Origin of the sequence: Nocardioides furvisabuli (assembly GCF_021083185.1) — a bacterium.
Classification (GTDB): Bacteria; Actinomycetota; Actinomycetes; order Propionibacteriales; family Nocardioidaceae; genus Nocardioides; species Nocardioides furvisabuli.
In genome coordinates this window covers 1-115,343 of record NZ_JAIGQB010000001.1, presented here as the reverse complement: position 1 = coordinate 115,343, position 115,343 = coordinate 1, and the positions used below count along the sequence as shown (strand labels likewise).

Here is a 115,343-nt window from a genome sequence, read left to right as displayed (position 1 = left end):
TCAGCGGCAGCGCCGTCCGGTAGGCGTCACACGCCGCCTGCACACGTACGCCGTAGCAGGCGGTGTTCCAGTAGAGCGTCCCGGAGCCGGCGAGCTCGTCGACGGTCTCCTGGTCGGGCTTCTCGTGGAAGGAGTCGATGACCTCGACCGCGCCGTCGCCGCCGCGGGTGTGGATGTAGCCCAGGCTCGGGTCGTAGCGCGTCGGCTCGGCACCCAGCACCACCATCGACGCGGGCGTGGTGGCCAGCTGGGCGAGCATGTCGCGGGAGGCGGCGTTGAAGGCCTCCTCCTCGTTGATCAGGTGGTCCGAGGGCGCGATGAGGGCCGGCGCATTGCCGTAGAGGTGCGAGAGCGTGGCGATGCTGAGGGCGAAGGCGGTCGCCGGGCCGGCGGGATCCTCCTCGAGGATCAGGTTCTCCGGGGGCACCGGGCCGAGGGTGGCGCGCGCGGCGTCGGCGAAGCGTGCGCGGGTCGAGACGTGGATGCGCGAGGGGTCGACCAGCTCGCTCAGCCGCTCGATGGTCCCGGTGAGCAGCGGGCGGTCGCGGACGACCGGCTGGAACTGCTTGGGCCGACGGTCCCGGCTGATCGGCCACAGCCGCGATCCCTGGCCGCCGGCCAGGATGACGGCTACGGGCTCGTCCGAGGTGTCAGTCATGGCTGGATTCCATCACGGTCTCGGGGAGGGTGAGGTCGGAACGGGTGCGCAGGGCCATCGCGCGTGTCAGCGCCGCAGCAGCGGGCGCAGCATGAAGGCCAGCGCCAGCAGCGAACCGGCGACCAGGCCCGACCACAGCAGGATCGCGCGCGGGGTGCTGAACAGGTCGATGCGCTCGGGCGCGGGAGGCGCCTGCGCGTCGGTGCGGGTCTCGGCGACGGTCGTCTCGATCCTGCCCTGGCGACCGGGCTTCAGCTCGCGGGTGAGCGCGTCGTGGGCCTGCACCACACCGGCGCCGGTCCACGGGTTCGCGACCGCACCGTCCTCGCCCTGCACCGGGCCGTCGCCCTCGGTGGTGGCCTGCAGGCGGGCGACGAGCTGCTGCGGGGTCTCGCGGGGGAAGCGCTCGCGCAACAGCGCGATGATGCCGCTGACCTCCGCCGCCGACCACGACGTGGCGACCTCCACGATGTCGCAGGCCTGCCCGGACGCGTTGAGCGAGATCGCGCCGAGCGTGGGCGCGGCGACGTCGGTGTCGAGGTTGGGCAGGACGTAGGTGCTCGGGTCCTCGAAGCCCGGCGGCACCGCGCTCACCGCCAGCACTCCGGGGTAGTCGGCCGGGTAGACGTCGGCGTCGTTGCCGGGCGTGCCCTCGAAGGACTCGTCGCCCGAGCCGCCGCGCTCCTCGACGTTGCCGGAGGCGGCCACGACGACGAGCGGCAGCTCGACGAGGCGCGCGACCGCCGCCTCGAGCCTCGGGTCGGACTGTCCCACGGCGAGGGAGATGTTGACGACGTCGAACTGCTGCGTGCGGTGGTCGGCGATCACGGCCTCGATGCCGGCGACGATCCCCGCCGAGGTCACCTGCTTCTCGCCCTCGGCGATGTCGGCGACCTCGGTGTCGTAGACCTTGTAGTCGAAGACCTGCGCGTCCGGAGCGACGCCTCGCGGGCCGGCGATCAGGCCCGCCACGATCGTGCCGTGGCCGGACAGGATGCCGGTCGCGGACGCCCCGCCGACCGCGACAGCCGTCGGGCGGTCGATGCCCGGCAGCGGCATCACGCCGCTGTCGATGACCGCGACCTTCACGCCCCGACCTGTCGCGAGCTCCTGCGCCTGCTCGACGTGCATCCGCTCGAAGGCCGGGTTGTCGCGGCTGTGCGTGTCGGCGAGCTGCTCCGAGCCGGGCACCTCACCGACCGAGCACGGCGCGTCGTGCTCCGCGGAGGCAGGGATCACCCACAGCGGCACGACCCCCGCGGCGACCAGGCCCGCCGCGAGCGTCGTACGCAGTCGTGCGCGGCTCACGAGCCGCTGTCCTCTTCCGCGGCGGCGGGCGCCGCGTCGTCGGGCAGCCGGCGGGCCCGGTTCGTCGACAGCGGCACGCCGGGCTCGAAGAACTCCAGCCACGTGCTCGGCACGAGCGGCGGGTCCACCTCGGCATAGCCGATGAAGTCCGGCACCTGTGGACCGAGCAGCGCGTACTTCTCGCCCTTGGTGTCGATGACGTAGGGGGTGCCGGCGTCGGCCGCGGCCTCCGAGCCGGACTGGACGTACGCCCCTGCGCTGGGCTCGACGTCGACCTCGTGGCGCCCCGGCGAGACCTCGCCCGGGTCGGCCGCGCCGGTCGGGTTGGTCGCCAGGCTGACGGCCGGGTCGGCACCGGCCCCGGGGTGCAGGACGCCGCACAGCGCACCGTTGGGAACCGCCGTGGGCAGCGCGGTCGGCCACTCGGCGGGGTACTTCGTGGCCCCGAAGGACGCGACGAGGTCCTCGCTGACCGGGGTCGCGGCGCGACCGACGACGTCGTAGACCATGCCGGCGAACGGCGAGAGCTCCTCGGGAGCCTGGTCGCCGAGCAGGTAGTAGCGTCCGGTGTCGGCGAGCAGCAGGTCGCCGATGCGGTAGCGGGAGAGGTCGGTGCGGCTGTCGCCGTAGGGCACCGACTCGCCGCGCCGCGTCACGCCGAAGGCCTCCTCCTCCAGCGCGTCGCGCTCGGGGAAGAGATTGAGCCAGTCGACGTCGACCTCGACGGGGGTGGCACCGAAGCCGATGCGGTTGCCGACGGTGGAGGCGGAGGTCTGGTCGGCCGGCATCGGGAAGCGGTAGGCGCGCTCCTGCTGGTTGCCCACTGCCGGCGCCGTCGCGATGAGCCACTGCTCGCCCTCGTGGGCGACCAGGAACGCCGACCCGGTGAGGTCCTCGACCGTCGGGGCCTGCTGGACGGCGACCTTGATGCCGACCTCGGAGCCGGTGCACGCGGTCCAGCCGTCGTCCACGAGCTCGCCCGCCGACGGCAGTCCCGCCGGGGCACCCTCGATGCCGAGGTCCTCGCCGAGCTGCACGGTGCGGATGTACTTGTCGCGCACGGTGTAGGGCGTCAGCTCGGCGTCCTCGAGCAGCAGCTGCGCCGAGACGTAGTTGGGGACCCGCTGGAGCAGCGGGTCGTCGCCGCCGCGCAGCACGACGTACTGCTCGCCGGTGTCCTTGGAGATGACGAAGCTGCCCTCGTCGAGCCACTGGGCCGGCGGTCGGCCGAGCAGGAAGCCCGCGATCGCGGCACCGGCGAGCAGCAGCACGGACAACGCGACGCCGCCGATCAGCACCCGGCCGGGACGCACCGGCTCGACCTCGCGGCCGCCCGGGGCGCCGGAGACGAACGCGGTGACCAGGCGGCGGCGGCTGAAGGCGTGGGCCTCGACCAGGTCCTTCTTGGTGGCCATCTGTTCCCAGCCCGCCTCAGCCCGCCACAGCGGCGACGAAGCCCGCCGCGAGCACCATCAGCGGGAGGAGCGCGAGCAGGGTCACCATCTCGACCACGTCACCCATCCGGCCGCGTCGCACCGATGGCGAGGCCGGCACGAGGGTCAGCGCCAGCAGCACGGCGCCCACCCCGGCGAGGCCGATGGCCGCACCGGCGCGCCAGCCGTCGTGGATCAGGAGCATCGACACCGCCACCGACACCAGGCCCAGGATCCCGGACGCGAGGCCGGCGAGGACCTCGGCGCCGGTGCGGTACTGGCGGGTGCGGAACATGACGGCCAGGCAGCACACGGCCGCGAGCACCGTGCCGTAGGCGCCGCGGCCCACCGCGAACGGCGCGAGGAGGACCAGCAGGGTGCCGACCGTCGCGGAGACGGCCAGCAGGATCTCGTGGCCCACCCGGGCGTCGGCGGCGACCTCGTCGGGGTCGATCTCCTCGGGGTCGGCGGTGATGTCGTGCAGGGAGTAGAGCTGGTCGACCTTGGTGCCGGTGACCCCGAGCGCCAGCCACGGGAAGATGCTGCCGGCGAGGACCACGAGCGTCAGGAGCACCGTGAAGACGACGTCGGGCTCGAGCGTGGCGACCCGGATCAGCACCGAGCTCGCCACGAGCACCGCGCCCACCACGATGGCCGGGATGACCAGCGGACGGCCGTCCTGCAGGCCGACGACGGCGACCAGACCGGCGGTGAGGACACCGAGCCCGGCGAGGAGCAGCGGGTCGGAGAAGAAGGCGTCGTCGAGGGGCCACGCCCAGCCCGGCAGCGCGCCGGGGGCGAGCAGCAGCCCCGCCACGCCGGCGTACAGGGCGGCGAGGAGGGACACCACCACGCCGGCCTCGGGCTCCTCCTGGGCCCGGGCCAGGACGATGCCGCCGACGACGAGGAGGCCGGCGATCACCGCGGCGGCGACACCGCCCAGCAGGCTCTCGCCCCGCAGCAGCAGCGCGAGCGCACCGAGGCCGAGCAGGATGCTGCCCGCGCCCAGCGCCGTACGTCGTCCCGCCGAGGGCTCCCACGGCCGGAGCTCGTTCTCCACCACGTCGGCCATCGCCTCGACCACGTCGTCGTAGACGCGCGGCGCCTTGTCGTCGACGCCGGCGGTGACCGTCAGCAGGCCGCCGTCCTCGATGCCCTGCATGGTGAGGCCTGCGTTGGCGGCCAGGATCCGGCCCTCCTGGGTCACCAGGCGGTAGCCGCCGTAGACGGTGGAGGCGTCGAGCAGGCCGACCGAGCGGGCCAGCTCGGGCACCAGCTCGGCGACGGGGATCGCCCCCGGCAGCACCAGATCGACGCGCCGGGACCCCGATGCGACGGTCACCCGGACCAGGCCCGAGGCGACCGAGGACCCCTGACTCATTGGTGTTCCCCCTGGTTGTGCTTCACGTGCGCCGACGCGGGCCGGGCACCGAACGGAGTGCAGCCTAGGCGAATTCCTCCCACCCCACCGACGGTGGGACGCGGCGCGCCCCACCCTCGTGGTGGCGGCGGGCCGACGGCTCCGGGCAGACGTGCGGAAGCTGTGCAGAAGAGGGCGCGAGGCCGGTCGCCCCCGTGGGGACGACCGGCCTCGATCAGGTGTCGTTCGCGGCGCTCAGAAGCGGTTGGCGCCCCGGGCGTCGGCCGCCTTGTACTCGGCGTTGGACGCGTCGACGCCTTGGCTGGCCTGCTGCAGCAGCAGGGTCATCTCGGTCATCGCCTGGTCCCACTTCGCCTTGGCCTGGTCGTAGGCCATCTTGGCGTTACCGTTCCAGTCCGACTTGAGGGGGTTCAGCTCGTTCTCGAGCTGGTCGAGGCGCGCCTCGATGTCCTTGGCGGCCTTCATGACGTCGGCGGCACCGGCGTCGAGGGACCCGTGCTGGACCTTGATTCCGTCGAAGCTCATCATCGATCTCCTGAGTCTGTGAGGGGCTCGGCGTCAGCCGAGGCGGCCCTGGAGGTTGGTGTGGGTGGCGGACTGGCTCTCGTCGGTCGAGACGTTGTCGCGCTCGGTCTCCTTCATCGACGCGGAGAGCTGGTCGAGGGCCTTGAGGATCGTCTCCTGCTTCTGGTCCCACGCGATCATGAGGTTGTTGAACGCGGTCGCGCCCTGGCCGCCCCATCCACCCATCATCGTCTGGATGTTGCCGGAGAGCACGCCGCACTTGTTCTTCACGTCACCGCGGGCCTGGTCGACGAAGTCGGCGCCCTTGGAGAGGGCCTTCTCTGTCTGGCCGTACATCTCGCTCATGAAAGATCCTTCTCCCTCGGCGGTCGAACCGACCGAGCTTCTGTGTGTTGGTGATCCACTGGTGGTGATCCGGTGCTCGGGGAGACGTCCCGGCCCCCCGCGCTGACGAGCATCTACCCGACCGGATTCGGGCTAAACATCACGACGTCATTTCCCACAGGCGGCGGAAGACGCCGGCCGCGACGACCGCCGAGGCGAAGGCGAGGCTGCCGCACAGCGCCTCCGCGACCTCGGCCCGGCGCGACCACCAGACCGAGCGCCAGCCGCGTCCCGTGGCGATGGCCGCGGCGAGCGCGACCACCCCGAGCGCGACCACGACGTAGAAGAAGGTGTCGAGGTGGGAGGCGCCTGGTCCCACGACGAGGTGCACCGCCAGGGAGACCAGCGCGCCGAGCCCGGCCAGGCGCAGCAGCGCCCGCGCAGCGGCATGGCGGTAGGAGCGCGCGGCGAGCAGCAGCGAGCAGCCGGCGAAGAACACCAGGCAGCGGGCGCCGATGCGGTCGAGGTCGATGGTGGCGCTGCGCAGCAGGAGTGGGCTGGCGACCACGACGGTCACGAGGATGGCGGCCGAGGCGCCGGTGACGATGCGCGAGGCCCGGTGGACCAGGCGCTCCATCGCGTCGGCAGCCACCACGATGCGGCCCCGCCGGCCCTTGCGCTGGGAGTCGCGCGCCGACCAGGCCGTGACGGCGAGTCGGTCGAGGTCGAGCAGCACCTCGTCGGGGACGTCGATGGCCAGCGACGGCGCGAACCGCGCGGCCATCATCGAGCCGAGGACCAGCAGCGTCCACGCGACGCGGGCGTCCCAGCCCATCAGCGCGGGCAGCGCGCAGCAGGCGAAGACGGTGAGTCCGGCGGCGATCCACACCGTGCCGATCTCGTCGCCACCGTCGACCGACAGCGCTCGACCGATGCCGGCCACGACCGCGGCAGCGATGCCGGCCGCGCCGAGGATCGCGGGCAGCAGGTGCAGGCCCGGCTCGTGGAGGGCTGCGAAGGCGGCGGCCGCGGCGAAGGCGGGTGCGGCCGCCGCGCGCTGGCGGGTGTGCCGGCCGAGGGGCAGCGCGCCGACCAGCGCGCACGCGAGCAGGATCCCCACCGTGACGGTGCGGACGGTGTCCTCCCCGGCGCGGGCGGCGTACCACCCGGCCAGCGCGGCTGCGAGGGACGCGACGCTGGCGACCATGGACGCGAGCGCAGGGGTCTCGGGCGCGTCCTTCGCCGCCTCGAGCAGGGTGACCTTGCGGGGTCGGTGCACGCCGGTGGTGGCGACCAGCACGTCGCCGGACTGCACCCCGACCTCGGCCAGCGGCACGGTCGCGTTGAGCCGCTCCCCGAGCGCGGTCTGCAGCAGCGGGATCCCGGAGACGACACCGGCGGCCTCGGCCTGCCTGGCGTACTCGCGCGCGACGTCGACGGACGTGGCTCCGGCAGGCACGACGAGGTCCAGCACCCCGGCAGGGCCGTGGATGCTCACGGCGATGGTCGCGTCAGCAGAGCTGGGCATCGCGACGTCCGACACGAAATCCCCCTTCTCGTGCATCGGGCGGGTGCTTCTCGGAAAGCAGGGTAGTCGCGCCCGTGCTGGTGCACACCTATCATCGTCGCGACTTCGACGGGTGAGGCAACGGGGGACGCGTGAGCACGACACTGCGGGGCGGCCAGAGGCTCGACGAGCCGGAGATGCCGGGCGGTCAGATCGTGCTCCAGCCCCCGCCGGAGCTGCAGGAGGGCGAGGGCGCCGGTGGCGTCCTGATGAACGCCATCCCGATGCTCGGCAGCCTCGGCTCGATCGTGCTCGTCGCCACGATGGGCGGCGGCGGCAACCGCACCCGCAGCTTCCTCGCGGCTGGCATGTTCCTCTTCGCCACGCTCGGCTTCATCATCGTGCAGATCGACCGGCAGCGGAAGCAGCGCGCCCAGCAGGTCACCGGCTCGCGCACCGAGTACCTCCGCTACCTCGGCAACATCCGCAAGGTCGCCCGCGAGGCGGCCGACCAGCAGCGCCGCGCACTCAACTGGCACCACCCCGAGCCGTCCGCGCTGCCCGCGCTCGCCGAGGACCGCACCCGCCTGTGGGAGCACACCGCCTCCGACGACAACTTCCTCCACGTCCGCTACGGCCTGTGCTCACAGCCGCTGTCGCTGGAGCTGGTGCCACCGGAGAGCGCGCCCGTCGACCAGGTCGACCCGGCCGCCGCGTCCGCGCTCCACCGCCTGCTGGTGGTGCACCGGCTCCAGCCCCACCTGCCGGCCTCGATCGACCTGCGCGCCTTCGACCGCATCGAGCTGTGCGGCGACGCCGAGGAGGTCCGCTCGACCGCGCGGGCGATGATCTGCTCGGCGACGGCCTTCCAGAACCCCGACCAGCTGATCGTCGCGGTGCTCAGCTCTGAGCAGAACCTCACGCACTGGGACTGGGTCAAGTGGCTCCCCCACGCCCAGAGCACCCGCGAGGTCGACGCGGTCGGGCCGATGCGCCTGGTCTCGACGTCGCTCGACGACCTCGGCAACCTGCTGCCCCCCGACCTCGGCGACCGGCCCCGCTTCGGTGCCGACGAGCGGGCCGCGACACCCCACATCCTGCTGGTCATCGACGGCGGCCACCTGCCGCCCGGCAACCACATCGTGCCGCCCGACGGCCTGCACGGCGTGACGCTGCTCGACCTGCCGAGCCGGTGGGACGAGCTCGAGGACTCGACGCGGCTGCGGCTGGAGTTCGCCGACGGCCCCGACGAGCTGGGCAAGCGCCCGGTCAGCGCGCTGCGGCTGCGCGGCGAGCCCGTGCGGGCACTGGCCGACCAGTGCGACATCGCCACCGCGGAGGCGTACGCACGTCGCATCGCGCCGCTGAAGACCGCGAGCGCGGAGTCGTCCTCGGCCGGCGGCGCCGTCGACATCACCTCGACGACCCCTGACCACATGGACCTGCTCGGGCTCGGCGACATCTTCGCCTACGACCCCGCCACCGCCTGGCGGCCACGGCCGGCGCGCGACCGGTTGCGGGTGCCGATCGGCATCGGTGACTCCGGTGGCCTGATCCACCTCGACATCAAGGAGTCCGCCCAGCAGGGCATGGGCCCCCACGGCCTGGTGATCGGCGCGACCGGGTCCGGGAAGTCGGAGTTCCTGCGCACGCTGGTGCTCGGCCTGGTCATGACGCACTCCTCGGAGCAGCTCAACCTCGTGCTCGTCGACTTCAAGGGTGGCGCGACCTTCGCCGGCATGGCCGACATGCCGCACGTCTCGGCCGTCATCACCAACCTCGCCAACGAGCTCACCCTCGTCGACCGCATGCAGGACGCGTTGTCCGGCGAGATGACGCGTCGCCAGGAGCTGCTGCGCGACGCCGGCAACTACGCCTCGGTCCGCGACTACGAGAAGGCCCGCGCCAACGGCGAGCCGCTCGAGCCGATGCCGTCGCTGTTCATCGTCGTCGACGAGTTCTCCGAGATGCTCTCGGCCAAACCGGAGTTCATCGACCTCTTCGTCGCCATCGGCCGCCTCGGCCGCTCCCTCGGCCTGCACCTGCTGCTCGCCTCGCAACGCCTCGAGGAGGGGCGCCTGCGCGGCCTGGAGTCGCACCTGTCCTACCGCGTCGGCCTGCGCACCTTCTCCGCCGGCGAGTCGCGCGCGGTCCTCGGCGTGCCGGACGCCTACGAGCTCCCCGCCGTCCCGGGCCTGGGCTACCTCAAGCCCGACCAGTCCACGCTGCTGCGCTTCAAGGCGGCGTACGTCTCGGGGCCGCCGTCGAGCCGCACCCGCGTCACCCGCGACGAGGGCGGCGCCATCCGCGGCATCCTGCCCTTCACGATCTCCGAGGTGCAGGCGCTCGAGCCGGTGGCCGACGACGCCGCCGACGTCGCCGCCCCGCAGCCGCAGGGCGAGCAGCCCTCGCTGCTCGACATCGCCGTGACCCGGATGATCGGCAAGGGCCCCGAGGCGCACCAGGTGTGGCTGCCGCCGCTCGACGTGCCCGACACCCTCGACGAGCTCATGCCCGACCTCGTCGAGCACCCCGACCTGGGCCTGACCTCGCCGCAGTGGCGCGACGTGCCCGGCCTGGTGATCCCGCTCGGCACCGTCGACCGCCCCCGCGAGCAGCGCCGCGACACGATGACGCTCAACCTCACCGGCGCCGCGGGCCACGTCGCCGTCGTCGGCGGCCCGCGCTCGGGCAAGAGCACGCTGTTGCGCACCATCGTCACGAGCATGGCGCTGGTGACCACCCCGATGGAGTCGCAGTTCTTCGTGCTCGACTTCGGCGGCGGCACGTTCGCGCCACTGGCCCGGCTGCCGCACGTCTCGGGTGTCGCAACGCGCTCCGAGCCCGACGTCGTACGCCGTGTGATGGCGGAGGTCGAGGGCATCGTCGACCGCCGCGAGGCCTACTTCCGCACCAACGGCATCGACTCCATCGAGACCTACCGCTCGCGTCGCGCCCAGGGCCGCGTCGACGACGGCTGGGGCGACGTCTTCCTCGTCATCGACGGCTGGAGCACGCTGCGTGCGGAGTTCGACGACCTCGAGATGGAGATCCAGCAGCTCGCCGCCCGCGGCCTGACCTTCGGCCTCCACATCGTCACCGCCTCCACCCGCTGGGCCGACTACCGCGCCGCGATGCGCGACGTCTTCGGCTCCAAGCTCGAGCTGCGCCTCGGTGACCCGCTCGACTCCGAGGTCGACCGCAAGGTCGCGGCCCTCGTGCCCGTCGGCCGGCCCGGGCGCGGCCTGGTGCCGTCGAAGCTGCACTTCCTCGGTGCGCTTCCGCGCATCGACGGCGACGGCAACGCCGACACCCTCGGCGACGGCGTCGACGACCTCATCCACACGATGGCCGCCGCGTGGAAGGGCCCCGAGGGCCCCAAGCTGCGCCTGCTGCCGGAGAAGGTCACGCTGGAGGCCATCCGCGAGGACGCCGTGCGCCGCCAGCTGCCCGAGCGCCAGATCCTGCTCGGCATCAACGAGAAGGAGCTCGCCCCGGTCGGCCTCGACGTCGACGCCGAGCCGCACATGCTGATCTTCGGCGACGGACAGTCGGGCAAGAGCGCACTGCTGCGGGCGTACGTCCACGAGGTCATGCGCACGCGCACGCCCAAGGAGGCGCAGATCGTCCTGGTCGACTACCGGCGCTCGCTGCTCGGCGAGGTCCCCGACGAGTACCTGCTGAACTACCTGACCTCCGCGACCCAGGCCACGCCGACGCTGAAGGACATCGCGAGCTACCTCGAGGGCCGCATCCCCGGTCCCGACGTGACGCCGGACCAGCTGCGCAGCCGCTCGTGGTGGACCGGCGCAGAGGTCTTCGTCGTCGTCGACGACTACGACCTGGTCGCCACCCAGCAGTCCTCGCCCGTCTCCTCGCTGCAGCCGCTGATGGCGCAGGCCCGCGACGTCGGCCTCCACGTGGTGGTGGCACGGCGCACGGGCGGTGCCTCCCGCGCGCTCTACGAGCCGGTCATCCAGTCGCTGCGCGACCTCGCGATGCCGGGAGTGATGCTCTCGGGCCCGCGCGACGAGGGCGTGCTGATCGGCAACCTCCGCCCGCAGCCCGCGCCCGAGGGTCGGGCGCGCGTCGTCACCCGCGACGGCGGCACGCAGACGACCCAGCTGGCCTGGCTCGACCCGACCATGTGACGCCGGGTGGCGCCCGGGAACCCTCAGCGGCGACCGGAGCCGAACATCCCCCGGGCGATCTCGCGTGCTGCGGTGCGCATGAAGTCCTTGAACACCGGCGACTTCACGACGCTCTCCATCATGGAGTCCTCCTCCGGCGCGGGCTTGGAGGACTTCTTGCTCACCCGCTCGTGGCGCTGCTCGCGGGCCATTTCCTCCACCCGGGCGTCCTCGGCCGCCTTGCGAGCGCCCTCCTCGAGCTTCTTGGCCAGCAGCTCGCGCGCGGACTCGCGGTCGATCGCCTCGGCGTACTTCGGGGCGAGCGGGGATGCCGCCACCGCGGCCTCCATCGCGGAGGTCTCGGCGGCGTCCATCAGCGACTCCGGCGCGCGCAGCCGCGTCCAGGCGACCGGCGTCGGGGCGCCGCGCTCGTTCATCACGGTCACGACGGCCTCGCCGATGCCGAGCGACATGATGACCTCGCCGAGGTCGTCGTAGGCGCTGGTGGGATAGGTGTTGACGGTCGCCTTCAGTGCCTTGGCGTCGTTGGGCGTGTGCGCGCGGAGCTGGTGCTGCACGCGCGAGCCGAGCTGGCCGAGCACCTCGTCGGGGACGTCGGTCGGCGACTGCGTCACGAAGAAGACACCGACTCCCTTCGACCTGATCAGCCGCACGGTCTGCGCGATCTGGTCGAGGAAGGCGTCGGAGGCGTCCTTGAAGAGCAGGTGCGCCTCGTCGAAGAAGAAGACCAGCTTGGGCTTGTCGAGGTCGCCCTCCTCGGGGAGGTCGTGGAAGAGGTCGGCGAGCAGCCACATCAGGAAGGTGGAGAAGACCGCGGGCCGGTCCTGCAGGTTCGGCAGCTCGAGCAGGCTGATGACACCGCGGCCGTCGTCGGTGGTGCGGAGGAACTCCTTGGTCTCGAACTCCGGCTCTCCGAAGAACACGTCGGCGCCCTGGGCCTCGAAGGAGACCAGCTCGCGCAGGATGACGCCGGCGGTCTGCGGCGAGAGCCCCCCGATGGTCTTGAGCTCGGCCTTCCCGGCCGGGTCGCCGGTGAGGTACTGCAGGACGGCGCGCAGGTCGGCGAGGTCGAGCAGCGGCAGGCCGTGGGAGTCGCAGTAGTAGAAGACGAGCCCGAGTGAGGACTCCTGCGTCTCGTTGAGGCCGAGCACCTTGGCCAGCAGGGTCGGGCCGAAGGCACTCATCGTGACCCGCACCGGTACGCCGATGCCCTGGCCGCCGATGGCGTAGAACTCGGTCGGGAAGCCCGTCGCCGTCCACTGCTGGCCCACGCTCGCCGTACGCGCGGTGAGCTTCTCGCTGCTCTCGCCCGGCTGGCTGAGACCGGAGAGGTCGCCCTTGATGTCGGCGGCGAAGACCGGCACGCCCTGGGTGCTGAGCTGCTCGGCCAGCAGCTGGAGGGTCTTCGTCTTGCCGGTGCCGGTCGCCCCGGCCACCAGGCCGTGCCGGTTGAGCATCGCCAGCGGGATCCTGATCGGCACGTCGCCGAGCGTGTCCGCGTCGAGCATCAGGCCACCGAGCTCGAGTGCCGGGCCCTCGAAGTCGTAGCCCGGCGCGACGGCGGCCGAGATCGGGTCGGCGGGAGCCTGCTGCGCTGCCTCGGGAGTCTCACTCATGGCGCGAGCCTAGCCGCGCCGGACGGAGCGGCGCGGGGCCCGAGAGGGGCGTCGTTATGATCACGGGCGTGATCTTCAAGCGGGTGGGCGACGGCCGGCCCTACCCCGACCACGGGCTCGACTCGCGCGGCTGGGCGGACCTGCCCCCGCGCCAGGTGCGCCTCGACGAGCTGGTGACCACCAAGGACACCCTGCGGCTCGACACCCTCCTCGACGAGGACTCCACGTTCTACGGCGACCTCTTCGCCCACGTCGTGCAGTGGCAGGGCGACCTCTACCTCGAGGACGGCCTCCACCGCGCCCTGCGCGCCGCGCTCCAGCAGCGCAGCGTGCTGCACGCCCGCGTCCACCTGGCGGACGGCTGATGACGGGTGCCGTGAAGTCCGCGCTCACCCTCGGCGCGCTGGCCCTGCTGGTGGTCGTCGCCGCGCTGTGGGGCTGGGCCGCGCTGACCGAGCCGCTCCCGCAGGAGGAGCCGGTCGCCATCTGCGAGGACACCACGGTCGCCGCCGGTTCCGAGGTGCGCCGCGACCAGGTCGTGGTCAGCGTCTTCAACGGCAGCGGACGCAGCGGTCTGGCCGGAGCGACCAGCGCCCAGCTCGCGGAGCGCGGCTTCGTCGAGGGTGACGTCGGCGACTCGCCGCTGCCGGCGACGACCACCCAGATCTGGGCGAGCGAGCCCAAGAACCCGGCGGTCCTGCTCGTCAAGCGGCAGTTCAGGCGAGCCCAGGTCGTGGAGGGTGACGCACTGGGCCCGGGCGTCGTCGTCGTGGTCGGCGAGGAGTTCCAGTCGCTGCGCAAGAAGCAGGTCGAGTCCGTGGTCGCCAAGGCGGACGCCACCTACTGCCGCGCCACCGGCTCGGAGTAGCCCCGGCCTCAGTCGCGCTCGCGCCGCGAGGGGTCACCGAGCCACTGCGCGAGCCGCCCGTTCGCCGAGACCTGCCGCATCCGCGCCTCGGTGGCCTCGCGCAGCTTCCGTGGCGTGACGACCACGAGGTCGTCGCCGTGGCGCAGGACCGTACGCAGCTCCGGCACCAGCACGTCGCCGCTGCGGATCACCAGCGAGACCGACGCCCCCGGGGGCAGCCGCAGCTCCCCGACCTCGACGCCGTGCATCTTCGACGTGGGCGCGATGCTCACCTGGAGCAGGTCGGCGTCCACCCGGTCGAGCGGGGCTGCCTCGACGTCGAGGCCGCGCGGCTCGGAGCGTCGCGCGACCCGCAGGCGGCGCGCCACCCACGGCAGCGTCGGGCCGGTGAGCAGCGTGTAGACCACGACCATCACGAAGACGATGTCGAAGAGGTCGTCGGCGCCGTCGACGCCCTCGGAGAGCGGGATGGTGGCGAGCACGATCGGCACCGCACCGCGCAGCCCGGCCCAGGAGATGAAGGCCAGGTCGCGCGGGGCCATCGGCTGCGCGATGCTGCTGACGAGCACCGACAGGGGTCTCGCGACCAGCGTGAGCACGAGCCCGGTGACGAGCGCCTGGACGACCGTGTCGAGGTCGATGCGCGAGGGGGAGAGCAGCAGGCCCAGCATCACGAACAGGCCGATCTGGGCGAGCCACGCGACGCCCTCGGCGAAGGAGCGCGTCGCGACGCGGTGCGGGAGCTCGCTGTTGCCGAGGATGAGGGCGGCGACGTAGATCGCGGCGAAGCCGGAGGCGTGCAGCGCGGACGAGACGCCGTACGCCGTGAACGCCAGGCACAGCACGGCCAGCGGGTAGAGGCCCGAGGACGGCAGCGCCACCCGCCGCATCAGCCACGCGCCCGCCACCCCGCAGACCACCCCCACGAGCCCGCCGACGCTGAGCTCGAAGGCGATGATGCCCGCCGTCTCGGCCAGCCCGGCCTCGCCGACCGCGCCGGTCGAGATGATGCCGACGAGCACGACGGTCGGGGCGTCGTTGAGGCCGGACTCCGCCTCGAGCGCGCCGGTCAGCCGCTTGGGCAGGGGGAGTGCCCGGAGCACGGAGAACACCGCCGCTGCGTCGGTGGGCGAGCAGATCGCACCGAGCAGGACGGCCAGCTCCCACGGCAGGCCGAGGAGGTAGTGGGTGGCGACGGCCACGACCGCGACCGACACCGCGATCCCGACGGTCGCCAGCGACAGCCCGAGGCGGATGCTCGGGCGCACCTGTCTCCAGTCCGTGGTGAGACCGCCCTCGGCCAGGATCACCGCCAGGGCCCCGAACCCGAGCGCGTGCGCGAGCTGCGCGTCGTCGAAGGGGATCCCGAAGGGTCCCCCCTCGCCCAGCACGACGCCGATCAGCAGGTAGATCAGCAGCGACGGCAGGCCCACGCCGGCCGAGACCCGCACCGCGAGGATCGCCGCCAACGTCACGACCGCGCCGACCAGCACGAACACGTCGAGCTGGTGGACGTCGAAGGTCATGCACACCTCAGTCACGGGGTCCGGCGGGAGGCAGGTCGGGCCTGCGCCCGATCCTATCGGCCGGAACCGGTCCGACGGGCCGCGTCCCAGCGCCCTCGCGCGGTGCCAGAATGCCTCCTCGTCCACGTGGGAACGTTTGGGCGGGCCGCCTCCCGGGTAGTCGTCCCCCGACGAAAGGGTGTGATCGATGTACGGCGACTCCGCCGCGGGCCGCAGGCGCGTCGCGCAGCTGCGCGAGCAGAGCGGCGACATCCGGGCCCTCGCCCAGCGCCTCGTGTCGCAGGCCGAGGCCGTGCCGTGGCACGGCAAGGCCGCCGACGCGATGCGCGAGCGCATCCAGGACCGCGCCGACCACCTCCGCGCGGCCGCCGCCCACCACGAGACCGCGGCCGACTCGCTCGCCCGCCACCTGGTCGAGGTCGACTCCCTCAAGGAGGCGATCGAGACCCGCGCGCACAGGGCGACCTCACTCGTCGAGGACGCCCGCACCCGCGCCGCCGAGGCCGACCCGGCGACTGCCCCCGACGACGCCGAGGCCCTGCTCCTCGCCTTCGACCCTCCCCCGTCCGGCCACCGGGACTGGCTGACCGTCGACCTCCCGGGCCTCTGACATGGTGACCATCGACCTCACGACCCCGCCCCCGGTGCCGGCGAGCTTCCTCGACGGCCTCGCGCGACGGCTCGCCCTGACCCTCCCCGAGCTGCGCGTGGTCGCCGAGCTCGCCGGCGGGGCACCGCTCCCCTTCGACCTCCACCCCGGGGAGGCCACCGACGCAGGTTCGCTCTCGGGACGCCTGGGCCAGAGCCGCGGCTCGGCCGAGGACTCGGCGTACGCCGACGCGCTGGGCACCCTCCACGACCCGCACGACACCCTCCGGCGACGCGGCCTGCTCACCGACGAGGGCGCCGACCCGGGCGTGCTCGGTGCGGTCGGCCTGCTCGCGACGCCGCGCCTCGCCCTCGACATCGACGTCGCTGCCGGTGCCACCCAGGTCAAGGCGTGGCACCGCCAGGCCGGTGACGCGGTGGCGAGCCTGTCGACCTGCGACGGCATCGTCTTCGAGCTCGCGTGGTTCCCCGTCACGCAGTGGACCACCGAGCTCGCGCGCGTGACCGCAGTTCCCGAGGACCTGCCGCTGACCAGCTCGCAGGTGCCGGCCCGTCTCGACGTGCCCTACGCGCTGGCCGACTCGGTCGGCGAGGCGCTGCGGTCGGGTCGCTCCGACCTGGTCCCGGTGCTGGTCGGCCATGCCGACGGTGCCGTGCTGGCCGACGGCGACGAGCTCGGTGACGCCGAGGCGGCCGCCGCGGTCTCCGCCGTGCACGCCGAGGGCCGCGGCCGGCTGCGCATCCTGGCCGCCGAGGTGTCCGAGCGTGCCACCACCGCGGTGGGCGTGGTCTCGTGGGTGCTGCTGAAGGACGGCTGGCACTCCCTCACCCCCCGCCACGACGACGGCGCGCGCGTCTCGGTCGTCCGCGTCGACCCCGACGCCCTCGCCACCGAGCTCGCCCCCGTGCTCGCGCAGGTCCTGGTCCGGGAGGAGCCCACCGATGAGTGACCTCGACATCCCCCGCACCCACAGCGCCGACGACGACTCCTCGGCGGCCGTCGCTGCGGACAAGTACGACCAGATGCTGGCGCTCGCCGACCTCTTCGACGCCTCCGGCAACGAGATGCGCACCCGGGCCCGCCTGGGTGCGGAGATCCTGCGCGACGACGACGTCGTCGACTCCGGTCCGCTCTCCCCCGCCACCTGGGGCCGGGCCGAGGAGGACGTCCGGGCCGCCACCACGGGCAAGCACGGGCTGCTCACCCGCTCGGTGGAGCTCGACGCCGACGCGCTCGTCGTACGCGCCACGGTGCTGACCTACCGCTGGATCGACGAGCTCCAGCAGGCGGCCTACACGACGCTCGGGTCGATCGCCGGCCGCGCCATCGGCTACCTCGCCCCCGAGGTGGCGCTGGGTGGCGCGATCGTCAGCGCCGGCCTGATCGAGAGCGACATGCTCGACCGCGACGGGGTCACCGCCTACCTGAGCGAGCTCGCCGAGAGCAACCCCGACCTCATGGAGCACCTGTCGGGTGGCGGTGGCCTGCTCGACGGCCTCCACATGCGCTCGCTGCTCACCGCGGGCGTGCTGTCCTCCGACCAGGGTGCGGCCGCTGCGCGCGGCGGCCTCCGGGCGATCGGTGTCGACCCGTTCCCGACCGACGCGGTGTCGGCATTCCGCGACTCGGCAGGCTCCTTCGTCGAGGTCGAGGAGGCCGAGCCCGAGGTGGGCACGGACGCCGCCGGGGCACCGCACTCCCTCGAGGAGCTGATGGCCAACCTGGTCGCCGAGGACCGCCGGATCAGCGTCCAGCGCGTGGGCACGGGCCGCTACATCGCCTACCTGCCCGGCTCGCTGGGCACGGAGTCCGGCCGGCTCCGCCTCGTCGGCGCGGACCCGACCACGTCGGCCGGCCAGGTCGTGCGGGCGATCGAGAAGGCGGTGACCGAGGACGACGCGCGCGTCATGCTCGTCGGGTCCGCCGCCGGCGGCACCGTCGCCGCCGAGATCGCGGCGAGCCTCGTCTCCTCCCGCTTCGTGGTCGACCAGGTCGTCACCGCCGGCGCGCCGTCGGCGCAGGTGCCCCGGATCCCCGACGCCGTGCGCATGCTCTCCCTGGAGGACCGGGCCGACCCCGTCGCACTCCTCGGCTCGCTGATCAACGCGCGCACGACCAACCGCCTCACGGTGGTCTTCGACAGCGGCGACCGCGCCGGCGCCCACGTCTACGTCGCCGGCGCCCGTGCCGCCGACAGCGCCCAGCACCCCGAGCTCAGGGCCGAGATCTCCCGGCTCCAGGGACTCGGCTACCTCGCCGGCTGAGCGCCCCTCACGCGATCGCGTGCACGAACTCGCCGAGCTGGGCGAGGTTGCGGCACTCCACCATCGGCACGATCGCGCCGTACTGGTCGGCCGCGCTGTCGCCGGTGGCCCAGTGCCGCGGGTGCTCGGGGTTGAGCCACCACGCGTGCCGGGCCCGTCCCGCGAGGTCGGCGAGCACGGGCAGCGCGAGGTCGCTGTAGTTCGAGCGCCCGTCGCCGAGGACCAGCAGGGACGACCGCGGACCGATCGCGTCGGGGTGCTCCTCGGCGAAGCGGGTCAGCGCACGTCCGTAGTTGGTGCGGCCGAACATCGCGGCCTGCGACATGCTCGCGGCCAGTGACTCCATCACCTCGGCCACGTCGGCGCCGGGGCGGAACACGTCGCTGACCTCGGCCACGTCGTCGACGAAGGTGAAGGCCCGCACGCCGCTGAAGGCCTCCCGCAGCGCGAAGACCAGCATCAGGGTGAACTGCGCGAAGTTCGCGACCGACCCACTGACGTCGCACAGCACCACGAGCTCGGTGCGGTGCGGGCGCCGCGGACGGTGGTGGGTGGTCAGCGGCACCCCGCCGGTGGCGATCGAGGCGCGCACGGTGCGGCGTACGTCGAGGGGGCCGCGACGGCGGGCGTGCTGCTCCTTGGTGAGCCGCGCGGCCAGGCGGCGCGCAAGGGGGTAGACCTCGCGTCGCATCTCCTCGAGGTCGCTGCGCCGGGCGGCGGTGAAGTCGAGGCGGTCGATCGTCGGGCGCACGGTCACGCCCGCGACGTGCTCGGGCCCCTTCTCCTCGGCGATGCGCCGACGGGCGTCGCCCTCCACCATCCGCGTGAAGTCCCCGATGCGGCGTCCAGCCGTGCGCTGGGCCCGGTCGGCATCGAGACCCTCGGCGAGCAGCCCCTGCACGAGGCGGTCCACGAGCTCGGCGGGCGAGACCCGCTGGAGGGAGGTGTACGCCGACCAGCTCGACAGCCCCGGACCACGCCCGGGCATCGCCCCGAAGCGTGCGACCGCCTCCGCTGCAAGGTCCTGCAACGTCTGCTGGTCGCCGGAGGCCAGCGCCTCGGCGAGGGCCTCGCGGAAGCGCTCGAGGTCAGGGCCGGTGTCGCGCGGACCGGCAGCCGGCTCCGACTCGTCACCGTCGCGCTCGCGCGCGACACCGTCGCCGACGAGCCGCGGGTAGTAGATGTCGAAGACCGCGTCGAAGGTCACCCGCTGCGGCTGTCGCTTGACCAGCGTCGCGGCGTACGCCGCCCGCACGGTCTCGCGGTCGTGCCAGCTGACCTGCTCCAGCGCGCTGATCGCGTCGAGCCCCTCGGCGAGCGAGACCGACAGCCCCGCGGCGCGCAGTGCCTCCACGAAGCCGATGTGGGTGTCGAGCAGGCTCACCGCGGATCAGGCCGTCGCCAGCTTGAGCTCCTTGACCGCGCGACGCTGGTCGGAGGCGTGCTTGAGCACGACGCCGAGGGTGCGCGCGACGGTGGCCTCGTCGAGGTCGCCGATCTGCAGCGCGATCAGCGTGCGGGCCCAGTCGACGGACTCCGCGATCGAGGGAGCCTTCTTCAGCTCGAGCTCACGCAGACGCACGACCACGTCGACGAGCTGCGCCGCCACCTTGTCGTCGAGGCCCGGCACCTGGGAGGTGACGATCGCCCGCTCGCGCTCGGCGTCGGGGTAGTCGAGGTGCAGGAACAGGCAGCGCCGCTTCACCGCCTCGGACAGCTCGCGGCTGGCGTTGGAGGTCAGCACCACGAAGGGGCGCCGGGTGGCCGTGACCGTGCCGAGCTCGGGGATGGTGACCTGGAAGTCGCTCAGCACCTCCAGCAGCAGGCCCTCGACCTCGATGTCGGTCTTGTCGACCTCGTCGACGAGCAGGACCGTCGGCTCCTCACGCCGGATCGCGCCCAGCAGCGGCCGCGTCAGCAGGAACTCCTCGGTGAAGATGTCGTCGTGGGTCTCGCTCCAGCTGTCCTGCCCCGATCCTCGGCCACTGCTGGCCTGGATGCGGAGCAGCTGCTTCTTGTAGTTCCACTCGTAGAGCGCACGCGCCTCGTCGAGTCCCTCGTAGCACTGGAGCCGCACCAGCTCCGCGCCCGTCGCGCGCGCGACCGCCTTGGCCAGCTCGGTCTTGCCGACGCCGGCCGGGCCCTCGACGAGCAGCGGCTTCTCCAGCGCGCCCGCGAGGTACGCCGTGAGCGCGGTCGCGTCGTCGGTGAGGTACCCGGCCTCGCGCAGGCGGGTGGCGGCGTCGGCGGGCGAGGCGAACCAGGTCACCCGGCGAGGGTAGCCCTCGCCGGGCTCGGCAGCCGCCACACCCGGCCCACGCGCCCTCGGCCCTCGGCCCGCGGCTCGCTCCGCTTCGCCTTGGCAGCCGCCGCACCCGGCCCACGCCCCCTCGGCCCGCGGCTCGCTCCGCTTCGCCTTGGCAGAGGGGGCGGGATTCGAACCCGCGGTAGGTCTCCCTACGACCGCTTTCAAGGCGGTTCCGATCGGCCGCTCCGGCACCCCTCCTCGTGCGGCGTCGCGACGCCGCACACCGCGGAACTCTACCCAACGGCGGCGCTCGACCACCCGGGGGACGAGCCGACGGGCCGCGTGGGAAAATCGGTGCGTGACGACCGATACCGCCACCGTGCACCGCCTCGCCCCCGCCGTCGCGGCGCGCCTGCTGGGCGTGGTGCTGTGCGCGGTCGCCGTGCTCATCCTCGTCAGCACGCTGCTGATCGCGGTGCTCGACCTCCACACCGTCCTCCTGCTGGTGCCGGTCGCGATCACCATCGCGGCGCTGGTGGCCTGCTGGTGGCTGTGGCGCGAGAGGGGCTGGGTCGTGAAGTTCACCGATGAGGGCTACCGGGTCCAGTGGGTGCGTGGCGTCGGCGCTGCGTCGGCGCGGTGGAAGGACGTCGAGGACGCCGTCACCACGACCCTCGTCGACGCGCCCGTGGTGGTGCTGCGACTGCGCGACGGACGGACGACCACGATCCCCGTGGAGATGCTCGCGATGGACCGGGAGGCCTTCGCCCGCGACCTCCAAGAACACCTCCAGCGCGGCCAGGGACTGCGGAACTTCTGACCTGATTCGGCGCAGGCACCCTGCGCCTTGTAACCTTCTGTGCGCTCGACCATTGGTCGGGCATGGAGGCGTCGCCTAGTCCGGTCTATGGCGCCCGCCTGCTAAGCGGGTTTGGGGCTAAAACCCCATCGAGGGTTCAAATCCCTCCGCCTCCGCCCAGGGGTCGGCCCCCTCCGTCGTGAGGGGGCCGACGCGCGGCCGACGGCTCCTTTGCAGGATCCTGCAATGCACAGACCTGCAGATCGTTCGGTGGGACGTGACCCCGGACGGTGGGTGAGAATGGTCTGGTCATCCCCTGTGACACCGCGACATGAGCAAAGGTGAAAAACAATGACCCCTGTACGCCGCATCGCAGCAGCAGCCCTCGTGGCGGCTCTCGGACTCGGTTTCGCCGTGGTTCCGATGGGCGCGGCCAGCGCCGGCATCGACACCACGTGGGGTGGCCGGGTCGTCGTCAAGAAGTGAGCCAGCCGTGCCATGATGTGCACGCAGTGAAGAGCCGGGACACGGACCCCCTCAACCCCCCACGAGTTCTGGTCCGGAAGGCCTCCCCCACAGGCCAGTCCCGGCAGCAAGGGCAGCGACATGGGTCGCTGCCCTTGCCTCATTTCCCCGACCCGCGCTACTTCGTCGAGGGCTCGTCGGTCTCGCGGCCCGAGATCCCCCGCTTGCCCATCTCGTAGCCGAGCTGGAAGCGGGTCTCCACCTCGAACTCGTTCTTCAGGTCCGCCACGTAGCCGGCGTACGTCCGGGGACTGACGCCGAGGCGCTTGGCGCCCGCCGGGTCGGCCCGCCCCTCCAGGAGCATGCGGATGGTCATCGCGCGCTGCTCCGCGGCGATGTCACGCATCAGGGAGGTCTCGCTGCTGGTGAAGGGCCGCGCCCGCTCCCAGTGGCGCTCGAACATGTCGACGAGGTAGCCCACCATCGAGCGGTCGCTGATCACCATGGCGGCGTTCATCCCCTCGTGGCTCGGGATGATCGCGATGCGCCGGTCGACCACGATGAGGCGGTTGAAGAACTCGTCGAGGGTGCGCACCTCGGCGCCCGCGGCGGACACTGCGGCGACGTACTTGCGGGTGTCGGTGCCGCGGCGGGCCGCGTGCTGGTAGAGGGTGCGCATCTTGACGCCGCGCTTGAGGGCGGCGATCTCCCGGGCGCCGGCCTCACCGAGCTGCTTGACTCCGCGACGGTCCTGCGGCTGGGCGGTCAGCAGCTCGACCTCGGCGTCACTGACCAGTGAGGCGAGGAAGTTCCCGATGGTCGCGAGGCCGCGGATCTCCGCGAAGGGCCCGCCGACGGCGCTGGGCGAGCGACGCCAGGCGTGGGAGAGGGTGCTGAAGGCCTGCGCCCAGTGGGCGGACTCCGCGATCAGCTCGGCGCCCTGCTGGCCCAACGGGGCCACCACGCGCGCCTGGACGGCCGCCGGGTCCACGGCGCGCCAGTAGGCCTCGTCGTCACTCCTGACGACCAGGCCGACCTCCACGAGCAGCTCGAAGGCCCGCTGGAGCTCCCCGCGCCGGCCGATGCGCTCGTCGGTCACGGCGATCCCGCCGGAGCTCACGATCTCCTCGTAGAGCGGGGTGGCCTGCTCCTCGAAGATCGCGCGCTCGTGCTGCCCCAAGGGCATGACGCACCTCCCGCTCACCCCCGACACCAGTGAGGTGATCGTGCCACACGAGCACCAGTGACCACCCCGGAACACAGCCCCGGACTGCCACGACCCGCCGCACCGGCGCACCGGTGGGCGGGTCGAGGCGTACGACGCGGTGGGGTCAGGCCCCGAGGCGCGCCTTCAACGTGTCGAGCTCGCTCCAGAGCACGGCGGGCAGGTCGTCGCCGAACTTCTCGAACCACTCCTCGATCTGCGGGATCTCGGCCTTCCACTCCTCCGCGTCGACCGCGAGCGCCTGGGCGAGCTGGTCGTCGGTGAGGCCGAGGCCGTCGACGTCGAGCGATCCCGGCGCCGGCACGTGGCCGATGGGGGTCTCGACCGCGGCGGCCTGGCCGTCGATGCGCTCGATGATCCACTTGAGCACGCGGCTGTTCTCGCCGAACCCGGGCCACAGGAAGTCACCGTCGTCGGAGCGGCGGAACCAGTTGACGTAGAAGATCTTCGGCAGCTTCGCGGCATCGTTGTCCTTGCCGATGCCGACCCAGTGACCGAAGTAGTCGCCGGCGTTGTAGCCGATGAAGGGCAGCATCGCCATCGGGTCGCGGCGCACCACGCCGACCGCGCCCACGGCCGCCGCAGTGGTCTCCGAGGAGAGCGTCGCGCCCATGAAGGTGCCGTGGTTCCAGTCGCGGGCCTCGGTCACGAGCGGGATGGTGGTCTTGCGGCGGCCACCGAAGAGGATCGCGTCGATCGGCACGCCGCGCGGGTCGTCGTACTCGTCGGCGAGGATCGAGCACTGCTTGATCGGGGTGCAGTAGCGGCTGTTGGCGTGGCTGGAGAGCTCGCCGGTCTCCTCGGCGATCTCCGGCGTCCAGTGCTCGCCCTTCCAGCTGGTGGCCTCGGCAGGCGTGTTCTCCAGGCCCTCCCACCACACGTTGCCGTCGGGGGTCAGCGCAACGTTGGTGAACACCGAGTTGCCCTTGCGGATGGTCTCCATCGCGTGCGGGTTGGTGTGCTCGTTGGTTCCCGGAGCGACGCCGAAGAAGCCGAACTCGGGGTTGACCGCCCAGAGGCGTCCGTCCTCGCCGACCCGCATCCACGCGATGTCGTCGCCGATCGCCTCGACGGTCCAGCCGGGGATGGTCGGCTTGAGCATCGCCAGGTTGGTCTTGCCGCACGCGCTCGGGAAGGCCGCGGCGACGTACTTGGTCACGCCCTGCGGCGAGGTGAGCTTGAGGATGAGCATGTGCTCGGCCAGCCAGCCCTCGTCGCGCGCCATCACCGAGGCGATGCGCAGGGCGTAGCACTTCTTCCCGAGCAGGGCGTTGCCGCCGTAGCCCGAGCCGAAGCTCCAGATCATCCGCTCCTCGGGGAACTGGACGATGTACTTGGTGTCGTTGCACGGCCACGCGACGTCGGCCTGGCCGGGCTCGAGCGGCATGCCGACCGAGTGCAGCGCCGGCACCCACTGGGGGTCGCGGCCGGCGGCGTCGAGCTCCTCGATGCGGTCGAGGACGTCGCTGCCCATGCGGGCCATGACGCGCATGGAGACGGTGACGTACGCCGAGTCGGTGACCTCGACGCCGAACATCGGCTGGTCGGCCTCGAGGTGGCCCATCACGAACGGGATGACGTACATCGTGCGGCCCCGCATGCAGCCGGCGTAGAGCCCGCGCATGAGGTCCTTCATCTTCGCCGGGTCCATCCAGTTGTTGGTGGGGCCGGCGTCGCGCTCGTCGACCGAGCAGATGTAGGTGCGGTCCTCGACCCGTGCGACGTCGGTCGGGTCGGAGGCGGCGTGGAACGAGTTGGGCATGACGTCGGGGTTCAGCCGCGTGAACGTCCCGGTCGCCTCGAGGGAGGTGGTGAGCTGGGCCCACTCCTCGTCGGAGCCGGTGCACCAGTGGATGGTGTCGGGCTGGGTGAGCTCGGCGATCTCGGTGACCCAGGCGAGGATGCCCTCGTGGGTCGTCGGCGGAGTCGTCTGGGTGTCGATGGTGGCGGTCATGCCCGTTCCTTCAGCGTTCGTCGCGGTTCGCGCGGCCTCGTTGTCGGCGACTTTTTCCGGACGCTAGCGCTTGTGTGAGCGAGCACGTATTGGATCGGTCTAAGGGTTGTGACGTGGATCTCGCTGCCCGCACGCATGCTCCGGGCGAGGCTGGGCAGCCCCGCCGCTGTGTCAGATCGGCGCGTCGGGATGGATGCTGCGGGTCTCCGCCCGGCGGTTGCGCGTGGTGAACCAGTCGCTGACGTAGACCTTCGGCAGGATCTTGGCCACCGACAGCGTCACGTAGACGATGGTGTTGATCGCGACGAACGCGGCGAGCACCGCGATGGCCTCGTGACGCATGATGCTGTCGGGCAGGAGCACCCCCATCGGGACCACGCCGAACACCTCAGACCCCCGTCCGCACGGCGGACTCGGGCTGGACGACGTGCTTCCAGTCGGCCTGGCGCGCCAGCGTCAGGTCCCACACGCCCTTGAGGTAGACCACGTTGAGGAACATCGCGTAGCCGAGCTCGGGGAACAGCGAGAGCGCCAGCAGGCGCGCGCGCCACCCGCCGCGCCACACGGTGACGACCCGCTCGAGGGTGAAGACGAGGCCGATGCCGATCCAGAACGGGAACCACACCCAGGTCGACGTGGCCAGCACCATCAGCAGGATCAGCAGCAGGTAGGCGGCGAGCGCGATGACGCCGTAGCCGATGCCGAGCTGCTGCATCCAGTAGCGGAAGGTCTGCGGCCGCATGCCGTAGGCGCCGAGGTTCTCCAGCGCACCGCGCTGCCAGCGCAGCCGCTGCGCCCACAGCCCGCTCCACGACGGCATCACCTCGGTGACGACGGTGCACTCGCGCGGGGAGACCATCAGCGCGCCGAGCGTCTTCAGCGCGATCGTGAGCTCGTTGTCCTCGGTGAGGGCCACGGTGTCGTAGACGTCGCCCGGCACGCCGGGCAGGAGCCCACCGCGCTCCTCGGCCACCGCGCGCAGGGCACGCGGGCGGAAGACCGACGCCGTTCCGGTGAGCACGAAGACACGACCACGGCGCCGGCGCAGGTCGCGCTGGTAGCGCGTGTACTCGTTGCGCTGGAACTGCCCGATGAGGCCGAAGCCGTCCTCGCCGTAGAAGAGACCCCCGACCGCCATCAGGGCCCGGTCGTCGGTGAGCCGGCGCGTGGCGCCGGCGAGGAAGCCGGGGTCGAGCGTGGTGTCGGCGTCCATGATCATCACGCAGTCGTTGTCCCCCTGGGTGGGGAGGAGGTCGTGCAGCGCCTGGTTGAGCCCGCCCGCCTTCTTGTGCCGGTTGGCCACCGTCTCGAAGACCTCGACGCCGGCCTCGCGCGCCAGGCGTACGGTCCCGTCGGTGCAGTTGTCGGCGACGACCACGATCCGCGCCGGCGGGGGCTCCTGGGCGAGGAGGGAGGAGAGCGTCTCCGCGATGCAGCCCTCCTCGTTGTGGGCCGGGATGAGGACCGTGATCGTGACGGGACCGGCGAAGTGTCCGCGCGTCTCGGCCATCACCAGCTTCGGCGCCAGCGGCATCCGGTTGCCGTCCTCGCTGCGGCGCGCCCGGGTCAGCAGGCGACGCTCGAGCCCGGCGACCGCCGCGGCCAGCAGCAGTGCGACTCCCACCGCGGCCAGGAGGACGCGCGGCGCGGGCATCTCGGTGTCGTAGAAGACGCGCCAGGCGCCGAAGAGCACCCCCTCGCTCGGGGCGCTGCCCCTCTCGGGAGCCCCGGCGGCCACCGCCAGCCAGAGGGCGGACGCCCCCAGCGCTGCGGTGCCGACGATCGCCAGTCCCACGGACCTCTGCAGCCACTGCACGCGGCCTGCTCCCCTCTGCGGTGCCATGTCTCGACGGCGCTCAGTCCGCCGCCACGGCGGCCACGGCGGGCGCGGGCGCGAGCGCGGGCGCAGGCGCGAGGAGGAACTCGTCGATGAAGACGTCCATCGGCACGGGCTTGCCGATGAGGAAGCCCTGGGCGTAGTCGACGCCCTCGGCCCGGACCACCTCGAGGATCTCGGGGTCGGAGACGAACTCGGCCACCGTCTCCTTGCCGAGGTCGCGGGCGATGCCGACGATCGACCGCACGATCGTGCGGTCCACCGACGAGCGGTGGACGTGCGCGACGAACTCGCCGTCGATCTTCACGTAGTCGAAGATCAGGTGCTTGAGGTAGTAGAAGGAGCCGAAGCCCGCGCCGAAGTCGTCGAGGGCGAAGCGGCACCCGAGGGCCGCCATCCGCTCGGCGAACTCACGGGCCAGGGCAACGTCGGCCACCGCGGAGGTCTCGGTGATCTCCAGGATCAGCGCGTGCGGGTCGACCTCGAAGCGCTGGAGCGCGGACAGGATGGTCTGCTCGACGGCCGGGTCTCCCATCGACGCCCCGGAGATGTTCACCTCCAGGCAGAAGTCGGGCACGATCTGGCGCAGCTGCGCGAGCATCTCGAGACTGCGGTCGAGCACCCAGCGGTCGACCCGCGGCATGAGGCCGGCGCGCTCGGCGATGTAGACGAAGCGGCCGGGCGGCACGAGCTCGCCGTCCTCGCCGCGCAGGCGCAGGAGCACCTCGGCTGAGTCGATGCGACCGGTCTTCATGTCCATGATGGGCTGGAAGTGGAGCGCGAAGCGGTCGTGCTCCAGCGCCTCCTCGATCCGGGACTGCCACTGCAGCCGCATCGAGCTGCGCGGTCCGCGGCCCTCTCCCTCGGCGAGGAGGGCGACGCGGTTGCGGCCCGACTCCTTGGCGTCGTACATCGTCATGTCGGCCAGGGCGAGGATGTCGGCGGAGTGCTCGGCGGCCGCCGCGAAGGTGACCGCACCCACGCTCGCGGACACGTGGCGACGTACGCCGTCGAGGGTCGCCGCGTGGTCGCGGATGCGCTCGACGACGAGGTCCGCCACCCGCTGGGCAGCGGCCTGGTCGGCGTCGGTGAGCAAGATGGCGAACTCGTCGCCGCCCACGCGTGCCACGACGTCGGTGCTGCGGATCGAGCGACGCAGCAGCCCCGCGATCGTGACGAGGAGCTGGTCGCCGGCGTTGTGCCCGAGCGAGTCGTTGACCTGCTTGAAGTTGTCGAGGTCGAGCAGCAGCAGGGCGCCGTTGGGGCCGTGGCGCCGGCACCGGTCGAGGTGGCGCTCGAGCTCGCTCTCGAAGCGGCGCCGGTTGGCCAGCCCGGTGAGCACGTCGTGGTCCGCGAGGTGGGCGAGCCGGTCGAGGTAGCGGCGCCGGTCGGAGACGTCGACGACGTTGACCATCACGATGTCGCCGATCTGCGGGTCCTGCACCACGGTGCTGCTCAGCGCCACGGCGACGTCGTTGCCGCCCGAGTCCCGCAAACGGCACTCGGCGTCCATGATCTCGCTGCGGTGGGACATCAGGCGCTCCACGTGGTCCGAGATGGCGTCCTCGCCGGGCGTCTCGAAGCTCGTGAAGGGGTGCCCGACCATGTCGGGCGGCTCCAGGCCGACGATCACCGCCAGGGCGGTGTTGACGCGGACGACCGTGCCTGCCGGGTCGAGCAGGGCGACACCGTGCGGGGCGCTGTCGAAGAGCCGCTCCACACGCTCGTTCGCCGTCCGGGCACGACGGGTCTCGCGGTCGAGGTCGTGCACGATGCGCTGGATGACCGGTGCGAGCACGATCGCCACGGTGATCCAGACCACCGCCCGTCGCCAGTCGGCCCACATGTAGTCCGGGGCTCCGATGAGCACGATCGGGAGGACGAAGACGAGCACGGTCAGGCCGCTCGCCACCCACAGCTCCCGCCGCGTTCCGGTGATGGCCAGCCAGATGATGGGCAGGAGGAGGCTCGCCGTCAGGCCGGTCGACGTGCCTCCGAGTGCGCCGCCCGCGGCGTGGTGCACGAGTCCCACGAAGAGGAACATCAGGTACGCCGGCGCCGGGTCCAGCCACGTGCGGTCGGGCCGGCGCAGCGAGAGCGCCAGCAGACCTGCGACCACCACGAGGACGAGCGCGGCCAGCGCGTAGACCCACCACGCGCTGGCGTACGGCGGGACCAGGATGACCCCGAGGCACGCCACCGCCAGGACGGCGAAGGGAACCGCGAGGCCGACGCTGGGCTTGCCGTCGCGCGACCACAGCACGGAGTCCGCGAGTTGACGAGATCTTGACACGCCGTTGATCGTATGTGCGATCGACGGCCGCCGAGGCGATTTGCGGGATCAGGCCTCTGCGTCGAGGGCGGCGGCCACGCGCCGGTGCGCCTCCCAGATCTCGCCCGGCATCCGGTCGAACTGGGAGAGGTGCTCCTCGCGGAAGCCCATCTCCTGCTGCCACCGCTCCTTGTCGATGGTGAGGATGCGCTCGAGGTCGGCGGCCGGGACGTCCATCCCTGCGAGGTCCAGCTCCTCCTCCGTCGGGATGATGCCCACGGCCGTGCGTCGCCCCTGGACCTCACCGTTCTTCAGCTGCAGCAACCACAGCAGCGGCCGGAGGTTGTCGCTGTAGCCGGGCCACAGGAAGTGCCCGTCGTCGGGGTCCTTCTGGAACCAGTTCACGTGCGCGAAGATCGGCTGCTCGGTCGCCGCACCGACGACGTCGAGGTAGTGCCGCGCGTAGTCGCCCTCGCCGTACGCCATGAACGGACGGTTCGACATCGGGTCGTAGCGCAGCTGGCCGTCGACGCCCTCTGCAGCGAACGTCGCCTCGGCGCCGAGCGTGAGGCCGTCGTAGACGCCCTCGGCCAGGTCGGTGATCGCACGGATCAGCGGCTCGCGGTCGCGGGTGCGGCCACCGAAGATGATCGCGTCGATCGGCACGCCGGTCGGCACGTCGTAGTCGGGCGCGATGTTGGGGACGTTGGCCAGGGTGGTGGTGAAGCGGCTGTTCGGGTGCGCCCAGGCCGCCGTGTCGTTGTCCTTGCGGTCCGCCAGCGGGGCACCGGTCCAGTCGAGCCAGCCCTTGACGTCCGTCGGCGGCTTCGGGGTCTTGCCCTCCCACCACACCTCACCCGTCGTGGGGTTGTGGGCGACGTTGGTGAAGATCGCCTGCGAGCCCTCCCGGATCGAGGCCAGCGCGTTGGGGTTGGTCACCTCGTTGGTGTCCTTCGCGACGCCGAAGACGCCGTACTCGGGGTTCATCCCCATCAGCCGGCCGGACTCCTCGTCCACCCAGAGCCAGGCGATGTCGTCGCCGTAGAACGTCACGTGGTAGCGGTCGCCCAGCGCGTCAGGGGGAGCCATCATCGCGAGGTTGGTCTTGCCGGAGGCGCTGGGGAAGCCACCGCAGACGTGCCACGTCTTCCCGGTCTCCTTGTCGTGGATCCCGATGAGCATGTACTGCTCGGCGAGGAACTTCCTGCTCGCCCAGCCGTCGTACGCCCCCTGCCGCAGGCCGTGGGCGATCTTGCCCAGGAGCGCGTTGCCACCGTAGGAGGAACCGAAGTGCAGGATCGTGCGCTCGTCGGCGACGGTCACGAAGTAGCGCTGGTCGTCGGGGGTGCCCTGGCCGAGGTTCTCCAGGTCGCCGGTGACGTGGACCGCGCGGACGAACGAGTCCGGGTCCTCAAGGCCGTTGACGAACTGCACGCCCACGCGGGCCATGCGGATCATGTGGAGCACGACGGTGCGGGTGTCGGTGAGCTCGACGCCCGCCGCCCACGGCTCGAGCGGGTTGCCGGGGGGCGACATCAGGTAGGGGATGACGTACATCGTCCTGCCCTCGGACGCGCCGCGCATCCGGTCGTGGAGCATCGGCTTCATCTCCGAGGCAGGGCGCCAGTTGTTGTAGACCCCGCGGTCCGACTCGTCGCTCGTGGCGACGATGGTGCGCTCCTCGGAGCGGGCGGTGTCCTTGTAGTAGCTGCGGGAGTAGAAGCGCCCCTCCCCTGCACGCTGGAGCTCGCCGGCCGCCACGGCCTCCTCGAGGAGACGGGCGTCGTCGGAGGCGTTGACCACCTCGACGTGCTCGGCACCGGTGAGCTCGGCGTACTCCTTGACGAACTCGCGGACACGGGGGTTGGTCAGCCCGGCTTCGTCCAGGACTGCCTCGAGATCTGCCATCGCGCTCCCTCTCGTCGTGCGACGACCCGTTGTTCGACGTGTCGTCGCGTGTGCGGTGCTAGGCACCCTAGGGCACCGCCTCGGACGGCCGAACGGGTCGGAAGTCCCGACCGCACCGGGACGGCGCCGACAGAAGTGCCGGACCTTGATTTCGCCTGCTCCCGTGCCGTCGGCTATCCTCATCGAGTCCTTGCGCCAGTCGGCGCACGCGACGGGCGCCTGTAGCTCAACGGATAGAGCATCTGACTACGGATCAGAAGGTTTGGGGTTCGAATCCCTACAGGCGCGCAGATCGATGAAGCCGCAGGTCAGCCCGCTGACCTGCGGTTTTGTCTTTTTTCAGACTGCGTTGGCTCGGTCCCAATTTGAGACCGGACTGCCGGCGACTAACCCCGGGACACACTACGGACACAGCCCTCCCGCGAGGCACGGCCGCGCGCGCGTAGTGGAGCCCGGCCCGGAGACCATCTACGGTGCGGGCGTCTCGCCGGTCCAGCCGCCGGTGCGCAGGCGTACCCACGCTCTGCGTCCCGGCCGATGACGAGGCATCTCGACCAACCGGTGCAGCGTCTTCCATGCCAGGCACCACATCGCGCCCCCGGCTTGTACGCCAACTAAGTAGCCACTCCAAGATGTGCTGTTCGCCTGTCGGCTGCAGCCACCAACGTCGCCGCCAATCCGTGCTTGCTCGTGTTCGCGCCCACGTGGGCGGCTAGATCGACCAACTGGTCGAGTCGGCGATCGATCGGGAAAGGCCAAGAGACGCCCGCCCGCTTCGGGACGCTCCTATGGGCGTTTTGATGTGCGTCGAGACGGAGTCCGTCACGCGGTGTTGCGCTAGCCATTGGGTGGGCTCGACGACCCGTGTCGTACGTAACGTCAGCGGCCAAGGAGCTGTTTGGAAGTGCGTCTAGTGGCGCTCGTCTCCCAACCGCAACAGCATGTTCCTGCACGGGAGAGGCCTACTGCGGTGTCGCTCGATCACACAGCGCGATGCCGGGCCAGCCTTGCGCGAAGCAGGAGCGCTGCGCCGTTCAACGGGTTTTCTCTTTCTGCGTTGCGCAGAGAGCTGCCGCAGCAGGCACACAGAATCGACCCCACGAAAGCGACGAACATGGCTGACACCGAGGAATCCGCGACCCCTACCGACACTCTTCTCGCAGGCGTCGTCTCGCTGATGGACGTGCCTTGGCCCGCTGCCGTGGCTGTGCCCAATCCAGTCGATGGCGAACCTGCCACTCGCACGCTGTCATTCATCGACGAAAAGGATCGTCAGGCCGGCGCCTGGACCTGCACCCCCGGAGCGTTCCGATCGGATCACTCCGGCTACGTCGAGTTGATGCACATCGTCGGCGGTCGGGCGCAACTGGTCGGCGACGACGGAGTCATTTTCTCGCTCGAACCCGGCACGATGTTCCTCATTCCAGCCGGGTGGACCGGGACGTGGAACGTAACCGAGACAGTGACGAAGTCCTTCGCCATCTTCCGCGACTAGGCGGCCCTATCAGTCACTGCGCCCCCCACCTGCCGACCGGGTGAAAGCATCCTAGCCACCCCGAACCCTCAGCACTGAACCGTTTGTCGGCCCGCCGCCGGTGCCACCGGCTGTGCGCCGCCGTCACCCCAGGCTATCGAGCCCGAAGCGACCACCATTCATTAACGGAGAACGAGTACACCAATGACCACGACGCACGACTCGACGGCCGCTGCCATCAGCTTCTGGCACGAAGACGCAGCGCTTACCGGTACACCGGGAAGCGAACTGCCAGGTGACACGACCTTGGACGTCGCCATCGTCGGCGCTGGCTACACGGGCCTGTGGACGGCCTATTACCTGGCGAAGGCCGACCCTAACCTGCGGATCGGCATCATCGAGAAGGAGTTCGTCGGGTTCGGCGCATCTGGACGTAACGGCGGCTGGTGCTCGGCGATCTTCCCGACGAGCTTCCGCAAGGTCGCGTCTGGGAGCGGCCGCTCAGGTGCAGTCGAGATGCAGCGAGCGATGTTCTCGACCGTACGCGAGATCGGTTCTGTGATTGCGTCGGAGGCCATCGACTGCGACTTCGAGCAGGGCGGGTACGTTTCGGTGGCCCGAAACACTGCACAGTGGGCGCGCGCTCAAGGCGAGGTACGAGCATGGCGAGACTGGGGATTCGACGCCGAGGACATGCAACTCCTCTCCCGCGAGGAGGCTTCTCGTCGGGTGGCGGCCTCAGACCTGCACGGGGCAACGTTCACTCCTCACTGCGCTGCACTGCATCCTGCCAAGCTGGCGGGCGGACTTTCGCGGGTGGTTCGCGGCCTCGGCGTGAAGATCTTCGAGGACACGACGGTGGAGGCGATCAGCGAACGACGCCTGGATACCTCGCGTGGTGTGGTTCGCGCTGAGGTCATCGTCCGTGCCACGGAGGGATACACGGCCGATCTGCCCGGCGCCAAGCGGGACCTGGTTCCGATGTACTCGCTGATGGTTGCGACCGCGCCGTTGAGCGACGAGCAGTGGGATGAGATCGGTCTGCGGCAGCGTGAAACCTTCAGCGACAAACGCCATCTGCGCATCTACGGTCAGCGCACAGCCGACGGCCGGCTCGCGTTCGGTGGGCGTGGGGCTCCGTACCACTTCGGCTCTCGCATCAGGCCCGAGTACGACAACGATGCACGCGTTCACGCGATGCTGCGCAACATCCTGACCGAGATCTTTCCGTCGATCGGTGGCGTTGAGTTCACCCACGCTTGGGGCGGCAATCTCGGCATTCCTCGCGACTGGTACCCCTCCGTCGGTTACGACCGGCGCAGGGGCTTTGCCCAAGCGGGCGGGTACGTTGGGGACGGCGTCGCGACAGCCCACCTTGCGGGTCGCACACTCGCGGCCGAGATCGTCGACTTGGACGATCCTGTGCGGGCACTCCCTTGGGCTGGCAGGCAATCGCCGAAATGGGAGCCTGAGCCCTTCCGCTGGCTCGGCGTCAACGCCGGAACGATGGCGTTTTCGATCGCGGATCGGACGGAGTCGAGCTCAGGCAAGCCCTCTCGGCTCGCGTCGTCTTTCTGGCGAGTCTTGGGGCACTGACGAGCCGCCCGATCACCGTTGTCTGTGGCGGGCGCGACCGGAATGTGGTCGCAGGCACCCGCGCGAGCGGTCGGGACGGGCGCGCTGTCACCCGACCTAGAGGAATCTCGACTGTCCGCGGGCAACCTGCTGCTGCACCTCGTCGCGTCCGGAACTCCGGATATCAAGCCCGGCAGCCGTCGTCTGGCCCTGTGCGTTCGCCTAGCGATGCGCGGGGCCTGTGTACAAGGGGATAGGCCCGGTCGTAACGGACGCCCCAGTCCATGCGTGGGAGCATGGGGCAGTGAAGTTCACCGTCCAGTCCCTGATCGACGACCCTTTGATCAGGACCCGTCTGGTTGCCGGTCAAGCGGGACGTGACCGCGAGGTCGCGTGGGCGCACACCTGTGAAGTCGAGGACCCTTGGCATTGGTTGGGTAGCGGCGATCTCCTCATGACCGACGGCTACAGCTTTCCCTCGGATGCAGACGGTCAGGCGAACTTCGTGCGCGAACTTGCCCGTGCCAACATCGCCGGGCTGGCCCTCGGTGAGGGGTTCGCAGCGCCTCCCTTAACACCTGAGGCGATAGCGGCCGCGGAGGACCTCGGCTTCCCCATCATGCTCACAGCTCGGGCCGTTCCGTTCGTCACCATCGCCCGCGTTGTCGCTGACGCGGCGCGCGGCAGAGGCGACTCCCGCGCGTCACGAATCCTGCGCCTGTACGAGATCCTTCGCCGGACGCAGGGTGGCGAGGCCGGGGACCGTCTGCTCGACCAACTTGGCACCGAACTGCGAGCCTCGTTGAACGTCGTCGAACTTCGAAGCGGACGACCTCTGCTTCCGAGCACCACGTCAATCCCGGGTCCCCTACGGGCATCCATCCTTGAACGTGTGCGCGAGCAGCGAGGGCAACTCTCAGCCTTCAACCGGTTCAAGACCGACGAAGCCTCGGTGCTCCTGGTCCCCGTCGGGGCTCGTAACATGGCGGCCCTTCTGGTGACCCCTCACGCCCCAACTGATGCACCCGACCTCCTCCTGGCTCAGCACGCAGCAACGATCGCGGGTCTCGAGGTGGAGCGACGTGCTGCCCGCGCAGCACGGGTACGCGCTCGCGCGGCCGAGCTCGCTCGGAACATGCTCGCCGGCGCCATCTCCCCAGATGCCGCACTGGCGCAGATGCGCGCACACGGACTACGCGGCGGTCCGTGGCGGGTACTGGTGTGGAACGAGACGCCCGACGACTCCATGGAACCTGATGTCGCCGCCGGCGGGCTGGTCGAGTCACTTAGTTTTGTGGAATGGCCACACCTCTACACCTCGGTAGACGACACCCACCTGCTAGTAGTGTCGGATGCTGCCTACGACAGCGGACTTGGCGTCGACGACTTCGATGTGAGCGTCGGGGTGAGCCAACCATTGGCTGCCATCGGGCGGCTGGCAGATGCGTTCAGGGAAGCCAGATGGGCGCTTGAGAGCGCACGCCAGTCTGGTGCGCAGTCGGCGGTGTACGGCTCCCACGGCTCGTACTTCATGCCCAATACGGTGGCCGAGGGAGAAGTAGCAGTTCAACGACTGTTGGGCCCACTTCTCACCTACGACGAGTCCAACGAGTCGGAGCTCGTTCGCTCGCTGCAGGTGTACTTCGACGCAAATCGCTCGTGGCAGGAAGGATCGCGACGGCTCGGGATCCACAAGCAGACGTTGGTCTACCGGTTGAAGAAGATCGAGGAGATCTTGGGTGTGGACCTCAGGGACTTCGGCGTCCAAGCCGAGCTGTACCTGGCGTTGCGGACCCTGGGTCTCCTGACTGGCGGGGACGACGTTAATCCCAGACGGGCTGGATCTAGCGCCGGCAGGTTGCCTAACGGGTCTAGTTGACGCCCAGTTGGATGTGCTCCCCGATGGTTGGTACGTCCTCCGCCGCGCGGGCATCGAACGCCCCGCTGCGATCGTTGCGCTCGGGTGCATCCTCTTGAGTACTCATCGGAAAACCACCGTCCTCGTCCCGTTCATCAGGACACGGTGCTCCGCGTGTGCGGTCACGGCGCGTGCAAGGGCGAGCGCTTCGAGGTCGCGTCCGATCGCGGTCAGATCAGCTGCGGAGCTCATGTGATCGACCCGGGTGAAGTCCTGCTCGATGATCGGTCCTTCATCGAGGTCACCGGTTACGTAGTGGGCGGTCGCACCGATGACCTTTACCCCTCGGGCGTGTGCCTGGAAGTACGGCCGGGCCCCCTTGAAGCTCGGAAGCAGGCTGTGGTGAATGTTGATGGCTCGGCCCGCCAGGTCCTCGCACAGTTCGTTCGAAAGGATCTGCATGTATCTGGCGAGGATGACCGAGTCGGCGTCGTAGGACGTGACGAGCTTGCGCAGTTCCGCCTCGGCCCACCCCTTGGTGTCGGCGGTGACCGGCACGTGGTGGAACGGAATGCCGTGCCACTCGACGAGTTGGCGGAAGTCGTCGTGGTTGGAGACGACTGCTACTACCTCCGCGGGCATTGAACCGGTCCGTGCGCGGTGAAGGAGGTCGTTGAGGCAGTGACCTTGACGCGACACCATGACGAGCATTCGGTGCTTGCGTGTGGGGTCGTGGACCTCCCACGCAGCATCGAGTACGTCGCCGACGGACGCACCGAACTCGTCGCGAAGGGCATCGAAGTCGAAAGTCCGGTCCGGGTCAGGTGCGGCGTGCACTCGCATGAAGAACAGGCCGGTGTCTTCGTCTCCGAACTGCTGGCTGTCGCGGATGCTGAACCCACGGTCAGCAAGGAATCCGCCGACCATGGCGACGATCCCCTGTCGGTCCTGGCACGAGAGGGTGAGGATGAGGTCGTGCATCAGTTCTTGGGCCTTTCGGACTTCGGGTCGTGCAAGGGGCGAAGGGATGCGCGGGCGGAGACTCGTTGGCCCGCGACTTCGATCTCGTAGCGGCCCTCTTGGAACCAGGCGCGTTCGACGACCTCGGCAGATTTCACCCAGCCGAGCGCGACGGCGCCTCCTAGCGTGTGGCCGTACTGCGCGGAAGCCACTCGCCCGACGAGCTGGTCGTCTCGGTAGATGGGCTCGTCGTGGAACAGCAGCTGGTCTGGGTCTTCGAGGACGAATTGGACGAGGCGACGGTTGACGCCCTCGTCCTTGATCTTCTCCAGCGCTTCGCGGCCGATGAATCCGCCGGGCTTGTCCCACTTCACGGTGAACGACAAGCCCGCCTGGATGGGGTTGTCGGCGCCGGAGATGTCGTGGCCCCAACTGCGGTACGCCTTTTCGAGACGCAGGGAGTTCATGGCGTGGTAGCCGACCGGGAGAAGGCCAAGCGGTTCACCGGCGTCTCGGAGCAGGTACCAAATATGAAGAGCACTCTCGGAGGGGATGAGGAGTTCCCAGCCAAGTTCGCCGACGTAGGTGACTCGGGTGGCGCGCACCTTGGTGTAGCCGAGGTCAATCTCACGAGACTCGCCGAACGCGAAGTTCTCGTTGGACAGATCCGCGTCGGTCAACGGCGCGAGGAGGTCCCGGGCTCGTGGACCCATCACCGCCAGCATGGCCATCGTTCCGCTGACGTCAGCGACCGTGCAGAACTCATCGTTGCCGATGTGGCGCTTGAGATACGCGAGGTCCCGGTTCACGGTGGCTGGCCCGGACAGGACGAGGAACTCGTTGTCGGCGATCCGGGTGATAGTGACGTCTGCTTCGATGCCGCCCTGCTCGTTGAGCCATTGGGTGTAAGTGATTCGGCCGACCGCCGTGTCGACGTCATTGACGGACAAACGGTTGAGGACACTGACCGCGTCTCGTCCCTGGACAAGAAGTTTGCCGAAGGACGACGTGTCGATCATGCCGACCGCTTCACGAATCGCGCGGTGTTCGCGCGCCGAGTGCTCGAACCAGTTCGGGCGCTCGAATGAGTACTCGTAGTGGCGCTCAACGCCGTCGGGGGCGTACCAATTGGCACGCTCCCAGCCCGCCAGTTCGCCGAAGACGGCGCCAGCATCAGAGGTGGCTCCGTAGAGAGGACTGACCCGCAACGGTCGAGCGCTGGAACGCTGCTGGAACGGCCAATGCACCTCGTACGACAGATCGAGTGACTCCAGCACACGAGCCTCGAGGAAGCGACGGTTCGTCTCATGGCGCTGCACTCGACCGAGATCGGTCTCGGGGAGGTCGACCGGGCTCCGCCCGTCGACGATCCAGTCGGCGAGTACGGATCCGGCGCCGGGGCCGGAGAGGAACCCGACGGAGTTGAAACCCGCGGCGACGAAGAAGTTGCGCAGGTTGGGCGCTTCGCCGAGGTGGTACTGACCGTCGGGAGTGAAGCTCTCGGGGCCGCAGAAGTGCAGCCGCACGCCGGCATCGGCCAGCACGGGCACACGTTCGATCATCTTCTCGTAGAAGGGTCCGAGGTGGTCCCAGTCCTCGGGCAGCTGGATGAAGCCGTTGTTGACCGGGATGCCTTCGGAGGCCCAGGCGTAGCTGCCGGGTTCGAAGAATCCCACCATGAGCGCGCCCGCTTCGTCCTTGACGTAGGAGTACTCGTCGCCGCTCTTGATGGTGGGAAGGTTCCTCGGGAGGTCCTTGATGGCCTCAGTGACGACGTAGTAGTGCGCGAGTGCTTGGAGGGGAATGTCGACTCCGGCCATGGCGCCGAGCTCTCGGCCCCACATTCCCGCTGCGTTGACGACGTACTCGGCTTCGATGGTTCCAGAGGTGGTGTGGACGCCGGTGACGCGGCCGTCGGCCGTCTCGACACCAGTCACGACGACGCCCTCGATGATGCGGACCCCGCGCTTGGTGGCGCCGCGGGCCAGCGAGATCGTGGTGTCGGTAGCGCTTCCGCGTCCGTCCTCGGGGAAGTAGAGGCTTCCCAACAGCCCCTCCGGGTTCAGCAGTGGGTGCAGTTCGAGAGTGCGGTCTACGTCGAGGATCTCGGCTTCGATCTTGTTGCCGCGCACGACCGACGCAAGATGCTTGATCTCGGCGAGTCGTTCCGGAGAGGTCGCTAAGTTCATCGTTCCGGTCTTCACGAAGCCGGTAGAGAACCCGGTGTCCTGCTCAAGGCTGTGGAAGACGTCGAGGCTGCGCTGCACCACCTCGCGGGTTCCCCAGGTACCACGCGCTTGCGTCACCAGCCCTGCCGCATGCCAAGTGGTGCCGGACGTGAGCGTGTTGCGCTCGAGCAGGACGACGTCGGTCCAACCTCGCCGCGCGAGGTGATACGCGGTGCTGGTTCCGATGATTCCGCCGCCGACGATCACGACCTGTGCCCGAGCGGGCAACTGCTTCGCTTCCATGAAGCCACCTTCCCTCGATGTGTCACCGTGCCGGGCGATAGCACCAACGAGCCATGCGACGGTCCATCAATTGAGCGGCCTACTGTTGTGCGATTGATCAATAGCCGGTTCCCTCTAGGTGCGTCACGGTTGTTCGCGAACGGGCCGTCGTTGCGAGTGCCGACGTGTCGCGCGAGATCGCGGACAGGAACCGGCATGCGTCTCGTTGCCAAGTGCGGCCGACATTCCAGCCCGTGCAGGGTGCAGTCAGGAGGGCCATCAGGTGGACCGTAAGGCCATCGTCATCGACGGCAAGCTCGCCGCCCAACGGGTCAAGGACTCACTCAGGGACCGCATTGCTGCTCTTGAGGCGATCGGACATCGCCCGGGACTTGGAACGGTTCTCGTCGGCGAGGATGCGGGCTCCCAGTCCTATGTCGCCGGCAAGCACCGTGACTGTGCAGAGGTTGGCATCGAGTCGATTCGAATCGATCTTCCCGAGCATGCGAGTCAGACCGCCATTCTCGACGTAGTGGAGAGTCTCAACGCGGACCCGCGATGCAGCGGCTTCATCGTGCAACTGCCACTCCCCCGCCACGCCGACATGCATGCGGTACTGAACGCCGTTGACCCCGACAAGGACGCGGACGGCCTGCATCCAGTGAACCTTGGCCGACTGGTTCTGAACCAGCCTGGCACCTTGCCCTGCACTCCTCGCGGCATCTTGGACCTCTTGCGGCGCAATGACGTCCCGATCACTGGATCGCAGTTCTGTGTCATCGGGTGCGGTACGACTGTGGGCCGACCCTTGGGCCTCATGTTGACTCGCCCCAGCGAGCACGCCACCGTCACGATGGTCAATGAGGCAACCGTCGACGTCGCCGCTCATACGAGGGTGGCTGATGTGGTGATCGCTGCCGCAGGCGTCGCCCATCTCGTGAAGCCTTACTGGATCAAGCCTGGCGCCACGGTCCTTTCGGTCGGTATCACGCGCACCGTCGAGGGAATCCTTGGCGATGTCCACCCGGACGTCGAGGGTGTGGCCGGGCGGTGGACCCGCGCGACCGGGGGCGTTGGTCCCATGACACGCGCAATGCTTCTCATGAACGTGGTTGAACTAGCGGAGCGGGCCGCTGGTCTGGCGACCGACTCGACACTCGAGACCCGTGCGGTCTCCTGAGACCCCTTACGAGAGAGCACGATCGAAGTGATGAACACTCCCGCATACCACTGATCCGTCACGTCGTCTCGTCGTTGCTCGGCGACACCAGCATGCTCCCGGGCGTTTGAGGGCATCGTGGGAGACGTCCACCCAGATGTCGAACATGTGCCTGCCTGGACGGTGGACGCGTGCCATAGGGGGCCTGAGGGCCGGGTTGCTACAACGTCCAGCGGCAGTCGTCAGAAAGGTACGGCTCGCACTTCAAGCACCGCTGCTCAGAACATCCAGCGCACTGCTCGAGCTCTGCGCCGCAGTCCTCGCAGGGCTTGTGGGACTTCGCCTGCGTCGCTGACCACCCCGTCCTGGCCGGGGTCGCCCATTTCGTCTGCCTGCCGACGGCCTGTGGTTGTGCCATCGTCATACCTCCATCGTGGTCGCAGGATGAGGATTGCCGCCCACACCAGTGGATGGGCTCGGGGATAGTTGGCGGAGCCGACAGCGTCGCGTGCTACTTCTCGTCCTGGTCTGACGGGGACAGTCCACGCAGCTTGTCCGACACCAGGACCAGACGGTTGGCCAGGTGTTCAAGCGCGGCAACCTGCGGCGTTCCAAGAGGTTCGTTATTCGACTGGCCGGTCACATGGGATACCCCGTACGGGTTGCCGTCGACGAACTTCAAGGGGTCGGTGTAGCCGGGTGGGACCAGGACACCGCCGAAGTGGTAAATGCTGTTGTAGAGGGCGAGCAGCGTCGACTCCTGACCGCCGTGCGCCGTCTGCGTGGCCGTGAAACCGGCATAGGCCTTGTCCGCGAGCAGACCCTGAGACCACTGGGGCCCCAGCGTGTCCAAGAACTGCTTCAACTGACTTGCGACGTTCCCGAATCGTGTTGGTGTGCCGAATAGGACACCATCAGCCCAAACCACGTCCTCGGCCGAGGCGACGTCGATCTGCTCAGTTGCGTTCGCGTGCTCTGCCCACGCCTGGTTGCGCGACACTGCTTCCGGTGGGGCCAGTTCCTCGACTCGGAGAAGCCGGACCTCAGCTCCCGCGCCGCGCGCGAATGTCGCCAACCGCTCTGCCATCGAGTGGATGGTCCCTGTAGCGGAGTAGTAAATGACGGCGACCTTGACGGGCGACATGTGCAGCCTTTCGGTACGGGGTGCAAGCGGACTTTCTCGATGTTGCCTCCCCGCCGACCAGCCGTCCTACTCACTGTCCGAAGAAAAGGCGCCGGCGTTTGCGTAGTGAGTTGCGTTCTTCACGGCTATCGCCAGCCCGGCGCCACGGCCCTGCTCAGTCGCCGCGGCCTGCATCGCGCAGATCCGTCCAGGTCGCGAGCTTGATGCGGGAGCGTCCTTCGTCGCGGCCAGCGTCCACTTCTGCAGCGTCGATACGACGCCAGCCGTCTACGTCCAACAGGCCGGGTCGCCGAACGCGTGCGAGGGCTGCGAATGAGCTCGAGTCCCCGGGTGGATCGGCAAGGCGACCTTCGGTGAAGTCCTCGACCAGCGACGCAACTGTTTCCGCCGAGTCGACACGGTTCGTCCCGATGACCCCAGAGGCGCCTCGCTTTGCCCATCCGGAGCAGTACACACCCGGAACCACACGCCCTGTGGACAGGTCTGTGACCCGACCAGCACGGTTCGGAACCGTGCCTGTGTCTGCGTCGAAGGGCAGTCCGTCGATGGGATGTCCAGTGAATCCCAGCGCCCACACGACCAGCGAGGCTTCGATGACCTGGGTGGTCCCGTCAGGGCCGGCCAGCTCGACGCCGGTCACGTGATGGTCCCCCAGGACCGCCGTCGGCGTCAGCCCGTAGCGGAGAACTATCCGTCGACTGTGCGTTCGCGGGCGAGTGGCGGCCTCGGCGACAATCCTGTATCGGCGAGGAAGGGCCCAGCCGCGGCTCGACGCCCCGGCAACGGTCCGATCATCGTCGCTGACAGCGACTTCGTCCGCCTCAGCGAGAAGGTCAACCGTCTGCAAGCTCGCCAGCGCCGCCAGCTCGGACGTGCTGTAGGCAGCGAAGGCCTGTGATCTGCGTCCGACAACTGCTACCTCCTCGATGCCGCTCGCGGCGAGAGACTTCAGGGCGCCGTCGGATACGGCCGTGGACTCGTACGCGGCGGCCGGCTGAGCGAGAAGTCGAGCGATGTCGAGGGCGACGTTGCCGTTGCCGATGACGACCGCTCTGGGCCCAGTCACGGGAAACGGTAGTGACGCTCTGTCGGGATGGCCGTTGTACCAAGACACGAACTCTTGAGCCGAAACGGAGCCGGCGAGATCTTCTCCTGGGACGCCGGCCCGTCGCGGACGACTTGCGCCTGTAGCCACGATCACCGCGTGGTGATGCTCCAACACTTCGGCGATCGAGAGGTCGCGTCCCACCTCAACGTCGAACAAGCATGTCACGTTCGGCCTGACCAGCACACGACCGAGCCGATCGGCCACCCGCTTGGTGGACTCGTGGTCAGGAGCGACTCCTGCACGGATCAGCCCGAAAGGCGTGGGGAGCCGCTCGATGATCGTCACCTCGACACGAGGGATCTCTGACAGCTCGGCGGCCGCGTAGAGGGCTGCGGGGCCCGATCCGATGACCGCCACCCTCATTGGGGACACGCTGCGAGGAACATGGTGGCGGGACACCGCCGGCGGCTCAGCTGGCGTCAACGGATGCGCCTTGAAGTAGTCGGCGTTGATGGCACCAAACTCGGAGAGGCTCGAAGGCAGTTCGTCTTCAGCGAAGATGGCATCGACGGGACATGCAGTGGCGCAGGCGCCGCAGTCGATGCAACTCGACGGGTCTATGTAGAGCTGCTCAGCGGTCGCGAAGTCTGCGTCACCGGGTCGAGGTCGGATGCACTGGACCGGGCACACCGGGACGCATGCCGCGTCCTCGCAACACGACTGGGTGATAACGAAGGTCATCTTCGGCGCCCCCTCCGGACTCGACGCTCATGCTCGCCTGAGGATGCCGCTCCCGCATTGCAAGGTGGTGCAAGGCCGACGATCAGAATGTACGGAAGCCGCAGAGAGTGAGGGGGCACGCCCAGCTTGGAACGTCACCTGTTCAAATGGTCGTGCACACACCTTTACCGTGCCCCTACCGCTTCCACACAAGCCGTTGGACAACTTTGACGGCGACCGTGCAGGCCTGTGATCGCCAACGCTCCTAAGTTGGGCGAATGTGTGGCATGGGGTTCGTCGCTAGTCCGCCTACGCGCCGGCCCTCGGCAACGACGCGTGCCCGGGGAGGCGGCCGATGAGGGACGTTTGGCGTGTCCCACGCGTCCACGGTCTGAACGTAGCCGACGCTGGGGTTCGATCGTTCTGGATGGCCGACGCCCTGGTCGAGGAACATGATCGCTCCGATCCAGAGTCGCTGACATCGCATGTCCGAGCCGACGTATGCATCGTCGGTGGCGGGTTCACCGGCCTGTGGACCGCGATCGAGCTCAAGACGCGTGACCCCCGCATCGATGTCACGCTCGTCGAGGCGGGGCTGTGCGGCTGCGGAGCGAGCGGAACGAACGCCGGGATGTTGATGAACCTCTGGCCCAAACTTCCCTCGCTGGTGAGCGCAGGCGGAAAAGACGAAGCCGTAGACGTCGCGCGAGCCTCAGTAGAGGCGATCGAGCACATTCGCCGTTTCTGTGCCGAACACGGCATCGACGCCCAGATCCAATCGAACGGCTGGTTGTGGGCGTCGAACAACAGCAGCCAGGACGGAGCGTGGCGCGACACCCTCGCGATGGCAGCCGACTACAGCGACAACCCCTTCATCGAACTCGACGAGGAGGAGGCGACGCGACTCGCTGGGGCACCCACACGGGGGGGCGTCCTCGACCCGACTTGCGTGGGCCTCCACCCCGCCCGTCTAGCGCGGGGTCTGATGAGGGTCGCCGAGAGCCTCGGCGTCCACGTCCACGAACACACACCGATGACAGGCCTGCGTCGCGAGCACGCCGCCACCACCGTGACCACCACCTTCGGATCGGTCCGGGCCGGTTCGGTCGTCCTCGCGATCAACGCATGGTGCAACCAGTTCCCGCAGCTTCGCTCCCACCTCGTCACAACCGCCTCAGACAATGTCGTGGTCCGCCCGCGGCACCCCCTGAGAAGTGCACCACTCGCCAACGTGTCGGACTCAGGACGCCTGCTGGACTACTGGCGCCCGTTGAGCAGCGGAGACCTTCTCTTCGGCAAGGCAGGCCTCGGGATCGGTTGGGGCGTGAGCGGTGCGAATACCCTGTTCAGAGCAGCACCCCATCCTGAACGCCTGTTGACGCAGATGGCACGGACAGTGCCCGACCTGCGAGGTGCCGAACTGCTGTCTTCGTGGCGCGCTCCCGTTGAGTACTCGCTGTCCTCGCTGCCGTTCTTCGGCGAAATAGCAGGCTTCCCGGGCGTCTATTTCGGTACGGGCTACTCGGGTGATGGCATCGGACCGTCCGTGATCGGCGCACAGATCTTGGCTGGCCTCGCCACCAGGTCGACGGACGGGATGACGACCTCATTTCTCACGAGAGCACCGTCAGGACGGGGCCTCCCTCCCGAGCCGATCCGGTATCTCGGTGGGCAGCTCGTCAAGACGGCGATGCTTCGCCAAGACCGCAAGCAAGACCAAGAAGCTCGCATCGACCTCCCCACCAGGCTGATAGCGCGGATAGATCCCACAACCTTCCTTGGCTGACCAACCTCGAGGAGACATATCATGCGTGACATCATCGATCGCCTCAGCGACTGGTGGGACGACGGAGTCGCAGTAGGGCTCGCCACGGTCGTCGACACGGCGAAGTCTGCCCCGCGTGGACCCGGTGCCGCGATGGGTGTAGGACCCGATGGGACGGTGCACGGTTCGGTTTCAGGGGGCTGCGTCGAGGGCGCCGTCTACGAGATCGCGCGGGAGGTCGTCGCGGACGGCGTTCCGGTGCTTGAGCACTACGGCTACTCCGACGACGAGGCGATCGCGGTTGGACTCACGTGCGGAGGAGAGCTGGACGTCTTCGTCGAACGGCTCGACCGCGAAACCTTCCCTCACTTCGCCGAAGTCGTCGACGACATCCGCACGGGTCTGCCTGTCGCCGTCGCCACGGTCGTCGACCACCCAGACGCCGCGCGGCGTGGGCGGCGCATCGTGCTGCACCCCAGTGAGGGACGCTGCACCATCAAGGGCTCATTGGGCAGCGACCGGGCCGACGACGCAGTTGCCGACGATGCTCTAGGGCTGTTGGCTGCTGGTCACAACTCGGTGCTGACGTATGGTCCCGACGGCCAGCGGCTCGGCGAAGGGATGAAGGTGTTCGTCCAAGCGTTCGCCCCGCAACCACGGATGCTCGTCTTCGGAGCTATCGACTTCGCCGCGGCGGTTGCCTCCGTCGGGTCCTTCCTCGGTTACAAAGTCACCGTGTGCGACGCGCGACCTGTCTTCGCGACGACAGCGAGGTTCCCCGACGCCGATGAGGTCGTGGTCGACTGGCCACACAGATACCTGGCCAGAGAACATCAAGACGGACGAATCGACGATCGCACGGTCATCGCAGTCCTGACACACGACCCGAAGTTCGATGTGCCTCTGCTGTCTGTTGCCCTCACGCTTCCTGCCGCATATGTCGGCGTGATGGGATCACGTCGCACGCACGACGACCGGGTGAGTCGCCTCCGAGAGGCTGGTGTCACGCAAGACCAGCTCGACCGCATGTCGAGCCCGATCGGGCTCGACCTCGGCGCTCGCACCCCGGAGGAGACCGCTGTCAGCATCGCGGCCGAGATCGTCGCGGCGCGTTGGGGTGGGACTGGGGCGCCTCTCAGCTCGACCGACGGCGCGATTCATCACACCGACGCTGCGGTCATGCTGTGATCCCCGCGGACCGGGTGCAGTCACCCGACGACGTACAGCGGATGCTGGGACAGACCGGCTACCTGTGTTCGCCCGAGATGGCTGCCGTCGTCTTTCTCGCCATGAAGATGGGCAGGCCGCTGCTGCTCGAGGGCGAACCGGGAACGGGAAAGACCGCGCTCGCAGAGGCGGTTGCCACCGCCTGGCAGTTGCCCCTACTGCGTCTCCAGTGTTACGAGGGCATCGACTCCACGCAGGCGCTCTACGATTGGGACTTCCCTCGCCAGATCCTGCACCTGCGTGCCTTGGAGGCAGCCGGGTCGGTCGACGCGACAGATGCAGAAAGGGGCCTCTACGACGAACGTTTCCTTCTGGCGCGCCCGGTGCTGCACGCCCTCCAGCAGGCTCCGACGGTCCTGCTCATCGACGAAGTCGATCGAGCGGACGACGAATTCGAGGCCTTCCTGCTCGAAGTGCTGTCCACGAACCAGGTAAGCATCCCGGAGATCGGCACAGTCCGGGCATCCGTTCCTCCCGTAGTCGTTCTCACCTCAAACCGGACACGCGAGCTGCACGATGCGCTGAAACGCCGATGCCTCTACCACTGGGTTGAGCATCCGGACCTGGAACGCGAACTGCAGATCGTTCGCTCACGCGCGCCCGAGGTGTCCGGCGAACTGGCAGCGCAGGTCGTTCGTGTGGTCCAAGAGGTCCGTCGCGAGGAACATGGGCTGCTCAAGCCGCCCGGTGTTGCCGAGACACTGGACTGGGCGAAGGCACTCCACCACCTCCAAACAGTTGACCTCGACCTCGAGACGGCCGCCCTCACACTCGGAGCGGTCGTGAAGTACCACGAGGACGCCGAGCGTGTCAGTCGCGCCATGGAGCAGATTCTCGGGTTGTGACATAGCCGTAGGAACGATGTCCGTGTGACGGCTGAGGTGGGCCTGCGAGACGGGGAACGTCTCTGCGCAACAACCATCAGGTCAGCAGCGCAACCAGGTCCCCGACTCGCACAGAGCCCGTGGCAACGACCCTGGCGTACATGCCGAACAGGACGGCGGGACCCGCTTCACTAGGCGTGGCACCCCGCACTTCCCGGATTCTCCGTTGCACCTGGAGTGCGCGGTCGCCGTCATCTGGACGATGTTCGACAGCCACGCATCGCGGCACTCCGCCGATCACCCGCAGCTCGGCGTCTCCGACGGTCAGGACATGACCAGCCCATGAATCCTCACGATAGGGGGCGGGACCGAGATCGAGCGTCATGTTCAATCGGAAACGACGACCGTCCACTCGGCTGCCGTCGGCCTCGTGCCCCAGCGACTCGATCGAGGCTGTAGAGACGATGGTGACTGGGTGAACGTCACCTCCTCCGCCGGGATCAGCGCACTGAACCAGTCGCAGGTTGCGCCCGGCAAGTTCGGAGAACCATGCGTCCCATGGCCCTGGGGCCCACCTCCCGTCGACTGTGCGCTCGTCGAACTGGAACGGGCGGACAGGACCCCTGGGCAGCACTTCGGCTTCGACGTCGACAATGGCCCGCCTCCCCGACCGGAAGGTGTTGGCAACCGGATCGTAGGCGGTCCAACAGTCAAGGAAGACGGGATCCGTCGGCACCGAGTAGAGGCGCTCGTCGATGTCGACCAGGAAGAACTCGCGGTTTCCTGCGATCCCAGACGCTGTCACCTGGACGTGCTCGACCTCGCGCAGCGCGAACCCCTTGGTCGCGGTGGTGTACAGCTGTACGACCGTGCCGACCGCCTCAGGTTCCGGCATCATCAGTGCTTCTCGACCCAACGAGGTGTGGACCTACTGTCGCCTTGTTGTTCCACGACCCGACTGGCGTGTGCCGCCGACGAAACGTGGCGCGCACCGAGTTCGAGTGCAAGGACCCCTGCGATGATGAGCGCGATGCCCAAGATTTGGACGCTGGTGAGACGTTCGCCCAGGAATGTCGCGCCGATCGCGGCGATGGCCACGATGCCCGTCGCAGACCACAGTGCGTACACGACAGCGACGTCCATACCGCGCTGGAGCACCAAGGAGAGCAGGAAGAACGACAGCCCGTACCCGCCGAGCACGACGATGCTCGGCAGGAGCCTGCTGAAGCCCTCGGATGCTCGCAGCGACAAGGTGGCCATCACCTCGACGGCAATCGCCAGCCCGAGCAGCAAGTAGGTCACCATCGTGTCTCCGCCTTGCCCAGTGTCAGTTCATCATGTCCGAACAACCCCGAAGGTAGGGCGCTTCCCTACCGGCCGTCTGCCAGCGAGGTGTGGGAAACCGACGGCGCGCTTAGCGCATTCCGACAACCTTCAGCCCGTCGCTCGTGACCTACGTTCGATGCGGATGTCATCGAGACGTTCGCGACCATAGGTCCTGGTGCTTGCGACCTGGTCGGACGTCGGCGGGGGGACGCCACCACGAGTGACGTCCCCCCGACGCGGCGCATGTCAGGAAACGCCCCACATTGCCTTGTAGACCGGCTTGTAGTCGATGCCGACTGACCACGCCTCGCCCTCAGGCGGCAATCCGTTGTCGGCGTCGAAGACGGCGATGCCAACCCCTGACGGGCCCTGCTCCTCGCCCGCCAGCAGCCGGTTGATCATGTCGGCAGCAGCCCAGGTCTCGTAACCCATGTCGTAGGCGAAGCCCGCATCCTGACCTTGTCCCTTGCGGACGAGGTCGACGTTGGCGGGGAAGCCGCTGCCGGCGATGACGGCGAGCGAATCGTTGCGTCCCGACGCAAGGACCGCAGCTGAGCCGCCCGTGGTCATCAAGTCGTCGTAGGACAGTGCCATGCCGTTGGCGTTCGGGTTGCGCAGCAGAGCAGTCTCGATCTTCTCCTGAAGTGCGGGGCCGAAGTCCGCGATCTGTGCCTTGACCTCGGTGACCTTGCACGTGGGGCACTTTTCCTGCATGGCGGCCTGGAATCCCTCATGGATGGCGTTCGTGACAACCAGTTCGGGCACGCTGACTTCGATCACGTCTGCGTCTTCGCCGAGCTGCGCCAGGAGCCAGGTCGCCTGCGATTCGCCCATGGCCTTGGCCCAGTCGATGAAGGTGCCTTGGCTGAAGGCCAGCGTTTCGGCGAAGTAGGACTCGGCCTGCGGGTCCACGTCGGTGCAGTCTGCGGCCTCTTGGGAGACCACGGGGATGCCCGCTTTCTTGGCCTCAGCGAGCGCGGTCTCGGCGAGTGGGCAGTCGATGGAGTAGAGCCAGATGACGTCCGCCTTCTGCGAGATGGCCTGACGGATGCCCTCCTGGTACTCGGCGGGCTCGTACTTGCCGTCGAACACCGTGAGGTCCCAGCCGAGGAGATCAGCGACTTCTCGCGCGGCCTCTACCTGCTTGGTGCCTGTCGGGGATTGGACGCCGGAGACGATCACCGCGATCCGAGCCCCTCGTTGAGCCTCGGGTCCCTCGGCAGGTGGTTCGGCATAGCTCCCCTGCCCGTAGAATTCGGATTCCAGAGTCTTCGCAGCATCTTCGGCAATCTCGTCGCCGCCACTGCCACTGGCGGCAGGCGTATCGGACTCAGTGCTGCATGCCGCGCTCGTGGCCATCACGAGGAGCGCCAAGGAGACGCTGGCCAGCCGGCGGGCCGGCTTGTCGAATGTCGAACGCATTTTTCCTCTTTCGGTTACGTACAAGGCACGGGCGCGAACCCGTCTGACGTTGCGCGGCCCTCATGCCGAGAGTGGCCGTTGTCGTGAGAGGCAGTTGCGTGTCGAGGGGGCGCTTGGTGGGCGGAGGCCCTCGGGGAGCGACGTGCCTTCTTCTCTCCTTCTTGTGAGCGAGGCCGAGCAGGATCCGCATGGCCTCATTCGTGGTGCCGGCGGGGCCTCGTGAGCCCAGCGACACGGCCGAACCGTGTGACTTGGGGCTATCGTGGGAGTGGCTCCCATGCGCCTGTTGCCTGAATTGGACGAATTGACCTTGTGCGTGTGTGTCTCATGACAAACGGGCGGTAGCGGTGCCGCCGACGCAGTCGGTCCTTGCGGGGTCACGGGCGGACACCTCGGGCGAGGCGGGCTAGACAGGTACGGCTGGTGGACGAGCGGATGGTGGCCCAGGTCCATACGACGCGGCGGGCCGCCCCCTTCACTTGTCCAGTCCGTTCTCGGCGACCGCCACGCCTGGCAAGGAGCGCGCAACTCGAACGGTCCGCAGGCGGCAGCCGTTCCTGCCGACCGCTCGGCCCGTGCGGGAGCGCTCGAGGCGCGGGTGCGCTCAGACGGCACCGTGCGAGGTCAGCGGTACGCGTACACCGCTTGAAAGCTGGAACACGCCCGGACGAAGACCGCGGCGGCTTCCTAGCGACGCCTCTGCCGCGGCCGAGCCTCGGGCGTCCTGCTATGCCTCGGTTTCAGCGGAGTCGGCCATGTCGGCGGCCTCGTCGATCGCCTGGCGGGCCGCTTCGACGATCTGCTGATAGCCGGTGCAGCGACACAGGTTCCCCGAGATGACCTCGCGGATCTCATCGTCGCTGAGCCGACGGGCTTCGTTGTAGACCGGCAAGAGGGTCATCAGCATCCCGGGCGTGCAGAAGCCGCACTGGAGACCGTGGCACGCGGTGAATGCCTCCTGGAGTCCGTGCAGCTTCTGGTCGCAGGCAAGTCCTTCGACCGTGGTCAGTCGCCGGCCGTCGCTCTGGACGGCCAGCATGGTGCACGATCGCACAGGCTCGCCATCGAGGAGGACGGTGCAACTGCCACACACGCCGTGCTCACATCCCACGTTGGTGCCGGTCAGACCCAGCTCGTGGCGCAGGAAGTCCGAGAGAAGCATTCGCGGCTCGACGTCACGCTCGAATCCCTCACCGTTGACGGTCACACGAGTCTTCATGCGGTTCTCCTATCGGTTCCGGCGGGGTCGAGGTCGAACGCTTGGAGTAGCGCGCGCCGCAACGACTCGGCGACGACTGCGCGCCGGTACTCCCTCGTCCCGTGCACGTTGCTCTCCGGGTTGAGGTGTCCTTCGACGCGGGCGACCGCTTCTGACACAGCTGCTTCGTCAACGACACGATCGCGAAGTGCTTCATCCAGGCCCTCGGCTGACGTGGGGCCTGGGCCTGCTGCGATCAGGCCCGCGCGCACGTGCGTACAGCGGCCCCTCTCGTCGACGCGGGCGTTGACTGCTGCGCCCCCGATGGCGTAGTCGCCCTTACGGCGCGCGAATTCCGAGAACCCCCACCTGTTGAAGTGGGCGTGCCGGGGCAGCTCCACACCTGTCAGGAGTTCGCCGTGTCTGAGAGCGGTCTGGAAGTGTGAGCCGAAGAAGTCTCGGCACGGGATGCGTCGCTCGCCGTCTGCGGACCTGGTGACGATGGTTGCTCCGACAGCGAGGAGGACCGCCGGGAACTCGGCGGCGCTGTCGCTGTGCGCAATCGCACCGCCAAACGTCCCTCGATTGCGGACCTGTGAATGAGCGACCCATCCCGCCGCTTCGGAGAGGAGTGGAGCGTCCTGCTTGACGAGCGGAAGCTGGTGAATGTCTGAGTGACGGGTGAGTGCACCGATGTGGAGCACGTCGCCGGCCCGGTGAACGTCTCGAAGCTCGGCGAGGCGAGAGATGTCGACCAACAGAGTCGGGCTCGCAAACCGCAGACTGAGCAGCGGGATGAGACTCTGGCCGCCCGCGAGGAACTTCGCGTCCTCGTCCTGGCTGACGAGATTGATGGCGTGGTCCACCGATGTGGCGACCACGTACTCGAACGGCGGTGGCTTCACGGTCATCCCTCTCGTAGAGCGTCGATCGGATCCCACCGCTGGTGCGGGTCCGGCACGACGCCTGTTCCGACTGTCCGAACAGTCTGATCACTTCGTCACCGCGTGCCCATTGCGCAGTCAGGACAAAGGAGGGCGCCCGCTTGGTCGACAACGACAAGGGACGGTGGCGATCGACCTACGGGGCGGCGGCCTCGGGGTCTGGTCCCAGCCCGGCGTCCGCGTGGACGTCGAGATCACGCAGGTCCGCACTCGACACCTGACTCAGAAGGTCGGCCAGCCGAAGCGCAACGGCCAGCTCGTCGCGGCGAGCGCTGATGGTCACGCCGAGTCGGGACTCGATCGAGCGAAGTCGATACGCGACCGTCCGTTCGTGGACATGGATGGCCTGCGCCGTCGAGGCCGCGTTCTGTCCAGACCGGAAGTAGGCACGCAAGGTGGACTTGAGCAGCTCCCCCCGCGGATCGTCATCGTCGTGGAGCGGGCCTAGCTCGCGCGACACGAAGTCCTGAACGGCCTGCCGGTCTTTGAGCATCAATGCCTCGAGTGCCACATCGCCGTACGCGACGACATCTGCGGACCGCAGCTTGCCTACCCTGTACGCCTGCCAGGCCTGTCGATGACTCAGCCGGAAGCCATCGACCCCGTGTGACACCTCGCCCAAGGCAAGGTGAGTCTCGCGCATCGCCCGGGCGGCCTCAGGTCGCTCATCGAGGACTCGCTTCAACGATGATGAACCCAACCAGCCGAGGTACGTCCCGGACGTTCCGCTCACCGTCAGATGCCTTGCGTCCAGACTGACCGCCAGCGCTCGGATGTTTGCTTCGGGCGAGCGCCCCCACGCCACCACCGCAAGATGTTCTGTGCGCAGGCTGTAGCCGAGCTGCTGAACGTCAGCCGGCATCCCACGCAGGATGTCGCTGACCACTGCGCGCCGCTTCCTGTCTTGACTCCGGAAGAAGTAGGCGTTGTGTTCAGCCTGGTAGGCCGCGATGACCGCTTCGGTCACCTTGTTGTTCCAGCCGTACTGATAATCCGATGCCTGTCGAAGGACAGCCATACGTCTTTCGTCGACTTCGACTACACGCAGGGTTTCTTCCAGGATGACGTCCCACAGAATCGACTGACCGACCCTGTAGGTGCGCAGCAACGAGTGGAGGTCGATTCCGGCCTGAGCAGCAATCCGAGCCTCTTGGAGTGCTGCATCCGAAGGACGGTCGGGCGGCCGTCGCCCGTCGGCGAGGCCGTCGACGATGCTGGTCAGAGCTGAGAGGACGCTGGACCGCTCGGCTTCGTTGTAGACCGGATCGTCCTTCTCATAGATCTCGGGGACTTCTTGCGCTGATGTCCTCTCGATCGCCGAAACGAGCTCGGGGATACGCGCACGGACCGCGTTCGCCACGACCTGCAGGTCGGTCTCGATCGTCATGCATGAATCCTAGGCGCCGACTTCACGAGCGTACCGGAGCTGCGGAACACGAGGATTCGCACAACGCCTCAAGACGCTAGGACAGCGTCGATGGCCTCGTCCGCCCACTTCTCGTCGTACTCCTCGAAGCGGGGGAAACCCTCACCTGGGCGCGCGGTCCAGTGGTAGCGCACGCCGGGATTGTGTTCGGCGTAGTGGTCCTTGACGAAGAGGTGGGGACTGCCCTGCACGGGTAGCGCTGCCGCCGTATGCCAGTGAGTGAATACCTCTGCATAGCCTCTGCCCTGCTCGAGCGCCGACTCCAGTGCAGGCAGGTATAGGGAAGGACATCCTGCAGCAGCCGCGAGGATCTCGGAGTGGACGCTGATCGACCGGCCGTGGATGTAGAACGCCTGCCGCAGCGCGTGGTCCAGCTCGTCGCTGGCGCGCAGTCCCCCGACGCTGAGCTTCTTCGCCGCCTGGACGGCTGCCATGGCTGGCACCGTCGAGACCACATACTGCCAGTCGGGCGCAGTCCAGGGCTGCCAGCCGAGGGCTGGCACCAGTCCAGCGATGGCAGTCACCTCGACATCGATGATCCCTTTCGGCGTACCGCGCTTGTTGAAGAGCTCCAACGGGAATGCGCGATGGTCGATGGCCACGTCGATGTCTCGTTGCAGCACTCGGGAACGCAACGTGTGCAAGGCGAGGCTGGCCCACGGACAGCCGATGTCCGACCAGACCGTGATGACGCCATCGGTCGCGTTGACCAGCGTCGGATCCTGGAAGGGGTCCCCAGGATTCTCGGCTGCACTCGTGGCCGTCATGGTCAGGTAGTCCGTCGGCGGTACAGCACGGTGGCCAGCGCGACCCCGGCGATGAGCGCGCCACCGTTCACGTAGTCGTTCACATAAGGATCGACCCCGGCCAGGCTGAGCCCGTTGTTGAGCACCGCCAGGAAGTAGACGGCGATGATCGTGCCCCACACGTTGAACCGGCCCGGTCGCACCGAGGCCGCGCTGAGGAAGGCAGCCGCGAAGGCGGGCAGGAGGAACGTCGCTCCGACGTTGGGCGACGCGCCGCCGGCGCGCGAGACGTACAGAAGTCCGCCCAGCGCGCACAGGAGCGCCCCGACGACAAACGTCGCTGCGCGCAGCCCGTCGGTCCGCAGACCCACCAGCTTCGCAGCGTCCATGTTCGACCCGACCGCGTAGATCTGACGGCCGAGGGACGTGTGATTGAGGACGAAGTAGGTGATCGCGGCAATGACGAGCAGGGTGATGAAGATGACCGGGACACCGGCGACGAGTCCGGTTCCGAAGTTGGTCAGGGACTGCGGGATGTCGCTCGCTGGTGCCAGGCCGCCGGTCCGCTGCAAGATGATGCCACCGAGAATCGTCGACATGCCCAACGTGGTGATGACGCCGTTGACGTGAAGGCGCGTGACGACGAGGGCGTTGGCTCCCCCGACCACCACTCCGATCGCAAGAACGACCGCCACCGCGCCGAGCACGCTTCCGTTGGAGGAAACTGACGCAGCGACCATGATCGCGGACAGCCCGGCGATGTTGCCGACCGAGAGGTCGAACTCCTGGCAGAGGAGCGGGAGCAGCGTCCCCAGCGAGATGACTCCGATGACGGCCTGGCTCGCGAGCAGGATCCGCATGTTGGCCAACGTCGGGAATGTTGACGACGTCTCGGGCCAGAAGCAGAAGAACAACGCGATCACGACCAGAATGACCAACAGGGCGTAGGACTCGAGGAAGTCGACGAAGCGTGCCTTGCCCGTGCGTGCGCGGGCGGCCTTCCGCTTCTGCTCCGCCTCGGCGGTGCCGACAGGAGCGGGCAGCGCCTCTGCGTCCGGAGACGCAGCGGGCACGTTGGCGGTGTCTTGGGTGTGACTCATAGTGCCTTCTCCTGTGCGTACACGATGTCGTTGAGGATGTCCTCGGTCAGGGGCCCGTCGACGCTGTCGACGACCTCGCCGCCGCTGACGACTACGGCTCGTTGAGCCAGCGCTGCCAGCTCTCCGAAATCGGATGAGACCACCAGCACGGCCGTCCCAGCCGACGCAGCTGCGCGCACCAGCTCATGGATCTCGTTGCGAGCACCGATGTCGACGCCCTGGGTCGGCTCGTCGAGCAGCAGGACGTCGGGACGACGTTGCAGCCACCTTGCGAGGATCACCTTCTGTTGGTTTCCACCTGACAGAGCCGTCAAGGGGGCTCTGGTGCTCGGGGCACGAACACCGAACTCGTTGATCAGCCGCTGGGCAGCCTTGCGCTCCCGCGCAGGACGGATCCAACCCACTCGGGAGTGTTCGCTGAGCGAGGTGATCGACAGGTTCTCTGCGATGCTGAGCTCGGGCAAGGCAGCTTCGCGCAAGCGGTTCTCCGGCACGAAGGCCAGACCGCGCTTCATTGCAGTCCTCATGTCGGAGGGCGGCACCGTGCCAGATCGGACCGTCACGTCGAAGTCATCTCGGGGAGTCGCGCCGAAGATCTGCTTGAGCATGCGCGAGCGACCCGACCCGAGGAGCCCTGCGATCCCGACGATCTCGCCGGCGCGGACCAGCAACCTCTCGTCGGTAGTACCGTTCGGCGTCCGACGACTGAGAGTAAGCGCCGTCTCTCGGAAGCCTGCGCTCTGCGACAGGTGGACCCGGCTCGCGATCACATCGTTGCTGCGCCGCGAACCTCCCTGCTTGGATGAGGGAGATGATCCGGTGATTCCCGCAACCAGGGTGTCGTGGCTGATCTCCGCGCCGGTCAGGCGCGAGGCAACACAGCCATTGCGCAGAACCGTCACCTCGTTGGTGATGGCTGTGACCTCTTCGAGGCGGTGCGAGACGTAGATGATCGTCTGGCCGTCGGCGGCGTACCGTCGCAGGGCCGTGAGGAGAACGTCGACCTCGTGCTTCGGCAGACTGGCGGTCGGCTCGTCCAGGACCAGCACGCCGCGCTCGTCGGTGTCATCTTGATCCTGGAGCGCCCGAGCGATGGCGACCATCATCTGCGCTGCCGGTGACAGGCGGACCAGGTGGGCGTCGGCGGCGACGTCGATCTCGAACCGGTCCAGGACCTGCCTGGCCCGCGCCTTCTGAGCGTGCCAATTGATGGACTTGACGGCGGTCGACTCGAAGCCGCGACCAAGCGCGAGGTTCTCCGCGACCGTGAGGTCCGGGAAGGTCGAGTTCTGCTGGTGGACGAAGTGGAGCCCGGATGCCTTGGCACGCGCAGGCGTGTGCGACCGTGCATCGATCCATCCACCCTTCAGCGACAGTCTCCCCTCGTCGGGGGTGACGACGCCGGCCAGCATCTTGATCAACGTCGACTTCCCTGACCCGTTGCCGCCCATCAGGCCGTGGATCGCGCCACCCGTCACCTCCAGGGAGACCCTGTCGAGAGCACGGGTGGCTCCGTAGGTCTTGCTGACGTCCTGCACAGCGAGCGCAACTCTCCTCGCTCGCTCGACCTCCGTGAGGTTCGTCGCAGTCTGTTCGTTCATTGGCACTCCTGAGGTGGCAGCTGTGCACCTGGGTCCGCTGCGTGGTTCGGCCTTCAACGCCGTCGGGGCCTTGCGGGCCGCGAAGACGAGCCACTGTGGACCTTTTACGCCGAGTTGGACTAGTTGGTTTCAGACAATGCGAGAGGACCCTTTGACGTGTTCCGGGTGTCGTGCCTCACACCGTGTCCGCTTCGTCGGCGGGCGGCGTGGGGTGGGTCCGCCGCCAGAGCGTTTCCGGCGGGACGGGCACCTTGATCGTGCGTACTCCCTCGCCGAAGGCGTCGTCGATGGCACCGGCCACGGCTGCGCCCACAGCGATGAGGCCGACCTCACCCAACCCCTTTGCTCCGAACGGGTTGTTGGGCGTCGGAGCGTCCTCTGTCATGAAGAAGTCGACGTCAGGCACGTCGAGGGAGGTCGGCAGAAGGTAGTCCATGAAGGACGTCGCCAGCGGCTGACCGGCATCGTCGTAGAGGAACTCCTCATAGAGGGCGCCGCCGATGCCTTGTGCCGCTGCGCCGATCACTTGGCCGCGGGTGGTCATCGGATTGATGGCTCGTCCGGCTTCGGTGCTGGTGAGGAAGCGCCTCAGGGTGTGACCGCCGGTCGCCGGGTCGATCTCGATCTGAACGAGCGTGACCCCGTATGGGTAGTTCATGTGCTCATCCAGGTAGACCGCCTGCGCGCCGAGACCCGGCTCGTCGTTGGCCAACCTGGCCGACCACCCATCCCAACGCTCGGCGATCTGCGCCAGACTCAAGCCCTCCTGCTCCAGACCGGACACCACGATGCGGCCGTCGATGAGGACCAGGTCGTCAACGTTCGCCTCAAGCATCTCGCTGGCGAGCCGCTTGGCCTTGGCAAGCGTGTCGAGAGCAGCCTGGCGCGCGGCTCCTCCGGCCAGGACGGTGGACCGACTGGACCATGAACCGACGCCCTCTGGTACGAGCTCGGTATCGCCATGGATGACATCGATCAGCTGCGGGTCAACTTGGAGCTCCTCCGCAACGATCTGCGCCAAGACGGTTTCGATGCCCTGGCCGACGGATGAGGCGCCTGTTCGAACTCGGATCCGTCCCGACGCGTCCACGTCGATGGCGCTGGTCTCGTACAAGCCGAGGCCGGCCTTGTCCATCAGCATGCCGATGCCGTTGCCGACGAGTCGGCCCTGCGCTCGTAGTTCCGCGGCCTCCTTCTCCCATTCGTCGAAGTGTGCCGATGCAAGTGCCTTGTCCAAGTGGTCGACGACGTCACCCGAGTCGAAGTGGTACGGCTCAAAACAGATGTCCATGCCCGGCGTGAACGGGAGGTCGGCTTCGGTCAACAGGTTGCGTCGGCGGATCTCGACCTGGGAGATGCCGATCTGCTCGGCAGCGAGGTCGAACAGTCGCTCGCGCGCGAAGGTTCCTTCGAACCTGCCTGGGGCACGGTATGCGGACAGAGGTGTCTTGTTCGAGACCACGACGTGCAAGAGACCGTCATAGGCCGGCACGCGGTAGGGGCCCGGGACCATCCCGACAGTGATGTCACTGACGAGGGGCTCCGCCTGTCGGATGAAGGCACCGTGGTTGTGCCAGATCTCGTCCTTCAACGCCAGGAGGACGCCGTCGGCGTCGAAGGCTGCGGACATCTCATGGACCTGTTCGCGAGCGTGCGCGTTCGCCACCATGTGCTCGAGACGGTCTTCGGTCCATTTGACCGGGCGTCCCAATCGCATCGCTGCCCAACCGACCATGATGTATTCAGGGAAGACCCCACCCTTCACACCGAAGTTGCCTCCGATGTCGACATGCTTCATTCGCAGGTCAGCGAGCGGCAGCTCAAGGACCTGAGCGATCAGGCGCTGACAGTCGTGGGTGTGGACCGGGCCCCACATGAACAGCTGCTTGCGTCCACGGTCGGGCTCAGCGATACAACCCCTGGTCTCCATCGGGACACCAGAATGGCGCCCGACCACGTATCGGCCCTCGACGATGTGCGCAGCCTTCCCGAAGGCGCCGGCAACGTCGCCGTACTGCTTCACGATCCGCACAGCCTCGTTCGACTGCCCTTCGAAGAGCGGTTCGGCCTCGTCGGTCATCGCGTACTGCGGATCGAGCACAGGAGGCAGAAGGTCGTAGGTCACCTCCACCAAGCCGGCGGCATCCTCCGCCAGGTAAGGCGTGTCAGCGATGACTGCGGCAACCGGTTGTCCTACGTATCGGACGCGGTCACCCGCGAAGACCGGGTGCAGATAGTCATCGATCTGGGGGTAGACCTCGTGATACCCGATTTGTTCGAGCGGGACCTCAGCGTCGATGTCCTCGGCCGTGATGACGAGCCGCACGCCCGGTGCGCGTCTGGCAGCAGAGGCGTCCACAGAGACAACGAGCGCATGCGCCTCAGATGAACGCACCACGCTCATGTACAGCTGCCCATGGAGGTCCACGTCGTCCACGAATCGTGCATCACCCCGCAGGAGGCGAGGGTCCTCGCGGCGACGCACTGGCTGTCCCACGTATCGCTTAGCTGAAGGGCCGAGGCCGCCGGAAGCGCCAGGTCTACTCACTGCTCGTCCTCACTCGTGTGCGATGTATCGAGACACGAAGTGTCGCCACGCACGGAACGCTTGCGCTGCTCGCAGGCGGGACAAGCGCAACCGCACTATGGGCAGAACATGTACATGTGACCTCCAGTTGCTAGGTGGGCGGCAAAGAATTGCTCAGGTTTCGCGGAACATGTAGACGGCTGGCGTTCGTGCAGTCGGGAGGATGCTGGCTCCCGACCTATGGAGAAGAGATGACGACCGAGACCCCGCATGTCCCGACGGCAGAAGAAGAGATGCTGAACTGGGGCCGCCTACTGATGGACGGTCTGCCGTTCGCCGACCTCTTGGCCGCGCAGCGTCGGGACGCGGCCACGTCGTGGTTCGACTTCTGGATGGCGAAGGCCGACGAGTACGAGGCCATGGGCGATACGGCCCTCGAGGAGGGCAACGACCTCACCGCAGGCTACTGGTTCTGGGTCGGATCGATGGCCGCTCAGTACGCACAGTTCCTGTGGTTCGACGAGCGACGCCCGAGGGGCCAACTCCGAAAGGCGGGCCTCTACCACCGAGCCGCTCCCCTGCTCGACCCGCCGGCCGAGCGCGTCGACCTGCCGATCGACGACACCGTGATCATCGGCTACCTGCGCCTGCCTAAGGGAGCTGACGGCCCGGTCCCGTGCGCGGTGCTGCTCGGCGGCCTCGAAAGCACGAAGGAGGAGAGCTACATGTTCGAGAATCTACTCCTCGAGCGTGGCGTCGCCACCTTCACCTTCGACGGCCCCGGCCAGGGTGAGATGTTCGAAGACGTAGCGCTGGCCGGTGACTATCACCGCTACACCTCACGGGTAGTCGACTACCTCGAGACGCTGGAGGCGAAAATCGACCGGGACCGGATTGGCGTTCTGGGTCGCAGCCTCGGTGGACATTACGCGCTCCGCGCTGCCTCGATGGACGACCGTTTCCGTGCGTGTGTCACCTGGGGGGGTTTCGTCCAGATGGACGACTGGGACTTCGAGTACCCCATGACGAAGCTCAGCTGGCAGTACGTCACCAAGTCGCCCGATCTCGACACCGCGCAGGCCCGCGTCCGGGAGCACATCGACGTGCGCCCCGTACTGGCCGGGCTGAAGGTCCCCACCTACGTCATGCACGGCGCTAAGGACGAGACGCCCATCACGGAACTGGACCTCCTCCAGGAGTACGCAGTCAACGCCGAGATCGTCATCGATCTCGAGCCTGAGGGCGATCACTGCTGCCACAACCTCGGCCCCGCCCCGCGTCTACGCATGGCGGACTGGCTCGCTAACCAGCTCCGCCTTTGAGCCGGCTCCGCGCGGCGTTCGCGACCGCAGCGCCGCGCGGGCCACACCACACCCATCACAGCAGCACGAGGCTGCAGAACGGTAGGACCAGAATGGATGAGATCAAGGCTGTCGAGTCGGGGACCGTCGAGCTTGAGACGTGGCAGCCCGACGGCGTCACTATTCATGAAGGAGATCCCGAGGGTCGCGGGTTCACCCTCTTCGAGAACTACGAAGGCGGCGCTCGGGCGACCGGCGTCTTCGAGTGTGAGCCCTCAAAGACGACCTACGAGCTGGAGTACAACGAGATCATCTACGTCCTTGAGGGCGAGGTCACCATCGAGCTCGAGAACGGCTCGCGCGTCGACCTGAAGGCAGGCATGCAGGCCTTCCTCCCTGCCGGTCACGTCTCTACCTGGACCTTCCACACGAAGTTCCGTGAGGTCTGGGTTCTCGCGGACTGAACGGCACCGCGCATCCTCGCCGCCCCGGTCATCACAGGTGACCGGGGCGGCTGCCGTCGGGCGACCAAACCACCGGCCCTGGGGACAATCGCAGGAGAGGGGTCAACGGGGGATGCGCCTGGATCGTTGCTACACCAGTCGGCCCCGCATCGGCGTGGCCGCGCACCACGACAGCGCACGCCGCGGGTAGCGGCGCAGTCAGGCCACGCCATGCCGGCGCTCTGCCGACTCCGATCCACCCGCGACCGCTATGACGCCTTGCTCGCGCGAACTGCGGGCGGTCAGTGACTCAGGTGTTCCTTCGCGGGCGGCACGAGACCCTCATGAAGCCACAACATGGACGAACCGCCAGGTCAACAAGTAGGGCTCACAGCCGCTCGTGGCACGCACGCGCCCACATCGTGCCGCCAGCGCCACGTTACCGACCCGACAAGATGCGCCGACTGCTCACATCCGGCGGTCGGCCAAGACCGGGAAGTTCGCCCTGACTGACGCGACGAGACTCAGATCGATATCGGCGAACAGGACGCCCTCGTCGGCGCCCAGCTCGGCTACGACCTCGCCTGTCGGCGAGACGACCTGGGAGTGGCCTCCCATCTCGATACCGCTGTGAGTTCCTGCGGTATTGCACTGCAGCACCCACGTCTGATTCTCGAGAGCTCGGGCTCGCCCCAGCAGCCTCCAGTGCTCGACCCTGGGCATCGGCCAGGCCGCCGGGAGGACGATGACGTCGACACCGAGGTTGCCCAGCTCACGGAAGAGTTCTGGGAACCGGAGGTCGTAGCAGGTCGCTAGGCCGATGCGGTCGGCTCTGCCGGCGTGCGCGAGCTCGGCGACGGCGAGTTCCGTCCCCGCCTCCAGCAGGCGCGGTTCGCCGTCACCGAAACCGAAACGGTGGATCTTGCGATACGTCTTGTGGACGGTTCCGTGTGGCGAGAGCAGCACAGAGGTGTTCCACAGTCCGCGTCCCTCGGCGCCTTGATCGCCGTTCTCTGCCGCTCTTTCGATGATCGATCCGGCGTGGAGCCAGACGCCAGCATCGCGGGCGACCGCGGTCATCTGCTCGATGATGGGACCGTTGATCGGCTCGGCCGTCGTTTCCCACGTTGCAGAGGCAAATCCGCCATGAGCCCAGAGCTCCGGAAGCACCACCAAGTCTGCGCGTTCGAGTCCACGAATCCACTGGCTGACGCGCTCGACCCGATCAGCCAAGGGCTCGTCGTCGCCGTACGCCACCTGGAGTAGGGCGACGCGCAGCCTGTGGGGGCCCGTCCCAACCACTCCGGTCACAGACCTTCGTCCGGACCGGAGGCAGTCGTTGCAACTGACATCGCATCCAGCACCTTCTCGGGCGTCAGAGGCAGGTCGCGCAGCACCACGCCGAACGGGGAGAGGGCGTCGTTGACAGCGTTCAGGACGGCCGCTGGAGCCGCGATCAGACCCGACTCACCCATCCCCTTCACACCCGAAGCCGAGTGTGAGGAAGGCGTCTCGAGATGGTGAATCTCGAACGGCGGCGCGACGTCCATGGTGGGCAGCCCATAGTCGAGGAAAGTGGTCGTGAGGATCTGACCTGACTCGTCGTACGCGAGTTCCTCGAACACCGATGCGCCGATGCCCTGCAAGACCCCACCTCGGATCTGTCCCTCAACGATGTTGGGGTTGATGACTGTGCCGCAGTCCTCGACGGAGTAGATCTTCTCGAAACGCACAAACCCGGTCTCGGCTTCGAGTTCGACCAGGATCGCGTGGCCCCCGTTGCTGAACATCGCCTGAGACGGGTCGTAGGCCTGCGTCGCCTCGAGGCTCGGCTCAAAGTCCTTGGGCCAGGAGTCGAGGTCGAAGTAGATAGCGGTGGCCACGTCGGCGATGGACACGGATGCGTCTGACACGCCCTTGACCGACGCGAGACCGTCGACCAACTCGATGTCGTCAGTCGCCGCTTCCAACATGTGGGCGGCTACCTGCCGCACCTTTTCCCTGACGACATCTGCGGCTCGTGCCACGGCCCCACCCGCGACGACTGCGCCACGGCTGCCAATGGTGCCCGAGCCGTAGGCATGGTCCGTCGACCGCGCTGTCTGGACGCTGACGTCCTCAACCTTGATCCCCAAGGTGTCGGCTGCCATCTGAGCCATCGTCGTTGCGAGCCCCTGGCCCTGCGCGGAGAGACCGATGGTCACGTTGGCGGTCCCGTTGGGATTCAGACGGACCGTCGCTGTGTCGTGGTAGACGTCGCCGAGCCCATGCTCGAGACTGGTCGCCGAACTCTCGCCGCTGCTCTCCACGAAGCAGCTGAGGCCAAGTCCGATGTATCGGCCCTGCTCGCGCAGTTGGGCCTGGCGATGCAGGAAAGCCGGGTAGTCGACCATCTCCTCGAGCGCGTCGATCGTCTGCCGCCAGCTTCCCTCCTGGTAGACGATGCCCTGCGGATTGGTCCACGGGAACTCACGCACGACGTTGTGTCGGCGGAAATCGAAGGGCGACATTCCCAGCGCACGGGCGGCATCGTCGGCGAGACACTCGCGGGCGAATGTCCCTGCCATGTAGCCGACGCCGCGGTAAGCGCCGACAGGCGTCTTGTTGGTGGCTGCGGCCTTGTAGGTGTACTCCGCAGCGGGCACGTCATAGATACCGGTGGGTGTCATGACCACGGCGCACCAGGGCTCTACGGCCATGGACCACGGGGGCATGTGGTAGGCGCCTCCGTCACCAAGAGCGTGCGTACGGACTCCGGTGATTTTTCCCTCAGCGTCGAGCGCATAGGCGATGTCGACGTATTGCTCGTGTGCATGGGCGCCGGCGATGAGGTTCTCTCGTCGGTCCTCGATCCACTTGACGGGCCGGCCGACTTCTCTCGCGAGGAGCGGCAGCAACATCTCTTCGGGATAGACGTGTGCTTTCATGCCGAACCCGCCGCCGGTGTCGGGAGTGATGACTTCGACGCTCTGCTCCGGGAAACCGAGGTAGGCGGTCAGCATGTACTTGAGGTAATGCGGCATCTGAGTGTTCGACCACAGGCGAAGCGTCTTCGACGCCCACTCGTAGTCGGCGATGACGCCGCGAGTCTCCATGGGTGCCGCCGACACCCGGCAGGTGTAGAACCGCCCCTCCACGATTTGAGCGGCCTGGTCGAATGCCGCTGAGACATCGCCAAAGCTGGCGCCCCCGTTGAGTCCGAGGTTGTCGGGCAGTTGCGGGTTTGCCACAGGCCCGCCGGCGGCCGCCGCGTCCATGTTGATGACGGCAGGCAGCTCCTCGAAGTCCCAGTCGATCAGCTCGCAGGCATCCTCTGCCGCGTAGCGCGATTCAGCGACGACCACGGCGACAGGCTCACCGACGTACAGCACTTCGTCGCCCGCAAGCAGCGGCATCGTGGTTGGGACGCAGCCTTCGACTGCCATCTCACCGACCAGGCCCTCGCAGAATGCGGCCACGTCCTTCCCGGACCACGCCAGTGCGACACCATCCGCGTCACGGATCGCGGACAAGTCGATGTTGGTGATGCGCGCGTGTGCCACAGGACTGCGTACGAACGCCACGTGCAGTTGGCGTGGCAGGTCGATGTCGGCGATGAACTCGCCACGCCCGGTGAGAAGGCGAGGGTCTTCGGACCGCAGCACCCGGGTTCCGACGGATCGAGCAGCCACGGCCGGCGTGCTCATGTGCTGGTGCTTGTCGAGCTTCTTCACTGGTCGCCTCCGTTCGTGACGTTCTGACCCTCGGCCGCCGCCTGTTCGATCGCCGAGACGATGGTCTGGTAGCCGGTACACCGACACAGCGAGCCCGAAACCGTCTCGACGATGTCGTCTCGTGTCGGGGTGGGGTTCTCCTCCAGCAACGCCGTTGCCGTCATGAGGAAGCCGGCCGTGCAGAAGCCGCACTGGAGTCCGTGCTGCTCACGGAACGCGCGCTGAAGGGTGTTCAGCTCCTGGCCCTCGGCGAGGCTCTCGACGGTGCGGATCTGGCGACCCTCCGCCTGCACGGCGAGGGTGAGGCACGATCGCGCCGGCAAGTCGTCGAGCAGCACCGTACATGCGCCGCACACTCCGTGCTCGCAGCCGAGCTTGGTGCCGGGCAGTTGCGCATCCTCGCGGATGAAGTCCGCCAGCGTTCGGCGTGCTTCTACCGTTGAGCGGTAGCGGCGGCCATTGATCGTCATGGAGACGTCCAGGCGCTCCTCGGGGGTGGTGGACACGTCACGCTCCGTTCTTGAGTTCGAGCACGGCACGCCTTACGAGTGAGGCGACCAGCTTCCGGCGATACTCGCTATTCCCATGGATGTCCGAGATCGGGTCGACCGACGCAGCTGCGGTCAGGGCTGCCTCCTCGGCGAGAGCGTCGGTCACGGGGCCGCGAGACAGAAGACGTTCGACGTCCGTGAGGCGTCGGACCGAGCCAACCGCCGCGCCGACGCTGACCCTGGCCTCGGCAAGCTGTCCATCGCGAGGGATGCCGGTGGCAGCGACAAGCGCAAGTCCGTAGTCGCCCCGCTTGACCGCCGCTTCCTGGAACGACCAGGCAGTGCGGGTGGTGGGCACCGAGACGTGAGTCAGGATCTCGTCCTCGTCGAGCGTGGAGGTGAAAGGGCCAACGAAGAAGTCGTCGGCCTCGATCGTCCTCCGTCCACGAGGACCCACCGCGTGCATGGTGGCGCCAAGAGCGAGCAGGACGGTCGGCCACTCTCCGGATGGGTCGGCATGCGCAGTGCTTCCGCCGAAGGTGCCGCGTGACCGGATCTGCGGGTGGGCAATGTGGACCACTGCCGACGACAAGATCGGTAGACGCTGTGCGATCACATCTGAGCGCTCGATCTCTCGGTGCGTCACGCCCGCTCCGATCAGGACAGATGAGCCCTGGTCCTCGATGCCATCGAGGCCGGGCACATGCTGTAGGTCGACCAGGATCGAGGGCGCGGCCAGTCGCATCGCCAAGAGCGGCATCAAGCTCTGACCACCCGACAGCACTTTCGCGTCCGGGTCAGCCGCCAGATGCTCGACAGCCTCGTCCAGCGTCCTCGGTGCGACATAACGAAACTTCGGTGGCTTCACGGCATGCTCCCTCAATCAGCGGTGAGTTGCGACATCAACGATTGGCGGACCGTGCCCGCGCCGACGCGTATCCCGCGGCGAAGACACTGATCAGTGCGGCTACGACGCTGACGAGCGCCCCACCGGTCGGAAGAGCCTTGGCCCACGACATGCCGCCGGCCAACGCGAGGACGTCCAGCACCTCGTCATCGCGCTCGCTGCCACGCGAGCCCGCCACGCCGGACGTCTGGGTCGACGTCTGGGTCGACTGGGTGGACGCCGTCGGGGCGGGCGTCGCCGCGGTCTCCGAAGGTGCCTGGGCGCCGGCCAATGCAACGGTGTCCGAGGACGCGATCGAGTCGGACCCGCCTTCGGCCGCCACCATCTCTTGCAGCCGCTGCGCGAACATGGTCATGAGTGCCCCGCTCACGTCGGCGAGCACTCCTCGTCCGAACTGAGCGACCTTGCCGGTGAGCGCGAGCTCCGTCTCGACGACGACGCGGGTACCTCCGCCCTTCGGATGGAGTGTCGCCCTAACGTTTGCGGTGGCATCTCCTTGCCCGCGGGCGTCCTTGCCGCGTGCCAGGAGAACGGCCGTGTGCGCGCTCTCGTCAAGTTCCTTGAACTGTGCGACGCCCTTGTACTCGGCGGTGATCGGACCAACCTTGATCTTGGCGCGGCCGTGGTAGTCGTCGCCGTCGACCGAGGTGATCGAGGCCCCGGGAAGACACGGTGCGACCTTCTCCAGGTCTGTGAGCAGGGTCCACGTCTTCTTGGGCGGAAGCGCTACTTCGAACTCGTTGAGCAACTGCATCGGTTTCTCCTATTCGGCTGGGCGCCGTTCCAATATTGCGTCAGTCGCAACGCGGGCAGGCGGGGACGTGCCCCGTATTACGCGGGTTGGGGGAGACCGAATCGGTACTCGGACGCCCCTGGGGGGAACTCTCCCCCGTGCTGCAGAACAGCGGCCATGGCTCGCACCTTGGCCAGGTAGGCCTGCCCTACGATCAATCGCTCGGGTTCCCACGACGTCAACGCCTGACGGACGTCCCCGTCCGCTTCGACGAGCCGATCGGCGAGCGTCCATGCATCCGCAGCCGCCTTCGCAGCTCCGGCCGCGGCGTGTGGCCGTGGCGTGAACGCGGCATCACCGATGAGAACGACTCGGTCGAACGCCATCCGCGGGACATCGGCGTCGGCGACGATGGTGACGAACGGCTGGGGAGCCCCGGTGATGAGGTCACGGAAGACGGACGCCAGCTGGGTGGTCGCGCGGCCGTGGAAGGTTTCGAGGCTGGACTTCGGCAGCGCCGGGAAGTGAACGGAAACGGGACGCCTGCTGCCGTCGTTCGCCGTCATCAGTTCGTCGAGTGCCGCTCCGGCCTCAACGTTCCAGTACCACTGGAAGTTGAGCCGGGTTTCGCCCGTCACCACACCTTCGGAAGACACCTGACTGATGGGATACGCGATGATGTGTCCGTCAGGAAGCAGCCCGTAGGTGAAGGCGCCCTGGAAGAATTCCCACGTTTCGGCCGAGACGTCACGTTCGTCCACCATCCCACGCCACGTCACGTAGCCGGCGTAGTCGGGGGTCCTACCGAGCAGTTGGGATCTCGCGACAGAACCGCCGCCGTCCGCACATACGATGAGGTCGGCAACGACTTCGCTGCCGTCGGCGAAGACGGCTGAGGAGTTGTCTGTCCCGGGGGTCACGCTAACGAGTTCCTTGCCCAGGTGGTACCGCTGCTCCCCGAAGGAGTCGAGCAGCTTCTGGTAGACGGCGTTGTAGGCCGTGAAGCGCCATCCGGCTTCAACATTGCCCGTGCTCTCTCCAGAAGCAGCGTCGAAGTACCGCATCTCGTGACTGGGGACGCTGATGTCTTCCAGTGTTGTCGAGGTGCGCTCCAGCAGGTATCGGACGAGCTCGGGTTGAACCACGATCCCGGTGCCAAAACCAGACAGCAGTGTGTCGCTGCGTTCGTAGACGTCGACGTCGCAACCGGCGTCACGCAGCACGTTCGCCGCTGTCAGACCGGCGATCGATCCGCCGACGACAGCTACCTTCGGCATGGTCATCCCGTTCCTCCTTGTCCGTGGCTCTCGTCGCGCTTAACTGGCGCGCAGCGGCAGCGCGATGGGGCGAAGCGGTGCGCCGCTCGCGCCGCGCAAACGGATGGGGGCGGCGATCAGACAGAACTCGTTGACGTCGTCCCGCGACAGGTCCTCCAAGTTGACCAGTTCGATCATCGGAACTCCGGCCTCGGCAAGGAAGTGACAGTGCCCAGGCAGCCAGTTGTCCTCGTGCTGGGACGGCCCGACTTCGACGCACTCCTGGTCGGCAGCGATGGCCGAGATGCCCTGAGCGGTAAGCCACTTGGCCGCTTCCAGGCTGAGCCCGGGAGGATTGCCCAGGACCCTTGAACCGTCGGGCCAAAAACCCATGCGTCCCGTCCGGACCATCGCGACGTCACCGGCCTGCAGGGTGATGCCCACATTGTCTAGGACCTTTTGACAGTCCTCGATGGTGATCGCGTATGAATCGGGCAGACACTCGACCTGGTGGCTCTTGGCTACGTCGAGAAGGACGCCACGGGTGATGATAGGCGGGATGACCTCGGCCCCGCCCTTGGTCCAGCCGCGGCTTCCAAGATTGTCCTCGACCGAGAACCCGTTGTAGATATGTCCGTCGACTCCGAAGTGACTCAGGGAGTCGATGTGCGTCCCTGTATGGGTGTACATGAAGACGACGTCGCCGGAGTAGCAGACGTGCCGATTGCCGGTCTCCCCCACCCCGTTCATGTTGTCGACGACGGTACCGCTGGGTGTGTGGCTCATGAAGAGCTGGTAGCTCGGGTCGCCTGCCGCCTGGAAGCTGGGCATTCCAACGAAGTAGTCAATGCTGAGGTCGTAGCTCTTGGAACCGTCGACGCGCGCCAGGATTGACGCGGAGCCCTCAGGGCTCAGGTGGTTGAGAGCACCGAGTTGGTCATCGGGGCCCCAGGGACTGGTAGCGACCTTGATGCCTGCCCTTTCGCCCATCAGGACTCCTCACGCACGAAGTCCACTACGGCGCGCTCGGCCAGCTTCGGCTTGAGCTTAGCCACGACCTCGAGGTGGAACTCGTCGATCGAGTACTTCTGCAGGTCATCCCAGGACTCGAAGTCGTTGATCAGCACACCGCTGAAGGGCTGGCCGTTGTCGCCCGGGTCGCCTTCATGTGCGCCGAGCTCCCAGTACTTGATGTAGGGGTACGGCTCACGAAGGGTGTTCAACAGCTCGATGACGTCGTCGTTGCTGTGGCCCTCGGCCACCCGCCAGGAAAAGACGTGGCGAATCATGGGGAACTCCTTTACTAACGCTCGGGTGCGCGACTGCGCTGCGTCAGTTTGGGAGCCGACCATTCCGATCGCCTCTGCATGCTCCGACAAGATGGGGGTGGTCTTTGTGGGATTGCTGACGTGCCGAGCGTCTCGGGTCTGGCGGTGGGGCCGGCGCGGAGGTGTATGAGTCGCTTCAGATGCCCGTCTCGCCTTGGCTGCTTTCGCCGAGGATGGACAGTTGACGATCGCTGGTGTCGTGGAGGACGTCGGCTAGACGTAGGGCAACGGCGAGCTCGTCGCGGCGGTCGTTGATCGGGAACCCCAGGCGCTCCTCGATCGACTTGAGTCGGTACGCCACGGTTCGTTCATGCACGCGAATGCGGACTGCGGTAGCGGCTGCGTTCTGCCCCGTGTCGAAGTAGGCCCGCAGCGTTTCGCGCAACAGTTGCGTGCGCGCGTCGTCCTCTCCGATCGGCCCCAGCTCGCTCGTCATGAAGTCGCGAGCGGCGGGCGCGTCGCGCAATACGACGCTTTCGAGAGCGACATCGCGGTAGCGGGTGATCGGTTCGGATCTGAGGCGTCCTACGCGGCAAGCCTGCCACGCCTGCCTGTGTGCCCGACGGAATCCCTCGATTCCGTTGAGCGGCCCCCCGACCGCAACGAAGGTGGCCGCCGGCGGCTGGAAGGTTGCGAACTTCCGCTCGAAGGATTCGCAGAGCCGGCTGTTGCCCAACCAAGCCAGGGATGTCCCGCCTGTGCCTTCGACCACGAGGAGGGACGCGTCGTAGAGCGCCGCCAAGGACTTCAACGCGACCCTGGAAGTACCGCCCCAGACGACGACGGCCAGATGGTCGACCTTCAGGTTGTAGCCGAGCTGCTCAGTATCTGTCGGTACTCCGTTGAGAAGATCCGTCACGATTGCTCGACGCTGTCGGTCCCGGCTGTGGAAGAAGTACGCCGACTTCTCCTGCTCGTATGTCGCTACTACGTCATGCGTGATGCGATCGTTCCACGCGAAGTGATACTCCGCGGCTTGCTTCAAGACGGCGATCTGACGCGGGCCCGCGGGGACGATGCGTACGGCCGTCTCGAGGATCCAGTTCCACAGGACCACTTGGCCGATCCGGCGGGTCAGAAGAAGGTCGGTGAGCTCCACGCCGGCCTGCGCTGCAACTCTCGCTTCCTCCAAGGCGCCTTCGGAGGCACCCTCCGGAAGCTGTCGGGCGTTGCGGAGGCCGTGGATGACGCTGGTGAGTGCGCCAGTGATGCTAGGAAGTTCGGTTTCAAGCAGCATCGGGTCGTTGCGTCGGTAGTAATTGGGCGCGCCGGAGCGGCAGCGTTCCCGGACTTCCTCACCGATAGCGGGGATCTTGAGGATGAGCTCATCTGCGACGGCCCGCAGGTCGTGCTCGATCGACATGACTGGATTGTACGGCTCTCAGTGACACGTCCGAGCGGTGTCCTGACCCCTGGACCGAGACCGGGCGGGTGAGTCCAATCCAGGGGGAGGGCGCGGACGTCCTCCCCCTGGTGGAACGGATCAGGAGACGCCCCATACCTTCTTGAAAACCGGCTGGTAATCGATGCTGGTCGACCAAGCTTCGCCCTCGGGGGGAAGGTCGTGGTCGTGGTCGAACATCGAGATGCCCACCCCTGACGGAACACTGTCCTCGCCAGCGAAGTACCGGTTGATCATGTCCGCTGTCGACCAGGCCTCATATGCGCCGTCGTAGGTCCACCCAGCGTCCTGGCCCTTGTTCTGCCGGACGAGGTCGATATTGGCCGCATAGCCGCTGCCGGCTACGACCTCCAGCGAGTCGTTCCGTCCTGATGCCATGACCGCTGCTGCACCGCCAGCCGTTACGAGGTCGTCGTAGGAAAAGGCCAGCCCATTCGCCTCGGGGTTCCGGAGGAGTGCGGTCGAGACCTTCTCCTGCAGGGCGGGCCCGAAGTCCGCCAAACGAATCGGGAGGGTCGTGACCTTGCACTCAGGGCACTGCTCTTTCATGGCCTTCTGGAAGCCGTCATGCACAGCCTTGGTGATGACGAGCTCGGTGTTGCTGACCTCGATGACGTCGGCCTTGGACCCGAGCTTGGAAAGCAGCCACGTAGCCTCCGATGCACCGAGACCCTCGCCCCACTCGATGAAGCTACCTTCGGAGAACTCGAGGCTCCGCTCGTAGTACGACGTCTCGCTGGGGTCGACATCACTGCAGTCGGCGGCCTCTTGGGAGAAGACCGGGATGCCTGCCTTCTTGGCCTCTTCGAGTGCCGTCTTCACTAGCGGGCAGTCGATCGAGTAGAGCCAGATCGCGTCCACGTTCTGCGAGACGGCCTGACGGATGCCTTCTTGGTACTCAGAGGGCTCGTACTTCCCGTCATAGATGGAGAGATCCCAACCAAGGAGCTCGGCGGCCTCCTTGGCCCCGTTCGCCGTGGACGTGCCTGTCGGAGACTGAGTCCCCGAGCTCACCATCGCGACCCTGTAGCCAGGTTGTGCCTTGGGGCCGGTCGATGCCGGTTCGGCGAACGTCCCGTTGCCGTACAGCTTCTCAATGGCGGCGGTCGCGTTCTGCGCCACTTCGTCGTCGTTGGACGTCGTAGCAGTAGTGGACTGACCACCGGATTCGGTGCTGCAGCCGCTGGCGGCTCCCATCACCGCCAGCACCAGGACCGCGCCGGTGAGTCGGCGAATCCGTGAAGCAGTTGTCAGGTACATGTCGTTTCTTCCTTCGAACGGTGAGCGGGATCAGGTGCGAACACCTTGCGGATGCAGCGGCGAGACGTACGCCCGGGTGGTGCCGCTGTTACTGCAGTCCGAGAAGCACGTCGGCAAGGAGCGGGCGGTGTTGCCGAGCTCCGTCCAGCAGCGCGGGTGGGTAGTGCGCGCGGGCCTGAGTTGCGTGAGTGGGACAGGAGCTGTTCCCGAGGTGGCACACCTTGTTGCAGTAGGGTCGTGGCCTCGGACGATGCTGCTCATGGCCCCTCCTTGTGAGAGTGAGGGACATCTTGGGCGGCAAGCCGGGCAGCATGCGTTGCTGATATTCGACGAAGTTGTCGTGATCCCTGTCACCTTCCTGCAACCGCCGCTCGCGCTGTTGCTGGCAGTCCTCCATGGAGTGACGACCACCCACGTACCGGTCTGGTCTAGGAAGTCGGCGTCCTGGGCCCTGGTCGTCGCCGACAAGGTCGACGTTGGCGGGGAAGGCTGTGCCTGCGACGGATACGTTCCTGAAATTCGGCCGGCTCGTACTCGCCGTCGTACACAGACGACTCCCAGTCCATGAGGTCTGCAAGCCGCACGAGCAGCGTTGCGCGGAACTACGCCACGGGTGAGGCCACCGTGCCTATCAGGGGTGTCGAGCGACTTCCGCCCGGGCGAGTGAAAGCCAGGTGAGGCTTCTCAGCCGCGAATCTCTGACCGCACCCGGTCGGCGGTCTCTAGCGCGCCCTCGATATAGCCCGGGAAGAGTAGGGATACGTCGGAGCCCGCGAAGTGCACGCGACCGTGTGGCTCACCGAGCGACTTGTGGGCGCGCGTCACCTGGCCGATCCGCGGGGAAACCCACGGCGCACGGACATGTGGATCCGCGCACCAGTCGTGATAATCCGTTCCGACGACGACGGCCTCAGGCAGATAGTGGTGAACCGCAGCTTCAATCGCGTCGCTATCCGTGGGGTCGAAGGAATCCCGGTCGGTGAAGCCGACAAGGATCCGCCCGCCGTCGGAAGCGGGTAGGTAGTCATACAAGGTCGGGAAGATGCCGTCACCGGTGCACGAGATGCCTTCCGGCACGTCATGCACGTGGATGAGAAGTTTGAGGCCCCGACCTCCGTGTCCTTCCGCAACGACTTCCGCCCGCGGGCCCGCCAAGGGAGGTTCGAACCGCAGGTCTCGCATGCAGTTCAGGGGCGTCGCGACAACCACGTGTCGGGCATGCAACCGACGCTCCGCGCCGTACGTGACGTCGACCCGGTCCGCCTGCTGATGGATGGAGTGCACCGACTCACCAAGCCGGAGATCGGCCACGTCGTTGGCCATCGCGGTCGTCAGTGTTGCGGTGCCGCTAGCCATGACTTCGTCCAACGACAGCAGTACGCCGAGTACGGAGTAGTCGTGCGACGCGATCAGTTGGAGAACCCACAGGGCTGAAGCGTCCTCGACGCGCTGGCCCATCATGTTCCAGATCCACGATCGCAGCAGCTGGTTGGTGACCGGCGGGGGGTTCAGTTCGTTCAGGTAGTGGTGCGCGGAGATGTCCAGGTCTTTGAGGTCCTGGTTCTCAAGACCTGCGTGAGGATCGATCCGGCGTGCGTCGCGGATGAGGCAGTAGAGGACTCTCTCGGCCTCAAGGAATTCGTCGAACGGAATGGGGAACGCAGAATCCTGTCCCCCAGGCGCAAGCTTGTTCCGAAAGACCTTGAACGGGGCCGCAGGTTGCGTCTCAACGTTGTAGCGGTCGACCTCTGCTGCGAGGCGGGCGTGGTGGTGCCGGTGGAAGTAGGCTCCTCCCACTTCCACCGTGGTCCCGGGGTCAGTCGAGGACTCTCGACTAAATGCGCGGCCGCCGACTCGTCCGGCTGCTTCGAGCAGCACGACCGAGTGGCCATCCGCGCTCAGATCCCGCGCTACTCGGAGTCCGGCGAAGCCGGCTCCGACGACTGCGATCTCGACGCTGTCGACCATGCTGTTTCCCTCTCGTCCACTTGGTGCTCATCTTGGCGAGTTGTCGTCACGTGCCCTGTTACCCCGATCCGACGAAAGACAGGTGACCTCTATCACCTTCCGGCAAGCGCGTAGGCGCCCCGTGCGCGGGGACGTTGTTGGGACGAACGGCGTGACGGCACCCCCGAGCGCTCTGGCCGACCCTTGAGGTGCTGTACGAACGAACGGTGGCGCATCGAGTTTCATACGGCACGACTAATGACGGCGGCCGTGCACTCTGCCTACGCTCAACGGGTGACCCTTCATATTTCCCGCGTCGCAGATCCCGCGCCAGCGGCGATGTCGGCAAGAGACCGCTTCTGCGACTGGTCATTCCATCCAGCCGGACCTGTGTTCTCGGCCCTCGAGGACGCAGACCTCGACTACCTCATGGTGGGACAAGCGATCTCTAGCAGACACCCACTCGTTGCTGGCGCGTCGTCAGCGCTGAGAGGTCGGCGATGACATTCCACGCGTTCGCCCTGCCCCGCCGCCAAGGTTCGCTGCCGGACGTGATCGGTCCAGCCCCGCACGGTCAACGCTCCCAGATCGCTCCGGTGATGGTGCAGGAAGAGCTCTGGTTCCGCATGCGTGCGCTTCCCTTTACCTACATGGCCCCGACCTTGGTGTCGGTGTCGCACGCACGGGCTCTCCACCTCGCGGAAGGCTTCGGGTCGGCTCCGCCGGAGAGATTTCAGCGGGGACGCGAGTTCGCGCACCTGCATCCTCATCACGACGGGAGCCTCCACCTCTCGGTCCCCGGGTCGGTGATGAAGGAGGTGGAGGACGCCCGATGGGGCCTCCCTCATCCAGTGCAGGATGCCCTGCTGGTGTTCGGTCCCAGGGATCGTCAGGAGCTGGAGGTCGTGTGGGACCTCGTGCAGTTGAGCTATGAGTGGGTGACGACTGCTTGACGCGAGGTCCGTTCGAGAGCCAGCGTGGCGACCCCGCGGGGGACTCGAGCACTCGGCTCCCCCGAGCGCGCGGTGACACAGCTTGTCCGCGTACGCGACGCGATCGCTGGGAGGCACGACGTTCGTGGGCTTGCAGCCGTGCTCCGGGTCAGAACGCTGGCGATTCACGGACATCGCAGCAGTGATCGCGACAACCTCGTTCATCGAGGATCGGCATTCGAAGCGTCACGGGAGCCCGCTGATTTAGAACTATCCGTCGAAGGATGGTCCACGCCTTTGGCGATCTTCACAAAACAGGCCCTCAGTTCGCTGGTTAGCGTCGGACCCGCAAAAGAGTGCACCAAGGAAGACCTCTGGCTAGCCAGCGGACTTCTCGCAAGGCCCAGGTCGCGACACACGACGTCCTCGCCGATGATCGCGTCGCCGAGCAAGCAGGCGTTGTGCAAGCCGTCCTGGCGGCCGTCCAGTGATCTCTGAAGCGAGGTTGGATCTTCCGTGCCCCCAGCTGATCATCACAAGGTCTTGTTCCAGCCGATCACCATTGGTCCCAAGACCCTGCGTAACCGGTTCTTCAACGTTCCTCATGGAACTGCCTATGGAGTGCTGCGTCCGTCCACCTGGGCCTCATACCGTGCAGTTCGCGCTGAAGGTGGTTGGGCCGCAGTCTCGACAGAGTTCTCCAGCGTCGGACCCAGCAGCGACGAGTTCCCCTTGCACTCCAGCGACATCTGGGACGACGAAGACGAACGACGACACAAGCTGATGGTGGACGCCGTCCATGACCATGGGGCGCTTGCGAGCATCGAACTGCACCACGGTGGCGCCCACGCCATGCGGCGGCTGTCCCGCGAGCATGCTCTATCCCCATCCGGCCTGGCAGGCGAGCTGCCGCCGCCCGCGGGGCCGCTCGGGACTCCCAAGATCATGACTGTTGAGGACATAGACCGCGTCGAACAGTCCTTCGTCGACGCGGCCGTGCGCGGCCGCAACGCGGGCTACGACATCGTGGACGTGCTGGCCGGATATGGATACCTCTTCGCGCAGTTCTTGTCACCGTTCCACAACCACCGCAACGACAGGTACGGAGGGTCGCTCGAGAACAGGGCCAGGTTCTGGGTCGAGACGCTCAGCCGAGTCCGGGACGCAGTCGGTGCCGACTGCGCCATCGCGACTCGCATGTCAGTCCAGACGCAAGGTCCCTGGGGGCACACGCTTGAGGAGAGCGCGGCCTTGATAGAGATGGCCGATCCACTCGTCGACCTGTGGGATCTCAATGTCGGGTCCGTCTTGGACTGGGGAAGCGACATCAGTCCCTCGCGAGTCATCCCCGAGGGGCGCAACATGGATCTCTTCACGCGTATACGCGGTGCTACCGAGAAGCCCATCGTCGGAGTTTCCCGATGGACGAGCCCTGACTCGATGGCACAGGCCGTGCGGTCCGGCGTCATTGACATCATCGGATCGGCGCGTCAATCGATCGCTGACCCCTTCTTTCCCCAGAAGCTCTACGAGGGGCGGACCGAGGACATCCGGGAATGCATGGGTATCAACCACTGCATCAGCAGTCTTGATCGTGGCAACATGGCGTGTGCGCAAAACGCCACTGCCGGCGAGGAATACAGGCGTGGCTGGCACCCTGAACGGTTCGAACCACTCGAAGACAAGAACGCCAGCATCCTCGTCGTCGGCGCCGGACCAGCTGGTTTGGAAGCAGCCATCGGACTCGCGAAACGGGGAGCCGAGATGGTGCACCTTGTGGACTCCGCCGACCAGGTCGGTGGACATCTCCGTCCCGTGGTCGAGCTACCGGGACTGCGAGAGTGGGGACGATTCATCGACCACAGGCTCATCCAGGTCGACAAACTCTCGAACCTACAGTTCATTCCGGCGACCACCCTGGACGCAGACGCCATTCTCGACTACGGGGCCTCGCACGTGGTCATAGCGACAGGCGCCCGATGGCTGCGCAACGGCCTCACGCCAAGCACACACGCGGCGCTACCAGGACTTGATGGTCTGAAGTGGGTGTTCACGCCGGAACAACTGCTCCTCGGGGGCGAGCGGCCCACCCCCGGGTGCCGGGTGAGCGTCTACGACGCTGAGGGCGGTTACCTGGGGTCAAGCCTCGCTCAGCTGCTTGCAAACGAGGGGTACAACGTTTCGATCGTGACGCCGCACGCCAGCGTTGCCGCGGAAGGGGACCTGACGCTGGACGGGCCCGCCGTTCGATCATCCCTCCACGCCAGCGGCGTAGCCATGTATCGAGACGTCCTTCTGACGGAAGCCGGCCTAGGAGTGCTTCGGGGCGTGGGCGAATTCGAGGTGCCTTTCTCGCTGGAGACGGACGCAGCGGTGCTCGTGACGATGCGGTCCCCGGTCGACGATCTGTACCAGCAACTGATGGCCGATCGCCAAGCACTGGATGCTTCGGGGATCGATGCCGTCTACTGCATCGGCGACGCACTGTCGCCGCGCCCGCTGGCCGAGGTGATGTTCGACGGTCATCGTCTGGCACGCGAGTTCGAGTCGCCCGACCCGTCGTCACCCCTGCCCTACAAGCGCGAGTCACTGCGGCTGGTGGACTGACGTAGGCCGTCCTGCGCAACACCTCACGAACCGGCATCTCGTCGTCCGCTCACCGTCGACCGGTCAGGGCCAGAGGCGTGTTCTGGGCCTCGCTGATCCCGCCACCCTCACTCCCTGAGGCCATGATTCCGACAGAAGCTTCCGCAAAGTTCTCTGATCACCGACAGGCCGACCGCAACGCGTCGTCCTACAGTTCGACCGGGCCGGATGGATCAGGCGCGCCGACGGCGAGCCGCGTTACGGCGGTCCTCCTTGCATGTTGCAACGGCCGCCAGCTTCGGAGCCCAAAGTCGGTGATTGCGTGAACAGGTGGTTCGTCGTCGCTGAGTCGAGTCGACGCCAAGAGGAGACCCGAGAAGTCGTCATGGTGCCGACGTCAAGGATCCACGCCAAGGAGATGGGCACGATGACCACGGCGTGTGGCATCAGGTGCGAGTCCTGGACCAAGTGGTGGGATCAGTCATTCCCTCTCGATTCTGAGCAGGACAGCTGTCCACGTTGTCGAGAAATCGCGTCACGCAATAGTCAAGCCTGATGTCGAGCAGGACCGTTCGGCCCTTCCGCGACGGCTCCGGCAGTGACACATAAGGACGGCCTCGCCGACCGCTCCGACATGCGTCGCTCCAGCGGCCGTGGCCCGGATCAGCTGCGTGACGTCATTGAAGGCCAGCACCGCCCCGACCGACGGACAAGCCGGATCCTGAACCGCTCGTACGTGCGTCCAGCAGAGGGTGCGGAGTTTGGTCGACGGTCCAATGGCGTCGACGTGCTAGCCACAACGAGACTGATGCACGTTCGATTGGCGATGCGAGTTGCCCTTCGAGCTCCTCACTCCCACCGAGCGGAAGAAAAGTAGCCCGATGACGCCCACGCACAGCCCGGACCCTGCTGCGATCAGCTTCTGGCATCAAGACGCCAACTTGGGCAGAACCCCTGGCAGCGAACTGCCCGGTGACACGAACGTTGATGTCGCCATCGTCGGTGCTGGCTACACAGGGCTGTGGACGGCCTACTACCTGATCAAGGCCGACCCCACGCTGCGGATTGGCATCCTCGAAAAGGAATTTGTCGGGTTCGGGGCGTCGGGTCGCAACGGCGGTTGGTGCTCCGCGATCTTCCCCGCCAGTCTCAGGAAGGTTGAGTCCAGCAGCAGCCGCCTCGACGCGACACAGATGCAGCGAGCGATGTTCTCGACCGTGCGCGAAATCGGCGCGGTCGTAGCCGCAGAAGCAATCGACTGTGACTTCGAGCAAGCCGGCTACATCTCGACCGCGCGCAACGCCGCGCAGTGGGCTCGTGCACAACGCGAGGTGCAGGTTTGGCGAGATTGGGGGTTCGCTGCCGACGACATGCAACTACTGACCCGCGAAGAGGCCAGCCGTCGAGTGGCAGCCTCGGATCTACTTGGAGCCACCTATACCCCGCATTGCGCTGTTCTCCATCCCGCCAAACTCGCAGGCGGGCTGGCCCGCGTGGTCCGCGACCTCGGCGTCAAGATCTACGAGGACACGGCGGTACTGGAGATCGGCGATCGGCGTCTGACGACGTCGCGGGGTTCAGTGCGTGCTGATGTCATCGTCAGAGCCACCGAGGGCTACACCGCCGACCTGCCGGGCGCCAAGCGCGACCTGGTGCCGATGTACTCGCTCATGGTCGCGACCGCACCATTGAGCGACGAACAGTGGAATGAGATCGGGCTTCACCGACGCGAGACCTTTAGCGACAAGCGCCACTTGCGAATCTATGGTCAGCGCACGGCCGACGGGCGGCTCGCATTCGGCGGACGTGGGGCTCCCTACCACTTCGGCTCTCGTATCAAACCCGAGTACGACAACGACGAAGGCGTTCACGCGAAGCTGCGCAGCATCCTGACCGAGATCTTCCCGGTCATCGACGGCGTCGAATTCACCCATGCGTGGGGCGGCAATCTGGGCATTCCTCGCGACTGGTACCCATCGGTGGGCTACGACCGACGGACAGGACTGGCTCACGCAGGCGGTTACGTCGGAGACGGCGTCGCAACAGCGCACCTCGCCGGACGAACCCTTGCTGCCGAGATCGGCGACCGCGAGGACAGCGTCCGCGCACTTCCATGGGCCGGTCGGCAGTCACGCAAGTGGGAGCCGGAGCCGTTTCGCTGGCTGGGCGTCAACGCAGGCACCATGGCGTTCTCGATCGCGGACCAGACCGAGGCCGCTTCCGGCAAGCCGTCGCGCCTCGCGTCCTCGTTCTGGAGCCTGCTGGGTCACTGACTGACCGCGCTGGACCCACTCTGGCGAAGAGCACGCCGGGTCGGTAATCAGCGGAGCCGCTCATTCCTCAAGCGCCAAGCCAAGCGCCGAGTGCGAGCCCGAGCCGCTTGATTCGTCGCGATCATGGCTCGAAGTGAGTTGTCCGGAACACGTGGCGATGCGTGGAAGCGACAACCGCCCCATCGATGGCATACGAGCCATAGGACGGCTGCGCGTGGAGAAGGACCGCCACGGTCATCAGTCCAACGGAAGGCGTGCGAGCTGCCAGGGTCTGCGGTCCTGCCCAACGGATTCCGTCAGGCGGGCGGGCAACAATTACGCGCTCGGGATGTGAGGTCCTGGACCCAGAGCCCGAACACCTATCTCGCGCAGCTTGTCTGCGAGTTCGCAGCGGGACATGTCGCCGCCAACCAGATTCGGGGCGCAGGAAACTGTGCACAGGAGTGCCGCCCCCTACTTGGCTCCCGGCTGCGTCTGGCAACCTCGGGCCGCAATCACCGCAGGTTACGTCGACACCGCCCGTTCAACCGGGCTCCAGTCGATGCTGAGGTACTGAGTCTCTTGATACTCCGCGAGGCCTTCGCGAGCACCTTCGCGTCCGAGTCCGCTCTGCTTGAGTCCTCCGAAGGGAGCGGAAGGGTCGGAAACGAGGCCGCGGTTCAGCGCGACCATTCCAGCGTCCACACGCTCGCCGATCTGCATTGCCCACTTGAGGTCTCGCGAATAGATGTACGCGGCCAGACCCATTTCGGGTCCGTTGACCATGTCGAGGAGTTCGGACTCGTCGTTCCAGGTCACTACGGGCGCGACGGGCGCGAAGATTTCGTTCTGGACTGCGGCCGCGTCAGGAGCGACGTCGCCCAGGACGGTGGGTGCGTAGAAGTAGCCGCTCAGGTTGTCCGGGATCTCGGCTACTGCCGCGATACGAGCACCGCGGCTGAGGGCATCGTCGACGAGACCCTGAACGTTCTCCACCGCTCGGGAGCTGATTAAGGGTCCAATCTCTGAACGGGCGTCAGTGCCGGGACCGACGCGGAGCGCTCGAACACGGGCCGCGAGCATCGCGGTAAAATCGAAAGCCCGCGAGTCGTGGACGTAGATTCGGTTGGCTGCGGTGCACGCCTGTCCCCCGCCGCGGAACTTCGCGATCATCGCCCCGTCGACGGCCGCCTCGAGGTCGGCGTCTGCCGCAACGACGAACGGCGCGTTGCCACCGAGTTCCATCGAAGCGTTGACGATTCGTTCCGAGGCCTGACGGAGCAGGTGCCGACCGACGCCGGTGGATCCAGTGAAGGACACCTTCCGCACCTGCGGCGACTCCATCCACGTCGTCACCACCTCAGCCGGGTCAGTGGTGGGCACGACGTTCACAACACCGTCGGGGAGTCCCGCGGCTTCGAGCGCGCGAGCCACCGCCAGCGCCGTCAGGGGCGTCTCGGCAGCGGGCTTGAGAACGACCGTGCAGCCCGCCGCGAGCGCTGGCGCGAGCTTGCGCGTTGCCATGGCTGCCGGAAAGTTCCACGGCGTGATGAGCGCCGCGACGCCAACGGGACGATGAGTGACGACAGTGCGCACCCCGCCGGCCGGCGCCTCGCCGTACTGCCCCCCGGTTCGGACGGCCTCCTCGGCGAACCAGCGGAAGAACTCGGCCGCATAGCCGACCTCGGCGCGAGCGTCAGCTTCGGACTTCCCGTTCTCGGCACAGATGAGCGCGACGAACTCGTCGGCGTCGCGCCGCATCGCCTCGAACGTGCGGTACAAGATCTCCGAGCGACTCCGCGGACTTGTGTCGCGCCAGCCAGCGGCAGCTGCCACGGCAGCCGAGACGGCCGCGAGCGCTTGTGTCTTGTCGCCGTCTGCGACTCGGGCCAGGATCGTCTTGTCTGCGGGATTGTCGACGTCGAACGAACGACTTCCCCTTCTCCACTGCCCGCCGATCAAGATCCCTGCCTCGGGGTCCAGTCGGGTCAAGATGGGGTCAAGCTTGCTCACGGGCAGGGGCCTCTCTGGTGGTGTGCTTGGGGCGGTTGCGACGGGGACGCCTGTGGTCGATTCGCGGAGGATGAGTCGATGACTGTCGGTAGAGGGGCTGACGCGATGACGGGTCAGCTGTTGTCCCGGCCAAGGTGCGTGCGTGAGGCGACGAGCTGCGTGAGGGCCCGAGCCGATGGGTCGCCACCGACGACGATCCGGGCACGAGTGACGCTGATGCCTCTCACCGCGCCACTCCTGCGAATGCCTCGTCGAGGACGTCGAATGCTTCGTGCAGTTCGGCGTCACTGATGACGAGCGGCGGGAGGAAACGCAGAACATTGCCGTAGGTCCCGCAGGTCAGGACGATGACGCCCTGCTGGTGCGCATAGGTGGCGATCTGCTTGGCCAGGCCGGGGTCGGGTTCGGTGGTGCCGGCAAGGACGAGCTCGGCGGCGACCATCGCCCCGCGACCGCGAACGTCGCCGATCCGGTCGTCGCGGGCACGCAGCTTCTCGAGCCGGCCCTTGATGAGGTGTTCGACCTGGACAGCCCGATCGATCAGGTCGTCCTCGAGGATGGTGTCGATGACGGCGAGCGCGGCGGCGCATGCGAGCGGGTTGCCGCCGTAGGTGCCGCCGAGTCCTCCGGCGTGCACGGCGTTCATCATCTCGGTGCGCCCGGTGACGGCGGACAGGGGCAACCCGCCGGCGATGCCCTTGGCGCTCACGATGAGATCGGGTACCACGCCGTCGTGCTCCGAGGCGAACATCTTGCCGGTGCGCGCGAAGCCACTCTGGACCTCGTCTGCGACGAAGACGACTCCCTCGCGGCGACACCAGTCCGCGAGCCCGGCAAGGAACCCACGAGCGGGGACGATGAATCCCCCTTCGCCCTGGATGGGCTCGATGACGAGAGCCGCGAGGTTGTCTGCGCCGACTTGCTTCTCAATGACGTCGATCGCGCGCCGCGCCGCTTCCGGTCCGTCCAGACCGGAGTCCCGGAAGGGGTACGACAGGGGGGCGCGGTACACCTCGGGCGCGAAGGGTCCGAAGCCGTGCTTGTAGGGCATCGACTTGGCGGTCATCGCCATCGTCAGGTTCGTACGCCCGTGATAGGCGTGGTCGAACACCACGACGGCCTGCCGACCGGTGTGCGCGCGAGCGATCTTCACCGCATTCTCGACTGCCTCAGCGCCTGAGTTGAAGAGGACGGTCCGCTTGTCGTGGGCACCCGGGGTGAGCTGGTTGAGTCGCTCCGCGACCTCAACGTAAGGCTCGTAGGGGGTGACCATGAAACAGGTGTGCGTGAACTCCTCGACCTGACGACGAACGGCGTCAATGACGCGGGGAGCACTTGAGCCCACGGTCGTGACGGCGATGCCGGAGCCCAGGTCGATCAACACATTGCCGTCGACGTCCTCAACGGTTCCACCGTTTGCGCGAACGGCGTAGACCGGCATGGTCGTCCCAACGCCGTCTGCAACGGCGCCTGCCTTGCGCTGGGCAAGCTCGATCGAGCGGGGACCAGGTAGTTCGGTAAGGAGGCGGCGAGCAGTCATTGCGTCAGGTGCGTAGGTGGTCACCCACTCAGCGTGCGCTACCATGCTCATGTCGTCCAATGCTGTTTCGGCTACAGTGGTATGCGCTTGGCACATATGCATGAGACGCTTGCGGCCATGGAATTGCGCTTGTTGGAGACATTCCGAGCCGTCGCCCGTCTCGGCACCATCTCGGCCGCGGCAGGTGAACTGCTGGTATCGCAGCCTGCGTTGTCGCGCCAGATTCAGCAGCTTGAGCGCGACCTGGGGCTCGTGCTCTTCACGCGTACCGGCCGTAGGTTGGAACTCACCGCCGCAGGGCGTCAGTTCCTCACGGCCGCCGACTCCGTGGCCTCTGCCGTGGACGGTGCGGCGTCGATTGCCTCCTCCCTAGCCGCCGGCCAACTGACTCGCGTCCGCATGGCGGCACCCACCACCACGCTGTCGGACGTACTGGCCCCATTCCTGGCCGAACTGTCTCCTGACGATCCACTCATCACTGTCGAAGAATGCAACTACCCGCAGGCCCTTGCCGCGATCGGGACGCGCGTCGACATGGCGATACTGACTGCACCACCGCCGCGGGAGCTCGCTGGCAGGCTCGTCGCGGAACTTCCGGTGTGGGCCTACGTCTCTTCTGATCACCGGTTCGCAGCCAGCCACGAGGTGGACCTTGAGGATCTTGCGAGGGAACGTTTGATCGTGCTCGACCGGTCCGCTCGGCCTCGTCTTCTGCTCGACGACGCCATGGTTGCTGCTTGCCTCGCCCACCATGAACCCATCGAGTGCGCACACCCGCGAGTCGCACAGGCGCTTGCAGCGGCTCGTCGCGGAGTCGCTGTGGTGTCGGACGATCCGAGATTCGATCTCGTACCCGTGGCCATCCGAACGCCCGCCGGTCGACTCAGCATCAACCTGCACGCCGCCTGGGACCGTGAGCATCACGCGGCGGCTGAGCTACACATCCTCGCCGACCGTCTCCGGTCGTTCTGCGCTGGTCGCTACGGCGGCATCGACTAAAACGTGGCGCGCTCAACCTCGCTTGATAGCCGACTCGGAGACGGTCGGTCGCGCTATGCCCATGCGCCTCGGGGCGCGAGGCCCGCTGCAGTAATGGCTTCCATCGCCACCAATTCGTCATTGTCGGACGTGTCCCCGGACACGCCCACCGCCCCGACGAGCCGTCCGCTGGCATCGTCGACCAGAACGCCGCCCGGTACGGGAATCACGCGTCCGTCGAGAGCTGCTGTGGCCGAAGCCACGAACTGTGGCTGGCGTTCGCCTCGCTCCATGATCGCGCGGGAGTTCATGCCGAGCGCCAATGCGCCGTAGGCCTTGCCTCGCGCGATCTCAAATCGACCGATCGGCGAGGCGTCCGACCTTTCCGCTACGACGACGTGCCCCCCACTGTCGAGCACGACGATCGTGAGCGGCCGCAATTGCAGTCGGTGTGCCGCAGCGTGGACGGACCGCGCAATCCGTCGTCCCGTGTCCAACGACAAGGTCATCTCAGTCCTTCCTGTTCTGTCGTCGAGATTGCGTCATCGGAGCGACGTACGGGACACCGGTGTCAACGGCAGCACGTGCCGCAGGATCCCGTCGTAGTCCTCTTCTCGCCACCCCAGGATGCGCTGCTCCCGAATGAATGGAAGCGGCGTGGCCGGGTCAGGGGTGTCGATCTCACGGCCCAGGCGGTGGCCGTCGAAGACTGCCTCGGCGATGACACGCGGCTCAACGCAATCACCGATGCGTAGTACCTGGTTGATTTCTGCGGAGCGGAGTCGATCCGGCGCAGCAGTCAACTGCTCGTAGAGATCGTTGCGGGACCGACGCTGCGTGACCAGTACGACGGCGTCGACAGACCAACTGATCTCCTTGGCCGAGTGGTAGACGTTGTGCCCCGTAACCGTCCCCGGCTCGATGCCGTCGAGCGTGTGACTCGTCACGAGCTCTACGCCGAGGTCGAGCAACGCGTGCATCACGTGCCCTCCTTCGTCGGTGTGGAACAGGTAGGACCCGACCTGGTCGGCGGGCGTGACGAGGGTGACCTTCTTGCCTTCGATTGCGAGCTTCTGCGCCAGGCTCGACCCCATGAAGTAGCCGTCGCAGTCGTAGACCAGAACCCGGTCGGCGTCGACTGCGCGCTTCTCGAGCATGACGTCCTCTGGCGTGAACACCATGGTCGGGTACGCGTCCGCGCCAGCGACGGGAACGTGGGTCAGAGGGCTCGTCCCCGTACGATCCCAGCTCGCGCCTGTTGCGACGATGACCGTCGAGGCCCCGTAGTCCAGGACGTCTTCGAGGTCGAAGTGCTTGCCGGTGAGGACGGTAACATTCGACATCTTGGCCAACTGAGCTTCGCGGTATTCCACCACTCGTCGCCACGTACGCAATCCGGGCAGCTGCGACACCCAGTTGACGTGACCGCCGATCTCCGCGTCGGCCTCCGCGAGGTGGACTGCTTCGAAACCGCGCTCGCCCAGTACACGTGCGCATTCCATGCCGGCGGGTCCGGCGCCGATGATGAGGATGGGCTCTTCGGCGCGGTCGGAGGTATTGAACCTCTCGGGATGCCAGCCGCGACGGTACTCCTCACCGACGGTGGCGTTCTGGGTGCAGACGATGCGACCGCCGCCATTGTTGAACCGCGAGACGCACATGTTGCAACCGATACATTCGCGGATGTCTTCGGCTCGACCCTCTTGGATCTTGATGGGGATGAACGGGTCAGAAATTGCTGGGCGAGCGGCACCGATGATGTCGATGACCCCGTCACCTACCGCCCGGGCCATCAGTTCGGGGTCTGTGAACCGTCCGACGGCAGCGATGGGCTTTTTGGCGTAGGGCCGGACTTGCTCGATGTAGCCGCGCTGCCAGAACGGTTCGAAGAACCGTGACGAGCTGACGTCGTCCTCGAGGTGACCGACCTGCATGTCCCAGAGATCGACGATGTCATCGAGCAGTTCGACGACACCCACCCCGTCGTCGCTGACCTTGAATGCTCTGTCCGAAGTGTCGTTGAAGGAGTCCAAGCAGAACCCGGCCACGATGGCGCAGTCGTCACCCACCGCTTCGCGTACCTGCTCCAGCGTTTCCCGCCAGAATCGCGTCCGGTTCTCGAGAGACCCGCCGTACTCGTCGGTGCGGTGGTTCCAGTAGCGCCACAGGAACTGCAGCGGGAGGGAGAACCCTTCACGTGCGGCGACCTGGATCAGGTCGAATCCGACGTTTCGGGCGCGAATTGCTGCAGCGACGTAGGACTGTTGGATGCGACGGATGTCGGACTTGTCCATGGCGTAGCACGAGTGGCCCGACATCGCGCTGGCAACCTGGGACGGTCCGCCGGCGGGAAGGCGCGTGACGTATCCGGTGTGGTCGGCGCCCATGTATACGAGCTGGACGCCGGCGAGGGCATCGAACTCGTGAACGCGCTCGACCATGAGGCGCAGGTTGGCTTCGTCGCGTTCATCGAGAAGTCGTGCTTGGACCCACGGAGAGTCGTCGCTCTCGGGGTCGACCGCGCAGTACTCGGTGTTGACGGCGGCCCATCCGCCTTCTGCCCGCATCCCTCGCAGGTATGCCTGCGCACCCGGATACTCCACCCCGAGACCGGAACAGTGGGGCGCGACGTAGAACCGGTTGCGGAAGGTCTTCGGTCCCACGCGGATCGGTTCGAACAGCGGCGCGTGGCGAGGGTCCATCGTCATCTCGCCAACGTAGATTCAGCGGCTCACAGCTACTTCCACCCAAGACGGCTAAGTTGAGGTCTGGGATGTCGGTCATCCGACAATCGCTGTCACGTCACGCAGGAGGGGTCGCCCCGTTTCTCCCAGACGACTCCTCGCGATGCAGATCGTCACGCTGTGACGTGCTGGACAGCGTTGGCGAATACCGTCGGGTCGAAGTACGCGTGCTCGGAGGTCACCTTGCCGTCCACAACGGTGTCGACGAGTGTGGCGTACCAATGGACCGGTACTCCGTCGGTCGGCGCGCCGGGACCGACATACACGGCGCGACATGACAGCTCGCCGACCACGTGCGAATCGGTGGAGACCACTGTCACGAGTTCGGCGTCTACGTGTCCGTGGGCGAACAGGGCGTTGTAGTCGGTGACATGTCGCCGGAAAGCGGGTTTGCCCACAACGGGTGCGTCGTGGAAGGGCATGTCGGTGTAAATCATGTCGTCGGCGAAGCAGTCGAGCAGTGCGTCGAAGTCACTCCTGGCCCAAGCAGCGACCAGACGCCTGAAGAGGGCCTCGTTCTTTGCAGCGAGGTTCTGCTCGGCACTCTCGGAGGTGTCTGTGGGTGCCGAGGGCTGAAGCTGTGCTTCGTTCTCGGCCAAGAAGGACTCGAGGGTGCGAGGGGCGTGCCCGGTGATGCTCTCGACGTGGCCCGTGACGGTAGAGGTGTGTCCATCGATGATGCTGACAGCGATCCGGGTCAGGTACGCGATGGTGTCCTCGTCATACCCGTCTTGGCGCATACGACTCTCAGCGTCGGCGACCGTCTCTTCGACGCCCAGCACGGGAGTCCCCTTTGCGGCACTGATGTGGTCAGCAAGCTCGCTCAGCGTGAGCGCTTGCGGGCCCGTCAGGTCGAGCGCCTGCTGACTGTAGCCGCCAGAGATGAGCAATTCGACAGCTACCTGGGCGATGTCTCGGGCGTCGATCCAGGCAGTAGCAGACCCGCCGGTGGTCATGACCATGATGCCGTCGTCGCGGATCATGGGCCCGAAGAAGTCATCATCGATGATGTCTTGCATGAACCAGCTCGGGCGGAGAATGGTCCAGTCGAGACTCGTGGCCTCCACCGCTAGTTCTGCACGACGCTCCGCTACGTCGTCGGTGCGGGTCTGAGTCGCGCATTCGGAGAGCAAGACGAGTCGGCGTACGCCGGCGTCCTGCATTCGACTCACGAACTGCGACACGACATCGACGACATCCTCAGACTCAGGCTTCACCAAGTACACGGCGTCTACGCCGTTAAGAGCCGACCCCCAGGTCGAGTCATCGTGCCATTCGAATCTGGTAGGGACGCCGTGTCCGCCGTCGAACTCATCTGGATTGCGGGATGCCGCCTTTACCGACACACCACGCGAGACGAGCCCGGACACCACGTGTCGTCCCGTCTTGCCTCGCGCGCCAATTACCAGTACCTGGCTCATATTGGGCCCTCTCGTCGTGTCTGCGAGCTCAAGCGCGACACGGTTCGTGCGATCGGTGAATCAGTCGTCGTGCTGGTCTGGGTCCGGCACGGGGGGACCCGGCGGGCCCGGCGGCTTGGCCGGCGGCTCAAGCTGCTCGTCCTCGCCCGCGGTATTCGAGTTGTCGATCTCCGACATCGTTCCTCCTCAGGTTGAGGAACCGACAGTGCCCTGACAACGGCGTGGGGCTTTTGCCCAAATCCGCAGAAGCGGGGTGCGGCGATTGACGCAGTACCGACAGTGAGCAGCAGCACGACAGCCCCGGCGTCCCCCGGTCAGTGGCCAGGCTTCTCGACCAGGCGATCGCGCTGGGGCATGGCAGCGACGAACTTCCGGCCCTCGATCGAGCCGTGGCCGGGCGTCCTCGCGTCAACTAGGAATCTCCGGCACGCCGGCTCGACATCAGTCGACGGTCCCGGCAAGACCGAGCTCAGGTTCAGTCGAGCGCCCGACCGCGGCTCGTCACAACCTTCTTGAACCAGTCGAAGCTGTCTTTGCGGATTCGGCGTTCGCTGCCCGCCCCGACGTTGTCCAAGTCGACGTAGACGAACCCGTACCTCTTCGACCGCTGGTTGCTCGACGCGCTGACGACGTCGATGCCCGACCAGGCGAGGTATCCCATCACCGTGCAGCCATCGTCGATCGCCTGGCGGACGGCGCTGATGTGCTCGCGGTGGTAGTCGATCCGGTAGGAGTCGTGGACTTCACCCGCGGATGTCAGGACGTCGTTGGCCCCGAGCCCGTTCTCTGCGATCAGTATCGGTACGCCGGGATAGCGGTCGGCGTACTTGTTCAGCGCCGTTCGCAGGCCAAGCGGATCGATCTGCCATCCCCAGGGTGAGGAAGCGAGGTGCGGATTGGGCAGGTCGCCGTTGATGGACCAGCCAATCCGGTCGAGCGAGGTCGGCCCCTCGCCCACGACCCGGGTCACGTAGTAGCTGATCGCGAGATAGTCCACCGGGTGCTCGGCGATCAGTTCAAGGTCTCCTTCGCGGATGTCCAGGCTGTTGCCATGCTCGCGCAGGTATCGGGTCGCCACCGGAGGGTAGGCGCCGCGGACCAGGACGTCGCTCGGGAACAGAGTGGCCTGCTCTTCTTGGACCTGCGCCAGGACGTCTGCCGGCCGGGTCGAGGCGGCGTACGCCGTCATGTCCAGCACCATCGAGCCCGCGAGCGCGTCCGGGTTCGCTCGGTGGACCATCGCGACGACCGCCGCGTTGGCCACGAACTGGTGGTGCAACGCCTGCATTTTCACCGCAGGCATCTCCGCGTCCGGCACATCGAGGAGGCCGAGGGCGAGGAAGGGGTCCAGCAGCCCGGTGTTGAGCTGGTTGAACACCATCCAGACATCCACGAGCGGCGACCAGCGAGCGACGGCCGTCTGGGCGAAGCGCAGGAAGTGGTCCATTACCTCCCGGCTGCGCCAACCACCGAGTTCAGTCACGAGGTGCAACGGCATCTCGTAGTGCGTGAGTGTCACGACAGGGCGCATGCCGTGGTGCCGGACGGTCGCAAAGAGATCGTCGTAGAACTTCAGAGCAGTGGGGTTCGGCTCGCTCTCGTCACCACGGGGATAGAGGCGACTCCATGCTATCGACGTACGAAAGGCAGTGATGCCCATCTGGCCGAGCAGCTCGAGGTCGTCACGATAGGTCTCGTAGAACCCGATACCGTCCCGCTTGGGATATACCCCCGAGACGTCGGCGAGCGCGCGTTCCACGTCGTCCCTCGACCCAATTGTCTCGATCGAGCGAGGGTCCAGGTCCGGGTCGAAGCGCATGACGTCCGCTTGCGATGGACCCTTCCCGCCCTCCTGCCACGCACCCTCCGCCTGGTTGGCCGCGATGGCCACGCCCCAGAGAAAGTCCTTCGGGAAGGCGCTCCGCGCCTCAGACTTCATCGTCACGCACCAGCGCCTCGATCGCATCGATCCGCGTGACCAGCACCTGGATGACGCCCAGAAGATTGTTCGCTGTGACCCACTCGCTATTGACGGTCATCAAGGTGTCCTGAGCATGGTTGAACAGCAGGCTAGCGTCGTGCCGCGTGCCGCGCGCTTCGTCCTGGATCAGCTGCGTCTGTGCCTTGTGAGCCAGTGTGATGTCGGCCTTCGCCTTAGCTAGCACCTCGCGGGTCTTGGAGAAATCTTGGTCCGCGATCGCCTCGTAGGCGGCTCGGAGCCAGACCCGGGCGTCACCAGCATGCAGGATCATCTGCATCGCCGTCTGCTGCAGGGCCTCGTGCTTGTCGTCGTCCATGAAGTGGATTCCTCGTCGTGGGTCGGTCACAGGGACTCTGCTGCAGGGACTGATCCGTCGACACGGGTCAGACCAGCCGCGGCGGCTTCAGCTCGCTCCTCGTCGAGCACCTGGAGGTCGTAGACGCGCAGGAACGGCAGCCACACGGCGGTGGAAAGGGCGAAGATGACGGCGAACAGGAGCAGGCCAGCGACGCCAGGGGACACGATCCACGTGGAGATGGGGAACGGGGTGTACCAGAGTTGGTAGACCTTGCTCGGAATGTCTGCCAGGCCCCAGGACAAGGCGCCGTAGACCAGCGCCGGGGGGAGAATGCTGTTGATCCAGAACGGCACCATCAGGATCGGGTTGAACGCGATCGGGGCGCCGAAGACCACGGGCTCGTTGATGTTGAAGACCGAAGGTACCAGCGAGACGCGACCGATGGCCTTGAGGCGCTGGGACCGCGCCATGAAGGCCATCATGATGACCAACGGCAGGGTCGCCCCGACGCCACCAATGGCAACCCACCCCGAGTACAGCACCTCATAGGTGTTGAAGTTGGTGGGGTCCTGCCCCGACGCCACGAGCTCCACGTTCTCCTGAATGCCCTGCAGCTGCAGCGGGTAGATCAGCGGGAACATAATCCACGCGCTCATGCCGAAGGAGTAGAGGAACGCACCGATGAAGTAGATCAGCACGAAGCCCCAGAAGCTCTGAGCGATCGCGGTGAGCGGCTCGAACGCGGTGACCAGTCCGGCGAACACGTCGCCGCCGAAGACGTCCACCGTGAGCCACGCGCCCACAAGGCAGGCCATGATCGGCAGGATTGAGTCGAACCACACGATGATGAAGTCGGGCATCGTGGTCGACTTCTTGAACAGGGAGAGCCGCGCGGATAGGACCATCACGGCGGACACCGCGAGCCCCGCGATCAGGCCGGCGAAGATGCCGGTGGCACCGAAGCGCTCGAAGAGGAAGATGATCTCACCGGCCTCGCTGAACGTCGGCGACAGCAGATAGAGGAAGACCGCCGCACCGGTGGCGCTGGCGACGAGGCGACGGTCCCGGTGCCCCCTGCGCTCCATCATGTAGAAGGGCACCAAGAAGGCGATGAACAGCCCGATGAGTCCGAACGAGAACCGGTTGATGCCCGAGAAGTCCGGCCACCAGTCGGCGTACTCGTTGAGGATCGAGATCAGCGTGATCAGGGAGCCGATGAGGATCAGCGGCATCACCGCCATGATCGAGTCCTGGATCGAGCGCACCCAGTCGTTGCGGGTGAGCCGGTTGACCTTCGGCGCGAAGCTGTCGTTCATGTAGTTCACGAGGCGGTTCACGACTGGACCCCTTCCGTGGTGACGAGACCCTGCGCCAGCTTGTACGCGGCGGCGCCGTCGAGGCGGCCGTAGACCTGTTGGGGGACGAGGGCCACCTGGATCCCGTGCGGCTCGACGAGCGAGCGGATGCTGTCGAACATGAACGCGAGGTGCGGGCCGACCAGCACGACATCGACCTTGCCCACGTATTCCTCGACCTCGGTCTCGCTGCGCGCCTCGACCGTCAGGTCAACACCGTCCTTCTTGGCGGCCTTGCGCATTCCCTGCGCGAGGAAGCCGCTGGAAGCGCCCCCGCCGCAGACGATGAGGATCCTCAGCGACATGCTCACTCCTAGACATAGGTGGTGACCCTCGGAGGGCCAGCCTGCTGTCATGAGCGTGCGGCCACCTCCGCCCGGCGACCACCACACCACTTTCCGCGATTGCGGAACGCCGACACGACGCCTGCGCCGCACTGTCGCGCCACACTGGTGCCACGACGGGGCGCGATGAAGGTCAGGTGGCGATGGATAGGCACGAGCGACTGGTCGCTCGGCTGCGCGGGGCGGGCACGTGGGTGTCTGCCGCTGACCTGGCCTCCGACCTCGGCGTTACGACGCGCAGCGTGCGCAACTACGTCACGGCACTCAACGAAGCGACCGGTTCCGGCTTCGTCGAGGCGTCGCACCGGGGCTACCGGCTGGGGACCGCTGCCCGGTCGGCGCCGACCACGCTCGTGCCGCTCTCCCACCCGCCGAAAGCCCTGAGGGCGCCCGAGCGCCTGCACCAGGTGCTGCGTGATCTGGTGTCGGCGGGGACCGCCGTCGACGTCCACCAACTCGCCGAGAGCCTCAAGGTCAGCTCGTCGACGATCGAGAGCGACCTCGGCCGGGCTCGCGTCCTCCTCCCCCAGTACCGGCTCGTCCTCGTCCGCGACCGCGAGTCGCTGCGCATCGAGGGCGCCGAGGTCGACAAGCGCCGTCTCATCCGGCACACGCTCACGCAGGCCACCACGCAGACCCGGCTGCTGCAGCTCGACGCCGTACAGGCGGCCTACCCCTCGTACGACGTCGCCGAGCTCAAACGGGTCGTGCTGCAGTCGCTCTCCCGCTACAGCCTTGAAGTGAACGAGTACGCGATCAACACCCTCGTCCTCCATCTGGTCATCGCGATCGACCGGATCACCGAGGACCGCACCGTGACCACGGCCCCTGTGCACGCCGCGGCGGACGATCGGATCAACAGCGCTGTGCAGGACCTGGTGAGGTACGCCGAGACGCAGTACGGCGTCGAGGTCGACCCGCGGGAGACCGCGGCCCTCGTGGCCGTGGTCGCCAGCAAGAGCACGTTGCGCCTCGGCGACGTGGTGGACAGCGACGCAGTCATGTCGGCGGTCGGCGCGGTACGTCGTCCTGGTGCGGACGATCTGCAGGGAGCTCAGCAAGCACTATCTCGTCGACATCGAGGACGAAGCCCTGGTTGCCGGTCTCGGCCTGCACATCCGCAACCTCGTGGTGCGCGCCTCGGCCGGTCGCCCGGTCAGCAACCCGCTGGCTGCTCAGATCAAGCAGGCCCATCCGCTCGTGCACGAGCTCGCGATCTACTTCGCACAGCACGTCGAGCTCGCGTTCGACGTGCCGGTCTCCGAGGACGAGATCAGCTTCATCGCGCTGCACATCGGCGGCTGCCTCGAGCGCCAGCGCGAACGCATGGACCAGACGAGCGTGGCCCTCGTGGTGCCGAAGTACTACCGGATGCACGAGGACCAGTCGAAGGCGCTGGCCATGAGCCTCGGGGACCGCGCACGGGTGGTGGCGACGTACACCTCCGCCGACCAGGACTGGTCGCGTGTCGACGCAGACCTCATCATCACGCCCATCGAGATCCCGCACCTGCATCCCGCGCGCCAGGTGGTCGTGAGCCCGCTCCTCACCCAGCACGACCTCGACACGATCCATGGGGCTGTCCAGGCCGCCCGTCGTCGGTCCTCCTGGCTGAGGGCAGTCCACCAGCTGCGTCAGCTCGTGGACCGCGAGCTCTTCTTCAGCGGGGGGCCATGGCGGGAGCGCGACGAGGTCATCACCCACCTGGTGGCGGCGATGCAGGCGCAGGGTGTGGTGGGAGACGCCTTCCTCGGCCAGGTCCTCGAGCGTGAGGCCATGTCACCCACGTCGTTCAGCAAGGGACTCGCCGTGCCGCACGCGATGACGATGGACGCCCACCGCTCCGCCATCGCGGCCTACATCAGCGAAGCGCCGATCGCATGGGGCGGGAGTGAGGTCAAGCTCGTGCTGCTCGTCGCGTTCAACGCCGATGAGCGGCGGCTCTTCCGCGAGGTGTTCGACCAGATGATCGTCACGCTGTCCGAGTCGAGTCGGGTGCAGAGGCTGGCGACGCCCGGGACGGACTACGAGACCTTCATCGCCGACCTCATGGACCTGATGGACGCGTGAAAACCATCGGCCCCTGAACGTAGCCGTCTTCGGGGTGTAGTAATCAGAGCGCGATTCGGGGGCGGGCCGGCTCAGTCAGCCGCCGATGGCGGACATCGGGCGGTCGGGCTGGAGGAAGGTCACGTCGTCGATGCCGTGGCCGGCCCGCTTGCCTAGCATCGCGATGACCCAGCGCTCGGCGATCTCTCCGTCGGTCGCGCCGGAGCGCAGCGCCGCACGCAGGTCGGACTCCTCGCGCGCGAAGAGGCAGTTGCGGACCTGGCCGTCCGCGGTGAGGCGGACCCGGTCGCAGTCACCGCAGAACGGGCGGGTGACCGAGGCGATGATGCCGACCGTGGCCGGGCCGCCGTCGACGTCGAACAGCTCGGCGGGGGCGCTCCCCCGCGGCTCGCCGTGCGGGGTGAGCGCGAACTCCGCGGACAGCTGGTCGAAGATCTCGTCGGCCGTCACCATCGCGGCGCGGCTCCAGTCGTGCTGGGCGTCGAGCGGCATCTGCTCGATGAAGCGCAGCTCGTAGCCGTGCTCGATGCTCCAGCGCAGCAGCTCGGCCGCCTGGTCGTCGTTGGTCCCGCGCAGCAGCACGGCGTTGAGCTTGATCGGTCCGAGGCCGGCGGCCTTGGCCGCCTCCAGGCCGGCGACGACGTCCTTGAGCCGGTCGCGGCGGGTGATCGTCGCGAACGTCTCGGGCCGCACGGAGTCGATGCTGGCGTTGATCCGGTCGAGGCCGGCGTCGGCGAGGGCCTGCGCGGTGCGCGACAGGCCGAGGGCGTTGGTCGTGAGCGACGTCTCCACGCCCAGGGCGTGCGTGCGGCTGACGATGTCGACCAGCCCGCGGCGCAGCAGGGGCTCCCCGCCCGTGAAGCGGACCTCGCGGATGCCGAGCCGCTTGACACCGATGGTGATGAGTCGGACGATCTCGTCGTCGGTCAGCGTCTGCTCCGTCGGGAGCCAGTCGAGGCCCTCGGCCGGCATGCAGTAGTTGCACCGCAGGTTGCACCGGTCGGTCAGGGACACGCGCAGGTCCGTGGCCACGCGGCCGAAGCGGTCCGCCAGGGGTGTCGTCATGGCTGCCGGTGTATCGGCGCGCTGGCACGGGTCAGGATTAGGAACATCGTCGGCATCAACGTCTCCTAGTGAGCGGCGGATCTGTCGGTGATCTGTTGGCGTGCCGCTGGCAGGACGGTGTGGAGGTCGCCCACCACACCGAAGTCGACGAGCTCGAAGATCGGGGCCTCGGGGTCCTTGTTGACCGCGACGATCGTCTTCGACGTCTGCATGCCGGCGCGGTGCTGGATCGCACCGGAGATGCCGTTGGCGACGTAGAGCTGCGGCGACACGGTCTTGCCGGTCTGGCCGACCTGGAACGCGTGCGGCATCCAGCCGGAGTCGACCGCTGCGCGGGACGCGCCCACGGCCGCACCGAGCGAGTCGGCGAAGCCCTCGACCGGCTCGAAGTTGCCGCCGGTGCCACGACCGCCCGAGACCACGATCGCGGCCTCGGTCAGCTCGGGACGGCCGGTGGACTGACGCGGCTGTGTGGCCACGACCTGCGCACCCTTGGCGGCGTCGGAGATCGTCGCGGCGAACGCCTCGACGGCACCGGCGCCCTCGGCCTCCTCGGGCGCGGCCGAGTTGGGCTTCACCGTGATGATCGGCGTGCCGGTGGTGACCTTCGCCTGCACCGTGTAGTTGCCGGCAAAGACGCTCTGGGTGGTCACCGCCGACCCATCCGATCCAGCGGAGACGTCGACCGCGTCGGTGATCAGGCCGGAGCCGATCTTGATCGCCAGGCGGGCGGCGACCTCCTTGTTCTCGAAGGTCGACGGCAGCAGGATCGCGGCCAGGTCTCCGTTCGAGCTCGCCTGCTCGACGAGCTGCTGGAGCGCCTCGGCCTTCGGAGCCACGAGGAAGCCCTTGATCGGGGCGTCGTCGATGACATAGACCTTCGCGGCGCCGTACCTCTTGACCTTCTCGGCCACGGCGTCGCCCTGGTCGGGCGAGCCGAAGAACACGGCCGACGGCGCGCCGAGTCGGCGCGCGATCGTGAGCAGCTCGTAGGTCGGCTTCTTGACCTCGCCCTCGGCGTGGTCGATGACGACAAGAACTTCGGACATGGCTTCTGATCCTCTTGTTTGGGAGGCGGCGTTTCAGCCTTGTGGTGAGCCGGACGCCATTGCGGCGTATCACGAGGGTCGGTGTGAGTGACGGCCAAGAGTCGACGCAATGGCGCCCGGCGGTTCGGGTAACGGCCGCTCTTGGCGGCCCGGTCCTGTCAGATGAACTTCTTGGACGCGAGGAACTCGACAAGCGCAGTGGCGCCCGATCCGTCCTCGTCCGTGACGACCTCGCCGGCGGTGCGCGGCGGGCGGGCGGTGGTGTCCTCGACCTGCGTGTAGGCCACCGACAGGCCGACCTGCTCGGCGTCGAGGCCGAGGTCGGTGAGCGACCAGGTCTCGAGTGGCTTCTTCTTGGCGGCCATGATGCCCTTGAACGACGGGTAGCGGGCCTCGCCCGACTGGTCGGTCACGCTCAGCACGATCGGGAGGGTCGCGCCGATGACCTCGGTCGAGCCCTCGTTGTCGCGCTTGATGCGGACCTGGTCGCCTTGCGACTCGACCACGGAGGCCAGTGTGACCTGCGGCAGGCCGAGGCGCTCGGCGAGCATGGCCGGGACGACCGAGCCGGAGGCGTCGGTCGAGGCCATGCCGCACATGACGAGGTCGGCGCCGGTGTCGGCCTTGATCTTCTCGATCGCCTTGGCCAGCACGAGCGAGGTGCCGAGGTAGTCGGAGCCCGCGATCGCGTCGTCGACCACGTGGACGCCGGAGTCGGCACCCATCTGGAGCGCCTTGCGGACCGCGTCGACGGCCTTCTCGGGGCCGACGGTGAGCGCGGTGACGGTGATGTCCTCGCCCTCGCGCTTCTCGCGGAACTGCAGCGCCTGCTCGACGGCGTACTCGTCCAGCTCGGACAACAGGCCGTCGACACCGACGCGGTCGACGGTGTTGTCGTCCTCGAACTTGCGGTCGGCCGTGGCGTCCGGCACGTACTTCACACACACAACGATGTTCACCTGATCCGCACCTTCTTCGCATTGAGGGGGTCGACAGGATTGCTGACCGCGACGTCGGACTTTCGCTTCCGACGGTGCCATACGGACTCGCACTTGGCTGGCGCGCTCGAGGGGGTTGTAACGACTAGGAGGCACTGACGGCAGGAGGTTGCTGACGGCACGGGAAACGCTTGGCCCCACCACTTCACCCAGGTCGAACAGTCAAGACCGCACGCCGTGCGCGCGGTTCCCATCTCCTTGGCGTGGGCCAGAGAGGTTGGGCTGCCGTCGAGCCCGGGTTCGGCGTTCTCGCCGAATTGAGCTACGACAAACCACCTGTGTGTCGACATCGTCACCATTCCCGCTCGGCCAGGCGGTGCGGCTGCGGGATCTCGTCGACGTTGATGCCGACCATGGCCTCGCCGAGGCCGCGCGAGACCTTCGCGACGACGTCGGGGTCGTCGTGGAAGGTCGTCGCCTTGACGATCGCCTCGGCGCGCTGGGCCGGGTTGCCGGACTTGAAGATGCCCGAGCCGACGAAGACGCCCTCGACGCCGAGCTGCATCATCATCGCGGCGTCGGCCGGGGTGGCGATGCCGCCGGCGGTGAAGAGGACGACCGGGAGCTTGCCCGCGGCGGCGACCTCCTTGACCAGCTCGTAGGGGGCCTGGAGCTCCTTGGCCGCGACGTAGAGCTCGTCCTCGGAGAGGCCGTGGAGGCGGCGCAGCTCGGCGCGGATGGTGCGCATGTGGGTGACCGCGTTGGAGACGTCGCCGGTGCCGGCCTCGCCCTTGGAGCGGATCATCGCCGCGCCCTCGGTGATCCGGCGCGGGGCCTCGCCGAGGTTGGTCGCACCGCACACGAACGGCACGGTGAACTGCCACTTGTCGATGTGGTTGGCGTAGTCGGCGGGGGTCAGCACCTCGGACTCGTCGATGTAGTCGACGCCGAGCGACTGGAGGACCTGCGCCTCCGCGAAGTGGCCGATACGGGCCTTGGCCATCACGGGGATGGAGACGGCCTCGATGATGCCGTCGATCATGTCGGGGTCGCTCATGCGGGAGACGCTGCCCTGGGCGCGGATGTCGGCCGGGACCCGCTCCAACGCCATGACGGCGACGGCGCCGGCGTCCTCGGCGATCTTCGCCTGCTCGGCGGTGACGACGTCCATGATGACGCCGCCCTTGAGCATCTCGGCCATGCCGCGCTTGACGCGGCCGGTGCCGAGATACGACGTAGTCACGAGCGCACCTCCTCGTGCGATCGGCGGCGGACGCCAGCGACCGACTCGGTGGTTTGGCGTGCCAAGGTCCAACCGTGTGCCTGAACAAGCACGACGCACCGTCCGCCTGCATTGGAGGCGGTGGCGATGTAATCGACGAGGTGTCCGCCGTGTCGTCTACTGCTGACGATTGCAGTGACGGTGACGACATCGCCTTCGCTGACTGCTGCCAGCGATGCGTGGTCGACCCGCAGCCCGTCGTAGCCGGCCCCACTCCCCTCGGTGCCAGCGACCTTCTTGGATAGCTCTCGCCGGCAGGCGTCGAAGGTGCGCAGCACTTCGCTAACACCCAACGGGCAATCGGATGGTGTGACGACAACGCTGTTGGACGTGCGTTCGCGGCAGTCGGTGGTGCTCATCGGTAGAGCTTTCTCGGTCGGTGGGCTTGCAACGGTCATGACGCCAACGCGGCGGCGGCGGTGCGAAGTGTCAGGTCGTGCAACCTCGCGTGGTCGATTGCTATGACAAGGACGTGTTTCCGCGCGGTCGCAGACCCCTGCAATGGCGGCGTTCGTCTGGCCGGCACCGACTACTCCAACTCGCTCGATCGTCTTCATCGTGTAAGTCGTCCTTGACCTGACTTGCTTGTTCTCAACGGAATGCCTCGTGCCCGGTCATTGCTTGACCCACCACGAGGGTGTGCATCTCGACGGTTCCTTCGTACGTGAGGACCGATTCGAGGTTGTTCATGTGCCGGATGACCGGATACTCAAGGGAGATGCCGTTAGCGCCAAGGATGGTGCGCGCTGTGCGGCAGATGTCGAGCGCTTCGCGGACGTTGTTGAGCTTGCCGAGGCTCACCTGCTCGGGTAGCAGAGTGCCGGCGTCCTTGCGGCGCCCCAGATGGAGAGCAAGGAGCACACCCTTCGTGTACTCGAGGTTCATGTCGACAAGCTTCTGCTGGGTCAACTGAAAGGCGGAGATCGGCTTGCCGAACTGGACACGCTCGTTTGCGTAGGAAAGCGCAGCCTCGATGGACGACCGAGCAGCACCCATGGCACCCCACACGATTCCGTATCGCGCTTCATTGAGGCAGCTGAGAGGGCCCTTGAGCCCAATCACCTCCGGAAGCACGGCGGACTCGGGCAAACGCACACCGTCCAACACGAGCTCGCTGGTCACCGAAGCGCGCAGCGACATCTTGTGCTTGATCTCGGGTGCGCTGAAGCCTGGGGTGTCAGTGGGGACGACGAAACCACGAACGCCTTCGTCGGTCATGGCCCACACAACCGCCACGTCTGCGACGGTGCCGTTGGTGATCCACATCTTGCGTGCGTCGAGGACCCAGTCGCTGCCGTCGCGTCGCGCGCGGCTTCGCATGTTGCCGGGGTCGGACCCAATGTCCGGCTCGGTGAGCCCGAAGCAACCGATGGCATCACCAGCAGCCATGCGCGGGAGCCACTCGTTCTTCTGGTCCTTCGAGCCCCAGCGCCATATCGCGAACATCGCTAGTGATCCCTGGACGGAGACAAGTGACCTGATGCCCGAGTCGGTGGCCTCGAGCTCGAGGCACGCCAGTCCATACTCCGTGGCAGACATGCCGGCGCAGCCGTAGCCCTCGAGGTGCATGCCGAGCACGCCGAGCGTCCCGAGCTCCTTGGCCAGCCCCCGGACGTCGTCGATGGCACCGCTCTCGAACCAATCGGCGACGTAGGGGGCGATCCGCTCGGCGCACAACTGCCGCACGGTGTCTCGGACAGCCCGCTCGTCAGCCGTAAGCAAGTCGCCGATGCCGGCAGGGTCCAGGGGCTCAAAAAGCGGCAGCTTGGTGGAGGTGCTCATCTCAGGTTGTCTCCTCGTTCAGCCAACGACGGACCTCGTCGTTGTGTTCGCCCAACAGCGGGGGCGCGGTGTAGTTCGTGACGGGGGTGCTGGAAAACGTGATGGGGTTGCGTACCTGCGGTGGCCGACCGTTGCCGACTGCGACCGTGGGTTCGAGGCCAAGACGCTCCGCCAACGCGAACGCGTCTGCGACACTCCCCACCCGCCCTGCCGGAACACCGACTGCGGTGAGGCTTTCAATCCAGTTGTCGACGGTGTCACCTGAGAGTGCGGCCTCGATCAATTGGACCAAGTCCTCGCGGTTGGCGACGCGGTCAGCATTTGTAGCGAACCGGGGGTCGTTAGTCAGGCCGGGAGCGCCGATAGCGTCAGAGAGTTTTTTGAACTGGTGCTCGTTGCCGCAGCACACGGCGAGGTGACCGTCCTTCGCTCGCAGCGTTTCGTATGGCGCTATGGACGGATGACGGTTGCCCATCAGGGTCGGACTGATGCCGGTGGTGAGGTAGGCCGAGGCTTGGTTCACCATGGAACCGAGCAGGCTGGTGAGCAGGTTCACCTCGACGCATTGACCTTGGCCGGTAGTAGATCGCGCGTGCAGGGCGGCGAGGATTGCTGTGACCGCATCTTTCGACGTCAGCACGTCGACTAGTGCCACGCCGACCTTGGTGGGATCGTCCGTGCCGGTCACGCTCATCAGGCCGCCGAGCGCTTGAACGAGGAAGTCGTAGCCAGCCATGTTCGCGCCCTGGCGGCTGCCGAAGCCGGTGATGGACGCATAGACCACCCCGGGGTTGCCTGCGGAGACCTCCGCATAGCCCAACCCACGACGCGCTAACGCGCCCGTACGGAAGTTCTCGATGAAGACGTCGCAGCGCGAGGCGAGCTCATGGGCGACCCGAAGGTCGTCCGCGTCGGCAAGGTCGAGTTCGATTGACTCCTTCGACCGGTTGGCGCACTCGAAGTAGCTGCTGGAGGAGGCGGTCCAGGGCGGACCCCAGTGCCGGGTGTCGTCACCTACGCCCGGGCGTTCGACTTTGACTACGCGAGCTCCCAGGTCCGCGAGCGTTGCGGCTGCGAGGGGGCCGGCGAGTACGCGGCTGAAGTCGGCGACGAGGATCCCGTCGAGTGGGAGGGTCACGAGTCGGTCCCGAGAACCAGTCGTCCACCGATACGTCGTGGCACGCGCCACGGGTTGGCGGCCTGCGCCGGGGTGGGCAACCACGCATCGTGTGCGGACTGGAAGGCGACGGGACGAAGAAAGCGGGCGAGACCTGCTGCCCCGACAGAGGTTGCCGAAGCGACGGATGTCGACGGCCACGGACCTCCATGCTGCTGAGCCCACGCGAAAGCGACCCCGGTAGGCCACTCATTCACGGCAACGCGGCCCACCTTGCGCGAGAGCAGCTCCATCAATGCGGGCGCCTGCGCGTCATCCTCGCCACCGGTGATGAGGCTGGCTGCAAGCGACGACTGAAGTGCGCAAAGGGCTTCGCGGAGCTCGTCGTCACCGTCGTACTCGCACACGAGGGCTACAGCACCGAAGCACTCTTCGAGGAGCCGACTACCGGGCCGCAGCGCGGACACGTCGGCGCGCAGCACTGCAGCGGGCGCGGACCAACCCTCGCCGGAGGCAGCCACGTGGTCCACCACGACCGCGCCAGCGTCCTCCATCTCTCGGAGACCCGTCTCGACCGAGTCAGCGATAGCCCGCGTCAGCATGACGGGGGTCGGCGACGACGCCCGGAGAGCGGCCGCGACCTCCTGGGCCGCGTGCGTCCCCCGGGGAGCCAGCATGATGCCGGGTTTGGTGCAGAACTGACCGCTGCCCAGGGTGAACGACCCGACGAACCCTGCCGCCACTGAGCCCATGTCGCGGGAACCATCTCGAGTGACGACGACTGGGTTTACGGTGCCCATCTCTGCGTAGACCGGGATCACTGTCTCGCGCTCGTTGGCCAGACGCCACAGAGCAAGGCCGCCGCTCTGCGAACCAGTGAACGCGACGGCTGTAATGCCAGGGGCTTGGACAAGGTTGATCCCCGCCTGGTGCCCGACGACGACGTCGAATGTCCCCGTCGGTGCCCCAGCAGCCAGCAGCGCCTGGTGCGCGATTTCCGCCTGTCGCAGGCTCAGCCCCACGTGTGCAGGGTGCGCCTTGACGACGACCGGGCACCCTGCCGCCAGCGCCGCTCCGGTGTCGTTGCCCAGCACGCTGAAGGCGAATGGGAAGTTGCTGGCGCCGAAGACCGCCACGGGGCCGACGGGACGATTCACCCGCACGAGCTCTGGCGTCGTGTCCGTCCGCGGATCGATCGTCACGCCGAGGTGCGATCCCTCGACCGCGACATCGCCATAGAAGCGAAGTTGGTTGGCGGCGCGGTTCACCTCGCCGGTCAGCCGATCCAGCCCGAGCGCGGTCTCGGTGTCAGCCAGGCGCGCAAGTTCGTCCTGATGCGCCTCAAGACCGTCGGCGATCGCTCGCAGCCACTCGCGCAGATCGTGCGGACTGGTCGCCGCGAGTACCGGAGCGGCACCTGCGGCACGCTGCACGATGTTCAGCACCTCGGCCGTAGTCGTCTCCTCCGCAGACTCCGCCGGAAGTCCGGTACGCGGATCGTGCGAGACCACGCTCATCAGGCGACCTCGGAGGAGGCCCGGATCGTCGAGATCGCAGCCTCGAGTACGGAGACTGCCTCATCGAGAAGATCCATGGAGATGACCAGCGGCGGAAGAAGTCGGATGACGTTGCCGAAGGTTCCACACACGAGGGTCAGCACGCCCTCACGGTGACAGTACGCAGCCACGGACTTGGCGACCTCCGGTGCGGGGTCGGTCGTCCCTGGCTTCACGAACTCGAGGGCGAGCATCGCTCCGCGGCCCCGGACGTCTCCGACGGGCGAGTCGTGGCCCAGCAGCGCCTCGAGGCGCGGTATCACCCGAGCTTCGATCTGCTGGGCACGCTCGACGAGGTTGTCGCGCTCGATGGTCTCAAGCGCGCCGAGGGCCGCGGCGCACGCCACGGGGTTGCCGGCGTAGGTACCACCGAGGCCGCCCGGCGCGACGGCGTCCATCAGCTCGGCCCGCCCTGTGACAGCAGCTAGCGGCATGCCTCCGGCCAGCGCCTTGGCAGTCGTGATGAGGTCAGGGACGACGTCCTCGTGCTCGCAGGCGAACATCGCGCCGGTACGGCCGAGGCCCGTCTGTATCTCGTCGGCGACAAACACGATTCCATGAGCGGTCGCAAACTCCTGGACCGCTTTGAGGTAGCCAGCCGGAGGGACGATGAAGCCACCCTCGCCCTGGATGGGTTCGGCCACGATCGCGGCGACGTTGTGTGCCCCGATTTGGGTCAGCACCGTGTCGGTGAGCGCGGCCAGCGCCTCCTCTGCGGCGTTGTCGGCTCCCGAGGGCCAGCGGAAGGGGTACGGAGAGGGGACGCGGTAGACCTCGGGCGCGAACGGACCGAAACCTTCCTTGTAGGGAACGTTCTTCGCCGTCATCGACATCGTCAACAAGGTCCGGCCGTGATAGGCGTGACCCAGGACCACGACGGCTGGCCGGCCGGTCGCCGCCCTAGCGATCTTGATCGCATTCTCGACCGCCTCGGCACCGGTGGTGAAACAAAGCAGTCTTCTTGGGGTGATCGCCGGGCGTGAGGCGGTTCAGAGCAGCCGCCACATCGACAAAGCCCTCGTATTGCGTCACGAGGAAGCACGTGTGAGTGAAGCGCTCTGCCTGCTCTGCCACACGACGGGCTACTTCCGGATCCGAAGCACCAACGCTCGTAACGGCGATACCGGACGCAAGGTCGATGATGTGATTGCCGTCGACGTCAACGATGATGCCGCCGCCAGCCCGCTCCACGAAGATCGGCATGGTGGTACCCAGACCGGCGGCCAGTTCGGCCCCGCGCTGCTCTTGGAGCTTCAGGGACTTGGGGCCGGGGATGGCGGTCGCAAGGATGCGACGCTGTTCGGGCTGGTGCGACACGTTGCCTCCGTCGAATGGGTCTTGTCCGACGCTAGGCAGCACCAGAAGTCGCGGTCTGTGCGTGTTCCGACGAAAACGCTGCCGTGCTTGTGCAGACCGGCTAACTGGCGCCCACCTCGGGCCACGCAGGCTTTGTTGCTCAAACGCGCTCATCGCCGGGATGCGCGAGAAGAGCGCCGGACCCTGTCGAATCGAGGTGTGGGTTTCTCAACAAACCACGGTCGTCCTTGGTGTAAAGAAGCGCATCCGTAACGTCACTGTGAAGGAGGTGCTTGTCGGGTGGCTGGCTTCCGGGTGCGCCAGCGGCAACTATCGAATCAAAATCCGGCCGCCCCGGATGCGACGACGCCTCGTTCAGCCAGAGAAGGCTCTCGCGCACCAGCGTCAGCGCACTGATCCCGTAGACCAGTCCGCTGACGTCGGCGAGATTGCGAGCGCCGGCCATGGCTCGACCGCGCCCGCAACCTCTGGGCTGGAGCAGTCGGAGACACGCCCCTTACACGCAGGATCGCCCATGGGCCCCCGACCGCGGGCGGTTCTTGCGGTACGGGCGACGGCGAGCCGCAGAGACAAGAGCGACGGGGCCGTGAACAAGCGCGCAACACCGCCTCGGACACCGTGGCGGCATTGGCTGGTTTGCGTCGGCGCCTGCCTTCGCTGTGTTCAAACCTCCATTTTCGCAATTGCGCGGCCTCGCCCCGGCGTCCCGCTACACTTTATAGATGGTATCTTCCGAGTCCGGTCACCATGAGGCACTCACCCTGGCCGAAGCGGCGCAGCTGGCGGGTGTTTCCCGCGACACAATCAAGCGCCGCCTACGAAACGGCGCTTTCCCTCACGCCTTCCGCGGGCGGGGTTCCGGCCCGGGCGGGCCGTGGTGCATTCCAATGACTGACCTCATCGCTGCAGGCCTCGCCGTAAACGCCACGGACGTCCTGCGCGACCGAGGGCAGGATCTCGAGACTCAGCTTGCCATCGCGCAAACCGAGGCCAGGCTGCTGCGGAGCCACGTCGACGACTTGCGTCGGGCACTCAACAGGTCCTGCTCCTGCGAGCGGGCGCCAAAGCCCTAGTTTCCCGGTACAGAGGCCACGACGTCCTGCCGATAACAAGTCCATGCGAAATGGACCTCCCGACGATGCTTGCCCGCTCGCCGAATCGCCGTCGCCCGCGGGATCCGCGCTGCGGCCTGCACAGCGTCTTGCACGGATGAACGCGGATGCACTAGTGCGTGGCGCCGACTGCGCTCTGACCTGCCGCTTTGTCTCACTAACGGGTTTCGCTTACATCTATGCTGGAACGGCTGGGGTGCGGGGTACCGAGGGGTGCCGCTGTGCGATCCGAGCCAAAAGCGCAGGTCAGCGGCTCGCAAGCACCTCCGCCGACGCGTCGTCACGCGACGGCAAACCGCTTCGATCTTGCAGCCATGCAAGCAAGATCTGGGGCACTTTGCAGCACACGACTGCTCCTGTGCACCGGTGGTCGAGCCTCGAAACTGGGGCACCGCGAGGGCGCATTGACGCAGACTGGTGCACGCTATTGGAGCGCAGCCCGCGTCCGGGGGGCGAGTCATGATGCGCGAGGCTGGAGTCACACGTACGGGCGAGCGGTATCGAGTTCAGCGCCAACAGGGATCGCGGCACATCCGTGCCTCGTTCGACAGTCTCGAACAAGCCAACGCCTACTCGCTGGCGGTTAGTGCTGCCTGGGCTATCGGCGAGTTGCCTCCTGCCGCGCAAGAATTCAAGAAGAGGTTCGTACGGAAGATGACCGTCAAGGTCGATCCGGCCGTGCCTACGAGGTTGGACGACCTCGTCGAGTACGCGATCGTTACCCATCAGCAGAACAAGCACCTCGACCCCGAGGGGGTGCCGACGAAGATGCGTGGCCAGTGGCGCAAGCAGGGGCATCACTTTGGCAACCCAGACATCCGCGATCTGAGGCGGGCCGACGTGCATCGCTTCGTCGATCATCTGTACGCCGCGCGTCTCTCGCGTTCCACAGCGAACGAATACATCCGCTTGGTGAGGATGGCGTGCGCTCAAGCAATCGAGTTCGGGCTGACTGGCGGGAACGTCGCTCAGGGTGTGTCTGGACGACACCAAGACAATCCTCTTCGTCCACGCGCGCGAGTCCAGCCTCGCCCGCTCACGCCCACTGAGGTCAAGACGCTGGCGGCCCAGTTCGACCCTTGGCTCCGGCTCTCGGTGTTCCTCATGTATGTCGCCTGCCTTCGGCTGAGCGAAGTCTTCGGCCTCGAACTCCGCGACTGGGACCCCGTCACCCAGACTTTGCGCATTCGTCGACAAGGTGGGTCCGGAAAGAACGAAGGCAAGCGCGATCCGTACGCACCAGACGAGGCCGACGGAAGGCTCAAGACCAAGAGCAGTCGGCGAACTCTGCCGCTCGCACCAGTGCTAGCCGAAGCGATCGATCGTCACATCGACACGTTCCATGGCTCACGCCCGACCTCCCCCGAGAAAGAAGAGGCATGGCTCAGGCGGCGGCTCATCAGCACACCCGATATACCCCGGCCGCGCAACACCGTGATCGTCGACCGATGGGACGATGCTTTGCGGCAGACCGGCCTCGACCTCGACACGCTCGGGTTCCCCGTCAACCGGCATTTCCTGCGCAAGGCGGGCTCGACCGTGATCGGAGTCGGAGACATCCGAGGCAAGTTGTGGAGCGGCTACCTGGGCCACAGCACGCCAGCCGAGTTCGGCGGATCGCTTACGACGGTGCAGCACTACTTCGACCTTCCTGACGAGGAGCTCATCGTTGTGGCTCATCGGTGGGAAGAAGTCCTGCGCGAGACGGTGGGCGACTTGGTCATCACCGACGAATGGTGGAGTTCACCCCACGCAACAATCCAGGAGGCCGCCACAATTCTGCGGGTCCATGACAGTCACATCCTCTGGCTAGTGCGGCAGGGGCATCTCCTCCTCGCGCCAGAGGACGAGGTCGATTCGTGGCGACACCGCGCCGGGGTCAACCGCTCTCGCACGCGCGTGATGATCTCAGGCCCGAGTGTGTACGCCGAGGTGGATCGCCGCGCCCGCCTGGCAAACACGCTGAGCGAGAAGGACGCTGCGCGGGAACTTGGCATCGCGACCTGGTACGTGAAGAAGCTGCGCGAGCGCGGACTTCTGCACGCAGACCAGCAGGAGAGCGGCGTGTGGTGCTACGAGCGTGCAGCCGTTGAGAAAGTCGCTCAGACGCTGGCCGAGGAGCGCGACCATGCCGACAGTTACGCGAGCCTCGCTGAGGCTGCAAGTCTTGTTGGGCTGCCGCAGCACGGTTTCGTCAGGATCTACGGTGACACCGTGAGCAGCCGGACTCTTCTTGTCACCGGTCGCTACGAGTATCTTCGAGCGGACCTCGAGCGCACGGCACGCCGCAAAGTCGAGCCCTCCTAGGCGTCAGCTTCACTGGCCAAGTCATCGACGCCTATCGACACTTCGGAGTCCGCCGTGAGGCGTGCCGGTAAGTCGGCTGCTTGTAGCGCCCGCAGGATCACGGGTTCAGCGACGACGGCAGCGGATATTTCATCTGGGGCCGAGACGCCAATCCCGAGAGTGAGTGACTTCAGCTCGCTTGCGACGAAGGCAGCGCCGGGGACCCCAAGTTCCGCGGCAGACGCGTCCAGCAGAGCGTCGAGAAGCTGGGCCATGACGTCGTCCTGCATCTCTTCGTCCACGTCGGACCAGCGCCAGACGCTGTGGGGAACCGGTTCCATGATGAGAGATTCCGCGCGGACACCTAGAACGGTTGCAAGGGCCCGAAGCGTGCTCAGCCTGGGATTGGCTAGGCCGCCGTTCGCAGCGCGCCCAACCTCAAGCAGCTGATAGTGATTACGTGATATGCCCGCCGCGCGTCCTAGATCCGCTTGGCTCAGCCCGATGGCTTCGCGAAGGTGGCGCAGGTTGTGGCCGAGTACGCCGATGATGTGCGCCATATCTGACTGACCGGTCACAGGATCAGGCTACGCGGTTGCGAAACGTGCTGGTGCGAACGTCCGTGTGTAGCTGGCTGAGCTACACACGGACGTTCGGGCCCTCGGTCGGTCGACGAAGGATTAGATAGCCGGAACAGTCCAGGAGCGGTGGTCAGTGTTTCAGCGTTCGTCCATCAGAACTCGCGCATCCGCGATTGCCCTGAGCAGGGATCCACACTGACCGTCGTCGCACCATCCGGCGGGACCATGGTGATTAGTGTCGTGCGAGTCCCGCACCGCCTTCTCGAACCGGTCGGTGATCCGCCCGAAGATCTCGTCCGCTTCCTTCCAGCCTGCTTGCCGTCCCTCATCCCATCCAGCCTCGTAAGTCTCGGCGAACAGCGTTCGGGTCGAGTCTGCATCGTCGTCGGACTGATCGCGTGCCACGGACTCAGCGCGTCCGCCGTCGCGAAGCGTGACCCGCAGGCCGTCCTTGTTGCCGACGATATGTATGTCGTCCAGATCGGTTGCGTTCCAGTCCACCTCCCTGTCGGGTTCGTCGCGCAGTGCGCGTTGACCGGGCACGGCCCCCCGGACCGTGACCCTGATCCCGTCCTTATCGACGGCCAACAGGAGCACGCCGTAGTCGGTCGCCACCTCCCACACTTCGGTCTGGGTATAGGTCGAAGGGTCTTCATCTTGATTCGGCACGAAACAACCACCTGAGTCAGCGTTGGCGCTCGGTGCGTCAACTGGTCTGAGGTCTATCGGCCGGATTTGAGTCCGTGCCCCCTGCATGTCCGAAAGCGGCCTGGCCCGTGGTCCTCAGCTCTCATTCGTAGGAACGACCTGCGTCGGTAGGCGTCCAGATCGGACAAGTCGTCATCAGTCCACCGACCCCTACCATTTATAGATGGTACTTTGTTCACGTCGCACCCCGCGATGCACTATTCGCCTCAGAAGGGTTCCTGTGAGCCAGCCCAAATCGTCCTCGGCCGACGGCCGTCCAGCCGAGCACGCCGTGCCACTCCCCCGATACTCGTTCGAGGCCCCCGCAGGATGGGCCCATTACGACGGACCGTTGCATGGCCTCCTGGAAGAGCAGAAGGGCAGGTGCGCGGTCTGCTCGGAAGAAGTCCGGTGGAGCAGCGAGGGCGGTGACACTGACCGCGTGGTCGCGTGCTCGTTGCGGCAGTGGGTGGAGGACAGCCTGTTGCTGGGCCTGGTCTGCGCTCGCTGTTTGCGGAGGTACAAGACCATGCGGGTAGCACCCGACGGGAAGGCCGTGCGCGGACTCCCGCGTTTCCTTGCCGACCCTCCCGCTCAGCGCTGTGCGGCCACAGCCGGGCTCGGCCTACAGAGTCGACCGCGGCGCTTCAATTCGCTACTGGCCCCGACCGAAGTCCCAGAACCCAAGTCGTGGTCGTACACCAACACCGTCGTGCACTCACTGTTCTTGTGGCAACGAGGTCGCTGCGCGATCTGCTCCACCGGGCTACCCGTCGCCACCCGCTCGCGGTTCGTCCACGTCGACCACGACGAGGATTCGGGGCTGATCCGAGGGCTCCTCTGTCACCGCTGCAACACGTGCTTGGGCCAGGACTGGCAACACGCGTGGTGGGAGCACCACGCCCCCACCGTCGAGGCCTACGAAGAGTTTCCGCCTGCTCAGATCTGTCCGGCAACACGTGGGCTGACTATGAAGGATCGCAGGCGTCCTGCCGCGTTGTCGTGGAGCGCAGACCGCAACGAAATCCTGTTGGACGGCCTACCGAAGGGCATTGCCTCCCCGCCCGCAACCGCGCCGACGCCCGCAAAGTGGTTCGCCCTGCGGTACGCGTCGGAGGCTCCGGTCGGCCTACCGCTCGCCATGGAGGCGTCACTGCTGCTGTTGCACTCGGACAACGGCGAAGATGCCTGGTTCTCCTTCTTCATGGACCCACCCGCGGCAGCGGCCCTGCAGCAGCCGCGATGCATTCTCAAGATCCGCCAGTCCGACGTCTTGGCGATCACTGAGCACACGACGATGCAGGACGCCTTGGCCGCCGCATTCGCTCCGCCGAACTAACCCCGCCGGACCCACTGCCGCGAACCCGTAGCTGCGTTCGTGGCACGTCCTGCGATGACGAAAACCTGCCGATACGTCACGCATGAGCGCTGACCCCATCGACCGATCAACTCATGCTGCGGACGAATCTCTGCTATCCATCGACGCCTTCGCGCTGTGGATTGGAGTCAGTTCGCACACCGTCCGCAAGTGGACCGCCAAGGGACCGACTACTGGGTTGGTGCCTCGCATGCTTCGCATCAACGGCCAGATCCGCTTCCGGCCGAGCGACGTCCGCGAATGGCTCGACAGCAAGGAGATCCGATGAACACCGTCTGGGGTGTCTACAACCTGCAAGGCAAGTTGGTCGACGGGACTCACGTCGATGCCGATCACCGGCAGTGCGTCCGATGGTTCGTGCGCTGGCGCGTCAACGGAGCAGAACACAAGCGGACCTTCCGACAGAAGGGCCACGCGAAGACGTGGCGCGACCAACTCAACAGGGCTCGACTCATGGGTTGGGCGGCGGACAAGCGCGGGTGGCCTCTCGACCCGGCGGCCGCGGCCCCAACCAGCGAACCGCAAGCCGAAGAAACCCGTGCGCTGACCTTCGAGCACTACTGCAACGACGTGTGGTACCCCTCTGCGCGAGCCGGCAGTGATTGGTCACACAAGAACCGAATCGGCCACCGCGCCAACATGCGCCTCGCCATCGAAATTCTTCGCTACGGCGAACGCGACCCTCGCGCGGCCGCAGCTGGAGCGAGGTCTGGCGACTCAATGTTCATGAACGACATAGTCCCGGACGACGTTCTTCGCGCGATTGCTGCGCGCAAACTCATCAACAAACGCACTGCCGCCGTCAATGCTCGACGTATCGAGAAAGCCTTCGCGTCGGGGGTCCAAGACGTCGAACTGATCGAGGAGCGTGCAACCACTACGACGGTGCGAGCCTTCTACATCACGCTTGCAATGATTCTGCGCTCCGCGTTCAACAGCGAGCAGATCCCACGCAATCCCCTGCTGGGCACCTCCAAGCGCGCTCCCAAACCGCAGCAGCCGCGCTTGAGTCACCGGATCGTGCCGTCGATCGACGAGGTCTTCGATCTTGCAGACGCCATCGCAAAGCTAGGCCCGCGAGGAACGGACGGTCGACCTTCCGGTGAGCGATTCCGGTCACTCATCATGTGTGCTGGCACCCTCGCACCCCGCCCCGGCGAACTGACTGCGCATCGACCTGAATGGATCGACTGGGGTGACCCAGTGATCGTGCGGTTCGAAAGGACGGAGGCCGCCGTCTATGACACCGAGGAAGGAGTGCGTGGCCGCGAGGTTCGTCACCTCAAGCACCGTGTTGCAACCGATGTTCGCGCCGTGCCTGCGCTAGCGGCTGTAGCGGACGCACTGCGTGTGCACCTAGAACGCGGGTACGCTTCGCCGCACCGAACCTGGACCAGCCCAACCGGAACAGCCGGTCTCGACTGGCACAACATCATCGACACGTATTGGCGCCCCGCCTGCGAGCAGGTCTTCGGCGGGACCGACAAGGCTGAACTCGCCGTGATGTCCCCAAGCACGCTTCGCAAGGCTGCTATCACGTTTTGGCTGGACTCGAACATCAATCCCTACTTGGCAGCGGAATGGGCCGGGCACTCCGAGGACGTGTCGAAGCGCTACTACGCTGGCCGGGCCAACACGTCCTTCGCGGACGAAGCCGCTCTGCTCGCCGCACGCCGCTCGACCGACACTTCGCTCGGATGAGCCTCGAACCTGACCTCGCAAAGGTGCCAACGCCCGTGCCACAAGTCCTGTGGGAGATCTTCGGCCACGAGGTTGCACTCACCGGTGACGGATACCTCGACCCCGACAACTATGACCCTGAGTTCAACGTCCGCTGCCTCGAGTGCGTCGACCAGGTGACGGGGAAAGTCCTCACGTTCTACACCGACGAGTTCGCCACCTACCCAGTTGCGGGCGTCGACCACAACCGTGTCCTTCGCGCTCTCGCCGATCACCTGACCCACAACCTGGCCTACCGGATACCAGCCGGCGTCGTGGACGCGGCCATCATGTTGGCGAGCCTCAGCGATGATGTCGCAGCAGGCATCGAACTCTTGGGTGAGCACCTCACCGCGTACTCGCCCGAGCCGAGCTAGGCCCACTCGAACTCGGACAATCCACCCCACTGGCCGCAACGGTCGTGCCGTACGGCTCATGTGATCTCGCGCAGTTGGTCCGCCAATAGCTCAGGACCACTCAGGCTGTACACGTTCGCAAGTCGCTTCTTCGCGTGGGGCCCTCCAGGCCGACCGCGGACCTCGAGTCGCACAACTCCACGCCGCTGCAGGTTGGCCATGCGTGTACGGAGTCGCCGTTCCGGCACTCCGGTCGTCTCCTGTAGCGCGCGACGACCGAACGCCACTCGAGGCGACTCGACGTCAGAGATCTTGTCCAGGAAGGCCATGAGAAGCAGCGCCTCGTCCGGGTTCAACTCCGCAACAATCTCCCGCGTCAGGAACGCATCCCAGCGGCGGACCAAGAGCCTGGCCTCATCGCGGTAGCGACTCCGATCGCGTAGCGCCACCGCGTGACCTTGGTCCAAGGCTCGGCTCCACACCCGCGTTAAGTACTGGTAGTACTCGTTCTGACTGCGCGGCCGTCCCTTAACGAAACGCGCCTGCTGACCCAACTTGCGTCGCGGATCCACCACGAGCGCTAGCCAGTCCTGCTCCCCCATGCCTGCGCAGACTGCGCTCAACGCCGTTGACATCAACGCATGGTCGACCGCCCTGTCTCCGCGTTGTTTCAGGGCGTCGGCCGACACCCCATCGGTGAGCAAGTCGACGTAGCGCCCGCGGAGTGTTCCGCCCGACGTCTTCTGAGGGCGATGCGGAGGGCTAGGTGCAAGTGTCACGGCACAGGTCCTTCGAGGTCGGTCGGTTGTTGACGACTCGGTTATCGGCGGTCCACCGCACTCCTGAACACCCCGCCGCGGTCTTTTTTCGCCGCCAGCTCTTTGCACCGCGGACAAAGGTGCCTTGCTGGCGCATCCCCTAAGACGCGGGCTACGCCCTTAGTGGGACGCCGCAGCTGATGGGGCGTCCGACCCCTTTGCGAGGGGTCGGACGAAACGTGTCGGCTCGGGGCTCGGAAGTGTCATCGACCGTTCTTGTCCACTGCTGTACGCAAGCGGCTGCCCATGGTGGAGATGCGCGCCGCCCCACGTTCGTTCACTGACGGCACTACTTATCGGGAGCATTCCCCGGCCAACGCGCCAACTCCTCTCACGTCTGGCATCCGCCAACACCCCGTGAGGTCAAGTCGACGGGGAAGCAAGCCGATAACTAAGGAGACAGCTACGACACGACCGAGGAGCAAGACGTGCACAACCACTCGTTCAACTCAACCAAGACTCCCGTGCCACCCGTCGGGAATAGCGCCGCTTCTCAAGTACTCGCCACTGCAGCACGGATCGGCCAGATCCATCCGCGCAACGCCGCTGCTCGCGACCGCGCGCGGCGCCTTGTCTGGGCCGACGCAAGAGCTGTGCTGGCATGGACGGACTGCGATGGAACGGACGGACGCCTTACAAGCCTGGAACTTGCCGCGCTTGACGACCTTCGCGCCGTGCGCCACGAGGTGACTAGTTTGGACGACGAGGACCTGTCTCTGGTTCTTCAGGGCCTACTTGAGATCCATCTGGAGTTGGCCGTTCGATGGATCGACGATCGCCTCGAGCCTGCTGCGCTTGCCATGGCGGCGTTTCCCCCGCCCGACATCATGCACCCGGCAGATCACTTGCGACCCCCCAGCACTGTCCTCGCTGCGGAACTGGCCACGACCTGGCACAGCGTCTGTTTTGGCCAGACCAACGACGGTGAGCGTCAGCGTGCAGACCAGTCCCTGCGCCGCATCTGGCAGGCGTCCGCCCGGACGTTCCGGGCAGCTGTTGTGTTCGAAGTCAGCGAGGCCGCCGCATCAGTAGCGTTGGCTCACCTCAGCCGGCGACCGGCGGGTCAGTTCGAGCATTTCGAGGACCTTCTCCCTTGAACTGCTCTAGCGACAGGCTCCGGCGAACCGGCACCGCAAGCGATGCACACGTCCTTCATCGTCTCGAAACACCCCTGCCGTCGCTCGACTTGAGCGGTCACCGCGAACTCACGGGCGTCTGTCGATCGAACGTTCCTGACGCCGTTCAGTACCGACACCTTCCCACGAGGCCAGCTGGCGACGTACCGTCGATGGGCTGGGTGACATCCGCTGCGTCGGCGATCTAGAGGCACCGCCGGCGCCTCTAGGTGGTGGTCGCGCTGCGGACTATCGCGCGGTCACCGCGTCCTTGTCGTCCGGTGGCCTGAGCCGGGTGATCAGCGGCTTGGGCCACCGGCTCACGTCAGCGAGAGGCTGCGGGACCATCTCATCGGGCTTGGGCCTTCTTACGACGGAGCCCAAAGGCGGCTACTAGACGATTCCGGTAGGACCGACGTCTGGCCAGACTCGGTCCAGGTGATCGGCGAGCAGCTCTCCAAGCGGCTGCCCACCGGCTTTTCTGGTGTGGCTCACTATCGGTCTGCAGCCCGCCGGT

At 67.0% G+C, this 115,343-nt stretch carries 93 protein-coding genes, 3 tRNA genes and 1 pseudogene (1 of these 97 running past the window's edge); 32 read left to right on the top strand and 65 right to left on the bottom strand.

Translation table 11 applies throughout. The annotated features are described in order from the left end of the window. From K4G59_RS00470 to K4G59_RS00440, 7 genes are all read right to left on the bottom strand, one after another. Nucleotides 1-658: the 5' portion of a sugar phosphate nucleotidyltransferase gene (locus tag K4G59_RS00470; RefSeq protein ID WP_231248530.1), read on the bottom strand. The gene continues 410 nt to the left of window position 1, outside the view; the window shows 658 of its 1,068 coding nt (coding positions 1-658); it begins with the start codon at nt 656-658; its stop codon lies beyond the left edge, outside the window. A 66-nt stretch (nt 659-724) separates the two neighbouring features. Continuing rightward, nucleotides 725-1,966, bottom strand: coding sequence for a S8 family serine peptidase (locus K4G59_RS00465; protein WP_231248529.1), 1,242 nt, complete (start codon nt 1,964-1,966; stop codon nt 725-727). Continuing rightward, complete coding sequence (locus K4G59_RS00460) at nt 1,963-3,381, bottom strand: type VII secretion protein EccB (protein WP_231248528.1); 1,419 nt, start codon at nt 3,379-3,381, stop codon at nt 1,963-1,965. The genes K4G59_RS00465 and K4G59_RS00460 overlap by 4 nt, the downstream gene beginning before the upstream one ends. A gap of 16 nt (nt 3,382-3,397) precedes the next feature. Next, nucleotides 3,398-4,780 (bottom strand): type VII secretion integral membrane protein EccD, encoded by a 1,383-nt coding sequence (gene eccD / locus K4G59_RS00455; protein ID WP_231248527.1) that lies wholly within the window; start codon nt 4,778-4,780, stop codon nt 3,398-3,400. 234 nt (nt 4,781-5,014) lie between these two features. After that, nucleotides 5,015-5,305, bottom strand: a complete 291-nt coding sequence (locus K4G59_RS00450) for a WXG100 family type VII secretion target (RefSeq protein ID WP_207083580.1) — start codon at nt 5,303-5,305, stop codon at nt 5,015-5,017. Nucleotides 5,306-5,338: 33 nt separating this feature from the next. Further along, nucleotides 5,339-5,650, bottom strand: coding sequence for a WXG100 family type VII secretion target (locus tag K4G59_RS00445; RefSeq protein WP_231248526.1), 312 nt, complete (start codon nt 5,648-5,650; stop codon nt 5,339-5,341). Between the two features lie 139 nt (nt 5,651-5,789). After that, the gene (locus K4G59_RS00440) at nt 5,790-7,172 is read right to left on the bottom strand and encodes an EsaB/YukD family protein (protein WP_231248525.1); all 1,383 of its coding nucleotides are present in this window, start codon (nt 7,170-7,172) and stop codon (nt 5,790-5,792) included. A gap of 116 nt (nt 7,173-7,288) precedes the next feature. Here K4G59_RS00440 and eccCa point away from each other — a divergent pair, with 116 nt between their 5' ends. Continuing rightward, nucleotides 7,289-11,287: a type VII secretion protein EccCa gene (eccCa, locus tag K4G59_RS00435; RefSeq protein WP_231248524.1), complete on the top strand. Its 3,999-nt coding sequence runs from the start codon at nt 7,289-7,291 to the stop codon at nt 11,285-11,287. A gap of 23 nt (nt 11,288-11,310) precedes the next feature. Here eccCa and K4G59_RS00430 read toward each other — a convergent pair whose 3' ends face one another. Beyond that, nucleotides 11,311-12,903: a helicase HerA-like domain-containing protein gene (locus tag K4G59_RS00430; protein WP_231248523.1), complete on the bottom strand. Its 1,593-nt coding sequence runs from the start codon at nt 12,901-12,903 to the stop codon at nt 11,311-11,313. 68 nt (nt 12,904-12,971) lie between these two features. Between K4G59_RS00430 and K4G59_RS00425 the strand changes: the two genes are divergently transcribed. Together K4G59_RS00425 and K4G59_RS00420 are read left to right on the top strand one after the other, a co-directional pair. Next, nucleotides 12,972-13,268, top strand: a complete 297-nt coding sequence (locus K4G59_RS00425) for a type II toxin-antitoxin system VapB family antitoxin (RefSeq protein WP_207083576.1) — start codon at nt 12,972-12,974, stop codon at nt 13,266-13,268. After that, nucleotides 13,268-13,771, top strand: a complete 504-nt coding sequence (locus tag K4G59_RS00420) for a LytR C-terminal domain-containing protein (protein ID WP_231248522.1) — start codon at nt 13,268-13,270, stop codon at nt 13,769-13,771. Before K4G59_RS00425 ends, K4G59_RS00420 begins: the two co-directional genes overlap by 1 nt. An 8-nt stretch (nt 13,772-13,779) precedes the next feature. On the opposite strand, the gene K4G59_RS00415 is transcribed toward K4G59_RS00420, so the two are convergent. After that, nucleotides 13,780-15,297: a potassium/proton antiporter gene (locus K4G59_RS00415; RefSeq protein ID WP_231248521.1), complete on the bottom strand. Its 1,518-nt coding sequence runs from the start codon at nt 15,295-15,297 to the stop codon at nt 13,780-13,782. Between the two features lie 187 nt (nt 15,298-15,484). On the opposite strand from K4G59_RS00415, the gene K4G59_RS00410 reads away from it, so the two are divergent. The 3 genes from K4G59_RS00410 to K4G59_RS00400 are packed head-to-tail and all read left to right on the top strand — an operon-like array spanning nt 15,485 to nt 18,171. Further along, a complete protein-coding gene (locus tag K4G59_RS00410; protein WP_231248520.1) occupies nt 15,485-15,907 on the top strand; it encodes a hypothetical protein in 423 nt (140 codons plus the stop codon). Between the two features lies 1 nt (nt 15,908). Further along, the gene (locus K4G59_RS00405) at nt 15,909-16,856 is read left to right on the top strand and encodes a hypothetical protein (protein ID WP_231248519.1); all 948 of its coding nucleotides are present in this window, start codon (nt 15,909-15,911) and stop codon (nt 16,854-16,856) included. Next, a complete protein-coding gene (locus K4G59_RS00400; protein ID WP_231248518.1) occupies nt 16,849-18,171 on the top strand; it encodes a hypothetical protein in 1,323 nt (440 codons plus the stop codon). Before K4G59_RS00405 ends, K4G59_RS00400 begins: the two co-directional genes overlap by 8 nt. 7 nt (nt 18,172-18,178) lie before the next feature. Here the strand turns inward: K4G59_RS00400 and K4G59_RS00395 are convergent, their stop codons facing one another. The 3 genes from K4G59_RS00395 to K4G59_RS00385 form a co-directional block, all read right to left on the bottom strand. Then, complete coding sequence (locus K4G59_RS00395; RefSeq protein WP_231248517.1) at nt 18,179-19,555, bottom strand: vWA domain-containing protein; 1,377 nt, start codon at nt 19,553-19,555, stop codon at nt 18,179-18,181. A 6-nt stretch (nt 19,556-19,561) separates the two neighbouring features. Next, on the bottom strand, nt 19,562-20,440 hold the full coding sequence (locus tag K4G59_RS00390) for an AAA family ATPase (protein WP_231248516.1): 879 nt from the start codon (nt 20,438-20,440) through the stop codon (nt 19,562-19,564). Between the two features lie 149 nt (nt 20,441-20,589). Next, nucleotides 20,590-20,677 (bottom strand) — tRNA-Ser (locus K4G59_RS00385). 100 nt (nt 20,678-20,777) lie between these two features. Between K4G59_RS00385 and K4G59_RS00380 the strand changes: the two genes are divergently transcribed. The 3 genes from K4G59_RS00380 (at nt 20,778) to K4G59_RS19775 (ending at nt 21,704) form a co-directional block, all read left to right on the top strand. Beyond that, entirely contained in the window at nt 20,778-21,239 is a 462-nt protein-coding gene (locus K4G59_RS00380) for a hypothetical protein (protein ID WP_231248515.1), read from the top strand. 64 nt (nt 21,240-21,303) lie between these two features. Continuing rightward, nucleotides 21,304-21,394: transfer RNA gene (locus K4G59_RS00375), tRNA-Ser, on the top strand. 175 nt (nt 21,395-21,569) lie between these two features. Next, entirely contained in the window at nt 21,570-21,704 is a 135-nt protein-coding gene (locus K4G59_RS19775) for a hypothetical protein (RefSeq protein WP_269209482.1), read from the top strand. 157 nt (nt 21,705-21,861) lie between these two features. Here the strand turns inward: K4G59_RS19775 and K4G59_RS00370 are convergent, their stop codons facing one another. The 6 genes from K4G59_RS00370 to K4G59_RS00345 all read right to left on the bottom strand — a co-directional run bounded on the left by K4G59_RS00370 (nt 21,862) and on the right by K4G59_RS00345 (nt 30,879). Next, nucleotides 21,862-22,869 carry a TrmB family transcriptional regulator gene (locus K4G59_RS00370; protein WP_231248514.1) on the bottom strand — a complete coding sequence of 336 codons (1,008 nt, stop codon included), beginning with the start codon at nt 22,867-22,869 and terminating at the stop codon, nt 21,862-21,864. Nucleotides 22,870-23,014: 145 nt separating this feature from the next. Then, nucleotides 23,015-24,862 (bottom strand): phosphoenolpyruvate carboxykinase (GTP), encoded by a 1,848-nt coding sequence (locus tag K4G59_RS00365; RefSeq protein ID WP_231248513.1) that lies wholly within the window; start codon nt 24,860-24,862, stop codon nt 23,015-23,017. A 171-nt stretch (nt 24,863-25,033) separates the two neighbouring features. Continuing rightward, nucleotides 25,034-25,240: a hypothetical protein gene (locus K4G59_RS00360; protein ID WP_231248512.1), complete on the bottom strand. Its 207-nt coding sequence runs from the start codon at nt 25,238-25,240 to the stop codon at nt 25,034-25,036. 10 nt (nt 25,241-25,250) lie between these two features. Next, nucleotides 25,251-26,705 carry a glycosyltransferase family 2 protein gene (locus K4G59_RS00355; protein ID WP_231248511.1) on the bottom strand — a complete coding sequence of 485 codons (1,455 nt, stop codon included), beginning with the start codon at nt 26,703-26,705 and terminating at the stop codon, nt 25,251-25,253. Nucleotides 26,706-26,718: 13 nt separating this feature from the next. Beyond that, nucleotides 26,719-28,992: a putative bifunctional diguanylate cyclase/phosphodiesterase gene (locus K4G59_RS00350; protein ID WP_231248510.1), complete on the bottom strand. Its 2,274-nt coding sequence runs from the start codon at nt 28,990-28,992 to the stop codon at nt 26,719-26,721. A 48-nt stretch (nt 28,993-29,040) separates the two neighbouring features. Then, entirely contained in the window at nt 29,041-30,879 is a 1,839-nt protein-coding gene (locus tag K4G59_RS00345) for a phosphoenolpyruvate carboxykinase (GTP) (protein WP_231248509.1), read from the bottom strand. Nucleotides 30,880-31,094: 215 nt separating this feature from the next. Between K4G59_RS00345 and K4G59_RS00340 the strand changes: the two genes are divergently transcribed. The 4 genes from K4G59_RS00340 (at nt 31,095) to K4G59_RS00325 (ending at nt 35,807) form a co-directional block, all read left to right on the top strand. Continuing rightward, nucleotides 31,095-31,167 (top strand) — tRNA-Arg (locus tag K4G59_RS00340). Between the two features lie 826 nt (nt 31,168-31,993). Then, nucleotides 31,994-32,374 (top strand): cupin domain-containing protein, encoded by a 381-nt coding sequence (locus K4G59_RS00335; protein WP_231248508.1) that lies wholly within the window; start codon nt 31,994-31,996, stop codon nt 32,372-32,374. A 183-nt stretch (nt 32,375-32,557) separates the two neighbouring features. Further along, entirely contained in the window at nt 32,558-33,949 is a 1,392-nt protein-coding gene (locus tag K4G59_RS00330) for an NAD(P)/FAD-dependent oxidoreductase (protein WP_231248507.1), read from the top strand. Nucleotides 33,950-34,232: 283 nt separating this feature from the next. Further along, nucleotides 34,233-35,807, top strand: a complete 1,575-nt coding sequence (locus K4G59_RS00325; protein WP_231248506.1) for a PucR family transcriptional regulator — start codon at nt 34,233-34,235, stop codon at nt 35,805-35,807. Between the two features lie 102 nt (nt 35,808-35,909). Here K4G59_RS00325 and purU read toward each other — a convergent pair whose 3' ends face one another. Continuing rightward, nucleotides 35,910-36,767, bottom strand: coding sequence for a formyltetrahydrofolate deformylase (gene purU, locus K4G59_RS00320; RefSeq protein ID WP_231248505.1), 858 nt, complete (start codon nt 36,765-36,767; stop codon nt 35,910-35,912). Then, a complete protein-coding gene (locus K4G59_RS00315) occupies nt 36,767-39,217 on the bottom strand; it encodes a GcvT family protein (RefSeq protein ID WP_231248504.1) in 2,451 nt (816 codons plus the stop codon). Before K4G59_RS00315 ends, purU begins: the two co-directional genes overlap by 1 nt. Nucleotides 39,218-39,479: 262 nt before the next feature. Here K4G59_RS00315 and K4G59_RS00310 point away from each other — a divergent pair, with 262 nt between their 5' ends. Next, a complete protein-coding gene (locus K4G59_RS00310; protein WP_231248503.1) occupies nt 39,480-40,376 on the top strand; it encodes a bifunctional methylenetetrahydrofolate dehydrogenase/methenyltetrahydrofolate cyclohydrolase in 897 nt (298 codons plus the stop codon). A 490-nt stretch (nt 40,377-40,866) separates the two neighbouring features. Here the strand turns inward: K4G59_RS00310 and wrbA are convergent, their stop codons facing one another. After that, nucleotides 40,867-41,499: an NAD(P)H:quinone oxidoreductase gene (gene wrbA / locus K4G59_RS00305; RefSeq protein ID WP_231248502.1), complete on the bottom strand. Its 633-nt coding sequence runs from the start codon at nt 41,497-41,499 to the stop codon at nt 40,867-40,869. Nucleotides 41,500-41,653: 154 nt separating this feature from the next. Then, nucleotides 41,654-43,288, bottom strand: coding sequence for an FAD-dependent oxidoreductase (locus K4G59_RS00300; RefSeq protein WP_231248501.1), 1,635 nt, complete (start codon nt 43,286-43,288; stop codon nt 41,654-41,656). Between the two features lie 406 nt (nt 43,289-43,694). Between K4G59_RS00300 and K4G59_RS00295 the strand changes: the two genes are divergently transcribed. Genes K4G59_RS00295 through K4G59_RS00285 form a run of 3 tightly spaced genes read left to right on the top strand, consistent with a single transcriptional unit; the run spans nt 43,695 to nt 47,104 of the window. Further along, a complete protein-coding gene (locus tag K4G59_RS00295; RefSeq protein WP_231248500.1) occupies nt 43,695-45,053 on the top strand; it encodes an NAD(P)/FAD-dependent oxidoreductase in 1,359 nt (452 codons plus the stop codon). Between the two features lie 21 nt (nt 45,054-45,074). Further along, a complete protein-coding gene (locus tag K4G59_RS00290; protein ID WP_231248499.1) occupies nt 45,075-46,220 on the top strand; it encodes an XdhC family protein in 1,146 nt (381 codons plus the stop codon). Continuing rightward, nucleotides 46,217-47,104 (top strand): AAA family ATPase, encoded by an 888-nt coding sequence (locus K4G59_RS00285; RefSeq protein ID WP_231248498.1) that lies wholly within the window; start codon nt 46,217-46,219, stop codon nt 47,102-47,104. Before K4G59_RS00290 ends, K4G59_RS00285 begins: the two co-directional genes overlap by 4 nt. A 76-nt stretch (nt 47,105-47,180) precedes the next feature. On the opposite strand, the gene K4G59_RS00280 is transcribed toward K4G59_RS00285, so the two are convergent. The 10 genes from K4G59_RS00280 to K4G59_RS00235 form a co-directional block, all read right to left on the bottom strand. Then, nucleotides 47,181-47,981: an MOSC domain-containing protein gene (locus K4G59_RS00280; protein ID WP_231248497.1), complete on the bottom strand. Its 801-nt coding sequence runs from the start codon at nt 47,979-47,981 to the stop codon at nt 47,181-47,183. Then, on the bottom strand, nt 47,981-48,388 hold the full coding sequence (locus K4G59_RS00275) for a DMT family transporter (protein ID WP_231248496.1): 408 nt from the start codon (nt 48,386-48,388) through the stop codon (nt 47,981-47,983). The genes K4G59_RS00280 and K4G59_RS00275 overlap by 1 nt, the downstream gene beginning before the upstream one ends. 267 nt (nt 48,389-48,655) lie before the next feature. Further along, the gene (locus K4G59_RS00270) at nt 48,656-49,831 is read right to left on the bottom strand and encodes a sugar ABC transporter substrate-binding protein (RefSeq protein ID WP_231248495.1); all 1,176 of its coding nucleotides are present in this window, start codon (nt 49,829-49,831) and stop codon (nt 48,656-48,658) included. A 727-nt stretch (nt 49,832-50,558) separates the two neighbouring features. After that, entirely contained in the window at nt 50,559-51,038 is a 480-nt protein-coding gene (locus K4G59_RS00265; RefSeq protein ID WP_308189313.1) for a (2Fe-2S)-binding protein, read from the bottom strand. 8 nt (nt 51,039-51,046) lie between these two features. Next, entirely contained in the window at nt 51,047-51,940 is an 894-nt protein-coding gene (locus tag K4G59_RS00260; RefSeq protein ID WP_231248493.1) for an FAD binding domain-containing protein, read from the bottom strand. Nucleotides 51,941-52,109: 169 nt separating this feature from the next. After that, nucleotides 52,110-53,360: a PucR family transcriptional regulator gene (locus tag K4G59_RS00255; protein WP_231248492.1), complete on the bottom strand. Its 1,251-nt coding sequence runs from the start codon at nt 53,358-53,360 to the stop codon at nt 52,110-52,112. A gap of 68 nt (nt 53,361-53,428) precedes the next feature. After that, nucleotides 53,429-54,166: a DsbA family oxidoreductase gene (locus tag K4G59_RS00250; protein WP_231248491.1), complete on the bottom strand. Its 738-nt coding sequence runs from the start codon at nt 54,164-54,166 to the stop codon at nt 53,429-53,431. Between the two features lie 2 nt (nt 54,167-54,168). After that, complete coding sequence (locus K4G59_RS00245) at nt 54,169-55,245, bottom strand: ABC transporter permease (protein WP_231248490.1); 1,077 nt, start codon at nt 55,243-55,245, stop codon at nt 54,169-54,171. Further along, nucleotides 55,242-56,783, bottom strand: a complete 1,542-nt coding sequence (locus tag K4G59_RS00240) for a sugar ABC transporter ATP-binding protein (protein WP_231248489.1) — start codon at nt 56,781-56,783, stop codon at nt 55,242-55,244. The genes K4G59_RS00245 and K4G59_RS00240 overlap by 4 nt, the downstream gene beginning before the upstream one ends. A gap of 238 nt (nt 56,784-57,021) precedes the next feature. Beyond that, on the bottom strand, nt 57,022-59,343 hold the full coding sequence (locus K4G59_RS00235) for a xanthine dehydrogenase family protein molybdopterin-binding subunit (RefSeq protein WP_308189312.1): 2,322 nt from the start codon (nt 59,341-59,343) through the stop codon (nt 57,022-57,024). Nucleotides 59,344-59,624: 281 nt separating this feature from the next. Between K4G59_RS00235 and K4G59_RS00230 the strand changes: the two genes are divergently transcribed. Together K4G59_RS00230 and K4G59_RS00225 are read left to right on the top strand one after the other, a co-directional pair. Continuing rightward, nucleotides 59,625-60,695, top strand: coding sequence for an alpha/beta hydrolase family protein (locus tag K4G59_RS00230; protein WP_231248487.1), 1,071 nt, complete (start codon nt 59,625-59,627; stop codon nt 60,693-60,695). Nucleotides 60,696-60,787: 92 nt separating this feature from the next. Further along, on the top strand, nt 60,788-61,138 hold the full coding sequence (locus K4G59_RS00225; RefSeq protein ID WP_231248486.1) for a cupin domain-containing protein: 351 nt from the start codon (nt 60,788-60,790) through the stop codon (nt 61,136-61,138). A gap of 447 nt (nt 61,139-61,585) precedes the next feature. On the opposite strand, the gene K4G59_RS00220 is transcribed toward K4G59_RS00225, so the two are convergent. From K4G59_RS00220 to K4G59_RS00170, 11 genes are all read right to left on the bottom strand, one after another. Next, nucleotides 61,586-62,428: a carbon-nitrogen family hydrolase gene (locus K4G59_RS00220; protein ID WP_231248485.1), complete on the bottom strand. Its 843-nt coding sequence runs from the start codon at nt 62,426-62,428 to the stop codon at nt 61,586-61,588. After that, nucleotides 62,425-64,830: a xanthine dehydrogenase family protein molybdopterin-binding subunit gene (locus K4G59_RS00215; protein ID WP_231248484.1), complete on the bottom strand. Its 2,406-nt coding sequence runs from the start codon at nt 64,828-64,830 to the stop codon at nt 62,425-62,427. The genes K4G59_RS00220 and K4G59_RS00215 overlap by 4 nt, the downstream gene beginning before the upstream one ends. Next, the gene (locus tag K4G59_RS00210; protein WP_231248483.1) at nt 64,827-65,336 is read right to left on the bottom strand and encodes a (2Fe-2S)-binding protein; all 510 of its coding nucleotides are present in this window, start codon (nt 65,334-65,336) and stop codon (nt 64,827-64,829) included. The genes K4G59_RS00215 and K4G59_RS00210 overlap by 4 nt, the downstream gene beginning before the upstream one ends. Nucleotide 65,337: 1 nt before the next feature. Next, complete coding sequence (locus tag K4G59_RS00205; protein WP_231248482.1) at nt 65,338-66,189, bottom strand: FAD binding domain-containing protein; 852 nt, start codon at nt 66,187-66,189, stop codon at nt 65,338-65,340. 34 nt (nt 66,190-66,223) lie between these two features. Further along, nucleotides 66,224-66,982, bottom strand: coding sequence for an SRPBCC family protein (locus K4G59_RS00200; protein ID WP_231248481.1), 759 nt, complete (start codon nt 66,980-66,982; stop codon nt 66,224-66,226). A 77-nt stretch (nt 66,983-67,059) separates the two neighbouring features. Continuing rightward, nucleotides 67,060-68,244 carry an FAD binding domain-containing protein gene (locus K4G59_RS00195; protein WP_231248480.1) on the bottom strand — a complete coding sequence of 395 codons (1,185 nt, stop codon included), beginning with the start codon at nt 68,242-68,244 and terminating at the stop codon, nt 67,060-67,062. A 33-nt stretch (nt 68,245-68,277) separates the two neighbouring features. Next, on the bottom strand, nt 68,278-69,207 hold the full coding sequence (locus K4G59_RS00190) for a cyclase family protein (RefSeq protein WP_231248479.1): 930 nt from the start codon (nt 69,205-69,207) through the stop codon (nt 68,278-68,280). Beyond that, nucleotides 69,207-69,506 (bottom strand): Dabb family protein, encoded by a 300-nt coding sequence (locus K4G59_RS00185; protein ID WP_231248478.1) that lies wholly within the window; start codon nt 69,504-69,506, stop codon nt 69,207-69,209. Before K4G59_RS00185 ends, K4G59_RS00190 begins: the two co-directional genes overlap by 1 nt. A 175-nt stretch (nt 69,507-69,681) precedes the next feature. Then, complete coding sequence (locus tag K4G59_RS00180) at nt 69,682-70,908, bottom strand: PucR family transcriptional regulator (RefSeq protein WP_231248477.1); 1,227 nt, start codon at nt 70,906-70,908, stop codon at nt 69,682-69,684. Between the two features lie 120 nt (nt 70,909-71,028). Next, nucleotides 71,029-72,207: a sugar ABC transporter substrate-binding protein gene (locus K4G59_RS00175; RefSeq protein WP_231248476.1), complete on the bottom strand. Its 1,179-nt coding sequence runs from the start codon at nt 72,205-72,207 to the stop codon at nt 71,029-71,031. Between the two features lie 684 nt (nt 72,208-72,891). Next, nucleotides 72,892-74,175: a flavin monoamine oxidase family protein gene (locus K4G59_RS00170; protein WP_231248475.1), complete on the bottom strand. Its 1,284-nt coding sequence runs from the start codon at nt 74,173-74,175 to the stop codon at nt 72,892-72,894. A 479-nt stretch (nt 74,176-74,654) separates the two neighbouring features. Between K4G59_RS00170 and K4G59_RS00165 the strand changes: the two genes are divergently transcribed. The 3 genes from K4G59_RS00165 to K4G59_RS00155 all read left to right on the top strand — a co-directional run bounded on the left by K4G59_RS00165 (nt 74,655) and on the right by K4G59_RS00155 (nt 79,945). Next, entirely contained in the window at nt 74,655-75,107 is a 453-nt protein-coding gene (locus K4G59_RS00165) for a luciferase domain-containing protein (RefSeq protein WP_231248474.1), read from the top strand. A gap of 495 nt (nt 75,108-75,602) precedes the next feature. Next, nucleotides 75,603-77,693, top strand: a complete 2,091-nt coding sequence (locus K4G59_RS00160) for an oxidoreductase (RefSeq protein WP_231248473.1) — start codon at nt 75,603-75,605, stop codon at nt 77,691-77,693. 860 nt (nt 77,694-78,553) lie between these two features. Beyond that, nucleotides 78,554-79,945 carry an NAD(P)/FAD-dependent oxidoreductase gene (locus K4G59_RS00155; RefSeq protein WP_231248472.1) on the top strand — a complete coding sequence of 464 codons (1,392 nt, stop codon included), beginning with the start codon at nt 78,554-78,556 and terminating at the stop codon, nt 79,943-79,945. Between the two features lie 504 nt (nt 79,946-80,449). On the opposite strand, the gene K4G59_RS00150 is transcribed toward K4G59_RS00155, so the two are convergent. Next, nucleotides 80,450-81,937 (bottom strand): NAD-dependent succinate-semialdehyde dehydrogenase, encoded by a 1,488-nt coding sequence (locus K4G59_RS00150; RefSeq protein ID WP_231248471.1) that lies wholly within the window; start codon nt 81,935-81,937, stop codon nt 80,450-80,452. A 223-nt stretch (nt 81,938-82,160) separates the two neighbouring features. Then, nucleotides 82,161-83,528: a 4-aminobutyrate--2-oxoglutarate transaminase gene (gene gabT / locus K4G59_RS00145; protein WP_231248470.1), complete on the bottom strand. Its 1,368-nt coding sequence runs from the start codon at nt 83,526-83,528 to the stop codon at nt 82,161-82,163. 66 nt (nt 83,529-83,594) lie between these two features. On the opposite strand from gabT, the gene K4G59_RS00140 reads away from it, so the two are divergent. Next, entirely contained in the window at nt 83,595-84,476 is an 882-nt protein-coding gene (locus K4G59_RS00140; RefSeq protein ID WP_231248469.1) for a LysR family transcriptional regulator, read from the top strand. Between the two features lie 53 nt (nt 84,477-84,529). On the opposite strand, the gene K4G59_RS00135 is transcribed toward K4G59_RS00140, so the two are convergent. The 7 genes from K4G59_RS00135 to K4G59_RS00105 all read right to left on the bottom strand — a co-directional run bounded on the left by K4G59_RS00135 (nt 84,530) and on the right by K4G59_RS00105 (nt 92,559). Continuing rightward, complete coding sequence (locus tag K4G59_RS00135; protein WP_231248468.1) at nt 84,530-84,964, bottom strand: GlcG/HbpS family heme-binding protein; 435 nt, start codon at nt 84,962-84,964, stop codon at nt 84,530-84,532. 33 nt (nt 84,965-84,997) lie between these two features. Further along, on the bottom strand, nt 84,998-87,163 hold the full coding sequence (locus K4G59_RS00130) for an oxidoreductase (protein ID WP_231248467.1): 2,166 nt from the start codon (nt 87,161-87,163) through the stop codon (nt 84,998-85,000). Between the two features lie 149 nt (nt 87,164-87,312). Further along, nucleotides 87,313-88,620, bottom strand: coding sequence for an NAD(P)H-binding protein (locus K4G59_RS00125; RefSeq protein ID WP_231248466.1), 1,308 nt, complete (start codon nt 88,618-88,620; stop codon nt 87,313-87,315). A 475-nt stretch (nt 88,621-89,095) separates the two neighbouring features. After that, nucleotides 89,096-90,559: a glycoside hydrolase family 1 protein gene (locus tag K4G59_RS00120; RefSeq protein ID WP_231249247.1), complete on the bottom strand. Its 1,464-nt coding sequence runs from the start codon at nt 90,557-90,559 to the stop codon at nt 89,096-89,098. After that, on the bottom strand, nt 90,549-90,917 hold the full coding sequence (locus K4G59_RS00115; protein WP_231248465.1) for a PTS lactose/cellobiose transporter subunit IIA: 369 nt from the start codon (nt 90,915-90,917) through the stop codon (nt 90,549-90,551). Before K4G59_RS00115 ends, K4G59_RS00120 begins: the two co-directional genes overlap by 11 nt. A 26-nt stretch (nt 90,918-90,943) precedes the next feature. Then, nucleotides 90,944-92,236, bottom strand: coding sequence for a PTS sugar transporter subunit IIC (locus K4G59_RS00110; protein WP_231248464.1), 1,293 nt, complete (start codon nt 92,234-92,236; stop codon nt 90,944-90,946). Further along, a complete protein-coding gene (locus K4G59_RS00105) occupies nt 92,233-92,559 on the bottom strand; it encodes a PTS sugar transporter subunit IIB (RefSeq protein ID WP_231248463.1) in 327 nt (108 codons plus the stop codon). Before K4G59_RS00105 ends, K4G59_RS00110 begins: the two co-directional genes overlap by 4 nt. A gap of 182 nt (nt 92,560-92,741) precedes the next feature. Between K4G59_RS00105 and K4G59_RS20625 the strand changes: the two are divergent. Together K4G59_RS20625 and K4G59_RS00095 are read left to right on the top strand one after the other, a co-directional pair. Next, nucleotides 92,742-92,855, top strand: a pseudogene (locus K4G59_RS20625) (HTH domain-containing protein); the annotation flags it as partial. Nucleotides 92,856-93,630: 775 nt separating this feature from the next. Further along, entirely contained in the window at nt 93,631-94,668 is a 1,038-nt protein-coding gene (locus K4G59_RS00095) for a BglG family transcription antiterminator (RefSeq protein WP_231248461.1), read from the top strand. Between the two features lie 75 nt (nt 94,669-94,743). On the opposite strand, the gene moaA is transcribed toward K4G59_RS00095, so the two are convergent. From moaA to K4G59_RS00045, 11 genes are all read right to left on the bottom strand, one after another. Continuing rightward, the gene (moaA, locus tag K4G59_RS00090) at nt 94,744-95,733 is read right to left on the bottom strand and encodes a GTP 3',8-cyclase MoaA (protein ID WP_231248460.1); all 990 of its coding nucleotides are present in this window, start codon (nt 95,731-95,733) and stop codon (nt 94,744-94,746) included. A 65-nt stretch (nt 95,734-95,798) separates the two neighbouring features. Beyond that, a complete protein-coding gene (locus K4G59_RS00085) occupies nt 95,799-96,782 on the bottom strand; it encodes an electron transfer flavoprotein subunit alpha/FixB family protein (RefSeq protein WP_231248459.1) in 984 nt (327 codons plus the stop codon). A gap of 158 nt (nt 96,783-96,940) precedes the next feature. Further along, nucleotides 96,941-97,723, bottom strand: a complete 783-nt coding sequence (locus tag K4G59_RS00080; protein ID WP_231248458.1) for an electron transfer flavoprotein subunit beta/FixA family protein — start codon at nt 97,721-97,723, stop codon at nt 96,941-96,943. Between the two features lie 349 nt (nt 97,724-98,072). After that, on the bottom strand, nt 98,073-98,963 hold the full coding sequence (pdxS, locus tag K4G59_RS00075; protein ID WP_308189311.1) for a pyridoxal 5'-phosphate synthase lyase subunit PdxS: 891 nt from the start codon (nt 98,961-98,963) through the stop codon (nt 98,073-98,075). Continuing rightward, nucleotides 98,960-99,361 (bottom strand): hypothetical protein, encoded by a 402-nt coding sequence (locus K4G59_RS00070; protein WP_231248457.1) that lies wholly within the window; start codon nt 99,359-99,361, stop codon nt 98,960-98,962. The genes pdxS and K4G59_RS00070 overlap by 4 nt, the downstream gene beginning before the upstream one ends. Nucleotides 99,362-99,593: 232 nt before the next feature. Beyond that, nucleotides 99,594-100,784 (bottom strand): acyl-CoA dehydrogenase family protein, encoded by a 1,191-nt coding sequence (locus K4G59_RS00065; protein WP_231248456.1) that lies wholly within the window; start codon nt 100,782-100,784, stop codon nt 99,594-99,596. Nucleotide 100,785: 1 nt separating this feature from the next. Then, the gene (locus K4G59_RS00060) at nt 100,786-101,922 is read right to left on the bottom strand and encodes a CaiB/BaiF CoA transferase family protein (protein ID WP_231248455.1); all 1,137 of its coding nucleotides are present in this window, start codon (nt 101,920-101,922) and stop codon (nt 100,786-100,788) included. Next, a complete protein-coding gene (locus tag K4G59_RS00055; RefSeq protein ID WP_231248454.1) occupies nt 101,919-103,418 on the bottom strand; it encodes an aldehyde dehydrogenase family protein in 1,500 nt (499 codons plus the stop codon). Before K4G59_RS00055 ends, K4G59_RS00060 begins: the two co-directional genes overlap by 4 nt. Beyond that, on the bottom strand, nt 103,418-104,365 hold the full coding sequence (locus K4G59_RS00050) for an aminotransferase class III-fold pyridoxal phosphate-dependent enzyme (RefSeq protein WP_308189330.1): 948 nt from the start codon (nt 104,363-104,365) through the stop codon (nt 103,418-103,420). The genes K4G59_RS00055 and K4G59_RS00050 overlap by 1 nt, the downstream gene beginning before the upstream one ends. Then, on the bottom strand, nt 104,358-104,774 hold the full coding sequence (locus K4G59_RS20310) for an aminotransferase class III-fold pyridoxal phosphate-dependent enzyme (RefSeq protein WP_308189310.1): 417 nt from the start codon (nt 104,772-104,774) through the stop codon (nt 104,358-104,360). Before K4G59_RS20310 ends, K4G59_RS00050 begins: the two co-directional genes overlap by 8 nt. A 139-nt stretch (nt 104,775-104,913) precedes the next feature. Then, a complete protein-coding gene (locus K4G59_RS00045; RefSeq protein WP_231248453.1) occupies nt 104,914-105,219 on the bottom strand; it encodes a hypothetical protein in 306 nt (101 codons plus the stop codon). A 277-nt stretch (nt 105,220-105,496) separates the two neighbouring features. Between K4G59_RS00045 and K4G59_RS20620 the strand changes: the two genes are divergently transcribed. Further along, entirely contained in the window at nt 105,497-105,847 is a 351-nt protein-coding gene (locus K4G59_RS20620) for a helix-turn-helix transcriptional regulator (protein WP_372461778.1), read from the top strand. 498 nt (nt 105,848-106,345) lie between these two features. Next, entirely contained in the window at nt 106,346-108,193 is a 1,848-nt protein-coding gene (locus tag K4G59_RS00040; protein ID WP_231248452.1) for a site-specific integrase, read from the top strand. Here the strand turns inward: K4G59_RS00040 and K4G59_RS00035 are convergent. Further along, complete coding sequence (locus K4G59_RS00035; protein ID WP_231248451.1) at nt 108,190-108,750, bottom strand: helix-turn-helix domain-containing protein; 561 nt, start codon at nt 108,748-108,750, stop codon at nt 108,190-108,192. The genes K4G59_RS00040 and K4G59_RS00035 overlap by 4 nt on opposite strands. A gap of 141 nt (nt 108,751-108,891) precedes the next feature. Next, entirely contained in the window at nt 108,892-109,422 is a 531-nt protein-coding gene (locus K4G59_RS00030; protein ID WP_231248450.1) for a hypothetical protein, read from the bottom strand. A 730-nt stretch (nt 109,423-110,152) separates the two neighbouring features. On the opposite strand from K4G59_RS00030, the gene K4G59_RS00025 reads away from it, so the two are divergent. The 5 genes from K4G59_RS00025 (at nt 110,153) to K4G59_RS00005 (ending at nt 114,808) form a co-directional block, all read left to right on the top strand. Continuing rightward, nucleotides 110,153-110,779: an endonuclease domain-containing protein gene (locus K4G59_RS00025; protein WP_231248449.1), complete on the top strand. Its 627-nt coding sequence runs from the start codon at nt 110,153-110,155 to the stop codon at nt 110,777-110,779. An 82-nt stretch (nt 110,780-110,861) separates the two neighbouring features. Further along, nucleotides 110,862-111,086, top strand: a complete 225-nt coding sequence (locus tag K4G59_RS00020) for a helix-turn-helix domain-containing protein (RefSeq protein WP_231248448.1) — start codon at nt 110,862-110,864, stop codon at nt 111,084-111,086. Continuing rightward, nucleotides 111,083-112,519, top strand: coding sequence for a hypothetical protein (locus tag K4G59_RS00015; RefSeq protein WP_231248447.1), 1,437 nt, complete (start codon nt 111,083-111,085; stop codon nt 112,517-112,519). Before K4G59_RS00020 ends, K4G59_RS00015 begins: the two co-directional genes overlap by 4 nt. After that, complete coding sequence (locus tag K4G59_RS00010) at nt 112,516-112,914, top strand: hypothetical protein (RefSeq protein WP_231248446.1); 399 nt, start codon at nt 112,516-112,518, stop codon at nt 112,912-112,914. The genes K4G59_RS00015 and K4G59_RS00010 overlap by 4 nt, the downstream gene beginning before the upstream one ends. A 1,225-nt stretch (nt 112,915-114,139) precedes the next feature. Further along, nucleotides 114,140-114,808: a hypothetical protein gene (locus K4G59_RS00005; RefSeq protein WP_231248445.1), complete on the top strand. Its 669-nt coding sequence runs from the start codon at nt 114,140-114,142 to the stop codon at nt 114,806-114,808. Nucleotides 114,809-115,343: the final 535 nt, after the last annotated feature.

Coding starts and splice junctions, on each gene's coding strand:
- K4G59_RS00460 (WP_231248528.1), bottom strand. CDS start 3,381: ATGGCCACCAAGAAGGACCTGGTCGAGGCCCACGCCTTCAGCCGCCGC.
- eccD (WP_231248527.1), bottom strand. CDS start 4,780: ATGAGTCAGGGGTCCTCGGTCGCCTCGGGCCTGGTCCGGGTGACCGTC.
- K4G59_RS00450 (WP_207083580.1), bottom strand. CDS start 5,305: ATGAGCTTCGACGGAATCAAGGTCCAGCACGGGTCCCTCGACGCCGGT.
- K4G59_RS00445 (WP_231248526.1), bottom strand. CDS start 5,650: ATGAGCGAGATGTACGGCCAGACAGAGAAGGCCCTCTCCAAGGGCGCC.
- K4G59_RS00430 (WP_231248523.1), bottom strand. CDS start 12,903: ATGAGTGAGACTCCCGAGGCAGCGCAGCAGGCTCCCGCCGACCCGATC.
- K4G59_RS00420 (WP_231248522.1), top strand. CDS start 13,268: ATGACGGGTGCCGTGAAGTCCGCGCTCACCCTCGGCGCGCTGGCCCTG.
- K4G59_RS00415 (WP_231248521.1), bottom strand. CDS start 15,297: ATGACCTTCGACGTCCACCAGCTCGACGTGTTCGTGCTGGTCGGCGCG.
- K4G59_RS00410 (WP_231248520.1), top strand. CDS start 15,485: ATGTACGGCGACTCCGCCGCGGGCCGCAGGCGCGTCGCGCAGCTGCGC.
- K4G59_RS00405 (WP_231248519.1), top strand. CDS start 15,909: ATGGTGACCATCGACCTCACGACCCCGCCCCCGGTGCCGGCGAGCTTC.
- K4G59_RS00400 (WP_231248518.1), top strand. CDS start 16,849: ATGAGTGACCTCGACATCCCCCGCACCCACAGCGCCGACGACGACTCC.
- K4G59_RS19775 (WP_269209482.1), top strand. CDS start 21,570: ATGACCCCTGTACGCCGCATCGCAGCAGCAGCCCTCGTGGCGGCTCTC.
- K4G59_RS00370 (WP_231248514.1), bottom strand. CDS start 22,869: ATGCCCTTGGGGCAGCACGAGCGCGCGATCTTCGAGGAGCAGGCCACC.
- K4G59_RS00365 (WP_231248513.1), bottom strand. CDS start 24,862: ATGACCGCCACCATCGACACCCAGACGACTCCGCCGACGACCCACGAG.
- K4G59_RS00355 (WP_231248511.1), bottom strand. CDS start 26,705: ATGGCACCGCAGAGGGGAGCAGGCCGCGTGCAGTGGCTGCAGAGGTCC.
- K4G59_RS00345 (WP_231248509.1), bottom strand. CDS start 30,879: ATGGCAGATCTCGAGGCAGTCCTGGACGAAGCCGGGCTGACCAACCCC.
- K4G59_RS00335 (WP_231248508.1), top strand. CDS start 31,994: ATGGCTGACACCGAGGAATCCGCGACCCCTACCGACACTCTTCTCGCA.
- K4G59_RS00330 (WP_231248507.1), top strand. CDS start 32,558: ATGACCACGACGCACGACTCGACGGCCGCTGCCATCAGCTTCTGGCAC.
- purU (WP_231248505.1), bottom strand. CDS start 36,767: ATGCACGACCTCATCCTCACCCTCTCGTGCCAGGACCGACAGGGGATC.
- K4G59_RS00315 (WP_231248504.1), bottom strand. CDS start 39,217: ATGGAAGCGAAGCAGTTGCCCGCTCGGGCACAGGTCGTGATCGTCGGC.
- wrbA (WP_231248502.1), bottom strand. CDS start 41,499: ATGTCGCCCGTCAAGGTCGCCGTCATTTACTACTCCGCTACAGGGACC.
- K4G59_RS00300 (WP_231248501.1), bottom strand. CDS start 43,288: ATGACCTTCGTTATCACCCAGTCGTGTTGCGAGGACGCGGCATGCGTC.
- K4G59_RS00295 (WP_231248500.1), top strand. CDS start 43,695: ATGGCCGACGCCCTGGTCGAGGAACATGATCGCTCCGATCCAGAGTCG.
- K4G59_RS00290 (WP_231248499.1), top strand. CDS start 45,075: ATGCGTGACATCATCGATCGCCTCAGCGACTGGTGGGACGACGGAGTC.
- K4G59_RS00280 (WP_231248497.1), bottom strand. CDS start 47,981: ATGATGCCGGAACCTGAGGCGGTCGGCACGGTCGTACAGCTGTACACC.
- K4G59_RS00275 (WP_231248496.1), bottom strand. CDS start 48,388: ATGGTGACCTACTTGCTGCTCGGGCTGGCGATTGCCGTCGAGGTGATG.
- K4G59_RS00270 (WP_231248495.1), bottom strand. CDS start 49,831: ATGCGTTCGACATTCGACAAGCCGGCCCGCCGGCTGGCCAGCGTCTCC.
- K4G59_RS00260 (WP_231248493.1), bottom strand. CDS start 51,940: ATGACCGTGAAGCCACCGCCGTTCGAGTACGTGGTCGCCACATCGGTG.
- K4G59_RS00255 (WP_231248492.1), bottom strand. CDS start 53,360: ATGACGATCGAGACCGACCTGCAGGTCGTGGCGAACGCGGTCCGTGCG.
- K4G59_RS00250 (WP_231248491.1), bottom strand. CDS start 54,166: ATGACGGCCACGAGTGCAGCCGAGAATCCTGGGGACCCCTTCCAGGAT.
- K4G59_RS00245 (WP_231248490.1), bottom strand. CDS start 55,245: ATGAGTCACACCCAAGACACCGCCAACGTGCCCGCTGCGTCTCCGGAC.
- K4G59_RS00230 (WP_231248487.1), top strand. CDS start 59,625: ATGACGACCGAGACCCCGCATGTCCCGACGGCAGAAGAAGAGATGCTG.
- K4G59_RS00225 (WP_231248486.1), top strand. CDS start 60,788: ATGGATGAGATCAAGGCTGTCGAGTCGGGGACCGTCGAGCTTGAGACG.
- K4G59_RS00200 (WP_231248481.1), bottom strand. CDS start 66,982: ATGCAGTTGCTCAACGAGTTCGAAGTAGCGCTTCCGCCCAAGAAGACG.
- K4G59_RS00195 (WP_231248480.1), bottom strand. CDS start 68,244: ATGACCATGCCGAAGGTAGCTGTCGTCGGCGGATCGATCGCCGGTCTG.
- K4G59_RS00190 (WP_231248479.1), bottom strand. CDS start 69,207: ATGGGCGAAAGGGCAGGCATCAAGGTCGCTACCAGTCCCTGGGGCCCC.
- K4G59_RS00185 (WP_231248478.1), bottom strand. CDS start 69,506: ATGATTCGCCACGTCTTTTCCTGGCGGGTGGCCGAGGGCCACAGCAAC.
- K4G59_RS00180 (WP_231248477.1), bottom strand. CDS start 70,908: ATGTCGATCGAGCACGACCTGCGGGCCGTCGCAGATGAGCTCATCCTC.
- K4G59_RS00175 (WP_231248476.1), bottom strand. CDS start 72,207: ATGTACCTGACAACTGCTTCACGGATTCGCCGACTCACCGGCGCGGTC.
- K4G59_RS00170 (WP_231248475.1), bottom strand. CDS start 74,175: ATGGTCGACAGCGTCGAGATCGCAGTCGTCGGAGCCGGCTTCGCCGGA.
- K4G59_RS00165 (WP_231248474.1), top strand. CDS start 74,655: ATGACATTCCACGCGTTCGCCCTGCCCCGCCGCCAAGGTTCGCTGCCG.
- K4G59_RS00155 (WP_231248472.1), top strand. CDS start 78,554: ATGACGCCCACGCACAGCCCGGACCCTGCTGCGATCAGCTTCTGGCAT.
- gabT (WP_231248470.1), bottom strand. CDS start 83,528: ATGAGCATGGTAGCGCACGCTGAGTGGGTGACCACCTACGCACCTGAC.
- K4G59_RS00140 (WP_231248469.1), top strand. CDS start 83,595: ATGGAATTGCGCTTGTTGGAGACATTCCGAGCCGTCGCCCGTCTCGGC.
- K4G59_RS00135 (WP_231248468.1), bottom strand. CDS start 84,964: ATGACCTTGTCGTTGGACACGGGACGACGGATTGCGCGGTCCGTCCAC.
- K4G59_RS00130 (WP_231248467.1), bottom strand. CDS start 87,163: ATGACGATGGACCCTCGCCACGCGCCGCTGTTCGAACCGATCCGCGTG.
- K4G59_RS00125 (WP_231248466.1), bottom strand. CDS start 88,620: ATGAGCCAGGTACTGGTAATTGGCGCGCGAGGCAAGACGGGACGACAC.
- K4G59_RS00120 (WP_231249247.1), bottom strand. CDS start 90,559: ATGAAGTCTGAGGCGCGGAGCGCCTTCCCGAAGGACTTTCTCTGGGGC.
- K4G59_RS00115 (WP_231248465.1), bottom strand. CDS start 90,917: ATGGACGACGACAAGCACGAGGCCCTGCAGCAGACGGCGATGCAGATG.
- K4G59_RS00105 (WP_231248463.1), bottom strand. CDS start 92,559: ATGTCGCTGAGGATCCTCATCGTCTGCGGCGGGGGCGCTTCCAGCGGC.
- moaA (WP_231248460.1), bottom strand. CDS start 95,733: ATGACGACACCCCTGGCGGACCGCTTCGGCCGCGTGGCCACGGACCTG.
- K4G59_RS00085 (WP_231248459.1), bottom strand. CDS start 96,782: ATGTCCGAAGTTCTTGTCGTCATCGACCACGCCGAGGGCGAGGTCAAG.
- K4G59_RS00070 (WP_231248457.1), bottom strand. CDS start 99,361: ATGAGCACCACCGACTGCCGCGAACGCACGTCCAACAGCGTTGTCGTC.
- K4G59_RS00065 (WP_231248456.1), bottom strand. CDS start 100,784: ATGAGCACCTCCACCAAGCTGCCGCTTTTTGAGCCCCTGGACCCTGCC.
- K4G59_RS00055 (WP_231248454.1), bottom strand. CDS start 103,418: ATGAGCGTGGTCTCGCACGATCCGCGTACCGGACTTCCGGCGGAGTCT.
- K4G59_RS00045 (WP_231248453.1), bottom strand. CDS start 105,219: ATGGCCGGCGCTCGCAATCTCGCCGACGTCAGCGGACTGGTCTACGGG.
- K4G59_RS20620 (WP_372461778.1), top strand. CDS start 105,497: ATGGTATCTTCCGAGTCCGGTCACCATGAGGCACTCACCCTGGCCGAA.
- K4G59_RS00040 (WP_231248452.1), top strand. CDS start 106,346: ATGATGCGCGAGGCTGGAGTCACACGTACGGGCGAGCGGTATCGAGTT.
- K4G59_RS00020 (WP_231248448.1), top strand. CDS start 110,862: ATGAGCGCTGACCCCATCGACCGATCAACTCATGCTGCGGACGAATCT.
- K4G59_RS00015 (WP_231248447.1), top strand. CDS start 111,083: ATGAACACCGTCTGGGGTGTCTACAACCTGCAAGGCAAGTTGGTCGAC.
- K4G59_RS00010 (WP_231248446.1), top strand. CDS start 112,516: ATGAGCCTCGAACCTGACCTCGCAAAGGTGCCAACGCCCGTGCCACAA.